Genomic DNA, 115,343 nt, shown 5'->3' on the forward strand with positions numbered 1-115,343 from the left:
TGAAGGCCAACACCATCCAGAGCAACGCCACGATGCCCCACAACAGGCTGATCAATCCCACGTGCCACCTCGTCTTGAAGAAAGCACGAGCTTACCGGCGCGGCCGTCCCCGCGCCGTGGGCGGGTGGTCATCATGACCAATGGCGGTTTGGCGGCAGCCTCACGCCGGCATGGCTAGGGTGCGCCAAAGTCCGGCGCGATTCAGTCCAGGCGCCGGATCATCGCTGTCACTACCCGGCTGTCATTACCCAGCTTTCATTACCCAAGGGGTCCCACCATGCGCAAGCAGTCGCTGATCAGGAACGTCGCCATCGCAGCGGCTACCGCCGCCTTGCTGGCCGGCTGCGCCAGCAGCTCCAAGGTGATGCTGGGCCAGGCGCGCGCGCCGATCGACCCGGCGCAGGTGCAGGTGTATTCCAACGCACCGGTCGGCTCGGTGGAAATCGCCCAGCTCGAATCGACCAGCGCCGCCGGCTTCGGCACCCAGGGCCAGACCGACGCCGCCGTGCAACGCCTCAAGCGCGAAGCCGCCAAGCTCGGCGCCAACGGCGTGGTCATCGTCGGCGTGGGCTCCGAACGCTCCGGCGGCGGCCTGTCGGTCGGCGGTGGCAGCTACGGCGGCCGCGTCGGCGGCGGCCTAGGGATCGGCATCCCCACCACCCAGAAGCGCGCAGCAGGTGTGGCGATCTGGGTACCTGCGGGGGCGAGGGATACACCTACAAGAGAACCGTGAGCGTCGCTTCAAGGCAGCAACCCACCGAAGATCCCTCGCATGCGATGCCTTTAAAGACCGAGCGTCAGGGCCGCCTCTCCCAACAAGGCGCCTGCCGAAAATCTGAAGGCATTCATCAAACGAAGACGCATTAAAAATATGGAAATGCGGCCTGCTCTGTGGCACCTTACGGCAGACCTGCGTTTAACCGCACACAAGGAAGATGGCCGTGGCAGGCACTCGAATGAACAACTTCAGCGCTGACAGCAGCGCCAGCGCGGGCGTCTATGGCTGCATCGGCCTTACGACGCCCGCTCCCAGGCAAGCCGCCGACAGGACCCATCGGCGCACCCCTGTGTCTTTTTTTCCGTATCAAGCCAATTCAGTGAGACTTGCCATGACTGACCATGTCCGTCGTTCGCGCGCGCCGTTTTCACGCCTTGCAGCAGGCCTGCTCCTCGCGGTAGGGCTGTGTGCCGGGCATGCAAATGCACAGGTGATTACCCACGACCCGATGACGTTGGAAAGCATTATTGCTGAATACGGAAAGGAATTTGAACGTTGGAAGGAAACGTTATCGCAGTACCAGAAAGAATACGCGCACTACCAGCAACAGCTGATCAAGCTGCAGAGCCTCAACTTGGGCACTACAAATCTGGAAGACAATTTCAACGAACGTGATCCCAACTACGGGGTGGCGGAAGCATGCTCAGGCTCAGGTGGCGGCTTGGGAAGCATCATGACGAGCATCAAAAGCATATTGCCCAATATGGATGGCAACTTGGTAACTGAGCAGACCAAGATCTGTCAGTTGATGGTGATGACTGAAAACGCCCGCTACAACGAGTCTGTCCGCATGCTCAAACGATTGATTCAGCGCAACAAGGATTTCGAGCAAAAGATTCAGTCACAGCGTAATAGCGTAGGGACCAGCCAGGGCGCGCTTGCCGCGAATGACAATGAGGTCTCACGCTTCATGGCGCAGAACTCGATGGATCTCGATTACTGGCAGGCAAAACTGAAGGCCTATGACTATTACGAGGCTTCCCTGAAGAGCGACCAGCGCAAGCTCACCAAGCGCGCCCTGGATGGCAATAAGGGGGGCGGCATTCCGTTGGTCACCCAGCTGGTACAGGCTGCTGCGTTGAAGGCGGCATTATCAGTCGATTGAGTGCACTTATACATTTTGCCATGCACGGCAGGCGTTTTATTAGGATCAAATCGGGGCGGATATGGACAGCGTTTTTCAGGGTGCATTGAGTTGGCTTACGCCGATGGCCGATGTAGGCATCGGCGACTATGTCTTTTTCAAGCTGATCAATGACTACCTCAATAAGGAAATCGACACGTTCGGCATGGAACTCATCGGCCGTGCCATGACGTGGGTGAGCGTGATCGCCATGATTTTGGTCACGCTGTGGGTAATGATCGTTGGCTATCGGCTAGCGACCGGACAATCGCGCAACTCTGCGATGGAGACCATGGGTAAGGCCGCGAAGATCGTCTTTATCCTGAGTATCGCCACCGCAGTGGGAAGCAACGGCGCGATGCTGCACAAGACGATGACGCAGAACCTGGACAAGGAGATCCACGAACTGTTCACCGGCGAAAGCGGTACGTCAGCAGCCGATGCAATCGATGAAAATCTGGGCTACACGCAGCTTGCAATGGCCGCCGTAGATGTGGTGAACATCGACTCCGATGATCCGGAGGCGCTTCAAAAGAAGAGCAACGCCATGCTGCTTGCCGGATTCGGCACAGCAAGTCCCGCGATGGCGGCAGGCGCCATGCTGCTGCTGTTCAAGTTCACGATGGCTTTCCTGGTCGGTGTCGGCCCGATTTTCATCCTGGCATTGATGTTTGATGCCACCAAGGATCTGTTCAAGAAATGGCTGTTCTATGTGATCGGCACCTTGTTCTCGATGTCCATGCTCTCGGTGGTCTCGGCCATCGTGCTCAAGCTCGCCACCAAGGTCGCCATCGCGCTCTGGGTTGCCAAAGGCATCACCGGGCTGATGGGTAACAATACCGAAGGCCTGAGCTCGCAAGCCTTGCAGCAGGGCGGTATCGGCTTGCTGCTGACCACCCTCATCATCACCATGCCTACCGTTGCCGCAGCGCTATGGCAAGGCAGCATGGGAACCTTCATGGCGTACTCGGCATTTGGTAGCGCTGGTGCTAGCAGTGCTTCTCCTGGGCCACAGGGACAACCGCCTGGGTCTTATATGCCAGCCCGCACTGACGACGGGGCGAGATCTACTCCAGAATCTCGACCTGCAGACCTGAGTGCTGGTCGAGTTTCAGGATCTTCTGCTAGTAATGCTGCCACGGCTGCAGCTGGCTCACGCGGTTTAGCAAATTCAGGCACAGATAATCGAATAGCCTAAGAAGTAAATAGAGGCGACACCATGTTAAGACTATTATGCGTTGTGTTCCTAGCAATCCCTTTTTCCGCATCGGCGGAACAAGGCTGCCCACCCGGACAATATCCAATTGGCGGGCAGGGCGCAGTCGCGTGTGCTCCTATACCTCAATCTACACAACAGCCGCAGCCGCGCCCAACAGGAAAATGGATTAAAACCTGGGGCGCTATTGCGCTAGGAACTATTGATGGAGTTCCGAATTACGGCGCGCCAACGGGATTACCTAATGAAGCTTCTGCGAAGAAAGAAGCTCTCGCAAGATGCGCAAAGTTAGGCGCAGACAACTGCCATGTTGTCACAACTTATCGCAACCAATGTACAGCAATAGGCGAACCTCAACGCGATGGACGGCCAGATCCGGATGGATATGTTCAGTTCGCACGACAACCAGGCAAGGAAAACGCGATTAAAGAAGCTTTAGAAAGTTGCGAAAGAAGAAATCCCACGATGCAATGCAAAGTTATTTACTCCGCATGTTCAGAACCCATATTTCAGGAGTTTTGAAGGCTGAATTAATTTGGCAGCGTAAAATCTATCCGAAGGCGTTAGCAGGCTGCTGAAATACTTCGAATGGGCCTTGGCAACTGCTCGAAGAAGGTTCAACAACGGTACTCCTGCGCGCGATATGCAGCTTTCTGTACATCTGTCGGAGGCTCAGAATTGGCAGAGAAGCTGCCCTTCTCCAGTCGGCAGGTCGAAATCGTAGTTCACCAGCCTGCTAGGCGGTACACGCGATCTCGTGCGTGACTACACCTATAAGGCACGCCTTGAAGAAATCTAAGTAAAATTCGCGCTGAGCAATCAGCGAGTGGATTCGAGATGACCCTGAGGCAACAAGCAGCGTCGCTCCGATTGGCTTTAGTCGTGGCGCTGAGCGAGCGCTAGGCTCCGCATGCTTTATCCACGAGCGAGGCATCTAGGACCGGGAAGATATGGTAATCAAGCGCGCAGCTAATGGCCTGATCGAGCATACCCAGGCCAAAACAGCGTACCCTCTATTGCTCGATGCGCACAGGCAGCGAAAGCATCTCCAATGAACCCCAAGATTATCGGCCGTTTCGCTTTCCTCCTCATGCCCTTTCTCCTTGCAGGATGCAAACCGATGACTACCCCGTCCTCAAAAGCTGATGCGACGACCAGCGATCCGACTTACCGGAAGAACCCGCATCCGACGCAAGCGTACCGGCTCACGATGACAATCGAGGATGCGCCCGGGCCGTTCGAGTGGATCTCGGGTACGGCGTTCTACCAGATGACCAACCACAAGCAATGCACGCCAATTGAGCCCATTGCCGGCGTGTGGAACAAGTCTGATGAAGACGGCATCCCCATCCACTTTGAGAGGATAAATGCATCCACGTATGTTGGCACAATCTATGCCGATGGCATGGTAGATGCGGACTATTATGGCAAGGGAACGTGTTCTTTTGAGTTAGACGGGGTTGGGATCTCCCTGAAAGCGACCGAAAGGCATGAAGACACCCGCTTTCAGCCGGCCCTATTTAAGAACGAGATTTACAGCCAAGCTCCAAAGGTCACTTACTTTTGGAAGGGACGTTACCCAAAGGAAGATGTCGACAACTTCCCTGATAGCGGCAGATCAAGAATCGACCAATTCAATGAGAATGCCCGCAATGAAGTCTTTAAAGTCACCCTGACTACTGAAAAGGTGACCCCTTGAGCCTTAAGAGCCAGCAATATGCAGCTCTCTCTGATGATGTTTATCAGGAGCCGCGAGAGACAGGCCCGGTTAGTCGACCTGTAAATATTGGCGGCATTACTTATAAGCGCCTTGAGTATGTAGACAGCCCTTCAGGCTATCAAGGTATGGTCTATCAGCGGATCGACACCAACGAGATCATCGTCGCCCATCGCGGCACCGAGACTGAGCGTGAGCTTAAACAGGATGGTGTCTACACCGATGGCGGCATGGTCGCAGCACGTCACAATCGTCAGGCCGCTGAAGCAATTGAGTTGACCAAGCATGCGTTGGTCTACGCGCAAAAAATCGGCAAGGACGGCGAAGTCCCCGACGTCACCGTCACAGGCCACTCGCTTGGCGGCGACTTGGCCCAGGTGACCGCACACCACTTCGGCCTCAAAGGCGAGACCTTCAACGCCTATGGCGCGGTAAGCCTGGACCGGCGCATTTCCGAAGGCGGTCACGATGTCATCAACCATGTGATGGCTGGCGATGCGGTCAGCGCCGCCAGCAAGCACTATGGCCAGGTCAAGATCTACGCCACGCCACAAGAAGTCGCCACATTGCAGAAAGCCGGGTATGCCAACGACCGCAGTGTGCTGGATGACCGCAACCCTCTGGTCGCTGTGGAGTTGGGCGACTCGCATCGCATGCATAACTTTCTGCCCGTTGACGGCAATGGCAAACCAGATCGCTCGGTGCTGGAAGATCCCAGGTCGCAACAGCTGGCGCAGCAATACGCACCGATGATCGACAAGTACCGCGATGATGTAGCGTTGATGCGCGGCGGCCTGACCCTGGCATCGCGCAGCGCCCAATCGATGAACTTGCCCGATGCCATCAACCACCTACGTGGCACGCTGGCCCCTGGTGCCGGCGCGGCGGAGATGGCGGCCGAGCGCTGGAAGGAAACGCAACAGCGCATGGCGCGCGAAGACAAGCCGGTCTATGTGGCGCCTGGTTGGAAGCTGCCGCTGGGCAATACTCCAGAGCGCTGCGTAGATCCCGGTGCGGCGGCCATGTCCAACGATCCGTTGTACCGCTCCATCCACAGCAAGTTACCCGAAGGTACCTCCGATGCCGTGGCCATGCATGCCACCGTCGAGGCCAAACGCGCTGGTATCGTCGACGTCAACCAGCTGCGCAGCGTGACCGTGCACGACGGCAGTGCCTGGATCGTCGGCAACACCCCGGGTTTCCGCACCAAGGTGGATCTGGCGGCGGAGGCACCATCGTTGCAGGAGAGCCAGCAGCAATTGCGCACGCTGGATGCGCAACGGGCGCAGCCGGAGATGACCGCACAGACACCGACGCGTGTGATATAGGACGATGACGCGGCTGATCGACAACGACGATGTCAGCAATACGCTCCAGGACTTTGACCTGGCGCTATGGGCCTTGCCATGACGTGGGTGAGCGTGATCGCCATGATTTTGGTCACGCTGTGGGTAATGATCGTTGGCTATCGGCTAGCAACCGGACAATCGCGCAACTCTGCGATGGAGACCATGGGTAAGGCCGCGAAGATCGTCTTTATCCTAAGTATCGCCACCGCAGTGGGAAGCAACGGCGCGATGCTGCACAAGACGATGACGCAGAACCTGGACAAGGAGATCCACGAACTGTTTACCGGCGAAAGCGGTACGTCAGCAGCCGATGCAATCGATGAAAATCTGGGCTACACGCAGCTCGCAATGGCCGCCGTAGATGTGGTGAACATCGACTCCGATGATCCGGAGGCGCTTCAAAAGAAGAGCAACGCCATGCTGCTTGCCGGATTCGGCACAGCAAGTCCCGCGATGGCGGCAGGCGCCATGCTGCTGCTGTTCAAGTTCACGATGGCTTTCCTGGTCGGTGTCGGCCCGATTTTCATCCTGGCATTGATGTTTGATGCCACCAAGGATCTGTTCAAGAAGTGGCTGTTCTATGTGATCGGCACCTTGTTCTCGATGTCCATGCTCTCGGTGGTCTCGGCCATCGTGCTCAAGCTCGCCACCAAGGTCGCCATCGCGCTCTGGGTTGCCAAAGGCATCACTGGGCTGATGGGTAACAATACCGAAGGCCTGAGCTCGCAAGCCTTGCAGCAGGGCGGTATCGGCTTGCTGCTGACCACCCTCATCATCACCATGCCTACCGTTGCGGCAGCGCTATGGCAAGGAAGCATGGGAACCTTCATGGCGTACTCGGCATTTGGTAGCGCTGGTGCGAGTAGTGCGTCCCCTGGTCCTCAGGGCCAGCCGCCTGGGTCTTATATGCCGCAGCGATCAGGTAGTGATCAATCTCGACCTGATACAAAGCAGACACAGGACGTGGCCCCAGCCACGCAGCGAGTATCGGGAGCCCAGCAATCCATCAATCAACCACAGGCACCGGGATCCAGAGGTATTGCATCTAGAGGTAATGATCAAATCATTTAGTAATAGTGAGTAGAGAATGAAGCTTAATTTTCTTTTTGTTTTGGTTCTAATCTGCACCTCGGATATCGCGCTGGCCGAGGGCGGTTGTCCGCCCGGGCAATACCCCATCGGAGGACAGGGAGCTGTTTCATGCGCCCCTATGCCCACTGAGAACTCTCAGCCAAAAGCTCGTCCCATCGGAAAATGGATCAAAACCTGGGGCGCAATTGCAAGCGGATCAGTTGATGGAATTGTTAACTATGGAGTTTCCACTGGAAAAATATCTAAATATGAGGCTGAAAAGTCTGCGCTAGCGGAATGCTCATCGCATGGCGAGCAAAACTGCAAAATCAAACTCACTTACAGAAATCAATGTGCTGCAGTCGCAACGCCACAAATAAATGGAAGTCCCGCCATCGGAACAGTCAATTTTGTCGGCAGAGAGAATATATTGATGGCTGAAAGCGATGCCCTTTCCGCTTGCAAAAAAGATAACCCGCGAGCTCAGTGCGATATAATTTATAAGAACTGCACCCAACAGATTTTCCAGCAATTCTAGATTATTCAAAAGATGGGCTGCAAAAATCACAGCTCAATGGTCAATGATGTGGAGGCCTGAGCTAGCAAGCCATACAATAAGGTGGCATCGGGATCGAATCCGGCAGGGTTGTTCGGGCGGCCCTTTGAATCCATGCTGTTTCTGCGGGTTCGCGTCGCCACACTAGTGCGATTTCGGAATTAGCGAATCACCCCAATTAGGGCCAAAACTGCGTATCCTCTTATTACGCAATACGCAGAGGCAGCGAAAGCGAAAGCATTTCCAATGAACTCCAAGACTATCGGTCGTTTCGCTTTCCTCCTCATGTCCTTTCTCTTTGCAGGATGCAACCCCGTGGCTACTCCATCCTCAAACGCCCAAGCGACGACCAGCGATCCGATTTACCAGAAGAACCCTCATCCGACGCATGCTTATCGCATCATCATGACCATCAAGGATGCGCCCGGGTCATTTGGTGCTGTAGCTGGCACTGCGTTCTACGACATGACCAACCGCGATGACTGCGCGCCTTTCGATGCTGCACTGGGTATGTCAACAAAGCCCAAGGAAGAAGCGATTGAAGTTGACTTCAAAAAAACCAATGAAACCACTTACGTGGCAACGATCTATGCAGATGGCATGATCGACGCCGATTACTATGGGAAAGGGGTCTGCCATTGGAAATTCGGCGGCGTGGGAGTTTCCCTAAAAGCAACTGGCAAGAGTGAAGAGACAGAGTTTCTGCCAAGTTTAAGTGCCACACATCTGGCAACACTGACTCCGGAAACCACATACTTTTGGAAATCCCGCTACCCGAAGTCTGAGCTGGCCGCTTTCCCTGATGTGGGGCAGTCGACAGCTGAAGAATTCAATGAGAATGCCCGAAGCAACTTGTTCAAGGTGACATTAACTGCTGAAAAGGATAGCCCATGAGCCTGACTAGCCAGCAATATGCAGCGCTTTCGCGCGATGTCTACGACGAACCAGAAAGGATAAGACTAAGAAGCCCCAGGGTTGATATCGGTGGAGTTTTTTATCAGCGCCTCAAATATGTGGACAGCCCTTCCGGCTATCAAGGCATCATCTATCAACGCGTTGACACCCAAGAGATCGTCGTTGCCCATCGTGGCACAGAGACCGAACGACAACTAAAGGAAGATGGCTTCTATACGGACGGCGGCATGGTGGCATCGCGTCACAACAATCAAGCCGCCGAAGCGATCGAGTTGACCAAATATGCCTTGAATTATGCGCACGAATTAGGCAAGGGCGGAAAAGTACCCGAAGTCACCGTCACAGGCCACTCGCTTGGCGGCGACTTGGCCCAGGTGACCGCACACCACTTCGGCCTCAAAGGCGAGACCTTCAACGCCTATGGCGCGGTAAGCCTGGACCGGCGCATTTCCGAAGGCGGTCACGATGTCATCAACCATGTGATGGCTGGCGATGCGGTCAGCGCCGCCAGCAAGCACTATGGCCAGGTCAAGATCTACGCCACGCCACAAGAAGTCGCCACATTGCAGAAAGCCGGGTATGCCAACGACCGCAGTGTGCTGGATGACCGCAACCCTCTGGTCGCTGTGGAGTTGGGCGACTCGCATCGCATGCATAACTTTCTGCCCGTTGACGGCAATGGCAAACCAGATCGCTCGGTGCTGGAAGATCCCAGGTCGCAACAGCTGGCGCAGCAATACGCACCGATGATCGACAAGTACCGCGATGATGTAGCGTTGATGCGCGGCGGCCTGACCCTGGCATCGCGCAGCGCCCAATCGATGAACTTGCCCGATGCCATCAACCACCTACGTGGCACGCTGGCCCCTGGTGCCGGCGCGGCGGAGATGGCGGCCGAGCGCTGGAAGGAAACGCAACAGCGCATGGCGCGCGAAGATAAGCCGGTCTATGTGGCGCCTGGTTGGAAGCTGCCGCTGGGCAATACCCCAGAGCGCTGCGTAGATCCGGGCGCGGCGGCCATGTCCAATGATCCGTTGTACCGCCCCATCCATAGCAAGTTACCCGAAGGTACCTCCGATGCGATGGCCATGCATGCCACCGTCGAGGCCCAACGCGCTGGTATCGTCGACGTCAACCAGCTGCGCAGCGTGACCGTGCACGACGGCAATGCCTGGATCGTCGGCAATACGCCCGGTTTCCGCACCAAAGTGGATCTGGCGGCGGAGGCACCGCCGTTGCAAGAGAGCCAGCAACAGTTGCATGCGCTGGATGCGCAACCGGAGATGATCGCACAGACACCGACGCGTGTGATGTAGGACGATGACGCGGCTGATCGACAACGACGATGTCAGCCATACCTTACCGCCTGCCCATGGCTGGTGAGTTGCACACGAGAGTTAGCTACGTACGTTCCCAATACAGCCCGGAACCAGATCGCGCGTTTCAGCGCGCGATCTGGTCAGGTGGTTGTCTGCCAGAAGGTGGCACCTTGAGCAGCGAGTACCGTAATTACTTCTGTTGCGCAGGAATGAACTGCGTCTCCACCGCCTTGGCCAGCTGGTCCGGTGGCAGCAGGCCCTGGTCGAGCAGGAAGTTGTTGAAGGCCAGGCGGTCGAACTTCTTGCCCAGGGCCAGTTCGGTGCGCATGCGCAGTTCGAGGATGCGGGTGTAGCCGTAGAAATAGCTGCCGGCCTGGCCGGGGGCGCGGACGGTGTAGCGGTCCAGTTCCTGACGGGTCATGGCCGGCGACAGGCCGACGTCGTCTTCCAGTACCTGGCGCGCGCGTTCGCGGTCGATCAGGCCCAGGTTGAGCATCGGGTCGAGCATGGCGCGGGCGGCGCGCAGCAGGCGGAACTGCAGGGCGATGAGCTGGCCGTCGAGCGGTTCGTACGGCACCATCTCCGCTTCGGCATACAGCGCCCAGCCTTCGACGTTGACCGAGTTGAAGGCAAACATGCTGCGCGCCAGCGACACGCCGCGTTCGACCATGGCGGTGAACTGCAGTTCGTGGCCGGGGCGGCCTTCGTGGGCGCTGAGCGTCCAGGCGGCCGAGCCGAAGTTGAAGTCGTCGTACTGCTCTTTCTTGGCGCCATCGGCGGTCGGGTTGCCCAGCGGCAACACGAACTGGCCCTGCTGGCCGGTATTGCCGATCAGCGGGGCCGGCAGGAAATGCGGGGCCGGTTGCGCCGCGCTTTCGGCGGCGCTGCCCAGGCGCATCTGCATCGGGCGGTTGGGCACATCGACGATGCGCTGCTGGCGGATGATCGGGTCGATCTGATCGATCACGCCGCGGTAGTGGGTTTCCAGCTGGTCGTCGGCGATCTTGTTGCCCTTGAGCGCGCGGATCACCTGCACATAATCGCCGCCCTGCACGCCCTTGGCCACCAGCGGCGCCAGCTGGCGCATGGCCGAGCGGGTCTCCATGAACTCCAGTTGCGCGCGCTGGATCAGCTGCTGCGGGGCGATGTCGATGCCGACCTGCTTGAGCTGAAACGCGTAGAGCGGCTCGGGCAGACGGGTGTCCTTGCGCGCCTTGGGCAGCACGGTGCTGCGCGTCCAGGTGGCGTAGTCCTTCAGTTGCGTGGACATGGCCTTGAGCGCCTCGTCGGCGCCGGCGATCTTGTACTTGGCGAACAGCTCGCCGATCCCGGCGACGTAGGTGTCCACATTGGCCAGCGCCTGCTCCACTTCGCGCTGGGTGGGCTGCAGCAACGCGGTGTTGCCCAGCTTTTCCTCGTAGCGCTGGCGCGCCAGCGTGGTGGTGGGCGTGCTTCCCGGCACCAGGCCGACGTAGCGCTTGAGGCGATCCAGCGCCTTGGCGCGGCGCTCGGGCACGGTCTGGTCGGAGAGCAGCCCGTTGAGGCCACTGAAGACCACCTCGGGAGCGTCGCTCCAGGGCAACAGATAGCGCTCGTTGAGCTCGCTGCCTTCGATGTTCTGCTCGGCCGCACCGATCATGATCTGCAGGTCTTGGCGCACGTTGGCATCGCGCTCGGTGGCCAGCTTGGCTTGCAGCGTGGCGCGCGCCTTGCGCATGGCATCGCGATAACGCGCGGCGTTGTCCGGACCCAGGTCGACGACCTGATCGTCGTAGCCGGGCACGCCGAAGAAGCTGGCGTATTCGGGCTGGAACGGCGCCTGCGCGTTGAGCAGGATCTGCGCATAGCCGTTGCTGGTCTGTACCCAGGCCGGGCTGGCGGGTTGTGTCGGCGCAGTCTTGCCAGTCTGTGCCTGCAACGGCAACGAGGAACCGAGCGCCAGCGCAACGGCGAGAACGAGTGGCTTCATGAGGCAGATCCGCGAATTGAGTAGCGCGACCCTACCCATCTGCAACGGCCGCGGCAATCTGCCTTAGGTCATGGCAGGTAGGGCTGCGGTGGCGATGCCATGGCCGGCAACACATCGATCGGGCCTCATCAATGCCGGCGAAGGTCAGCGTCTGATAAGTCCAACGGCCATGCCTGCGCGCGGCCCCCACCTGCACGCGGCCCTTGCCGCGCGGGCCGGGCAGCCCGACGCTGAAATGCACCTCGCCGGTGGGACCGGAATAACGAATGCCGCCGTTGATCAAGACGTCTTCGTTGATTGGCGTGCCCAGCCGTTGCACGACCTGTGCATCGGTCCTGGCGATCTGCAGCGCGTCGCGATACACGTCGCTGGATTTCAACGCTGCAGTGATCACGCAGAGCACACCATCCATCGGCAGCGCCAGGCGCACAAGCAGCGTCACACCGATGCCAGGCACGGCCCGCGTCAGTGCCGGTTAGCACGCAGGCGTTGCGGTGCTGCTTGGGGAAGCGGTGGTGGCCCGGACATGGCACGCCTTATGCGAACGCTGGGAACGCGGGTGATCGGTACGGCGCATCGTTAACGACGCACAGCAGCTGACAACGACTGCACAGCCGCCAGGTAGGCGCGGTAATACTCGAAATTACCGCAGTACGGGTACGCTTCAGTTGCTGTGCGCTGTCCTCGCCCAGTTGGCCACTGCTGGCTACGCTTGCTAAGCCATTCTCAGTCCTGCGCCGGCATCAGGCAGCGCTGCAAGAACGCTTCGGCAGTCTTGTAACGATGCAGCGCCGTTGCACCCGACAACCCATGCTTCGCACCGGGATACGTCATCAATTCGAACGGGGTGCCGCGTTGCTGCAGCGCGCTCATCAGCGCGGTCGAATTGGTGAACAGCACGTTGTCGTCGGCCATGCCGTGGATCAGCAGCAGCTTGGCGCGCAGGCCATCCAGATGCGTGGCGATGCGTGCGTCGCGGTAGCCTGCGGCGTTGCGCGCCGGCAGGTCCATGTAACGCTCGGTGTAATGCGTGTCGTACAGGCCCCAATCGGTAACCGGTGCGCCGGCCACGCCACAGGCATAGGCGTCGCTTTGCTTGGCCAGCAGCATCAGGGTCATGTAGCCGCCGTTGGACCAGCCCTGCACGCCGATGCGCTTGGCATCCACCCAAGGCTGTTGCTTGAGCCAGGCCACGCCTTGCAACTGGTCGTCCACTTCCACCGTGCCCTGCCTGCCGTACAGCGCGCCACCGAACGCACGTCCGCGCCGCGGAGTGCCGCGGTTGTCCAGCGAAAACACCACGTACCCGCGCTGGGCCAGGTACTGGTCGAACAAGGCATCGCCGCGGCTGGGCCAGGCATCGAGCACGGTCTGCGCCGCCGGGCCACCGTACACGTAAACGATGACCGGGTGACGCTTGGCCGGATCGAAGTGCTCCGGCGTGGTCAGCCGGTAATGCAGCGATGTCTTGCCGTCGGCGGCGGTGAGCGTGCCGAATGCGATCGGGCGCTGCGCATCGCGGTAGGTGGCGTAAGGATGCTGCGGATCGCTCAGGTCGTTCTTCAGCAGCGTGGCGATCTTTTCGCCACTGGCGCGGAACAACTCGATCTGCGGCGGCGTGGTGGTGTTGGACCAGGTATCGACGTACACGCTGGCGTTGCTTGCGAAACTGGCCGCGTGCGTGCCGTTGGTGTTGGAGCGCTTTTCGATCGCGCCACCGGCCAGGGGGACGGCGTAAATATGGGTTTGGGTAGGCCCGTCCTTACTCGCGGCGAAATACACCGTGCCGGCCTGTTCGTCGACGGCGAGCAAGGCATCGACCACCCAGTTGCCGGAGGTCAAGGGCGTCAACGTGCGGCCGTCTTCGGATGCGAGATACAGATGCTCGTAGCCGCTGCGCTCGGAGTTCCAGAGAAAGCGGCCATCCTTGAGGAACCGCAGGTCGTTGCTGAGCGGCACCCAGCTGGGCGAGGTTTCGGTGATGAGCGCGCGCTGCGCGCCACTGCCCAGCGTGGTTTCGATCAACTCAAGGGTTTTCTGGTCGCGCGACTGCCGCTGGAAGGTCAGGCGCTGTGCATCGCGCCAGTCCACGCGCGCCAGATAGATGTCCGGGTTCTTGCCCAGGTCGATCCAGCGCGGGGTCGCCTTGGCGCGCGGTGCGATCACGCCCAGTTGCACCGCGACATTCGGCTGACCGGCCTGCGGATAGCGCTGGCTGATCACCTCGGTATGGTCGGCATACACTTCCGGGCGCTTTTGCACGGGCACCTGTGATTCGTCGATGCGCGCAAAGGCGATCGCCGAGTCGTCCGGCGCCCACCAATAGCCGGTGTGACGGTCCATTTCTTCATCGGCAACGAATTCGGCCACGCCATTGCCGATGGTCTCGCTACCATCGTGGGTCAGCTGCAGCGCGTTGCCGTTGGCCAACTCGATGACCCACACGTTGCGTTCGCGCACGAAGCTGACGAAACCGCCCTTGGGCGAGAGCTTGGCGTCGGTGGCAAAGCCTTCCCCGTGGGTGAGCTTGCGTACCGCGGCCGCGCCGGTCTTGCGCAGGTCGTACAGGTACAACTCGCCACCTAGCGGGAACAGCAGCGCTTGCGCATCCGGTGCCCATTGGTAATCGACGATGCCGGTGAATGCGGCGATGCGCTGACGTTCACGACGTGCTTTTTCGACATCGCTCAAGACCTCGGTGCCGGGCAACACGATTTTTGAATCGACCAACAGGCGCGTCTGGCCGCTGGCAATGTCGTATTCCCACAGATCCAGCTGATTGCGATCGCTGTCCTTGCCGCGCAGGAAGGTCACGCGCGAGCCGTCCGGCGCCACCTTGGGCTTCATCAACGTGGGACCGGAAAGCGGCAACGGGCCGGTGATGGCCTCCAGGGTGAGTTTTTCGGCGTGGGCCATGGGAATGGTGCTGAGCATGAGGGCAAGGGTGACCAACAGGGCGCGCATCGATGATCCTGTCTGACGATTGCGCACAGGATGCGGGGGCGTGCGCTATTTGAGAAGTGCAGCGGTCTTGTGTGTGGCAATTGAAAGACGGTGCGCACGATGCTGCGTTGTATCGCGGATGTTGTCGTGCACAGGCCAGCGTGGGTGCCGATAGACGTTTACGCGCGCTGCGGATCGACCATCGCGGGTTTGAGGTGGATCCGGTGATGGGTGAGTGCGGATTTGATGCGAGATCCGTACCCTCACCCCAACCCCTCTCCCGAGGGCAGAGGGGCTCTCGCTGGCTTTTTCTGCCGGGAGAAAGTGGCGCGTTGCGCCGGATGCGGGCGGGCGCCGCCTGTGTTGTGCGATTGAACCGCTGCGTAGTGCGGTGTCTGACTGCGTGACTGCATGAAGCGATGCAATGCAGTGCGACCACCTGCGCAGCAGACCCTGGCGCAGCCCCGACAGCACCGCGCTTCAGCACTCCGCTTCCGCACGCAGCCTCCGCCCCTGCCCAAGCCCTACGCCTCAGCGCTTGCCGAACAGGTGCTTGCGCTCTTCATCGCTGAGCGGCTTGCCGGCATTGGGATTGACCTGCTCCTTGAGCGCATAGGCGCGCTGGGTGGCCGGGCGGGCGGCGATGGCGTCGTGCCAGCGCTTGAGATGCGGAAAGGCGGCGTAGTCCGGCTTGAGGTCGCCATACACTTCGATCCACGGATAGCTGGCCATGTCGGCGATGCCGTAGTCATCTCCCGCCAGGAAGGCGTGGTCGGCCAGGCGCTTGTCGAGCACGCCATGCAGGCGACGCACCTCGGCGTTGTAGCGCTCGATCGCGTAAGCAATCTTTTCCGGTGCGTAGACGTTGAAGTGACCCATCTGGCCGCTCATCGGGCCCAGCCCGCCCATCTGCCAGAACAGCCATTCCAGTGCAGCGATCCGGCCGCGGGCATCGCGCGGCAGGAAGCGGCCGGTCTTCTCGGCCAGATACAGCAGGATCGCGCCGGACTCGAACACGCTCTGCGCACCGCCGCCATCGGCCGGTGCATGGTCGACGATGGCCGGCATCTTGTTGTTGGGCGAAATCTGCAGGAATGCAGGTTCGAATTGCTCGCCCTTGCCGATGTCCACCGGCTTGAGGGCGTACTGCAGCCCGGCCTCTTCCAGAAACAGCGTGACTTTGTGCCCGTTGGGCGTAGGCCAGTAATACAGATCGATCATTGTGCGCTCCAGTCGAAGGTGGGGTCGTTGCGGCAGACCGAACTCAAGGCAACTGCCTGGCATGCACGCATCCGGCCGGCGACGCATTCGCCGCTGACCAACCCGCTTGCCAGGCGCGCATCCGAGGCGTGTGCCCGCGATATCGGTGCCATCGCCTATCGAGATACGTTGCCATCCAAGCGCGATGGTAAGGCCAAGCGTTTGCATCCGGCTGCATGACACGCCTCGCTCGGTGGAACGATGTGTGACGCGACAGGGTCGCGGCCGATGCTGCAGTGCAAATTGACTTTGTTAAGGCCGCAATAACAAATGCTCGATTGTTCCATTGACCTTTGCCTGTCCCGCCTGGGGCCGGCCTTATCTTCTGTTTGGGGAAGCAACTACCGTGAGAGAGACTCGCACCCTGCCGCGCACGCGGCGCTTGACGTCTGCCCTGCTGTTCGCCTTGTCGACTCCGCTGGCCGCGCAGACCGCGCCGGCGCCGCAGTCGGCATCCACTGTCCCGGGTTCCAGTCAGGCCGATCCCGCCACCCTCGATACCGTCCAGGTCAGCGGTATTCGCGGCAGCCTTACCTCGTCGATGAACGTCAAACGCGATGCGCAAGGCATCGTCGACGGCATCGTGGCCGAAGACATCGGCAAGTTCCCCGATACCAACCTGGCCGAATCGTTGCAGCGCATCAGCGGTGTGTCGATCGACCGCTCGCTGGGCGAAGGCTCGCGCGTCACCGTGCGTGGCGTCGGCCCGGACTTCAACCTGGTGCTGTTGAACGGCCGCCAGATGCCGGGCGCCAGCATCGAAGAATCCAATGCTTCCAACTCGCGCGCGTTCGACTTCGCCAACCTGGCGTCCGAGTCGATCTCCGGCATCGAGGTGTTCAAGACCAGCCGTGCCAGCACGCCTACCGGCGGTATCGGCGCGACCATCAACATCAAGACCGCCCGGCCGCTGGATAACCCCGGCATGCATGCCAACGTGGGCCTCAAGGGTGTGCATGATTCTTCCAACGAGAATCTGCCCGGCCGCTTGCAGGGCGATTCGCTGACGCCGGAAATTTCCGGCATTTTCAGCAACACCTCGGCCGACGGGCGCTTCGGCGTGTCGCTGAGCGGCAGCTACCAGGAACGCGACTTCGGCTACAGCCAGGTCGGCGTGCCCAATGGCTGGCGCGCATTCCGTGGCGATTCCACCGCCTACGGCACCATTCCGCAGCCCGGTGCACCGGGTTCGGAAAACATCGTCAACCGCCCCGGGCCGAACGATATCTATTCGGTGCCGCAGAACCTCAACTACCGCGTGGTCGGCGTCGAACGCCAGCGCACCAACGGCCAGTTGGTGCTGCAGTACAAGCCGCTGGACAACATCACCACCACGCTGGATTACACCTACTCGGAAAACGAGATCCAGCAGCAGCGCAACGAGATGTCGGTGTGGTTCAACTACGGACCGTCCGCCAGCTCCTGGACCAAGGGACCGGTCGCAGGCCCGATTACCTATTCGGAAATCGTCAATCCGCCCACCAGCGATCTGGCCACCGCCGGCTCCAATGCGGCCACGCGCAACCAGAACAAGTCGCTGGGTTTCAACGTGGATTGGGCGGTGAACGACCAGTTCAAGCTCAACTTCGACATCCACCGCTCCACTGCCGAAGCCGGCGCGGACAGCCCGTACGGGTCGAGCAACTCGCTGGGCGTGTCCGGTTTCTACCGCGGCACCTCGGTGGTGGATTTCAGCAAGGATTTCCCGGTGCTGCAGCAGCAGCTGGGCTTCGGGCTCAATGGCCTGGATCCGTCGCGCACGCTGGTCACCGGCTCGGCGTTCCGCAATAGCTACATGAAGTCGGAAATCGATCAGGCGCAGGTCAACGGCGACTTCACCTTCGAAAACTATTCGCAGTTGAAGTTCGGCATCGGCAGCACCGAGGTCAAGAACCGCTCGGCGTTTTCCAATGTGCAGCGCGACACCTGGGGCGGCAACGGCACGGCAGCCGACTATCCGGACGACCTGTGGATTCCCAGCTCGTTTGCGCAGTACTTCGATGCGATCGACGGCAGCGGCAATCCGGCACAGTTCAACCAGCTGTTCCTGTTCGACTTCGAGCGCGCGCGCCAGGCCGCTGCGCAAGCCGCTGGCGATGAGTCGCTGTACCGTATCTCGCCGGTGTTCACCACCGACCGCCGCGTGACCGAAAAATCCAAGAACGCCTACCTGCAGTGGGGCAATAGCTGGGACGATCTGCGCGTGCCGATCAGCCTGGCCGCCGGCGTGCGTTACGAGGAAACCAAGGTGGAAGCGCGGGCGCTGGTACCGGTGGCCGTGGGCATCGACTGGGTCGCCAACAACGAGCTGCCGATCCGGCTGGCCGACTCGGCGTTCTCCGGTGGCAGCGGCAAGTACGAATACTGGCTGCCCAGCCTGGACCTGAGCTTCAAGCTACGCGAAGACCTGGTACTGCGCGGCAGCTATGGCGAAACCATCGGCCGACCCGGCTGGGGCGACATCCAGGGCGGGCAGACGCTCAACCAGATCGGCCGCATCGAAGGCGGCTCCGGCCAGGAAGGCAATCCCGGCCTCAAGCCATTGCTGTCGCACAACATCGACCTGTCGCTGGAGTGGTACTACGGCGACGCGAGCTACGCCTCGGTGGGCTTCTTCCGCAAGAACATCGACAACTATGTCGGCGTCACCACCCGCAACGACACCTCGCTCGGCCTGCACACGCCGGTGGGCGGCGCCTACTGGAACCAGGCGCTGGCCAATGGCTGCGCCACTGCCGACCTGACCTGCATCCGCAACTACATCTTCCGCAACTTCGCCGGCCAGCCGGGCGTGGTCCGCGGAACCGACGACACCAATGGCAATGCCACCGGTACGATCAGCGGTCAGCCGGGCGACCCGGTCGCCAACTTCTCCATCACCGCGCCGGCCAACCAGCGTTCGGCCTCGCTGGATGGTTGGGAATTCAACGTGCAGCACATGTTCGGCCAGAGCGGTTTCGGCGTGTCGGCCAACTACACCAAGGTCGATTCCGGGCTGACCTACAACAACTACGTGATCGGCGAGCAGTTCGCGCTGGAAGGGTTGAGCGATTCGGCCAACCTGGTCGGTTTCTACGACAAGGGACAATGGCAGGTGCGTGCGGCCTACAACTGGCGCGACGAGTTCCTGGCCGCGCGTTTTGACGGCAGTGGCCTGCCCAACCCGGTCTACACCGAAGCCTATGGTCAGCTGGATCTGAGCATCGGCTACCAGTGGACCGATAACCTGTCGCTGAGCCTGGAAGCGATCAACCTCACCAACGAAATACAGCGCCAGCACGGCCGGCAGAAGAACGAGATCATCTATGCCACCCAGACCGGCCCGCGCTACATGCTGGGGCTGCGCTACAAGTTCTGGTGATGCCGCTGTGGCGATGCAGGACTGACTGCATCGCCACAGCAAGCCGCACGTTCCCCGGCAGCTTGACCGCCGGGGAACGTACACGGCCGTTGCACACTCCCGAGGACGTGAAGGCATCCGGGGCTTGCCGTGCAATGGCGATTCGTTGAAGCATGGGCCACGCGCCCCGCGTGCTGTGCCGATCCCCATGACCAATGCTGTGTTGTTGAACAATCTCGATCACCGCGATCTGCGTGTGATCACCGCGCACGGCGCCGTCTACGGCGATGACGTGATGTCGGCGGCGACCTTTCCGCAGGAATTTCGCCAGGTGCAGGCGCAATACCCCATCGTGTTCCATCGCAGCGGCGAGCGCAGTTTCCAGCCGCTGGCATTGCTGGGATTACGCCTGGGCGAAAACCTGTTCCTGGATGGCGCGCACTGGGATGCGCCCTATATCCCGCTGGCGATTGAGCGCCAGCCGTTCCTGATCGGCGAGCAGCCCGATGGGCCGATGGTGCATGTGGACCTGGACAGCCCACGCATCAGCCGCACCGAGGGCGAACCGCTGTTTCGCGAACACGGCGGCACCACCGAATTTCTCGACCGCATCAGCCAGGTGCTGCGCACGCTGCACGATGGCCTGGTGGCCAGCACGGGCTTTGTCGAACGTGCGCTGCGTTACGACCTGCTCGAGCCCTTCGTGTTCCAAGCCACCTTGAACAACGGCCTGGAATGTCGCCTGGCCGGGCTGTATGTCGTGCACGAAGAACGCCTGCGCGCACTCGATGATGCGGCGCTGCTCGAACTGCACCGTCACGGCGATCTGGAACCGCTGTACATGGCGGTGGCCTCGATTGCGCAATTGCGCCATCTGCTCGAACGCATGAACCGCCGTCATGCCGGCTGAGCCACGCGCCATCGAAGAACGCCACGGCCTGGACCCGCAACAGCTGGACCCGGCCATCCTTCGCTCCACCACGCCGCTGGTGCTGCGCGGGCTGGTACGCGACTGGCCGCTGGCCCGCGCCGGCGCCAGTTCTGCGCAGGCCGCTGCCACTTACCTGCGTGGTTTCGACCGCGGCGAGGCAGTGGTGGCGCAAGTTGGGCCACCGGAGATCGGTGGGCGCTTTTTCTACAACGCGGACATGAGCGGCTTCAATTTCCGCCCCGAACGCGTGCCGTTGGGCGTGGTGCTGGACACCTTGCTGCGCGACCTGGACAACGCGCAGCCGCCGGCCATCTATGTCGGCTCCACCACGCTGGACACCTACCTGCCCGGCCTGCGTGCAGCCAACCCGATCGCGCTGCCGCAGGCCGCGCCGCTGGCCAGCATCTGGATCGGCAACCGCACCCGGATCGCCGCCCATCAGGACCTGCCGGACAACCTGGCCTGCGTGGTCGCCGGGCGACGCCGGTTTACGCTGTTCCCGCCCGATCAGCTGGCCAATCTCTACATCGGCCCGCTGGATCTCACCCCGGCCGGGCAGCCGGTCAGCCTGGTGGATATCGCCGCACCGGACCTGCAGCGTTTTCCGCGCTATGCGCAGGCGCTGGACCACGCCCTGGTCGCCGAGCTGGCGCCGGGCGATGCGCTGTTCATTCCCAGCATGTGGTGGCATCACGTCGAGGCGCTGGAGAGCTTCAACGTATTGGTGAACTTCTGGTGGCGGCAGAGCCCGGCCTACATGGATTCGCCGATGAACGCGCTGATGCTGGCACTGCTGACCATCCGCGACCTGCCGGCCGAACAACGCGCCACCTGGCAGGAAGTGTTTCGTCACTATGTCTTCGAGTCCGACGACAGCACCGCCGCGCATCTTCCCGATGCCGCGCGCGGTGTGCTGGCCCCGATGGACGACGCCAGCGCGCGCAGCCTGCGTGCGCGGCTGTTGCAACGCTTGAATCGCTGAGGATTTGACCATGCCCGACACCACGCCTTCGGACCCGCAACAGCGCCCGGTACGCCACGTCGTCATCGCCGGTGGCGGCACGGCCGGCTGGATGGCGGCGGCAGCGCTGTCGAAATTGCTGGGCCGGCACCTGCAGATCACCCTGGTGGAGTCCGACGAGATCGGCACGGTGGGGGTAGGCGAAGCCACCATCCCCAGCCTGGTTACCTTCCACCGCTTGCTGGAAATCGACGAAGCCGCGTTCATGGCCGCCACCCAGGCCACCATCAAGCTCGGCATCGCCTTCGAACACTGGCGCGATGTGGACCAGCACTACATCCATTCCTTCGGGCATGCCGGGACCGACCACTGGAGCGCCGGGTTCCAGCATTTCTGGTTGAAGGGGCGCCAGCGCGGGGTGGCACGCGACTTCGGCGACTACTGCTTGGAACTGCGTGCGGCGCAGGAAGGCCGTTTTGCGCACCTGCCCAATGGCGGGATGAATTACGCCTACCACCTGGACGCCGGGCTGTACGCGCGCTTCCTGCGCCGCTTCAGCGAAGGCTTCGGGGTGCAGCGCATCGAGGGGCGTATCGGCCAGGTCGAGACCGACCCGGAGAGCGGCTTCCTCACCGCGCTGACCCTGCACAACGGCGCCCGCGTGGAAGGCGATCTGTTCATCGACTGCACCGGCTTTGCCGGCCTGCTGATCGGCAAGACGCTGGGCGTGGGCAGCGACGATTGGTCGCGCTGGTTGTTCGCCGACAGCGCGCTGGCGGTGCAGACCGAGTCGGTGGGTCCGCCGGTGACCTACACCCGTTCGCGCGCCGATCAGGCCGGCTGGATGTGGCGCATTCCGCTGCAGCACCGGGTGGGGAACGGCATCGTGTATTCCAGCCGCTACATGGATCAGGATGGCGCCCGTGCGGTGCTGGAACGCAACCTCACCGGGCGCGCGCTCACCGAACCGCGGCCGCTGCGCTTCACGCCCAACCAGCGCCACCGCGTGTGGGAGAAGAACTGCGTGGCGCTGGGCCTGGCAAGCGGGTTCCTAGAGCCGCTGGAATCGACCAACATCCATCTGATCCAGCGCGGCATCATCCGCCTGCTGCAGACCTTTCCGCAGGTGATCAACGCGGTCGACATCGCCGAGTACAACCGTCAGGCGGCCCAGGAGATCACCCACATCCGGGATTTCGTGATCCTGCACTACCACGCCACCGATCGCCGCGACACGCCGTTCTGGCGCGACTGCGCGGCCATGGACATCCCCGATTCGCTGCGCCACCGGGTGGAGTTGTTCCGCCAGAGCGGGCGGGTCTTCCATCAGGCCAACGAGCTGTTCGCGGAGAACTCCTGGGTGCAGGTGATGCTGGGCCAGGGCATCGTGCCGCAACAGCACCATCCGGTGGCCGACCTGATGGGCGGTGCGGAGCTGGGCCGCTTTCTGGAGACCATCCGCACCCGGGTGGAGGCGGCGCTGGTACGGTTGCCCGCGCACGCGGATTTCCTGCAGCGCTACTGCCCTGCCCCGCCGCTGCCCGAACCGGCCGCGCGCGCACCGGCCCCGCACGTCATGGCGACCCCGGCCGGATAAATTTCGGCGATCTGCAGCGCAACCCTTGGCTTAGACCGCCCCAGCAATGCTAGATTGCGGCATTGCCGTCCATTGCGGGAACAATGGCCGGCGCTCGCCGCAGCAACGTTATCTTTCGCACTCGGGGTAAGGGGGACGCATGTTGGATCTGACACAGGGCCGTATGGCACGCCGGATCGCGCCGGTCATTTTGCTGGTGGGCCTGGCCGCCTGCTCCAAGCAGGAAGACAAGGCCGCCACCACCACGCCGGCGACCGGCGCCACACCGGCGGCAACGGCACCCACGCCGGCCACGGCGGTCTCGCCGCAGGTGCAGTCGATGGCTGCCGAACAATTGCGCGAATCTGCCACCAAGGCGCTGCAGGACAACCGCATGTACGCCCCGGCCGGCGACAACGCGGTGGAGTACTACCTGGCCTTGCGCGAGAAGCAGCCGCAGGACGCCACCGTCAACAGCGCGCTGACCGATCTGCTTCCCTATACCCTGATCGCTGCCGAACAAGGCATTAGCCGCGAAGAATTTCCCGAAGCGCAGCGCTTGATCGCGTTGATCGAGAAGGTCGACCCGCAGGCACCGGCATTGCCGCGCCTGAAGAGCGGCCTGGAAACGGGAATGAAGACCGCTGCCAACCGCTCCGAGCAGGATGCCGAGCAGGCCAAGAAGCAGGTCGAGGACAAGGCCAAGCAGGCGGCCGAGCAGAAGCGTCTGGCCGAGCAGCAGAGCCGTGAGGCCGCCGCTGCCCAGCAGATTGCCGCCCAGCAGGAAGCGGCCCGCCAGCAGACCGCCGAGGCCGAGCGCCAGGCCGCTGCACGGCGCCAGGCCGAAGCGCCGGCACCCACGCCGGCGGCACCGCGCCCGGCGCCAGCCGCCGCCGCTGCAGCCGCGCCGGCCGCGCAGTCGCTGCGTCCGATCAGCACCCCGGCCCCGCGCTACCCCGCCGAAGCACTGCGCTCGGGTACCTCGGGCGAGGTGCTGGTGGAACTGACGGTCGGCACCGACGGCTCGATCACCGCCTCGCGCGTGCTGCGCGCCAATCCGCCGCGCGTTTTCGACCGCGAAGCCCTCAACGCGGTCAAGCGTTGGCGCTTCGAACCGGTGGCCGCACCGGTGACCACGCGGCGTACGCTGTCGTTCAATCCGGGCGATTGATCGCCGGGTCGTTGATGACATGGAAACGCAAAAGCCCGCAGCGATGCGGGCTTTTGCGTTGTGGTGGTGCGTTGTGGTGGTGCGTTGTGGTGGTGCGTTGTGGTGGTGCGTTGTGGCGGTGGTGTGTTGCCGCGGCAATGCAACGTCGGTGTTGCGCGTTGCAGGGTGCCGCCGGGACTTGCCGCAAACACCCACCACAACACCCTCAGCCCGAAATCGCCAGACGCTCCTGGTGATAGCGGCGCACCGCCGCATACCACAGCAATGCCGCCACCCCGAAACCGGCCAGCAGATACACCGCCCAGGTCTGCAGGTTGATGGTCTCGTGACGGATCACCTTCAACAGCATCTGGTTCTGCGCCAGAAACGGCACCGCGAAATGCCACAGCTGCGTCTTCAGCGGATAGGCCATCAACGCGTAGCCCGGCAGCATCGGCAGCAGCAGCAACCAGGTCATGTGCGCCTGCGCTTCCTTCATGCTCTTGGCCGCGGCGGCCAGATAGGTCAGCAGCGAGGTGCCGACAAACAGCATCGGCACCAGGATGAAGAGCATCTGCAGCATCGGCATGAAACCGACATTGAGCTGGCAGCCCAGGTTGGATGTGGAGAGCTGCGCGCTCAGCTTGAATGCCAGCAAGGTGAGCAACAGCGACACCATGCCGATCACGCAGGCCGCAGTGATCTTGCCGCTGACGATGGCGCTGCGCGGCGCAGGCGTGGCCAGCAACGGCTCCAGCGACTGGCGTTCGCGCTCGCCGGCGGTGGCGTCCAGAATCAACGACGCGCCACCCAGAAACGAGGTGATCACCAGCAACACCGGCAGCAGCATCGCCATCATCTGGCCGCGCTTGGCTTCGGCCGTGGCCAGGTCTTGCGCGGCCACTTCCAGGGGCCTGGAAACCTGCGCGTCGATACCGCGCGCCAGCAGCCGCAGTGCGCCGACCTGCTGGCTGTAGCCGGTGAGCGCGGCCTGCAGGCGCATGCTCGGCACATCGGCCTCGCGGCGGGTGCTGTCCTTGATGATCTCCACCAGCGCCGGCCGACCTTCGCGCCAATCCTCGGCGTAGCTGTCGCTGATGCGCAGCGCCACATCCACATCCTGGTTGCGAATCGCCGCGGTCAGGTCGGCTGGCGCATCCACGGCATTGAGCCCTTGGGCGGCCAGAAATCGCACCAGATTCGGGGCATTGCTGCGCCCGAGCGTGGGGATCTCCAACGGCTTGTCGATTTGGGTGCGCACGCGGCTTTCGCTCAGGGCCCCCATGCCCAGGATCAGGATCGGGTACAGCAACGGCGATAACAGCAACGCCAATGCCAGCGTGCGCCGGTCGCACGAGATGTCGCGCAACTCCTTGCGCAGCACCGTCCACAACGTGGACAACAACGATGTAGTGCTCATGCGTGCAGTCCCTCGTCCGAACCGATCGCCTTGACGAAGGCGTCTTCCAGATTGTGTTCACCGGTGGCAGCGCGCAGTTCGTCGGCGCTGCCGGATGCGACCACCTTGCCCTTGGCGATGATGACGATGCGGTCGCACAGCGCGGCGACCTCCTGCATGATGTGGCTGGAAAAGATCACGCAGCGCCCCTCCGCACGCAGCTGCTGCAGGAAACCGCGCATGGCGCGGGTGGTCATCACGTCCAGGCCGTTGGTGGGCTCGTCCAGGATCACGTTGCGCGGGTCGTGCACCAGGGCGCGCGCAATCGCGGTCTTGGTGCGCTGGCCCTGGCTGAAGCCTTCGGTCTGGCGGTCGAGAATGCCGTCCATGTCCAACGCGCTGGCCAGCAGCTGCGTGCGCTGCGCGATCTGCGCACGCGAGAGGCCATGCAACTGGCCGAAGTAGGCAATGTTCTCGCGTGCGGTCAGCCGCTTGTAGACGCCGCGTGCGTCCGGCAACACCCCGAGTGCACGGCGCACCGTTACCGGGTCGCGGGCGGCATCCACGCCATCCACAGCCACGCTGCCCTGGTCGGGCGCCATCAACGTGTAGAGCATGCGCAAGGAGGTGGTCTTGCCGGCGCCATTGGGGCCGAGCAGGCCGGTGATCTGGCCATCGGCGGCGCTGAAGCTGACCCCGTCGACGGCTTTCACCAGCCCGGTCTTGGTCTTGAACGACTTGTGCAGGGTATCGACGACGATCATGCAAGCGCCTCCGTGGCGTGGTCGATGCGGCTCATGGTTCCCATCCGTTGAACGAGGTGAAGGCGGGCACGGTGTTGAGGCTGGCAACGCAGGTGGTATCCAGCGCCTTGGCATCGGCGGTCTGCATGAACTGGCTCAGCACCTTGGGCATGCAGCCCAGCCGGAACACGCCATGCCCCTGCCCGGGCGCGATCACATGCCGGCCGTTGGGCAGGCCCTGCAGCACGCGCTCGGCGTAGCGTGGTGGTGTGACCGGGTCCAGCTGACCGGAGAGCAGCAGCACCGGCAACGTGGAGCGGAACGGCGCGCTCGCGGCGGCCGGCGCCGGCTTGGACGGCCACACCTTGCACGGTGCGAAGAACATCTCGGCCACCTCGTTGCCCAGCAAGGTGGTGGCCTGGTGTGTGGGTGGGCGATAGCGCCCGGCATCTTCGCTGCACAACACCGACCATTGCATCAGGCGATTCATCTGATCGGACATGCCCGATGCGCTCATCTGCGCCAAGGCCATCAACGAGGCATACCGGCCTGCGGCAGCTTCGTCGAGCACCAGCGGCAACAGCGACGCGGTTTCCGGCGCATACGAGAAACCGAACGCCAGGCCGGCGACGGTGTCGGCAGTGACCTGTTCGTGGCGTAAGCCACCGGTGCGCGGGTCGCGGTAGTCCACCGCCACCGGTGCCTGCCGCAACCGCTCCACCACCTGGCGCAACTGGGTGGCGGTATCGACCGGAAAGCGCTTGGCGCATGCAGGCTGCTGCCGGCATTGCGCAGACTGCAACGCAATCGCATCTTCGAAGGTGCGCGCGAACTCGCCGCCGATCACCAGATCGTTCGGCGCCACGCCATCGATCACCACGGTGCGCGTGTGCTGCGGATAACGTGCGGCATAGTGCTGCGCCACACGCGTGCCGTACGAGGCACCGATCAGGTTCAGCGTCTGCACGCCCAGTGCTGCGCGTACCGCATCCAGGTCGCCGATGGCTTCGCTGGTGGTGTAGTAGCGCGGGTCGGCGTCGTTGCGCAAACCATCGGCACATCGGGCCGCATACGCAGTCAATTGCTCGGCGGTGGCCTGGCTGCTGTTCTCCAGCGCCAGCGGCTTGCCGGCCGCGTCGCGACACGACAGCGGATGCGAGCCACCGGTGCCGCGCTGATCGACCAGAAAGATGTCGCGCTGCTTGCGCACTTCGTGCAGGCCCATGTCCACGATCGCCGCGACTTCGGTGGCCGATTGCCCCGGCCCACCGGCAATGAAGAACACCGGGTCCGGCGTGCTGCCGCCGCCGGCGTCGCTTTCCAGCCAGGCAATCTTCAACGCGATGCTGCGCCCGCTCGGTGCGGCCGGATTTTCCGGCACGCGCAGGCTTGCGCACTGCGCTTCGATATTGCCGGCAGCACCGCCGGCGCTCAGCGTGCACGGGGTGAACAGCAACGTGCCGTAACGATTGCCTGCGGCATTGCCGGGTGGGGTGTGTGCAACAGGCTGCCGCGCAGCCGTACCCGGCGCTGTCGCGGTGGATCTTGCCGCAACGTCCGTTGCTGCGGCCGGCGCTGCAGCGCGCTGGCATCCGGCCGCCAGCATCGCGATCAATGCTGCCGCCACCATTGTGGATTGCTTGACCATCGTCATCCTGTCTCCTGGTAGTGCCTGTCCCCTGACGTTGCCTGCGGCCACACGTGACCGCGGCAACTACTGCCCGTCTTCGAAAAGAAACACCTGCTCGATCGCTTCGCCAAACAAGCGTGCGATCCGGAACGCCAACGGCAGGCTGGGATCGTATTTGCCGGTTTCCAGCGCATTGATCGTCTGCCGCGACACACCCAGCCGTTCGCCGAGTTCCCCTTGCGACCACCCGTTGGCCTCGCGCAATTCGCGCACGCGGCTATTCATTCAAAACGACGCGCGTGGATGCTTTTGGTGATGCCGTAGATGACGCACAGCAAGGGAAACACCCACAGCATCGCCGCGCTCGCCGGAACATCGATCAGCTCGGCAGCCTGCAGAAATCCGGCCGTCATGTACGCACCGCTGATCAGCCCGGCGGCAATGGCGATCGCTTCCAGCTCGATCCGCCGTTGCATCTCGTCCGAATCGCGCACGTAGCGCGCCACTGCACGAATGACCAGTACCACCAGCACCGCCGGCAGCAGGGCGATCAACACCCGCGCCCAGTGCGGCCCGACATGCCCGAGCAGATAGCGCCAGAACAGCATCACCAACGCGTACAACAGCATCGGGATGCCGAATTCGCGGTAGTAACGGCGCGCCAACGCCGGGCGGGTGCTATCGCGCAGATCGCCGCGCGCCAGCCAGATCGGCACCGACAGCAGCATGCACGAGCCACCAATGCCGGCACTGACCCCGGCAAGGTAGTTGCTTAACGGCAGCACGTGCCACAGGCCGAGCAGCCCAATGCCGAGGAAGACCAGCCCCACGCAGAACACCAGCAGCGCCTTGCGCTTGCAGGAAGTCATCGCACGGCCTCGGCAACGCCATGACGCGCGCTGTGGGCACGTGCGGCAACCGTGCACACAGCGCATCGCGTTGCACGGTGATGCCTGCATTCCATTTGCCTGTGCTGCCGCCGCATCCCAGTCGCCTGTCAAGTACGCTTGACAGGCAAGATGCGCCCACTGGACGTTGCTGTCAAGCACCCTTTACACATTCGAATGCGGCTTTCTGGATCGGCCTTCATTGCTGGGCCCAAGCGACGAACGCCCGTGGCGGGACGTCGGCAGGCAAGACAGACGACACGCAGCCGCCGCAGCGTACGCGCGGCACATGCCGATGCCGAGCCGCGGCCGCGTTCGCATGGCGGTTGCCCAGCGGTGTGGTTGGCCTCGCTGCATCACCCTGCGGGTCGGCAGTGGTGTGCCGCGCATGCGGTAGGCTGCCGGCTGGAACTTCAGCAGGAGCGACGATGCGTTCACCTGTCTTGTTGGCAGCGGCGCTGTGCTGCATGACGCCCTCTGCACCGGCGCAGCACGCGGCGCCGCGCACGATCCAGCTGGATCTGGCCACCGCTGGCGCGCCGGTCGATCGTTTTTACGACCTGTCGGTCGGCTCGGATTTCCCCGGCACCTTGATTCGCAGCGACACGCAGGCGCATCTGCTGCCTGTAGTGCAGGAGTTGGGGTTTCGCTACATCCGCTTCCACGATGTGTTTCATGACGTACTCGGTACCGTCAAACAGGTCGACGGCAACCTGGTATACGACTGGACCAAGCTGGATCAGTTGTACGACGCGCTGCTGGCCAAGCGGATTCGCCCGTTCGTCGAATTGGGCTTTACCCCAAGCGCAATGAAAACCTCGGAACAGACGTTGTTCTACTGGAAGGGCAACACCTCGCATCCGGATCCTGCCAAGTGGACGCAGTTGATCGATGCGTATGTGCGCCACATCCGCGCGCGTTACGGTGCCGAGGAAGTGCGCCAGTGGTATTTCGAAGTCTGGAACGAGCCCAATCTGAAGGATTTCTGGGAGAACGCCGACCAGCAGGCCTACTTCGATCTGTATGCGAACACGGCGCGCACCATCAAGGCGATCGACCCGCAACTGCGCGTCGGCGGTCCATCGACGGCAGGCGCCGCCTGGGTACCCGAGCTACTGTCCTTCGTCGCCAACAACAAGCTGCCGATCGATTTCGTCACGACACATACCTATGGCGTGGATGGCGGGTTTCTCGATGAAAACGGCAAGCAGGACACCAAGCTGTCCGCATCGCCGGATGCCATCGTCGGCGATGTGCGACGCGTGCGCGCACAGATCCAGGCCTCGCCATTTCCCAACCTGCCGCTGTACTTCACCGAGTGGAGCAGCAGCTATACACCGCGCGATTTCGTGCACGACAGTTACATCAGCGCGCCCTATCTGCTGACCAAGCTCAAACAGGTGCGCGGCGTGGTGCAAGGCATGAGTTACTGGACCTATACCGATCTGTTCGAAGAACCCGGCCCACCGCCCACGCCGTTCCACGGCGGGTTTGGGCTGATGAATCGCGAAGGCATTCGCAAGCCGGCCTGGTTCGCTTACAAATACTTGCATGCGCTCAAGGGCCGCGATGTGCCGCTGAGCGACACACATTCCCTGGCCGCAGTGGACGGCACGCGTGTCGCCGCGCTGGTGTGGGATTGGCAGCAACCCGTGCAGGCAGTGAGCAATACGCCGTTCTACACCAGGCAGGTGCCCGCCACCGATAGCGCACCGTTGCAGATGCGCATGACCCACGTGCCTGCCGGCACGTACCAATTGCAGGTGCGCAGGACCGGCTACCGGCGCAACGACCCCTTGTCGCTGTATATCGACATGGGCATGCCCAAGGCGCTTGCGCCGCGTCAGTTGACGCAGTTGCAACAGGCAACGCGCGATGTGCCCGAACAGGACCGGCGTATCCGTGTGGGCACCGATGGCGTGCTTGACATCGCGGTGCCGATGCGCAGCAACGATGTGGTGCTGCTGACGCTGGAGCCGGCCGCGCGCTGACGGCAGACGCTCAGGATGGCTGCGCGTTGGAACGATGGGGCGCAGCACGCCCATGCAGACCGTCGCGCGCAATTATCTGCCGACGGCGCTTACTTCAAATAGGTCTTGAGGATCGCCGTGATGTCATCCACTGCGCGCTCGCGCTCGTCCAGGGCGTGGGGTGCGGCAACATGGTGCTTGAGGTGCTCGCTGAGCAGCTCGACCATCAAACCCTGCGCCGCGCCGCGAAATGCGGCGACCTGGGTCAGTAGCGCAGTGCATTCCACGTCCTGCGTCAGGGCTTTTTCCAGCCCTTCCACCTGCCCGCGGATCCTGCGCACGCGCGCGAGCAGTTTCGTCTTGTCCTGATTGAGATGCGTCATGCCATATACCCCCCAGGGGTATTTAGGATACCCTGTGGGGGTACCTTAGCCAGGGCCATCGCCGATGTCGACCACGCACGCCGCGCCGCATTGCGCGCAGTCGCACACCTTTGCCAGCACCAACCCGCTCGCCGAGCGCAGCACCGGCAAGGCGGTGATGCTGACCGTGCTCATGATGGTGGTGGAGATCGTGGGCGGTTGGATGCTCAATTCCATGGCCCTGCTCGCCGACGGCTGGCATATGAGCTCGCACGCGTTGGCGCTGGGACTGGCGTTGTTCGCCTATCGCTTCGCGCGGCAACATGCCGCAGACGTGCGCTTCACCTTCGGTACGTGGAAGGTCGAGGTGCTGGGTGGTTACACCAGCGCGATCCTGTTGTTGGGCGTTGCCGCGCTGATGGCGTTCCAGTCGGTGGAACGGTTGTTCACGCCCAAGCCCATCCAGTATCAGGAAGCAACCGTGATTGCGGTGATCGGCCTGCTGGTGAATTTGATTTGCGCGTGGTGGCTGCGCGATTCGCATGGGCATGCTCACTCCCACGGGCATCGCAGCCACGGCCATGCGCACACGCACGATGGTCATGGTCATGGTCATGGTCATGGTCATGGTCATGGTCATGGTCATGGTCATGGTCATGGTCATGGTCATGGTCATGGTCATCACCAGGATGCGCACAGCGATCTCAATCTGCGCGCGGCGTATCTGCACGTGGTGGCCGATGCCGCGACCTCGGTGCTCGCCATCGTCGCGCTGGTCGCCGGCATGCACTGGGGCATGACCTGGCTGGACCCGCTCATGGGTCTCGTCGGCGCGGTGCTGGTTACCGTCTGGGCCTGGGGGTTGCTGCGCAGCACCGGCAGCGTGTTGCTGGATGCGGAGATGGACGCGCCGGTGGTGGCCGAAGTGAAGCAGGTGATCGCCGAGCTTGGGCATGCGATCGACATCGCCGACCTGCATGTGTGGCGGGTCGGCAGCGAGCGGTATGCCTGCGTCATCAGCCTGGTCACCACGGCCGACATCGATGCGGAGCGGGTGCGGCGCGCGCTGCAGATCCATGAAGAACTGGTGCATGTCACGGTGGAGCTGCAGCAGCGCCCGGCGCTACTGAACGCTACGGCCTAGAACCGCAGCAGCTCGGCGCCACACGCCGCAGGCCACAGCACGCCTGCCGGCACAGGCGGCATGTACGCGCCGCCTACACGCAATCTCAGGCCTTGGGCGGCGTGGAGCTGACGTATTTTTCGCGGCGAATCTGCGCACTCGGCAGGCCGGCGGCTTTGAGCGCGTCCAGGCAGGTGTCCACCATGTCCGGGTTTCCGCACAGGTAGGCGATGTCGTGCGCGGCATCGGGCGCGAACTCGGCCAGGTGCTGCTGCACGTAACCGTGCCGCACATCGGCGTGCGGCTGGGCGGGCAATTCGCGCGAGAAGCACGGCACGTAGCGGAATTGCGGATGCGCATCGGCAAACGCGCGGAAGTCCTCGCCGTACAGCAGCTCGGTCGGGGTGCGTGCACCTTGCAGCAACACCACCTGCACACCGCGGGTGGCGATCGCTTCGGCCAGCAGCGGCAGCATCGAGCGGTACGGGGTGACGCCGGTGCCGGTGGCGATCAGCACGTAACGCCGGTTGTGGTCGCCCGGCTGCAGGCAAAAGCGCCCGTAGGGGCCGCTTGCCTGCAACTGGTCGCCAATCTCCAGGCCTTCGAACAAGGCCGTGGCCGAGCCGCCGGGCACGAAGCTCACCGCGATCTCCACTGCCTCGCCCGGCCCCAGCGCATGATCGTGGATGGTCGCCAGCGAATAGCTGCGCTTGGTCGGCGTGCCATCGGCGTAGTCGAAATGGATCTGGATGAACTGCCCGGGCTGGAAATCCAGCGGCTGGCCGTCGTCACGGACGAACTGGCAGTGGGCCACGGTGGGCGCAATCATGCGCCGGTCGACAAGCTTGAGGGGGAATTGAACGGGCACGAACGTATTTGGGACAGTCTGTGATCGGGGCAAACCCCAACGGGCTTCTATAATAACGGGCTGCAACTCGCTGCGCCGTCACCCTGGCGCGAAGGACCCGGCTTGAATTCCCCATCTCCCCGTGCGCCCGCCCTGCGCGTGTGCGATCTGCGCAAGACCTACGACAACGGCACCCAGGCGCTCAAGGGCGTCTCGCTGGACGTGGCGCCAGGCGATTTCTTCGCCCTGCTCGGCCCCAACGGGGCGGGCAAGTCCACCCTGATCGGCATCATCAGCTCGCTGGTGAACCTGTCCGGCGGCCAGGTGGAAGTGTTCGGCACCGACCTGGTGGCCCACCGCAGCGATGCGATGCGCCTGATCGGCCTGGTGCCGCAGGAAATCAACTTCAACCTGTTCGAGAAGCCGTTCGACATCCTGGTCAACTACGCCGGCTTCTACGGCATGCCGCGCAGCCAGGCGCAGGCGCTGGCCGAAGTGGAACTACGCCGCGCCCACCTGTGGGAGAAGGCCCAGGTGATGAGCCGCACGCTCTCCGGCGGCATGAAGCGCCGGCTGATGATCGCCCGCGCCATGATGACCCAGCCGCGCCTGCTGATCCTGGACGAACCCACCGCCGGTGTGGATATCGAAATCCGCCGCGACATGTGGCGCGTGCTCAAGGACATCAACGCCGCCGGCACCACGATCATCCTGACCACGCATTACCTGGAAGAAGCCGAGCACCTGTGCCGCAACCTGGCCATCATCAACCACGGCCAGATCGTCACCCAGGGGCCGATGCGCGAACTGCTGGCCAAGCTCGACGTGGAAGGGTTCCTGTTCGATATCGACGGTGAGCTGCCCGCGCAGTTGCCGGTGATCGAAGGCACCACGCTCACCGCCATCGACGGCCACACGCTGGATCTGGACATGCCGCGTGCGATGGACCTCAACCGCGTGTTCGCCACCCTGGGCGATGCCGGCATCCGGGTGCGCTCGATGCGCACCAAGAGCAACCGGCTGGAAGAATTGTTCGTTCGCCTGACCGGGCCCGGCGAGACCGTCGCCGCCCCGGCTCCTGCCGCAGCGGCGCCCGTGCGCCCGGCAGGCCACCCATGAGTCCCTCGGAGCCGTCGATGTCCGCCACGCCCGCCACACCCCGCCAACGCAACTGGATTGCGCTGGGCACCATCGTGCGCCGCGAAGTGCAGCGCATCCTGCGCATCTGGGGCCAGACCCTGGTGCCGCCGGCCATCACCATGACGCTGTACTTTTTGATCTTCGGCGGGCTGATCGGCTCGCGCGTAGGCGAGATGGGCGGCTACAGCTACATGCAGTTCATCGTGCCCGGCCTGGTGATGATGAGCGTGATCCAGAACAGCTACGGCAACATCTCTTCGAGCTTCTTCGGCGCCAAGTTCGGCCGCCACGTCGAAGAGCTGCTGGTCAGCCCGATGCCCAACTGGGTGATCCTGTGGGGCTATGTGTCCGGCGCGGTGCTGCGCGGGGTGATGGTCGGGGCGATCGTGCTGATCATCGCGATGTTCTTCACCCCGGTGCGGATCCCGCATCCATTGGTCACGCTGACCACGGTGTTGCTGGGCGCGACCATCTTCTCGCTGGCCGGCTTCGTCAACGCGGTCTACGCCAAGAAGTTCGACGACGTGGCGATCGTGCCCACCTTCATCCTGACCCCGCTGACCTACCTGGGCGGCGTGTTCTATTCGGTGAAGCTGCTGCCCGGCTGGGCCGAGGCGGCCACCCATGCCAACCCGATCTTCTACATGGTCAACGCGTTCCGCTACGGCCTGCTCGGCAGCTCAGACGTGCCGATCTGGGTGGCCTATGCACTGATGCTGGGCTTTGTCGCCGTGCTCAGCGCCCTGGCGTTGTGGCTGCTGCGGCGGGGTGTGGGGTTGCGGAGCTAGTCCAAGGCACTCATGAAAACTGGCTGCCATAAGGAAGTGGCAGATGCCTTCATTTTTTCTTCTAGTTTTATGAGGTCAACTTTGGCTCCTTTAATGGCCAAGCTGAGATGAGAAGAAATATCGCGCGCTGCATCTGCTAGGTGGAAAAGCTCATTGTAGGTAGGGTCTCGTAGTAGTTGCTCCTTCAGCAAAGTGTGTGCCATTCCGTGATTTCTGAGTTCGCGCAAGAATCGTCGCGTTGATCTACCCTTCGCGCATGAAACCTCGCTTCGATAAATCTCAATGGCCGAAGAAATTGCATTTTTACAGCAGGCGACGTGCTCTTCCTTCAATGCCTCAGATGCATTTTTTCCAGCTTCCTTCGCTTGATTAATTAGTGCTTTTGTGCAGCGCTTTTGCTTCACCAACCGAATTAACAAAGGAATTGACGCGGCATCCCGCCTGTTGACCGGCATCCTACGAGACCCCTGATCGAACACTCTCGCAAGGCTCAGTGCAAAATTGAGAGTCATACTTTGCTTTACCGAATTGTAAGCCGCCGCATTTGGTGGAATTTGAATCGGTGCACTCGATTTAAATTTCCTAACCATGTCGTTAGCAACAGCTAACGTGGTAATCCCCCCGCTTTGAGCGTTCGCCAAAAGTGGAGCTAGGCGGCCATCGCCAATTTCATTGCTGGCGTGATACCGCCGAGCGCCATGTTGGGGCGCTCATGGTTGTACGTCCATAGCCAGCGCGTGGCCTTGTCCTGAACCTGCTCGATGGTGTCGAACAACGTTGTGGCCAGCCAGGCGTAGCGGACGGTGCGGTTGTAACGTTCGACATAGGCATTCTGCTGCGGCTTGCCTGGCTGGATGTGCTCGATCCGAATCCCGCGCTGCTGTGCCCAAGCTAGCAGCGCGCCGCTGATGTACTCCGGGCCGTTGTCGCAGCGAATGGCGTTTGGCTTGCCGCGCCAGTCAATGATCTGTTCCAACGAGCGGATCACCCGGGCCGATGGCAGCGATAAGTCGACCTCGATGCCCAGACCCTCACGGTTGAAGTCATCGAGCACATTGAACAACCGGAAGCTGCGGCCGTCGGCCAGCTGGTCGTGCATGAAATCCATCGACCAGACCTGGTTGATCGTCTCCGGCACCGCCAACGGCTCTGGCCGCTCGCGCACCAGCCGCTTCTTCGGCTTGATCCGCAGGTTCAACTCCAGCTCCCGATAGATGCGGTACACCCGCTTGTGATTCCAGCCAAAGCCCTTCACGTTGCGCAGGTGCAGAAAGCACAGGCCGAACCCCCAATCACGATAGGTTGTGGTCAACCGCACCAGCCAATCGGCAATCCGGGCGTTCTCCTCGCTGGCCTTGGCTTGATAGCGAAAGCAGGTCTCGCTCACCGCAAAGGTCCGGCAGGCATGCCGGATGTTCGTGTGGCCACCATCTACGGCCCATCGGGCCATCTCCCGGCGTTGAGATGGCCTCACCATTTTTTTGCCATCGCCTCCTTCAGCAGGTCGGCGCTGAGCTGGGCATCGGCGTACATCTTCTTCAGGCGCCGGTTCTCGTCCTGCAGCTCCCTGAGCTGGGACATCAGCGATGCGTCCATGCCGCCGAACTTGCTGCGCCACTTGTAGAACGTCGCCGAGCTGATGCCGTGTTCCCGGCACAACTCCGGCACGGGCGTGCCGGCCTCGGCCTGCTTGAGGACGGCAATGATCTGGCTGTCGGTGAAGCGGGATGTCTTCATGGAACCTCCTCGGAAAAGGGTACGAGAAAATTCCACTTCTGGCGTCAGCTAACCTGTGGGGGGATTACCACGTTGCTTCTGCTCTAAGGGCTGTTTGAACATCATGATGATCATATCAATCATTCGATTGATCCTTAAAACGGCCTCATCCCTGGTGATCGAAATTCTCTTTTTTGGATCTACGCGACGTCATTTACCTTCTCTCGAACAACCTAGGAACGATTCTATGAGGTTACTCATCCTCGGCGCCGGCGGCACCGGCGGTTATTTCGGCGGGCGGCTGGCGCAGGCCGGCGTGGACGTCACCTTCCTGGTCCGCGAGGCACGTGCGGCGCAGCTGCAGGCCGACGGCTTGCGCATCCGCAGCCCGCTGGGCGATGCCGATCTGCAGGTGGCGCATGTCACCGCGCAGGACTTGCCGGCGCGGGTGGCGCAGCGGCCGTTCGACCTGGTGATCCTCAGCTGCAAGGCCTACGACCTGGACAGCGCGATCGAGGCGATTGCGCCAGCGGTGGGCGAGCACACCACGGTGTTGCCCATCCTCAACGGGCTGCGCCATTACGCGGCATTGGACGAGCGCTTCGGCTCAGCGCGGGTGCTGGGCGGGCTGTGCTTCATCAGCGCCACCAAGGGCGAGCACGGCGAGATTCTGCACCTGGGCAAGCCGGCAGCGATCACCTTCGGCGAGCGTAGCGGTGACGCGCAATCGGCGCGGGTGCAGGCATTTGCCGCCGCTTGCGCGCAGGCCGACATCACCTATGTGGCCAGCGAGCAGATCGCGCGGGAACAGTGGATCAAGTACAGCTTTCTCACCGCACTGGCCGCGGCCACCTGCCTGATGCGTGCGCCGGTAGGCGCGATCGTGGCCACCGATGACGGCCGCGCGTTGATCAACGGCATGTACAACGAGTGTCTGTGGGCCGCCGATGCGGCCGGGCAATCGATTCCCGAGCCAGCACGCGCCAACGCGTTGCAAACGCTGCTACAGGTGGATTCGCCGCTCAAGGCCTCGATGCTGCGCGACCTGGAAGCCGGCCAGGACGTGGAAGCAGCACAGATCGTTGGCGACATGCTGGCGCGCGTGCGCGAGACCGGGCGCAATGCCCCACTGCTGATGGCCGCCAATGTGCATCTGCAGGCGTATCAGGTGTTGCGGCATAGCTGATGGGAATGCAGGCGGCTGTGCGCGTGCGACGCATGCATAGCCCCATCCGCCCTTCGGGCACCTTCCCCCGCAGGCGGGAGAAGGAAGCGGCTTGGGGAACAGTGGCTACCGTTGCATCAATGCGCGACGACCCCCAGCACCACTTCCAACAGATCCCTTCTCCCGCTCGCGGGAGAAGGTGGCGCAACGCGCCGGATGAGGGCGCGCCGGGTTAGCGCAGCCTTCGCGCTGCAACGACGCAGTGCACACGATGCTCTGCTTCCCATCGCCCACTTCGCCCCTGATGAAAGCGCTCAGCCACCTGTTTCGTGCCGGTCATTTCGTGATCCTGGCGTTCTTCGTACTGTGTGCGGCGGGCCTGGTGACGATGGCCGGGCTGGAGCTGTGGCACGGCTTCACACCCGGCGGCCACATGGTGGTGCGCGACCGCTTTAACGTCGTGCTCGAAGCAGTCGGCCTGCTGACAGTGGCGCTGGTCACGCTCGAACTGGGCCAGACCATCTTCGAAGAAGAGATCCTGCGCGACGTCAAGGTCAGTGGCCCCACGCGCGTACGGCGGTATTTGTCGCGCTTTTTCGTGGTGATCGTGATCGCGCTGGCGATCGAGACGCTGGTGTCGATCTTCGAGCTGATGCATGCCGACCCGGCCAAGCTACCCTACGCTGCTGCCGTCGGCTCATGCGCGGCCTTGCTGCTGATCGCCTGGGGCGTGTTCGTCAAGCTCAATCGCAGCGCCGAGGAGCTGGAACCGGAGGCGATGGAAGAAACCAAGCGCGAAGACCGCGAAGTGCAGGAATAAGCGCGGCAGACAGAACGTCGCTGGCGGTTGTCAGATAAGCGCGCGCGTTGCGGAGCAACGCAGTGGATACGCGGCACTTGTCCATTTTCGACGGCTAGCCGCGTTTTTTCGCAGCGGCGCAATCGTTTGCTTGTCAGCCGCTGTCCACCTGGTCAGTGTCAGCCAGTAGTTGTTGGCAGCGGCGGCACCGCCGTCGGCTTGCCATCGGCATCGAGCGCAATCATCACGAACTGCCCGCGCGTGCACAGCTCGCGCGCGCCGCTAAGCAGGGTAATCCCCCCACAGGTTAGCTGACGCCAGAAGTGGAATTTTCTCGTACCCTTTTCCGAGGAGGTTCCATGAAGACATCCCGCTTCACCGACAGCCAGATCATTGCCGTCCTCAAGCAGGCCGAGGCCGGCACGCCCGTGCCGGAGTTGTGCCGGGAACACGGCATCAGCTCGGCGACGTTCTACAAGTGGCGCAGCAAGTTCGGCGGCATGGACGCATCGCTGATGTCCCAGCTCAGGGAGCTGCAGGACGAGAACCGGCGCCTGAAGAAGATGTACGCCGATGCCCAGCTCAGCGCCGACCTGCTGAAGGAGGCGATGGCAAAAAAATGGTGAGGCCATCTCAACGCCGGGAGATGGCCCGATGGGCCGTAGATGGTGGCCACACGAACATCCGGCATGCCTGCCGGACCTTTGCGGTGAGCGAGACCTGCTTTCGCTATCAAGCCAAGGCCAGCGAGGAGAACGCCCGGATTGCCGATTGGCTGGTGCGGTTGACCACAACCTATCGTGATTGGGGGTTCGGCCTGTGCTTTCTGCACCTGCGCAACGTGAAGGGCTTTGGCTGGAATCACAAGCGGGTGTACCGCATCTATCGGGAGCTGGAGTTGAACCTGCGGATCAAGCCGAAGAAGCGGCTGGTGCGCGAGCGGCCAGAGCCGTTGGCGGTGCCGGAGACGATCAACCAGGTCTGGTCGATGGATTTCATGCACGACCAGCTGGCCGACGGCCGCAGCTTCCGGTTGTTCAATGTGCTCGATGACTTCAACCGTGAGGGTCTGGGCATCGAGGTCGACTTATCGCTGCCATCGGCCCGGGTGATCCGCTCGTTGGAACAGATCATTGACTGGCGCGGCAAGCCAAACGCCATTCGCTGCGACAACGGCCCGGAGTACATCAGCGGCGCGCTGCTAGCTTGGGCACAGCAGCGCGGGATTCGGATCGAGCACATCCAGCCAGGCAAGCCGCAGCAGAATGCCTATGTCGAACGTTACAACCGCACCGTCCGCTACGCCTGGCTGGCCACAACGTTGTTCGACACCATCGAGCAGGTTCAGGACAAGGCCACGCGCTGGCTATGGACGTACAACCATGAGCGCCCCAACATGGCGCTCGGCGGTATCACGCCAGCAATGAAATTGGCGATGGCCGCCTAGCTCCACTTTTGGCGAACGCTCAAAGCGGGGGGATTACCGCAGGTCTTCGGCGATCAATTCCACTTCCACCGTGATCGAGCTACGCCCCACCGATACCACGCGCGCGATGGTTTCCACCATCTGGCCCTGGCGGATCGGCAGCTTGAAATCCACCTGATCCGAACGCGCCGTCACCACGGTGCGGCGCGCATAGCGCGAGGCGGCGAGAAACGCGGCCTTGTCCATCCACGCCAGCGCCTGCCCACCGAACAACGTGCCCAGATGATTGGTGTGATTGGGAAACACGATCTCGGCCATGCGGGCTTCGGTCGGTGCAACGGGCGTGGAACTGGTCATGAAGAAGTGCCGTATGAGGAAGAAAGGCCGGCCCGATCAACTGCGCAGCGTCGGCAGGAAACTCAGGTCGATGTGGTACCGCGACGGCCGTTGCGGATCGACGAAGATGCGCAGCGATTGTCCATCGCGCAGGAACGGCTGCGGATCGGTCCACAGGTTGTCGCTGCGGTACTCGGTCAGGGTGTTGTGCGCGCGGTCATGGCGATGGGCCAGGATACGGAACGGGTGCACGCCATTGACCTGCAAAGACGCATTGCGTTCAACGCACACCAAGCGCGCCTCCACCACCGTGCCATGCTGGCGCAACCACGCCGCACGGCGCGCATGCCAGACACGATAGCCGAGGATGCCGCCACCCACGCCGCCGAATACCACGCCCAGCAGCAACAAGATCCAGCGGGCCTGATCCGGCAGCAGCGCCGCACCGGTCAACAGGCCCAGCCCCGCCAGCAGGAAGCTCCAGGCGACGATGGTGACGGTGGTGTTCATCGCCGGGCGCCTTGCATCGACCAAGCGCCGGCCACTCTCACAGGCCGCTGCGGACCGCCGCTTCCACCTGCGCCGGCGACTGGAAGCCCGGCAAGCGCGCCACTTCGGCACCGTCCTTGAACAAGGCAAGAGTCGGCGTCTGCCGCAGGCCCAGACCACGGAAAAACTCCTCGCCCACCACTTCCAGCTTCACCTTGAGCAGTGCGATGCCTGCGGCGTCCTCGCTCGCGGCGAACTTGGTCAGCGACATGTCGAGCATCTTGCAACCAGGGCAATTGTCCTTGTAATAGTCGACCAGTAAGCGCGGATGCGCGGCCAGGGCAGCGGCGTAGTCGTCAGGGGTGGTGGCGTGGAGCGTCTGCATGGGGGGTGTTCTCGAACGGTGTATCGGTGAGGGCAAGAATGTGGTCGGTCCAGCTTTGGATCTTGGTGGCGTCGCGTTCGCCGTGGGGCATTTGTTCGATCTCCAGCCGCGGGTAGCGCGTACCGAAAAACGCGGCCATGCGCCGGGCCGCACCGCAGTAGTTCTCCTCGCCCCACTGCGTCTCTCCGGTGCCGAATACTGCCAGACGTTCCGGTTTACCGACCGCGTCAACGAGCTGTTCGATGAAGCGCTTCATCTCCGGCGGCGTCCGCCCGGCGTTGATGCTCCAGCTGCCGAGGATGTAGAGATCGTGCTCGGCGCCGTTCGGGCATGCCTGCGCAAGCGTCTGGATGTCGGCATCGATCCAGGTCACCGCATGACCCAGTTCCTCACACCGCGCGCAGATCGCGCGCGCAACGTCGCGCGTATTGCCGCTGAGCGAGGTGTGGGCGAGGAGGATGCGCATTTCGGTAAAGCAATTACTCAATAACGAGTTTCAATTCTTCAAGACGAATGGCCATTGCTTCGATGCTGACTCCAAAAGACTCGGACAACGATGCGAAGTGGGAGCCATTGTAATAAATCGAACTCGCAAGCCTCCTAGAGACGTGACGGAGAGTCGGGAGAACCTCGATCACTTCGAAAATAGGCTTACTGAATAGCGCAAATGCAGTCTGCTCATTCAGGGTAAAAATACCAAGAAATCGAGATTTAAATTCTTCGGTTAGAAGTTTATCTGGCAGCAAGAAGTAAGTAGCGAATTTGTCTGCCTCGAGCTCGGTTCGACTGCGCGCTTGACGAATTCCGCTCAATGGCTGATCCCGATGCAAACCAGTTTGATCCGGATGAAGAATTGCGTGGCCGATCTCGTGGGCCGCAGTGAAACGCATGACTCTCGGGTCAGCATCCGTTGCAATTTGGATGGATCGATTCGATTGATTGATCAGACCTGCAACCGAAACTCGGCGGCGGCCACTGGTCATCCAGCCAAGACTGGAATGAAACGTAAGTTCGAAGCCCAGCAACTCAGCGGCAAGCCGCGGGTCTAAAACGTCAATCGGGTGCACGTTCTTACTCAACCCGAGATCTGTCCGCTTCTTCCAAATCGCGCGTTGTAACTCTTTAGCCCGTGCCTCAATCGACTCAAAACTGTGACTTTTCTTTGCAGAGAACGCCTCCCCTTCTGATCTCGCAAAGCGATAACGATTCTGATTGTTACCCGCCTGCCAGCACTCTTCAAGTTCTTCCATGTGCGCGTACGGGTTCTGAAGCCACATGCGACTAGACGAGATGCGTGGATCCAATCGCTTACTCATGGTGCCCCCGTATTAGATGGAAGTATTGAGAGGTGTTGATATTTCCGCGTCAGAGATCGTCGAACCCGTTATCCGAATTCGTCTTCTTGTACGACGCATTGCGCATCTCGAAGAAGTCGGTCTTGGTTTCGGTGAAGTTGTCGGCGTAGGCCTTGATCCACGGCATCACGTTGTCGTTGGCGCCCTCGTACAGCTTCTCGATGCCGAGCATGCCGGCCATCTTGTTGGCGCGGTACTTCACGTAGCGGATCATCTCGTCCACGTCGATGCCGTCGATGCCGTCCAGCACTTCGGCGGTCCACTGGGTTTCCAGGTCGATCGCGTGCTCGAAGGCCTTGTGCACGTAGTCGGTGAGCTCATCGCCCTGCAGCGCCTGATTCTCGCCGATGATGGCGCGAATCAGCTCGCTGATGAACTTCGAATGCGCCAGTTCATCGCGGTTGATGAAGCTGATGATCTTGCCGGTACCGGTCATGCGATTCTGGCGCACCAGATTGTAGAAATACGCAAAGCCGGAATAGAAGTTGATGCCTTCCAGGATCGAGGACTGGATCAGCGAACGGATCAGCGTTTCGGCCGTCTTCTCGCGCATGAAGTCTTCGTAGGCGCCCATGATCGGCGCGTTGCGCTTGATGATGGTCGGGTGCGTGCGCGCGATTTCGAACACGCGGTTCTGGTCGGCCAGGCCGGTGATCGAGGCCAGCACGTAGCTGTAGCTCTCGTTATGGATCACCTCCTGCTGGCCGATGATGGCGGCATTGGCATGCGCGGCCGGGTCGGTGATGTATTCGGCCACGTTGTAGATGAAACGCGTCTGCGGCGAATCCAGCGTGGCCAGCAAGCCGATGATCGAATCGTAGGCATTCTTTTCGCGCGCCGACAGCTCGTTGTACTGGCGCGCATCGCCCTTCATGTCCACCTCGTCGGGGATCCAGAAGTTGGTCGACAGTTCCTTGTACGCCCGATAGAAGGACGGGTACGGGATGTCGTTCCAGTTGAGGATGCCGGAGGTCTGACCGTTGATGATGCCGGTCGAACGGTTGGGGTTGCGCGGCTCAAGGATCTTGATGCGGTCGAGCGGTGTTGCGGACATGGGTTCTACTCGTGTTTCAGGCGTCGCGCGCGTACAGCAGGGACGACGGCAGCAATCGTTCTGGAGGAAAGCCCCCTGAGTGAGGGGGCGCGCCAAAGGCGCGGGGTGTGGAAGCTGATGAAGCAGGGTCCACGGTTCGCAACGCGAACCGTGGAAGCGAAAGCGCGAATGCGCTTTAGCTGCTACACCACTCGCACTCACTGATGTCGATGTCGTTGGAGCGCACGTAGTACGTGGTCTTCAAACCTTCGCGCCAGGCGGTCATGTGCAGGTCCAGCAGCGTGCTGGCACGGATGGTGCTGGGCACGTAGAAGTTGAAGCTGATCGACTGGTCCACGTGACGCTGGCGACGCGCGTTCTGGCGCACGCTGGCGAACTGGTCGACCTTGTAGGCGCCCTTTTCGTAGTACGGCCAGGTGTCCAGCGACAGGCCAGGCGCGGCGACCGGGCGACGGAAGTCCTTCTTTTCTTCGTAGTAGAACGCGCTGTAGATCGGGTCGATGGAGGCGGTGGAGCCGGCGATCTGCGCGGTGCTCATGTTCGGTGCAACTGCCAGCATCCACGCATTGCGCACGCCATTGACCGCCACCTGCGCCGACAGCTCCAGCCATTGCGGGCTGTTGTAGTCGCGCGCACGGAAGTACTCGCCGTTGTGCCAGTCGCTGCCGCGGAACACGCTGTAGGTGCCCTTTTCCTTGGCCAGCTCCATGCTCGCCTGGATGGTCAGGTAGTTGATGCGCTCGTACAGCTCGTCGCTGTAGTCCTCGGCTTCCTTGGCATTCCAGTGGATGGACTTCTGCGCCAGCAGATGATGCCAACCGAAGGTGCCAAGACCGATGGCGCGGTACTTCTGGTTGGTGATGGTGGCCTGCGGCACCGGCAGCTGATTCAGGTCGATCACGTTGTCGAGCATGCGTACCTGGATCGGGATCAAGCGCTCCAGCACGTCGGCACCCAGCAGATCGGCCTGGTCGGCCTGCACGGTGATCGCGCGGCCCAGGTTGATCGAGGACAGGTTGCACACGACGAAGTCGCCCGCCTTCTTGGTGGTGACGATCTGATTGCCGCTGATGATCTCCTGCATCATCCGCGTCGGGCTCATGTTCTGCAGGATCTCGGTGCACAGGTTGGACGAATAGACCATGCCCTCGTGCTTGTTCGGGTTCTTGCGATTGACTTCATCGCGATAGAACATGAACGGATTGCCGGTTTCCAGCTGGCTGACCATGATGCGCTTGAAGATCTCGATCGCCTTGACGGTCTTGCGCGTGATGCGCTCGTCGGCGACGACTTCTTCGTACTTGCGACGGAAGCTGCCGTTGGCGTCGCCCTTCTTCTCGTCATAGAAGTCCTGCAGGTACCAGCCCTTGACCCGCTTCACTTCGTGCGGGTCGAACAGATACCAGTCGCCGCGGCGCTCGACCGCTTCCATGAACAGGTCGGGGATGCATACCGAGGTAAACACGTCGTGCGCGCGCAGGCGCTGGTCGCCGTTGTTCAGGCGCAGGTCCAGGAACGCTTCGATATCGCGGTGGAAGATGTCCAGATAGACCGCGATGGCGCCCTTGCGCTGGCCCAGCTGGTCCACCGACACGGCGGTGTTGTTGAGCTGCTTGATCCACGGCACCACGCCGCCGGACGAGTTGGACACGCCACGGATCGCCGAACCGGACGAACGCACATAGCCCAGGTAGGCGCCCACGCCGCCGCCGTGCTTGGACACGCGCGCCACGTCGGTATTGGAGTCGTAGATGCCCTGCAGACTGTCGTCGACGGTGTCGATGAAGCAGCTCGACAGTTGCCCGCCGACCTTGCCGGCATTGGCCAGCGTCGGGGTGGCCACGGTCATGTACAGGTTGGACAGCGCCCAGTAGGCCTCGCCGACCAGCTGCATGCGGCGCTCGCGGCTGCCCTTGCCGGTGCCGATCTCGTCCTGCATCAGGTACAGCGCAATGGTCAGCCAGCGCTCCTGCGGCAGTTCGAACACGCCGCGCGAGCTATCGGTGGCCAGGTAGCGCGTCGCCAGCAGGTACAGGCCGTTGTAGGCGAACAGCTTGTCGCGCTCGGGCTCGATCATCTTGCCGGCTTCGATCAGCTCGTCCTTGGAGTAGCGGCGCAGGATGTCGTTGGAATAGACATTGCGGTCGGCCAGGCTTTCCTGCAGACCGACGAACGAGCCGTACTTCTGGCTGGCGTCGTAGAAACGGTTGCGGCTGGCGCGCTTGTACAGGCGGCGCAGGTACAGGCGCGCAGCGAAGTGTTCCCACTCCGGGGTGGTCAGATCGACGCGGGCTTCGGCCTCGCGGATCAGGTGGTCGACCAGGTCGTCGGCGTTGACGCTGTCCTTGCGCTCGACAAAGCCGAACACCGAACGCTTGTAGTCGGCCACGTCCAGCTGCGGGAATTCGGCGTGGATCTGGTCGATGGCGCGATTCAGGCGCTCGGGCTCGAACGGAATCTTGCGATTGCCCGCTTCTTTCGTGATCCAGGTGGAGACGTTTTGTTCTTCGATGGTCTGTGCGTGCATTGCAATGGCTTGGCGGGGAGGCGGCACGATGTCCGACGGGTCGGTCAATTCCGGCGCGCCACAGGCGGGCGCGGCAACGCTGGCAGGAACGCTGGTGGGTGTTGCGGTACCGGCGGCGATCGCGGAAAGGGTGTCGTTGGTGGTCATGCGTCCTCCATGCGTAGGCACACGAACCTGCCGGAGCAGGCAACGACCGAGCGGCGTCCAGGGTGCATTGGCGACACAGGACGCACAGCGCGCACGCCATGGCCTGCGGCGGCATCACCCACCAATTTCCCTGAACTCCCACGGCCGCCATCACGCGGTGTGCTGTCGCATGATGGTGTTCGGTGGCAACGCGCTGCCGTCATCGGGCCGGAAGCGACCGCGGCAATGCCGGGGCGCGTACAGGTCGCTGAGATGGGAGCCGCAGGCAATGTCGCGCTTGCGCATCGCCTTCGTCTCATTGGTGCCACTTGGGGGCGGTCACCACCGAACCACAAGATAGTGGGGTCCCCCCAGGGGGTCAACACCAAATGTGCTCAGACTGCGGCGAGCCTTGCGCCACAACGGGCTGCGCTGACGAGCGGTCGTCTCGCGCGGCGGGAGGACGAATCCAACTGCGCAGGTCAAGTCGGGAGGGTCCTGATTCGCTCGCCGCACTCACCCGCCGTCAACACCAAGCGTGCTATCGGTCGCGTTTTTTTACTCGCTCGGCGACCAGGCGCCGCCAGCCATTCAGCGGATGCGCAAGCTCGCCGGTGCTCGCTCAAATCTCGGTCGGCCCAAGATGGTGGCGCTTGCGGTAGCGGATCGAGGACCACACCGAGGCGGCGATGAAGGCCACGCCGATCAGGCCGGTCAGCACCTCCGGCACGTGGTAGACCGTGCCCACCAGCATGATGATCGCCAGCACGCCGATGGCGTAGTGCGCGCCGTGCTCCAGGAACACGAACTCGTCCAGGGTGCCCTTGTGCACCAGGTAGACCGTCATCGAGCGCACGAACATCGCGCCGATCGCCAGGCCCAGCATGATGATCACCACGTCGCGGGTGATGGCGAAGGCGCCGATCACGCCATCGAACGAGAACGAGGCGTCCAGCACTTCCAGATACAGGAAGGCGGCGATGCCCGAACGCTTGGCCGGGCCCATGCTGCCGTCTTCGCTCTCTTCTGCTTCGAACAGCGCATCCACGCTGCCGACCAGCAGATACAGCAGGATGCCGCCCAGGCCTGCGAACAGCACGCTCTGGAAGATGCCGGCCGGCAGAAACAACTTGGTGCCCAGCAGCACCGACACCGCCACGATCACCGACATCGCCTCGGCCTTGCCCAGCTTGCCGACCAGCCGCTCCACCGGGCCCAGCCAGTGAAGCTTGCGCTCCTGGTCGAACAGGAAATTCAGGAATACCAGCAGCAGGAACATGCCACCGAAGGCAGCAATGGACGGGTAGTTGTCGGTCAGCACCTGGCTGTAGCGGTCCGGCTCCTTCAGCGCCATCTGCATCACCGGCACCAAGCCCATGCCGGTGGCTACCGACACGATCACGATCGGGAACACTAGGCGCATGCCGAACACGGCGATCAGGATGCCCACGGTGAGGAACAGTTTTTGCCAGAACGCGTTCATGTGCTTGAGCACGCCGGCGTTGACCACCGCGTTGTCGAACGACAACGACACTTCCAGCACGCTCAGCACCAGGCATAGCCACAGCGCCTGCCAGATCCCCATCGATGAGGTATGGCCCCACCACGCAGCCAGGCCCAGGCAGATGGCGGTGACCACGAACGACATTCTGAAATCGCGAAACATTGACACTCCCAGGCGGGCCGAGACGACAGCCGGAGCAATAGGCCAGATCGAGGCCTGGCAGTCCGGCGTGCGGTGGAGGATGGGGGACCGCGGCGTGACGCAGGGTCAGGCCGGGCGCGGCTCGCCCATTATAGGGAGTGTCACCGCCATCAGGGTCGCATCGTCCGGATCCGGGCGCACGCCAAAGCCCAGGCTCTGGCACATCGCCAACATGGTGCGGTTCTCGCGCAGCACCTGGCCTTCGATCTGTTTGAGGCCCAGCCAGCGCGCGTACTCGATCATGATGCGCATCAGCTGCCAGCCGATGCCGTGGCCCTTGAGGTCCGAGCGGATCAGGATGCCGTACTCGCCGCGCTGGTAATCGGCATCAGCGTGCAGGCGCACCGCGCCGAGCATGTCGCCGGTCTTGGGGTCGATGGCCACCAGCGCGATGGAGCGGGCGTAATCGAGCTGGGTCAGCCGGGCAATGAATTCATGGCTGAAATGCTTCACCGACTGGAAGAAGCGCAGGCGCAGGTCCTCGTCGGTGACGCGGGCGAAGAACGCGCGGAACAGCGCGTCGTCTTCCGGGCGCACCGGGCGCACCAGCGCATGGGTGCCATCGCCCAGGCCGATCTGGCGTTCCCATTCCTTGGGGTACGGGAAAATCGCAAAGCGCGGATGGCCGCGGCCCTTGTGCAGCTTGCGCGCCGGCGCCACCGCCACGCGCGCGTCCAGCGCAATCACGCCATCGCGGTCGGCCAGCAGCGGGTTGATGTCCAGCTCGGTAATTTCGGGGATGTCGGCAGCCAGCTGCGCCAGCTTGACCAGCACCAGCGCCACCGCGCGCTCGTCGGCGGCCGGCACGTCGCGGTAGGCCTTGAGGATGCGCGAGACGCGGGTGCGGCCGATCAGTTCGTGGGCCAGGCGCAGGTCCAGCGGCGGCAGGGCCAGCTCGCGGTCGTTGATGACCTCCACCGCGGTGCCGCCGCGCCCGAACACGATCGCCGGGCCGAACACCGGGTCGTCGGCAATGCCGGCGATCAGTTCGCGCGCCTTGGGCCGCAGCACGGTGGGCTGCACGATCACCCCTTCGATCACTGCACTGGGATGCGCAGCGCGCGCGCGCGCCAGGATGCCGGTGGCCGCTTCGCGCACCGCCGCCACGCTGGACAGGTTCAGGCGCACACCGTCCACGTCGGACTTGTGCGCGATCTCGCTGGACAACACTTTTAAGGTCACCGTGCGGCCGACCGCCAGTAACGGGTCTGCCAGCAATGCGGCCTCGTTGGCGGTGGCGGCCACCTGCAGCGGCACGATCGGGATGCCGTAGGCCGCCAGCAGGCGATTGGTGGCGACCGGATCCAGCCAGCGCCGGCCGGCCGCCAGGGCCTCTTCCACCAGCGTGCGCGCGATGCCGGCATCCACCACGAAGTCTTCCGGCAGGCTGGGCGGGGTCTCCATCAGCGCCGCCTGCGCCTCGCGGTAACGCACCAGGTGGGTAAAGCCGCGCACCGCATCCGATTCGGTGGCATAGGTGGGCACGCGCGCGGCATTGAGCGCGGCAATCGCCGCATCGTCCTGGCCCAGCCACACCGCAAATACCGGTTTGTCGCGCTGATAGCGGTTGCGCTGGTCCAGCGCGCGGGTCAGCGCCTTGGCCGCATCGGCCGAGGAGGTGAACGCGGTGGGCACGTTGACCACCAGCAGCGCGTCGTTTTCCGGATCGTCCAGCAGCGCTTCGATCGCGGCGGCATAGCGCGCGCCGTCGGCGTCGACAATGATGTCCACCGGGTTGCTGCGCGACCAGCCTTCCGGCAGCGATTGATCGAGTTTTTCCAGCGTCTTGGGCGATAAATCGGCCAGGGTGCCGCCACGCAGCACCAGCTGATCTACCGCCAGCTGCCCCACCCCGCCGCCGTTGCTCAGAATGGCCAGGCGCCGACCGGGGAAACTGCCGAGCCGGCCCAGGGTTTCGGCGGCGGCGAACAGCTCGTCCAGCGCGCCCACCCGCAACAGGCCGGCACGTGCAAACGCGGCGCCGTACACCGCGTCCGAACCGGCCAGCGCCTGCGCGTGGGTGTCGGCATTGGGATTGATGCGGTACTGGCGGCCGGATTTGACCACCACCACCGGCTTGGCGCGCGCGGCGGCACGCGCGGCCGACATGAACTTGCGCGCATCGCCGATGCGTTCGACGTACAGCAGAATCGCGCGGGTGCGGTAGTCGGTGGCGAAGTAGTCGAGCAGGTCGCCGAAATCCACATCCAGCGTATCGCCCAGCGACACCACCGCCGAAAACCCGACCGAGCGCGCCACGCCCCACTCCACCAGCGCGGCGGCAATGGCGCTGGATTCGGAGATCAACGCCAGATCGCCGGCCTGCGGGCAGTGCGCGGCGATGCTGGCATTGAGCCGCGCATGCGGGGCGATCACGCCCAGGCAGTGCGGGCCGAGGATGCGCATGCCTTTGGCGCGCGCGGCCGCTTCCATGCGCGCGGCCGGCGATCCTGGGCCGCTGCCCAGGCCGGCGGTGAGGATGATCGCGGCAGCCACACCACGCCGCGCGGCGATGGAGACGATGCGCGGCACGATGCGCGCCGGCGCAGTGATCACCACCAGGTCGGGCACCCACGGCAGATCGGTCAGCCGCGCCACCGTGCGCACACCGTCGATCTCGCTATAGCGCGGGCTGACCCAGCCGATCTGGCCGGGAAACCCGGCCGCGCGCAGGTTGCGCACCACCGCCCGCCCGGCCGAGCGATCACGCGGGCTGCCGCCCACCACCGCCACGGTGCTGGGACGAAAGACCTGTTGCAGGTGGTACGTACTCATCGGGCGGGGGACGCGAATGCCATCGCGCTACGGTACACGTACTGGCGTTTCAGGGTATGGATGACGGATGCATGCATGCGCACATGCATGCATCCGTGATTGCCCGGGCGCGAGACCGCTACAACAGCGTGCCGCTCAAGATCAGCGCGGCGATGCTGAAATAGATCACCAGACCGGTGACGTCCACCAGCGTGGCCACGAACGGCGCCGAGGCGCTGGCCGGGTCGAAGCCGAAGCGTTGCAGCACGAATGGCAGCATCGAGCCGGACAGCGAACCGAAGGTGACGATGCCGATCAGCGCCGCACCGATGGTCAGCGCCACCATCTGCCAGTGTGGGCCATAGTCGTACAGGCCGGCGGTCTGCCAGATGGTGATACGCACGATCGCCAGCACGCCCAGGATCGCGCCCAGGGTCAGGCCGGTGGGCAGTTCGCGCAGCGCCACTTTCCACCAGTCGCGCAGGCGGATTTCGCGCAGCGCCAGCGAGCGGATCAGCAGCGAGGTGGCCTGCGAGCCGGAGTTGCCGCCCGAGCTCATGATCAACGGAATGAACAAGGTCAGCACCACGGCCTTGGACAGCTCGTCCTCGAAGTGCTGCATCGCGCTGGCGGTGAGCATTTCGCCCAGGAACAGCACGCTCAGCCAACCGGCGCGCTTCTTGATCATCTGGCCGAAGCCAATCTGCATGTACGGCTTGTCCAGCGCTTCCATGCCGCCGAACTTGTGCACGTCCTCGGTGGATTCGGCGATGAGCGCATCGAGCACATCGTCCACGGTGACAATGCCGAGCACGTGGCCGCGCGCATCCACCACCGGGATCGCCAGCAGGTCGTGGCGACGGATCAGTCGCGCCACTTCTTCCTGGTCCAGTGCCGGGTCCACGGTGACCGGGGGGTTGACCTGCGCCACCTCCAGGATCGGTGCCTCCGGCGCGCCGGTGATCAGGCGGCGCATGGTCACCACCTGCTGCAGCACGCGGGTCTGCGGGTCGAGCAGATAGATCGCGTAGACGGTCTCGCGGCTGCGCTCCACTTCGCGGATGTGCTGCAGGGTGCGGCCCACCGTCCAGTCCGACGGCACGGCCACGAACTCGGTGGTCATCAGCGCGCCGGCGGTGTTGGGCGGGTAGCGCATCAGCGCCTGGATCGACAGCCGCGCCTCGGCGCTGAGCAGCCACAGCAGCGGCTGGCGCTGCTCGGCATCCAGGCCATGGAAGATGTCGGTGGCGCGGTCGTCGGCCATCTGCCCGAGCAGCGAGGCGGCCTGCTCGGCCGGCAGCGACGCCACCAGCGTGCTGGCATCGCGCAGCTCGGGTTGTTCGAGCAGTTTTACCGCCCGTGCTGACGGCAACGCGGCCAGCACCTGCGCTGCGTCGTCGCGGTCCAGGGTGTTGAGATATTCCACCGCATCGGCCGTGTTGAGCTCGGCCAGGGGTGCGGTCAGTGCATCGACGCCTTCGGCAAGGCGCAGGGTTTGCTCGTACATGGGGGTTCGCCTGGTGACGACCGTCGTCGATGACAGCCGGCGAACCTGGGCCTCAGGCGCGCGCCAGCTGGGTCATCGACCCGGGTCTAGGGTGACTGTCGCTGGACATGGGTAAGGGCTCCAAAGGTGCGTACCGACCGGTGATCCGGGCGATGGCGCGGCGCAGTCTGCGCGCCTGAGTCGGCTTGGTCAATGCCCTGCGTGTCGGTCGCTTAAGTGGGCTTCCCGAAGCCCGGCGGCGCAGGCCTGCACCCGCCCGGCGCTTGGTCAACACGCCAGCAGGGCAGCACGTGGGGCGTACCGACGCACGGGGCGTTGCGCAGCGCTGAAGCCAGGCTGGGGACGCTCGCGCGGCGATACCCCAACGCCTGGCGGACAGGCGGGTTGCCAGGTGCCGACGCGCCGCTGCGGTGGCGCCGCTGGCCGTCGAGATGGCGCCGCACAACCGCCCGTCGCCGGGCCATGCTGGACGTCACAGTTCATTGCTACAGTCCGCTTCCCGCAACGCCCGGCGCGTTGCCTTTCCGCCATGGCATCGGCCATTGCATTCCACGCAACGCGTTTTCTTCCGGAGTTTTGTGCATGCCCGCTTCTAGGTCGCTTCTGTTACGTCGCATCAGCCCGCTGTGCCTGTGCATCGCCGCCGGCTGGGGCGCGGTGGGCATGGCGCAAACCGCACTGCCCGAGAGCATGCCGGTGCAGGCGCACGAGACCGCGCCGCACAGCGGGCACGAATGGGGCTATACCGGTCCGGAAGGTGCCGAGCATTGGGCCGAGCTGGCCAAGGAAAATGCGCTGTGCGGCAATGGCCAGCAAAACAGCCCCATCGATCTGAAAGGCGCCATCGACGCCAACCTGGGCACGCTGCTGCTGAGCTACAGCGCCGTGCCGCTGGTGGTGCGCAACACCGGCCATTCCATCCAGCTGGATCTGCACGACGGCGGCACCATGGCGACCGGCGGCAAGCAGTATCAAGCGTTGCAACTGCACTTCCATCACTCCAGCGAGCACCTGTTGAACGGCCGGCGTTTCCCGATGGAAGCGCACCTGGTGCATCAGGGCCCGGACGGCACGCTGGGCGTGCTGGCGATCTTCTTCGAAACCGGCAAGGCCAACCCGGCGTTCCAGCGGGTGCTCGATGCCATGCCCAAGGACAAGGACCAGACCCGTCAGGTCGCCAACGCAACGGTCAGCGCCGAGGCGTTTCTTCCGCCGAGCAATCAACGCAGCTTCTATCGCTACGAAGGCTCGCTGACCACTCCGCCATGCAGCGAAACGGTGGACTGGGTGGTGCTCAGCCAGCCGGTGCAGGTGTCGGAGGCACAGATCAATGCGTTCGAACGCGTGTACCCGTTCAATGCACGCCCGCTGCAGCCGCTGGATCGGCGCTTTCTGCTGAAAAGCCATTGATCGCTCGTACGGTGTGTCGACCATGTCCGGCACGCCACGCAGCGCCCGCGCACTGACGGTGCAGGCGCAGGCCGCGCCGGACTGATCCGCACCCACTGCGCGGACAGGTGCCGGGCCGTATCGCGCAGCCGCGCATCGCCGCCGTGCAGATGGCACATGCGTGCGCGCAGGCCAACGGACCTGCGCGGCATAATGCGTCCCTCAACGGAGAGTACGCATGCATAGCGGTGGTCTGGAACTGGCCTTGGTGCTGATGCTGGCCGCCATCGTGGCAGTGCCGGTGTTCAAGCGCTTCGGCCTGGGGGCGGTATTGGCCTACCTGGTCGCCGGCGTGGTGCTCGGCCCCGACGGCGTGGGTGTGGTGCAGGATGCCGAACGCATCAGCGGCGCGGCCGAGATCGGCGTGGTGATGCTGCTGTTCGTGATCGGGCTGGAGCTGTCGCCGGCGCGCCTGAAGGTGATGCGCCATTCGGTGTTCGGCGCTGGCGCCACCCAGGTGCTGGTGACGGCGGTGATCCTAGGCGGCTTGTTGATGGCAGCCCAGCTGGGCTGGAAGAGCGCGTTGATCGTCGGCGTGGCGCTGGCGCTCTCCTCCACGGCGGTGGGGCTGCAATTGCTGGCCGAACGCAAGGCCCTGAGCAGCGACTACGGGCGGCTGGCGTTTGCCATCTTGCTGTTCCAGGATTTGATTGCGATCCCGTTGCTGGCGGCCATCCCGCTGCTCGGCGGCAGCAAGAACGCAACGCTTCAATGGCAGGACGTGGCCAAGGCGATGGCGGCCCTGGCGCTGGTGATCGTGTGCGGGCGCTTCGTGTTGCGTCACCTGTTCAACGTGGTGGCGCGCACGCGCATGCCGGAAGTGTTCACCGCCAGCGCCTTGCTGGTGGTGCTGGGCACCGCCTGGATCATGCAGGAGGCCGGATTGAGCGCCAGCCTGGGCGCCTTCATCGCCGGCGTGTTGCTGGCCGATTCGGAATTCCGCCACGAACTGGAATCGCAGATCGAACCGTTCGAAGGCTTGCTGCTGGGCCTGTTCTTCATCTCGGTAGGCATGGGGATCGATCTCCACTGCGTGGCGGCCGAGCCATGGCTGATCGCAGCGGGCGTGGCGATATTGCTGGTGGTGAAGTTCTCGCTGCTGGTCGGTATCGGCAGCGTGGCCAAGCTGCCGCTGCGCAGCAGCCTGATGCTGGGTAGCGTGCTGTGGCTGGGCGGCGAATTCGCCTTCGTGGTGTTCAACGAAGCCGACCGCGTGGGCCTGCTGGAACCTGCCAATCACGACCGGCTGGTGGCCATCGTGGGCGTGTCGATGGCATTGACCCCGCTGTTGCTGCTCGGCATGCAGCGCATCCTCAACGGGCCGCTGCGCGTGCGCGCGCCCAAGCCCGATCGCCCGTTCGACACCATCGATGCGCAAACGCCCAAGGTGCTGGTCGCCGGCATGGGTCGCTTCGGCCAGGTGGTCGCGCGCCTGCTCACCGCACGGCATGTGCCGTTCGTGGCGCTGGAACACAACCCCGACACGGTGGAAGACCTGCGCCGCTTCGGCAGCCAGCTGTACTACGGCGACCCCACCCGTCCCGAGCTGCTGCGCGCTGCCGGTGCCGAGCGCATCAAGGTGTTCGTGATCGCGGTGGATGACCCGGACACCAACATCAAGACGGTGCGACTGATCCGTCGCCTGTACCCGCAAGCCACCGTGCTGGCGCGCGCACGCAACCGCCAACACGCCTGGAAATTGATGGACCTGGGCGCAGAACCGTTCCGCGAGGTCTTCGCCTCCAGCCTGGAACTGAGCGAACGCGTCCTCACCTCGCTCGGCCTCGGTGAAGCGCTCGCACACGATCACGTCAAACGCTTCCGCCAGCACGACGAAGACCTGCTGCGCCGCCAGCATTTGGTCTACGACGACGAAGCCAAGGTGATCCAGACATCACGCGATGCACGTGCCGACCTGATGAATCTGTTCGAAGCAGACGTCAAGGCGGATGTGGAACCGGCACCCACCACGCAGGACGGCTGAGCCCTTCCGTAGGAGCGCGCCTGCGCGCGAACAGGCGTTTGCGCGTAGGGCCCCGTCGCGCGCGGGCGCCCTCCTACGTGGATGTGGTGCATCGTTCGTCAGCGGTAACGACGCAGTCGTTGCCTCGGCGGCGCCCTAAACGCGAGCGGCCGATTGCGTCCAAGTCATACGCCGATGGGATGGCGAGCCCCCACCAACCACCCACAATCGCTGCGCTGTTCGTAGGAGCGTGCCTGCGCGCGATACGGGCATGACCGGTAACGCCCGTGTCGCGCGCAGGCACGCTCCTACATGGAGTTGCGGAGGCTGTCGGCCGCTCGCCTCCATCAGCGGCGCGTGCGCGCCACGGTCTTGCTGGCCGACTTCTTCGCTGCGCCCTTGCCTGCCGCGGTCTTGCCGGCGGCCTTTGCGACCTTGCTGGTTGCGCGTTTGCGCACCGTTTTCTTGGCCGCGCCGCCAGACGACGTGGCCGCATCCTGCGAGGGCTTCGCTGCGGCGGATGCGCGTCTGGCGGACGCACTGGCGAGCTTTTTGGCCGGCGCCTTGCCGACCTTGCGTGCCGTCTTCTTGGCAGCCTTCTTCACCGGCGTCGCAGCACCAGCGCGCACTTCCGGCGGACGGCGCGGCGGGGGTTTGCGCCCTGGGGTGAGTGCGCGCCAGGCGTGTCCGCCGTTCATTGCCAGCAATGCGTCGGCGGCCGAGGGGCCGGCGCTGCCTGCGGCGTAATTGGGGAAGTCGCTGGGCGGTTGTTTCCATGCGTCCAGGATCGGCTGCACGATGCGCCATGCGCCCTCCACCATCGCCGCATCCTGGAACAGGCCGGCCTCGCCGTTCATGCAGTCCTGCAGCAGGCGCTCGTAGCCCACCGTGTATTCCTTGGGGAACCAGTCGCGGTAACGAAAGTCCATGCGCACCGGCGCCAGCGCCACCTGCGCGCCCGGGCGCTTGACGTCGAACTGCAGCGAGATGCCCTCGTCCGGCTGGATATGCAGCACCAGCCAATCGGGGCCGTAGCCGCCCACCTCGGTGCTGCGGAACGGCGCCAGCGGCGCGGGCTTGAAGCGGATCGCGATCTCGGTGGTGCGTTCGCGCAGGCGCTTGCCGGTGCGCAGGTAGAACGGCACGCCGGCCCAGCGCCAGGTATCCACCTGCAGCTTCATCGCCACGTAGGTTTCGGTGTCCGAATCGTCGGGTACGGTGTCTTCTTCGCGGTAGCCCGGCACCGCATTGCGATTGACCGCGCCGGAGGCATATTGCCCGCGCACCACGTCTTCGGGCTTGATCGGGCGCACCGCCTCGATCACTTCGGCGCGACGGCGATGCATCGCCTCGGTGGTGAATGCCGCTGGCGGTTCCATCGCAATCATCGCCAGCAGCTGGAACAGATGGTTCGGCACCATGTCGCGCAGGCAGCCGGTGGGGTCGTAGAACCGTCCACGCCCTTCCACGCCGATGGTTTCGGCCGCGGTGATCTGCACATGGTCGATGCGATCGCGATTCCACACCGGCTCGAACAAGCCATTGGCGAAGCGGAACGCGAGAATGTTCTGCACGGTTTCCTTGCCCAGGAAATGATCGATGCGGAACACCTGATCTTCGTGCAGCACCCTGGCGACCGTGGCATTGAGATGCTGGGCGCTGGGCAGATCGTGGCCGAAGGGTTTTTCCACGATCACCCGGCGCCAGCCTTCGCCTTCGCGTTGCCTGACCAGGCCAGCCTCGCCCAGGTTGAGCAATACCGGCTCGAAGAAGCGCGCGGCGGTGGCCAGATAGAACAGCACATTGCCCTGCGTGCCGTAGCGCTTGTGCAACTTGTCCAGCACCCCGCCCAGCGATCGGTAGGCGCCCTGATCGGTGAAGTCGCCACGCAGGTAATGCATGCGCTCGCGCAACCAGTCCCAGGTGGCGGTGTCGAATTGATCGGTCTGGAATTCGGCATCGCGACTGCTGAGCAGCTGCGTCATCGACTGACCCATGTTGGTCCGCCACGCGCGCTCGCTGATGTCGCCATGGTCCATGCCGACAATGGCGAACTCATCGCCCAGCGCACCGGAACGGCGCAGGTTGTACAGCGCCGGCATGACCAGGCGCTTGGTCAGATCGCCGCGTGCGCCGAACACCACGATGATGCACGGCGGTGTGGTTGCTTGCTCACTCATGGATGCGTTTCCTTTTCGCCCATGCGTCCGTGCAGGCGCAATGCCGCATTGACCAGGGCCACGTGGGAATACCCTTGCGGGAAGTTGCCGAGCATGCGTTTGCTGCGCGGGTCGTATTCTTCGGCGAGCAGACCGACGTCGTTGCACAGCCCGAGCAGGCGTTCGAGCAGCGCACGCGCCTGGTCGGTGCGGCCGAGCAATGCGTAGTTTTCCACCAGCCAGAAACTGCAGGCCAGGAAGGTGCCTTCGCCGGCCGGCAAGCCATCGGCGCTGTCGTCGGCGCGATAGCGCTCGACCAGGCCGTCGATGGTCAGATCGCGTGCGATCGCATCGGCAGTGGCGGCGATGCGTGGATCGTCCGGCGGCAGGAAGCCCACGATGGGAATCAGCAGCAGCGAGGCATCCAGCCGATCCGAACCATAGCTCTGCACGAAGTGGCCATCCGGGTGCACGCCCTTTTCCAGTACCTCGGCGTGGATTTGCTCGGCAATGCGGCCCCAGTGCGCGCGTTTCTCGGCATCTGCATTGGTGATGCCGTCGCGCGCGCCGCAGTCGAAGGCCAGCCATGCCATCACCTTGGAGTGCACGAAGTGGCGGCGCTCGTCGCGGATTTCCCAGATGCCTTCATCCGGTTCGCACCACAGGGTTTCCAGGGTTTCCAGAATCTTTTCCAGCAGCGATGCAGACGAACCGTCGTCGTCGGACGGCAGGCCCACGCCCTTTTCGCGGGCGTAATGGAACGCACCGATCAACTCGCCATACACATCGAGCTGGAACTGATCCACCGCGCCATTGCCGATGCGCACCGGGCCGGAATGTTCATAACCGGGCAGCCAGTGCGCTTCCCATTCTTGCAAGCGGCGTTCGCCGGCAATGCCGTACAGCGCCTGCAATTGATCCGGCGAACCGGCAATGGTGCGTTGGACCCAATCGCGAAAGGCTGCCGCTTCGTCGCGGTACCCGGCCTGCAACAACGCGATCAGCGTGAACACCGAATCGCGCAGCCAGCAATAGCGGTAATCCCAGTTGCGCGTGCCGCCCAGATGCTCCGGTAACGAGGCAGTGGGCGCGGCGACGATGCCGCCGGTGGGCAGATAACTCAGCCCCTTCAACACCACCAGCGAGCGACGCACCTGCTCGGTCCACGGCCCCACATCGGTACAGCGGCGCGCCCAGCCGTGCCAGAACGCGGTGGTGCGTTGCAGCGCCTGTTCGGCGTCGATCAAGGGCGGCGTGGCCTGATGCGAGGCGCCGTGACTGAGCAGGAACCAGGTGCTTTGCCCTTCGCGCAAGGTGAAGTCGGTTTCGGTTCCCATGTCCTGGCCGCGCAGCGTTTGCGGCGAACGCAACGCAAGTTGATCGGGGCCGGCGATGGCGCGGATACCATCGACGATGCGCGTCACCCATGGCACCGTGCGGCCGTAGTTGAAGCGGAAGGTCAGGCGCATGTGCATCGGCACGCTGCCCTGCACGCAGCGCACGATGCGCACCAGATGCTGATGGACTTCGCCGTTTTCGCTGGCGACCATGAAGTCGATCAGCTCCACCGTGCCGCTGTCGGTGATCATGCGCGTGCACAGCACCAGACTATCGTCCTGGTAGGCGCGCTCGGTGCGGAAGTCGGCGGCCGGCGACAATGCCCATTGCCCGTGTTGTTCGTCGCCCAGCAGCGAAGCAAACACCGCATCGGAATCGAAGCGTGGCAGGCACAGCCAGCCGATGGTGCCGCGGTGGTCGACCAGGGCCGCGCTGTGGCAGTTGCCCAGCATTGCGTGGTCCTCGATACGCACGCTCATTGGTTGGGCGCTTCCTTCCGGCGAAAGAACCCGCAGTCTTGCATGGGCCGTGTCGGGATCAGGTTACGACTGCGCCGGTAAACCCAGCAGCGGTGGCACCGTGTGTTCCAGGCGGCGTACCGGTGCCCGATCCATAGACGCATTGTCACGTTGAATCTGCAGGCAGATCACCCGGCAGTGGCGCAAATGCGCGCCGAAGCGTTGCGCAGCAGCAGATGGCGCCGTTCCATCACCAGCACTACCTCTGCCTGCTGCAACGGCTCCGGGGTGATCTGCACGTGCGCATCGGCGGCCAGCCCGGCCGATTGCGCCTGCACGCCGGGCCAGTCGGCGAAGACGCGCGCGCCGCGCTGGCTCAGCGGCCTTCGCGCAGGAAGCGTGCCATCGAGGAGACGCCCGGCAGCGCCGGTTCGAACTGGCCGGCCACGTCGATGAAGCCGCGCATGATGGCGATCTCGCGCGGGGTGCGGTTGAGCGCATCGCGGCGGTCGGCATCGGCACCGGCGCGCAGCAGGCGCTGCACCAGCAGCGGCAGGCCGTGCAGTGCAGCCAGATGCAGCGGGCCGAAGCCGCGTTGGTCGGCCACATCCAGCGAGACATCTTCGTCGAGCAGGCGTTCGACGCCGGCCAGCATCACCTGCTCGTCGCAGGAGGTGCCCGGCTCGGCACGCGCGCCCAGCAACAGCAGCAACGGGCTGACCCGGCCACCGGCCAGGGAGTCCGGGTCGGCGCCGGCCAGCAGCAAGGTGTCCAACAGAGCCAACAGGCGGTTCTTGTCGCGCGCGGTGAAACCGTACAACGCCGCGCAATGCAACGGCGCCAGCCCCTGATTGTCGGTGGCGTGCACGTCGGCCGCGGCGGTGAGCAGGCGCGCCACGATGTCCGGCAGGCCCAGTGCGCAGGCCAGCATCAGCACGGTCACCCCGCCTGGCAGGCGGTGTTCGATCTGCGCACCGGCGTGCAGCAAGGCGGCCACGATCTCGGTCTGGCGCATGCTCACCGCCGCCGACAACGGCGTGGCGCCGCTGTTGGCCGCGCGCTGCGGATCGGCGCCGCGGCCAAGCAGGTGCGTGACCACGCCAAGATGGCCACCACCGGCGGCACGCAGCAGCGCGGTGCAGCCTTGCGCGTCGACGGCATCGACGGTGAGGCCGAGATCGATCAGGCGACGCACCGCATCGGTATCGCCGGTCATCGCGGCGGCCGGCACATCCGCTTCGCGCAGTGTGCGGCGCGGCAGCGACCAGATGCGCCAGTCCAGCCAGTCGGCCAGATCGCGGCGGCCGATCGACAGCGCCACGCCCAGCGGGGTCTGCCCGTCGGCAGCGCGCGCTTCCGGCGAAGCGCCCTGCTTGACCAGCAGTTTCAGCGAGGCATCGCGGCCCAGCGCGGTGGCCAGATGCAGCGCCGTCATGCCGTGGCTGTCGCGCGCTTCGCGGTCTACACCATGTTCCAGCAACCACTGCTGCAGGCGCAGCCAGCCCAGTCGCACCGCCAGCGACAACGGCGGATCGCCTGCGGCCGACGGCGCGAAGGGGTCGGCGCCGCGTTCGAGCAGTTCCAGCGCGAACTGTTCCAGCCCACGCGATGCCGCATCGTGCTGCACGCAGGCATTCAGCAACCGGGTCAGGCCACCGGCGCCAGCCGGCGAGACGCCATGCCGCAACAACGCCTGCAGCGCCGGTACCGCCTCCACGCCGCGCGAGAGCAGCGCAAACATCGGCACATCGCCGCAGGCGTCGCGCACCTCGGCGTCGGCGCCATGGCGCAGCAGCCAGTCGACCGCCTCGGCGTTCAAGGCCAGATGCGCGTCGTGCAACAGGCCGCCCAGTTCTTCCGGGGCGCATAGCCGCGCCAGCGCGACCAGGCCGTCGCGCTGGCCGAGCTGCAGGCCTTCGCGCAACAACACCAGCGGCGGGCGGTCGGGCAGCACGGCAACACCAGGCGCCTCGCCCTGCGCGTCGCTGACCGCGGCCGGCAACGGGTAAGCGGGATCGAGCAGTTGCACGATCGCCCAACGTCCGGCCTCGGCGGCCACATCCACCGCGCGACGGCCGTGCGCATCCACGCTGTCGGCAGGCACCTGCAGGTCCAGCAGGCGGCGGATCAGCGCCGGCGAGACGTTGTCGGCAGCGCAGGCCAGCAGCAAGGCGTTGCGGCCGTCGCCATCGATGGCCAGCACATCGGCCTTGCGCGCGACCAGGCGTTCGAGCACGGCGCTGCGTGCCTGGCGCGCGGCATCCAGCCACGGCGTACGGCCCAGCAGATCGCGCGCTTCCAGATTCGCCCCGGCCGACAACAGCGCCTCGACGATGTCGCCGTGACCGGCCAGTGCGGCTTCGTGCAGCGCACTGCGCCGCTGGCGGTCGCGCGCGTCCACACGCGCCTTGTGCTTGAGCAGCAACTGCACGCCGGCCGGGTCGTCTTCTTCGGTACCGGCTGCCGCCAGCAGCACCGGGGCGCCGCCTTCGGGCTCGGACTGTGCGCCGCGCTCCAGCAGGAATTTGGCCAGCCGCCAGTTGCCGACCTGGCAGGCCATCGCCAATGGCGAATGGCCTTCGTTGTTGAGCGCGTCGAGCTCGGCGGCGGCATCGCGCAACAGCGCGGCCACACCCGGGTCGGAACTGCGCACGGCATGATGCAAGGGGGTGTTGCCGTCGTTGTCGCTGGCGCGCGGGTCGGCGCCATTGGCCAGCAAGGTCATCACCGCATCCGGGCGGCCGTGCCAGCTGTCGCGGGTGGCGGCCAGCAACGGGGTCATGCCGCGATGCGGTTGATTGACGTCGACGCGGCGCACGATCAACTCACGCAGCAGGCGCAAGTCCGGCAGCACCGCCGCCAGCGCCGGCAGGCTGCGCTGATCGCGCCATTCCGGCAGCGGCAGCGCCTGCGGGTCGGCACCGGCCTCGAGCAATTGCAGTGCGCGGTCCACCCGGCCACTGCGCGCGGCCTCGAAGAGTTCGGGTACCAGCTGATGCCGGGCCACCGGTTCCAGCGGGCGCGGTTCGGCGGCGGCTTCGGAGAAGAAATCGGCGGCCTGGCGCGTGTGCGGCACATCGCTGCGCATGGGCGCGGCGGTGCGTTGCAGCAGCAGATGGGCCACCGGCAACAGCACACCGGCAGCCACCGCCAGACCCCAGCGCAGGCCGCCGGACAACCAGCCCGGCCAGGCCAGCACCACGGCCAGCGTGCACATCGCCAGCACCAGTGCGGCCGCCAGCAGGCCGCGCCAGGCATGCAATTCCTGCGCGGCCAGCGCCTGCCAGCGTTGCGCCAGCGCGCCACCGTCGCGTTCCACCTCGCCCCACAACGGCCAGGTCCGCCACAGCCCCAGCAAGGCCGCGCTGACTGCGACGCTCAGCGCCAGCGCGGCCGCCAGGCTGCCGCTGTCGCGCAGGGCGGTCAGCGGCCAGCTGATCAGCGCCGCCAGTGCCAGCAGGCCCACGCCCCAGATGGCCAGCAACGGCGGCAGCGCCTGCGCGATCGCACGCGGCTGGCCCGGCACTGCGCGCGTCCCACGTGCCCACGACACCGCCAGCGCGAACGCCGGCTGCGCCAGCCACAGGCTCAGTGCAGCGACCACGCCGCCAAGGCCGCCGAGCAGGCAGAGCGCCACGCCAGCCGCACCGGCCAGCGCTGCGGCGCGCATCCGTGCGCCACGCACAGGCTCAGTCATGGTCGCACTCGCCGGCGAGCACGATGGTCTTGGGCAATTGCAGATAGAAGCCGTGCTTGCCCAGCGCCTCGCGCACCGTGGCCGCATCGGCCTGCGCCAACCGGCGCTCGGGCGTCAACGCCACATCCAGCACGAACGTAAACGGCGCCAGCTGCGCCTGCACGGCGGCAGGAAGACCGGAGAAATCGTCACGTGCGGCGAGATAGACGAAGGTGTCCTGCTTGCGTTGGCTTTTATAGACGTAGGCGTGCATGCGCGCGTGGTCGCGCTCTGAAGAGAGATGTGTCGCGTCGATTGTGTCGCAATTGCGGCGACGGCGAAAGCGCGGCCTGTGCGAAAAATCCCAGCCGCGTCAGCCACATGACGGTGACGTTCAGTTGCGCCGTCCACGGGACCCACGCGCGCCATCGATATACTGACCGCACTTTTTGCCAGCCAGACCATAGTGAGCCAAGCGCAGCATTCGTCCCAGATGGCCCCGGTTGCCGTCACCGCGTTCACTTCCACCACCGCGCTCGGTGCCGGGCTTGCCGCCCAGGCCGCCGCGTTGACCGCCCGACGCAGCGGCCTGCGTCGCAACGATTTCGGCGCGCAACCGCTGCTGCCATGCTGGGTTGGCCGCGTCGATGGCGTTGAAGACGTTGTACTGCCCGATTCCCTGCAAGCGTGGGATTGCCGCAACAACCGCCTGGCCTGGCTGGCCCTGCAGCAGGACGGGATGGCGCAGGCCGTGCAGGCCGCTGCGCAGCGCTACGGCGCCGAGCGCGTGGCGGTGATCATCGGCACCTCCACCTCCAGCATCGGCGCCAGCGAAGAAGCCTATACGCGGCTGGTCGACGACGCCGACGGCGCGCGCTTCCCCGAGGATCTGAATCGCCCGATCGTGCACACCCCGCATTCGCTGGGCGACTTCGTGCAGCACGCCACCGGCCTGCGTGGCCCGTGCGCCACCGTGGCCACGGCCTGTTCGTCCAGCGCCAAGGTGTTCGCCCAGGCGGCGCGGCTGATGGAGGCCGGCGTGATCGACGCGGCGCTGGTCGGCGGTGTGGACACCTTGTGCGGCAGCGTGCTGTTCGGCTTCAACTCGCTGCAGGTGGTGGCGCCGGAGATGTGCCAGCCGTTCGATGCACGCCGGGTCGGCCTGAGCCTGGGCGAGGCCGGCGGCTTTGCGCTGCTCGAACGCCCGGCCGCCGCACCGGATGCCGCGCTGTGGCTGTACGGCTACGGCGAATCCAGCGATGCCCACCACATGTCGGCGCCGCATCCGCAAGGGCTGGGCGCGCAGCTGGCGATGCGCGGTGCGCTCGACCGCGCCGGTCTGGAGCCGGCCGCAGTGGGTTATCTGAACCTGCACGGCACCGCCACGCCGGCCAACGACAGCGTGGAAGCCGCCGCAGTGGCTGCGATCTTCCCCGGCACCTTGCACGCCAGTTCGACCAAGGCCTGGACCGGCCACACCCTGGGCGCGGCCGGCATCGTCGAATCGGTGATCGCCCTGCTCGCGCTGCGCGACGACGTGCTGCCCGGCACGCTGAACAGCGACATCCCCGACCCGGCCTGTGGCCCGCAAATCCGCTTCGACAACGCGCATGCCCGCATCGACTACGCCATGAACAACTCCTTCGGTTTTGGCGGCAACAACTGTTCGCTGCTGTTCGGGCGGGCCCGCTGATGCTGACCGCGACCATCGAAGGAATCGGCTTCTGGACCCAGGGCCTGCCCAGCTGGGAAGCTGCCGGCGCCTTCGCGCGCGGCGGCGCGCTGCAGGACACTCCCGCCCGCCCGGCGCCGCAGCTGCTGGCTGCCAACGAACGCCGGCGTGCGCCGGACACGGTGGCGGTGTCGCTGGACGCTGCGTTGGCCGCCTGTAGCGCCGCAGGCCGCGACCCGGCCAGCCTGCCGTCGATCTTTACCTCGACCTACGGCGACCTGGCCATCTCCGACTACATGTGCACCACGCTGGCCAGCGATCCGTTGGCGATTTCGCCAACCAAGTTTCACAACTCGGTGCATAACGCCGCCGCCGGCTACTGGACCATCGGCGCCGGTGCGATGACCCCGGCCACGGCGATGAGCGCCGGCCTGGGCAGCTTCGCGCAGGGCTTGCTGGAGGCGCTGGTGCAACGCGCTGCCGGCGCGCAGGCCGTGCTGCTGGCCAGCTACGACGCCCGCTCGGTCGGGCCGCTCGGGCGCGTCGCCCCCAGCCAGGGGCTGCTGGGTAGCGCGCTGGTGCTGGGCATGCCCGGCCAGGCCGGCAAGCCGCAGTTGCAGGCACATTTGGACGACGGCGCGCCCTCGCCCGGCGCTGGCGCGCTGGCGCGCCACATCGCCGACAATGCCATGGCGCCGATGCTGCCGCTGCTGGACCTGTTGGCCGGCGATGGCGGCAGCGTGGCGCTGTATGCCGCGCCGGGCCGGGTGCTGCGCGTGGAGGTCCGGCAATGAGCCGGCAACCGCTGAGCCGGGAGGACACCGCCATCCTGGTGCCGGCCTTGAACGAGGCGCTGCGCATCCGCGAAGTGGTCACCGACGCGCTGGCCTATTGCGCGCACGTCATCGTGATCGACGACGGTTCGGACGACGGCACCGCCGAGTGCATCGCCGGCATGCCGGTCACGCTGATCCGTCACCCGCAGCGCATGGGCAAGGGCGCGGCACTGCGCAGTGGCTTTGCCGAAGCACAGCGGCTTGGCATGCGCGCGGTGATGACCATGGACGGCGATGGCCAGCACAAGGCGGCCGATTTCCCGCGCCTGCTGGCTGCCGCCAACCGCCACCCGGGCTGCGTGATCATCGGTGCGCGCATGCGCAAGCGCGCCACCCAGCCCACCATCCGCCGCATCGGCAACGATTTCGGCGACTGGGGCATTGCCTGGGGGTGCGGCTTCCGCCTGATCGACAGCCAAAGCGGACAACGGCTGTATCCGGCCTCGGTGTTCACCCTGCCAAACGTGCCCGGCGAGGGCTTCGTGTTCGAAGCGCAGCTGCTGATTTCGGCCGCACGCCAGGCTGGCGCACGCGTGGTCGCCGTGCCGATCGAGACCCGCTACGCCGGCACCTCGCCGGGCACCTTCCGCAAGAGCCACTTCCGGCTGGTGCGCGACCTGTGGAATATCACCTCGCACGTGGTCAAACAGGTGTGGGCATACGGCCATGTGTGGCGCGAATATCGCCGCGTGCGCGCCAACCCGGTGATCGTTGACGATCCCGACGGCGAATTTGCTACTGTCCCCGCGGTCACCAAGAGCAACCACTCCTCATGAATGCACAGCGCGCCGATGTCGTGATCACCGGAGGTGGCCTGGCCGGGCTGAGCCTGGCCCTGCAACTGAAGCAGCGCGATCCGGAGCTTGCCATCACCGTGCTGGAACGACGCGCGCATCCGGTCCGCGAGGCCGCGTTCAAGGTCGGCGAATCCACGGTGGAAATCGGCGCGCATTATTTCGCCGACGTGCTGGGCCTGCGCGAGCATCTGGAAACCGAGCAGATCCGCAAGTTCGGGTTCCGGTTCTTCTTCTCCGACAAGCGCGAAGACATCGACCGCTGCACCGAACTGGGCGTGAGCAAGATCCTGCCTACGCCGTCGTGGCAGATTGACCGCGGCCGCTTCGAAAATTTTCTGGGCGAACGTGCACGCGCGCAGGGCATCGCCTTCATCGACAGCTGCAGCGTCAAGGGCGTGGACCTGTCCGAAGACGACACCGACCACGCCGTGCGCTTCGAACGCGACGGCACGCCAGGCACGCTGGCTGCACGCTGGGTGGTGGATGCCAGTGGCCGTGCCGGCCTGCTCAAGCGCAAGCTCGGCCTGGCGCAGGACAACGAGCACAACGCCAATGCAGTGTGGTGGCGCGTGGAAGGCCTGATCGACCCCAACGGCTGGTCGCAGGACAGCAACTGGCTGCAACGCTGCACGCCGCCGGACCGCTGGCGTTCGACCAATCACATGTGCGGGCCGGGCTACTGGTTCTGGTTGATTCCACTGTCGTCGGGAGCGCATTCGCTGGGCATCGTCTGCGATGCAGACCTGCATCCGCTGGAGAGCATGAACACCCACGAGAAGGCGATGACCTGGCTGCGCACGCATCAGCCGCAGGTGGCCGCCACGCTCGACCAGGCCGACTACCGGCTGCAGGACTTCCTGTTCCTGCGCAACTTCTCGTACGGCTGCAAGCAGGTGTTCTCGTCGCAGCGCTGGGCACTGACCGGCGAAGCGGGCGTGTTCCTGGACCCGTTCTATTCGCCGGGCAGCGACTTCATCGCCATCTCCAACACTTACATCTGTGAATTGATCGGCCGCGACCGCGCCGGCAAGTCGCTCAGCCCGTACGTGGAGCTGTACCAGCAGCTGTATTTCTCGTTCTACGAAAACACGCTGACGCTGTATCAGGATCAGTACGCGCTGTTCGGCGACGAGCAGGTCATGCCGGTCAAGGTGATCTGGGATTACACCTACTACTGGTCGTTGCTGGCGCCGCTGTTCTGCAGCGGGCGCATCGCCCATCTCAGCTTGCTCTCGCGCATGAAGAACGACTTCCTGCACGCGCGCGACATGAACCTGGCAATGCAGCAAGTGCTGCATGCATGGGGCGTGCGCAATACCGCCCAGGGCATCGCCGCCGGCAGCGGACGGCTGCTGGACCAATACCTGATCGGCTGGTTCAACGAACTCAATGGCGCCTTGAACGACACACTCGACGATGATGCGTTTGTCGCGCGCATCCACGGCAATGTCGCGCAGATGGCAGTGCTGGCGCGCGAGATCCTGCAACAGGCACGCCAACGCTACCCCGACCTGCCCGACCACGGCCTGGATGCGCTAACGGCCGATGCCAGCGGCGAGGCGATTCTTACGGCGCCGTGGTATGCCGACGCGGCGTGAGGCTGTCGAACGCGCCAACCCTGGCGCTTTTCCCTAGAAACGCATGTTCTTGAGCGGCACGTGCTTCACGCAGGCGCGCTCTGATCATGAAGAGAAGAGGAGTCGGCGGCCGAGCCGGCATGCCTTGCTCGCAGTCGTGCATACCGACACTTTCGACTGGTGCTCGCCGGCCCACCGCAGCGCGACCTGACGCGGCATCGACACCACGGGAGAGCTACAGGGACATATTGGCAGCCTGTCCCGCCATGATGGGCAAGCAAGAACCAGCAGCAAACGCACGGCGTCGAGCGCGCGGTGCCCTCACCGCTCGCGGGACACGCCGTAAACCCGTCCATGGGGGCTCGTTGGCGGCATCCATGCCGCCAACGGTCCCGCAATCGGCAAGGACACCGCACCAAACAATTGGCTGGTGGTTTTGTTGAAAAGCGAGGACACCGCGTCGCGCGGTTTGATGCTCGCTTGTTGAAACCTGCGCGCACCAACCATCCCAACTGGTCCTTGCCCGCTCACCGTCGCGGGACCTTTGGCGGCATGGATGCCGCCAAAGAGCTTACAAGGACGTACTTGCAGCGTGTCCTGCGATGGTGAGCGGGCAAGGGCCCTGCAGCAACTCAAAGCTTCGAGTACACGGTGCTCTCAACTGCCAGCCTGGCCGTGTACTGATAGCGACCCCAAAGCAGGCCGCGTCCGACTGGCACTGCGCACTTGTTTTGTTGGTCGCCCTCAGCCCATCCCACCATTGACGCCAATCACTTGGCCATTGATGTAACCGGCCGGTTCCGAGCACAGAAAGGCGACCAGCGCGGCCACTTCATCGGGTTTGCCGACGCGGCCGGCCGGCACCAATTGCTTGATCACCTCCGGCGCAAAACTGTCGCCGACCATGTCGCTTTCGATCACGCCCGGCGCGACCACATTCACTGCAATGCCGCGGCTGGCCATTTCGCGCGAAAGCGACTTGCTGGCGCCGTGCAAGGCCGCCTTTGCGGCGGCGTAGTTGGTCTGCCCGCGATTGCCCAACACGGCCGCCACCGACGACACGCTGACGATGCGGCCCCAACGCGTGCGCGCCATCGGCAGCAGCAAGGGCTGGGTGACGTTGAAAAAACCGTGCAGCGACACGTCGATGACGCGGTGCCACTGCTCGGCATTCATGCCTGCCATCGGCGCGTCGTCATGGATGCCGGCATTGTTGACCACGATCTGGATCGGGCCAGCTTCCAGCAAACGCTCCAGCGCCGCCGCACTTGCCTGCGCGTCGGCCACATCGAAGGCCACTGCCTGTGCGCTCCCGCCATCGGCCACGATCGCGGCAACCACCTCGTCCGCACGCGTCAGGTTGCGGTTGGCGTGCACGATGACATGCCGGCCCTGCGCAGCCAGGTGCCGGCAGATCGCACCGCCAAGATCGCCGCTGCCGCCGGTAACCAGTGCGCGTCGTGCAGCTGAGTTCATAAGCCACGAACCATATGAGCAGGGAAGGAGCGTTATCGTAGACCAACCCGCCTGCGCGCAGACAGACACGTGCATCGAAGCAAGCGGCGGTGGCGCATTTTCTCGACTAGGCCGCACATCGGACAGTGGGCGCTTGAGCGCCATCGCGTCGGATTGCTAGCGTTTGGACATGCGCGATCGTGCGCGGCGACAAGGAGCGGCACCACATGAGCGCAGTGACCCTGATCGAACTGGGCAAGCAGGGCGAGGATGCGATGAACGCGTGGCTGCAGTTACATGGCTTCAGTTATGTGGCCATCTGCCAGGCGCCGGAGACCTTCGCGCCGTTGTTCGGCACAGCGGTCAAACGGCCGGATTTCCTGCTGCTGCTGGAGTCGATCGGCTTGATCGCCATCGACGTCAAGAACCGCAACAGGTACAAGAACACCTGCTACAGCCTGCCCTATGAGGATGAACTCAGACGCGCGGTGGCGTTCGAGCGGCTGTTCCGCATTCCGGTCTGGTACGCCTATTTCAATCGCGAAGACGCTGGCCAGTCCTTCCATTGGATCAGCGCCTTGAAGGCACTCGAAGTCGGCGAGATCAAAACGCCGCACGATGGCAGTGCGGAATTCCTGTCGATCGGTCTGGAGCATTTCGAGCATCTGCACAGCGGCGGCGACATCGCGCGGCTGTATGCGCATCGCCTGCCCGGCGTCGGCAATCTGAGCGCGCTGATCGCGGCGAAGACACCCGTCAATCCCTGAGCGCAGGCCTCAGGCGGCGCCCAGCATCACGGTGGCGCGTCCTTCGGCAAGCAATTGCTCGCCGTGGGTCAGGCGAAAACTGTATTGCTGGCTGTCTTCGCCCTGCATCAACACCTGCGCCTGGCAGTCGATCGCATCCGGCAAGGTGTCCAGATATGCCACGTGCAATTCCACGCTACGCAGCGCGACCAGCATGCCCGGGCGTACCGGCTTGCCGGATGCGCGACCCAGCAACCCACCATGCACGGCCATGGCCTGCGCGCCGTATTCGCACAGATGCAGCGCGCGCAGGCGCCCATTGCACCGCAACGGATGGGTATCGCTGCGGTGCGCGTGACTGCGCAGCACGATGCGCTGCGCATCCCACTCGATCACCTCTTCCCACAGGCACATGCTGCCCTGGTGCGGAATCAGCGCGGCGATTGCGTCACGTCCCTGCATGCGGCTCTCCGTTCGCGGTGCGTTCCAGCGCCGGTTCGCGCGACACCAGCAAGGCCAGAATGAAATTGAACAACACGCCCAACGCCACCGTGCTGCCGATCGCACGCAAGACCGGGATACTGGAGGCGGCCAACAGCGCAAACACCAGCAGCGTCATCAGGCTGCAGACGATCAACGCATGCAGCGTACGCAGCTGGTCGGCGTGATCGTCGCCGGCGTGATCGAAGAACAGCGCGTAATCCAGGCCCAGACCGGCGGCCAGGATCAGCGCGATCAGATGGAACAGATTGAGCTCCACCCCGGTGCCGCGCAGGATCGCCAGGATCAGCACCGTGGTCAGCGCCATCGGCAGCAGCACCCGCACGATGCGGCGCGGGCTGCGCAATGCAATCGCCACGGTCACTGCCAGCAGCAATGCGGCAAGGACCAGCGCACCGAGCACGCGTCCGCGGTAGGCGGCCACCAACGATTCGGAGGCGTCCTTCAGATCCAGCAATTGCGCGCCGCTGCCTTGCACGGCGGCCGCCAACACTGCCGGATCGCGCAGGCCGGTCAAGGACACCAGCGCGATGCTGCGATCGCCACGGCCGAGCAGCAGGCCACCGACCGAGGTCGCCAGCGGCGAGCCGCTCAGATCCTTCGGCAGCAGCGGTGCGGCACGCTTGGCGGCATCCAGATCCTGCAGGAACGGCGCAAACGCATCGCTCCGGAACGGCGTGGTAGCCACGGCACGCTCGGTCAACGCGCGCGCCTGCGCGGCGTCGGGCAATGCGGCCTGTCGCGCACGCTGGGTCTTGGCACTGGGCAGATAGCGTGCCGCCATGTCGTAACCGAGCAACGCACCATCGCGCACCAAGGCATCCAGGCGCGGACGCAACTGCTCGCTGGCCTGCAATGCCGCCTCATCGCTGGCTGCCGGCAGCGCCAGCACGTAACGCACATCCGGCGCGCCCAGTTCCTGACGCAGATGGGTGTCCTGCGCCAAGGCCTTGGGCGGCACCGGGGTCAGCTTGGACAGATCGTTCTGCCAGAATTGCCCCGGCGCGAACACGATCACCGCCATGCCGATCACGGCCATCACCGCCAGGCTGATGCGCGGCCTGGGCAGGCGCGCAATGCCGCGCCACAGCACCGCCAGCAGGCGCGAGTCCGCGTAATCGCGCGGGGCCGGGTCGATCAAGGCCGGCAACAGCCAGCGCGTGGTGACCGCAGCAGTGGCAAGGCCGGCGATGGTGAACACCGCCAGCTGCCGCAGGCCGTCCACGCCGGAAAACAGGAAGGTCACATAGGCAATGCAGGTGGAGACCACGCCGGTGGCCAGCGTCGGCCACAGATGCCGTGCGTTCTCGCGCGGATCCAGACCGGGGCGCTGATGACTGAACAGGTGGATCGGGTAATCCTGCACCACGCCGATCAGCGTGAAGCCGAATGCCACGGTGATGCCGTGCACGCCGTCGAACAGCAGCGCCACCGCACCCAGGCCGGCCAGACCGGCGCTGGCCAGCGGCAGCACGCCAAGCACCGGAATCTTCCAGCTGCGGTAGGCCACCAGCAGCAGCAGCACCAGGCCGACCGTATCCAGCGTGCCGATCCACTGCGCCTCGCCCTGCGTGCGCGCGGTGATTTCCACGGCGAATGCGCCCGGCCCGGTCAGCGTCAGCCGAGTGGCGGTGCCTTTGCTGACCTTCGCGAACGCCGCTTGCACGGCGTCGTAGGCCAGTTGCTGGCCGGTGGGGTCGAAGCCTGCCGCGCGGGTCTGCACGATCAACAGTGCCGACGTGCCGGCGCGATCGAACCACACGTCATTGCGCGTGCGCGGCATCGCTGCCGGCTGCAGGGTTTCGGCCAGATGCAGGATTTCCATCGTGGGGTCGCGCGGCAGCAATGGCTCCACCATGGCCGCCGCCGGCGAGCCCAGATCCTGCACGCGCGCCTGCAACGCCGCTTCCAGCGTCGGCGCGTCGAGCGGGGTCTTGTCGAAGCTGTCGCTGAGCAGATAGCGGTACGGCAGCAAGCGCTTGGGAATCGCCTCCAACCCGGCATTGCCGCCATTGCTGACCAGTTCGAACAGCTCCGGCTGCGCGGACAGCGCTTGGTGCAGTTGCTGCGACTGCTCGGCCAAGGTGACCGGATCGTTGTTGGACAACGCCATCAGCAGCAACCGCGATCCAGGGCCTTCGCCAAGTTCTTCGATCAGCAATTTTTGCGCCGGCGTGCGCGGGGCGGGCATGAACTTGCGCAGATCGCCAGTGACCTTGAGCGTCTCGCTCAACCAGAATCCGGCCACCGCCAGCAACGCCAGCCACAGCAGCGCCAGGCCGATGCGGCGGTTTGCGTTCAATTCAAGCGCCATGGAATGGATGTCCTGCTGCAGCGGCCGAACGCTCACCGGCCGCGCGCGCGGCATCGGGCTGCAACGACGCGTCGTTTTTGCTGAGGGCGGGCATGAACTTGCGCAGATCGCCAGTGACCTTGAGCGTCTCGCTCAACCAGAATCCGGCCACCGCCAGCAACGCCAGCCACAGCAGCGCCAGGCCGATGCGGCGGTTTGCGTTCAATTCAAGCGCCATGGAATGGATGTCCTGCTGCAGCGGCCGAACGCTCACCGGCCGCGCGCGCGGCATCGGGCTGCAACGACGCGTCGTTTTTGCTGAGGGCGGGCATGAACTTGCGCAGATCGCCGGTGACCTTGAGCGTCTCGCTCAACCAGAATCCGGCCACCGCCAGCAACGCCAGCCACAGCAGCGCCAGGCCGATGCGGCGGTTTGCGTTCAATTCAAGCGCCATGGAATGGATGTCCTGCGGCAGCGGCCGAACGCCCACCGGCCGCGCGCGCGGCATCGGGCTGCAACGACGCGTCGTTTTTGCTGAGGGCGGGCATGAACTTGCGCAGATCGCCAGTGACCTTGAGCGTCTCGCTCAACCAGAATCCGGCCACCGCCAGCAACGCCAGCCACAGCAGCGCCAGGCCGATGCGGCGGTTTGCGTTCAATTCAAGCGCCATGGAATGGATGTCCTGCTGCAGCGGCCGAACGCCCACCGGCCGCGCGCGCGGCATCGGGCGTTATCGGCGATGTGCGCTTTTCCGCGGCGAATGCTGTGATGTTTCTGGAGACGACCGGCGCAACCATCCAGCGCGCGGTCACGCGCCCGAACCGTGGCAGAGCGTGGTCAGCGCGGCGGCATCGGTCACGCCGGCAGCCGCGCGCGCGGCACTGCCCAGCAGCGTGCGCTGCATGTCGCCCTTGGCTGGCACGCTTTCGATACACCGCAGTTCGTCGTTGCGTCCGTACAGCCGCAACGCGTGCACCTGCTTGGCCACGGCAGCGTCCTTGGGCTGCAGCGTGAGTTGCCAGGCCTGCGGCTGGCCCTGGCCACTCACACTGTAGTGCTGTTCCAGCAGCGCGCGGTCGCCGGACAGCAACGCGCCGAAGCCGGACTTCAAGCCGGCCAGCTCGGGCACGCGGCTCAACGAGAAACGGCGTGGCGATTTGCCTTCGCGTTCCAGCACGCCTTCGTCGCCGGTCAGCGTGGTGGTTTCGTGATACGGCGCACTGACCTCGCGCACCAGCGTCTGGGCGTCCGGGCGGCGGTAGTGGCCCTCCACGCGCAATGGCGTCTTCAGCAAGGCCGAGCCGCGCAATTCGACGAATTCGGTGCTGACCGGTGCGGGGCGCGCCAGGCGCTGCAGCACCTGCCCGACGTCCAGCGTCTCAGGCGGTGCGGCGCATAGCGGTGCGGCGCTGAACAGCAGTATCAGCATCCACGGCAGGGTGCGGCACATCGGCATGGTGGGTGTTCCAGAAATCGTAGAAGTTGAACCAGTTGTACGGCGCGTAGCAGGTGTAATGTTCCAGCCTGGCAGCGTAATCGCGCATGAGTACCGCAAGCACCGGGGCGCGCTGACGACGCGGCACGTCCAATCCTTCGCTGAAGGTTTCGAACGCAAGCTCGTAGTGATTGCCGCCGTGATACAGGCCGAACGCCAGCACCACCGGCACCTTGAGCGCAGCGGCGATCAGCCACGGCGAAGTCGGGAACATCGCATTGCGACCAAGGAACATCGCCGGCAGCGCCGGGTCGCCTTCGCGCGGGCGATCGATCAGCAGCGCCACCAGCGCACCGGCATCGGTGGCTTCCTTGATCGCCATGACGATCGAGGTCGCGTCCATGCCGGCATCGATGATGTTGGCGGCCAGCTGCGGGTTGAGCGCCCCCAGCAGGTCGGTCATGGCGCGGTTGTGCGCCTTGTCCAGCACCACCTTGACCTGCACGTCCGGGCGCTCGGTGGCCAGCACGCGCAGCGCATCGAAGCTGCCCAGGTGCGAGCCGAAGATCAGCACGCCGCGGCCGCGATCCATTTGCGTGTGCAGTTGATCCAGGCCGGTGATGTCCACGCGGAAGCGCTGCATCTGCCCGCACAGCATGTACACCCGGTCCAGGATGGTCGAGGCGAAGGTGTGGATGTGCCGCGCCACATCGCGCAGCGTGGCCGGGCGGCCCAGCACCCGCCCCAGATAGGCACGCGAGGCGGCGCGCTCTGGGCCACGCACCAGCAGGAAGTACAGGGTGATCGGGTACAGCAGCGCACGCCCCACCGCACGTCCGGCGTGCCGGGCGATGCCGCGAATCAGCCACAACGCAAAGCGCCCGCCACCTTCCGGACGCTGTTTCCAGTGCTTGCTCATGCCGCTGCCTCGGCCACCAGTTCGCCGCTGACCAGCAACGCCTCGTCGCGTTGCACGCGAAAGCGCCAGCGCGGTCCATCGCCTTCCAGCGTGACCGAGGCGGTCTGGCCGGGCAGCAAGGGCTGCACGAATTTCACCTGCGGCAGGCGCATGGCCGCGCGCGGACCATGCAGGGCTTCCACCGCCTGCAGCACATGGTCGAGCACGACCACGCCAGGCACCACGGGACGGCCCGGGAAATGTCCGGGCAGGCAGGGATGATCATGCGGCACAACGAAATCCATAAGCGCAGAACTCAGATCCTGGGTTGAAGCATTGCAGCCACGGCCTTGTGTGCCTGCTCGGTCAATTGTTGGCGATCGGGCGCATCCGGCCCGGTCACCGCGATCGGCGCACCGATCCGCACGCGGATGATGCCCGGCCTCACCCTGAACAGGCCATCGATCGGCAAGACCTTGCCGCAGCCATCCAGCGCCACCGGAACCACCTGCACGCCAGCATCGATAGCGGCCTGCAGTAGCCCGGCCTTGAATGGCAATAATGCGCCGGTGCGGCTGCGGGTGCCTTCGGGAAACAGACACAACTGTTTGCCCTCGCGCAGCAGTGCGGCAGCCTGGCGCCGCACCAGTGCCCCTGCCCTGCGGCTGTCGCGGTCCAGAAACAGCATGCCGGCGGCGCGCGCATACCAGTTCACGAACGGCACCTTGCGCATTTCCTGCTTGAGCAAAAAGCGCAGCGGCACCGGCAAGGCATGGAACAGCGCACAGATGTCGATGATCGACTGGTGGTTGCTCACGAACAGATAGTTCTTGGACCAATCCACCCGCTCGCGTCCTTCCACGATGACGGTGGCGCCCGCGCCACGGAACAGCACCGGCGCCCACATCCAGCTGCCCATGCGCAGCAGGCGGTCGGCATCGCGGGTGATCGCCAGCACCACCAATGCATAGACGATGCCGCCAGCGGTAAAGGCCAGCGTGAACGCCAATTGCAACAGGTTGAACACAGCCCACGCCAGGCGCGACGGCATCCTTGCCAACGGCATTTTTGTCTTGTCCCCGAAAATATGCACGTCCGTCGCTGCCCCAGGCCACGCACTCAGCGCAGCAGATCGCGCCAGAAATCCGGCCCGAGCCGCGCCATCTGACGCAAGAAGTCTGGCAGATTACGATAGGGGCGCTGTGGAAACCAGCGACCACGCAATAGATATTCCCCAACGAAGAAGCCGCCAATCACGCCATAGGCAAGCAGATTGGCGAACAACGAGGCGCGCGCGTCGCTGATCGGCAGCGGCGAGGCATGCCCCAGCTGCGCGAGCACGCCGCTGGGCTCGGCGCACAGACCCAGCACCAGATTGGCCAGGGTCAGGCCGCACAGCAGCACGGCCCAGGCCAGCGTGAGGCGGCGCGTATAGCGGCGTTGTTCGGGCGTGATCAGCATGCCGGCCTGGCCGTACAGGCCTTCAACAATGCGCGTGATCAGTGGCGTGCTTCCGGCGCGCAGGCTGCGCCCGAAAAACCAGGCCACCCAACCGGTAAACACCACTGGCGGCGCCGCCAGCACCAACATCGCGTAGGGCGAATGCCACAGCGCACCCAGCCCGGCAAGCAGCAGCAGCGCCAACGCCCAGGCCCAGGGCCGGCGCGCAACCATCGGTTCGATCAACACCATCAGCACCAGCAAACCACCGGCGATGACGGCCAATTCCGGTCGATGACTGGCATTGGCCCAATGCGCCAACGGCGAATACGCCACCGCCAGCAGAACGCCCAGCCCCAGCACCCACGCGGGTGCGTCGGGGGATGGCGCAGTTGGCAGGTCAGACGGTCTTGTTGGCTTGGACATGCGCCGACAGTGCGCGCAGCGACGCGAAGATGCGACGGTTTTCGTCGTTGTCAGAGCGCAGCTGGAAGCCGTAGCGCTTGCTGATCGCCAGCGCCAGTTCCAGCGCGTCGATCGAGTCCAGCCCCAGCCCGGTATTGAACAACGGCGCCTCCGGATCGATGTCGGCGGGTTGGACGTCCTCCAGGTTCAGACTTTCGACCAGGAGTTCGGCCAGTTCACGTTCGGCAGCGGTTTGCGAGGACATCCAGGATTTCCACAGGTCAGGGTCGGGCAACATGAGTGAGAACAAGCAAGAGCAGCGCGGGCGGCCATCGGCATGCATGAGCGTCGCGTCGGGCCGTAGTGTACGTTGCCGCCGCTGCCAATCCGAGCATCTGCCGCGCAGCCTGGCCGGCGCCTGCGCCTGCTGCCGGTCGTTCTTCACCGATGAATCGGCGCGCCGCAAGCTGGGCGGGCCGCCGGTCAGGCTATCATGACTGCTTGACGCTCGCCCGCCGCAGGTTCGTTCCAGGATGACTTCCACCGCTGTTCGCCCCACCCCGACCGCCATGCCGGCAGCCGGGCCGGCTCCCGGACCGGAGTGTCCGGATGTCCTGATCGTCGGCGGCGGCCCGGCTGGCTGCACCGCGGCCATCGCACTTGCCGAGCTCGGTTGGTCCGTGACCCTGCTCGAGAAGGCGCAGCACCCGCGCTTTCATATCGGCGAGTCCTTGCTGCCGATGAACATGCCGATTCTGGAGCGCCTGGGCGTGCTGGAAGAGGTGCGCGCCATCGGCGTGCTGAAGCGTGGGGCAGATTTTCCCAACGACAGCGGCGGCTACAACACGTTCCGTTCCTCCCACGCGCTCGATGCCAAGGCCGACTTCGCCTTTCAGGTGCCGCGTGCGCAATTCGACCACGTGCTGTTCCAGCGTGCGCGTGCGGTGGGGGTGGATGCACGCGAGCAGGTCTGCGTGGAGCAAGTCCTGTTCGAGGGCGGACGACCGGTGCTGCAGGCACGCACGGCAGATGGTGGCGTGCAGCAGTTCCGCCCGCGCTATCTGCTCGATGCCAGCGGCCGCGACACCTTTCTGGGCAACCGCCTCAAGCTCAAACGCGCCAATGCAAAGCATCAGTCGGCCGCGGTGTTCAGCCATTTCCGCGGCGTGACACGACGCCCGGGCGAGGATGCCGGCAACATCAGCATCTACCGGCATGCGCACGGCTGGATGTGGCTGATTCCGCTGCCGGACGACATCATGAGCGTGGGCGCGGTCTGCTACCCGGACTACATGAAGACCCGCAAGGGCGACAGCGAGGGCTTCTTGATGCGCACGCTGGCGCTCAACGCCGAGCTCAACGCGCGCATGCTTGGGGCCGAGCGCGTGGCACCGGTGCATGCCACCGGCAATTACGCCTACGAATGCACGCGCATGGCCGGGCCGCGCTGGTTGATGCTGGGCGATGCCTACACCTTCGTCGACCCGATGTTTTCCTCTGGCGTATTCCTGGCCATGCACAGCGCCGAACGCGGCGCGGCGATGGTGGATGCGGCACTGCGCGCACCGCACTCGGAGGCGAAACTGCAGCGCGAGCTGCAGCGCGAACTCACACGCGGCGTGGATGAATTCAAGTGGTTCATCTACCGCTTCACCTCGCCCACCATGCGCGCCTTGTTCGCGCACCCGCAAAACACCTGGCAGGTGGAACAGGCAGTGGTGGCGATGCTGGCCGGCGATGTGTTCGACGCCCCCAAAGTCCGCATCCGCCTGCGCGCCTTTCGCGCCCTGTACGCACTCACCACCTTGTCGATGATGCCGCGCGCCTGGCAGTCGTGGCGCCATCGCCGACGTCAGGCCAAGCTCGGCTTCGACGGCGACACCTTGCAACGCGACACGCAACAACGAGACGCTCAATGACCGCTTCCCAGGCCCAGACCACGCACGCCGTGCGCCATCCCCGGCTGCAGGTCGACTATGTCGACCAGGCCGACCCTGCCGTGCTGCTGGCCGACCCGCAGGTGCTGGCCGCGTTCGGCTTCGGCGATGCGGCGCCGCGCCTGCACGACCCGCGCTATCTGCGCGTGCCGCTGCAGCCGTACCAGGCCAGCGTGCTGGAAGTGTGGCGCACCGATGCGCAGGTAAGCAGCGGCCGCGAGGGCAACATCGCCTGGTCCAGCGATGGGCACCTGCAGTTCGGCGTGATCGAGATCGACGAGCAGGATGTGGATATCGAAGAAGCCGCCGCCAGGGCGTACGCGGAAATCACCGCCTTCGTCAGCAACGGCCAGACGCCACGGTTGCTGCGGATCTGGAATTACCTCGACGCCATCACCCTGGGGAGCGGCGATCGGGAACGTTACCGGCAATTCTGCGTGGGCCGTGCACGCGGGTTGGGCGCATTCGACACCGCGCAATTGCCGGCCGCCACCGCCGTGGGCCGTTGCGATGCCGAGCGCATCATCCAGATCTACTGGCTGGCCGCCGCCAATGCCGGCACGCCGCTGGAAAACCCGCGCCAGGTCAGTGCCTACCACTACCCGCGTCAGTACGGCCCGCAGCCACCCAGTTTCGCCCGTGCCATGCTGCCGCCGGCCGGCAGCGACATGCCGCTGCTGCTGTCGGGCACCGCTGCGGTGGTGGGCCACGCCTCGATGCATACCGGCCAATTGCTGGCGCAGCTGGAAGAAACCTTCGCCAATTTCGATGCGCTGCTCGGTGCCGCGCGTCAGCATGCGCCTGCGTTACCCGCGCAGTTCGGCGCCGGCACGCGCCTGAAAGTCTATGTGCGCGAACACGACGACCTGCCCAGGGTTGCGCAGGCACTGGATGCGCGCTTCGGCGATGCGGTCCCGCGCCTGCTGCTGCACGCGGTGATCTGCCGCGATGAGCTGGCGGTGGAGATCGATGGTGTGCATGGCTGACTGATGCCGTGCGTGCGGAGGCCGCAGCCCGGGACGACCTGCGAGCCGCTATCCACTGACATGCGCATTGCCGTATGCGGCATGCGCCAGGCAGAGACGATCATCATTGCGCCAGATGCTGATCTATCTCGTCGCCGACCATGCCGGGCCCAGGCACTGGCCGGCGATATCTCCCGGTCTGATCGTGTGCGCTTTCGGCAAGACCACGTTCTCAAGGAGGCAAAGTGCTTGCTCTGGCAATCCTCCTGGCCGCCGCGCCTGCCACAACGCAGATATTGCAGGCAACGTCGCGACCAAGGGCTCGGTCCCCAGGTCGGACATTTCATGATGGCACAAGCACTCAATGCTCAACCCAAGGCCGTATACACGACTGCAACCGATCCGCTTCGCCCATCAACGATCACGCTGTGCGCTATTGCAATGTGAGTCCATACATGAGTTGTTAACTGACAGCCGTGGAACGTGATTCTTCGATCAAATAGTTTGCAAAAGCTGTGCAGGCAACGAGCATGAACTTTGAGTCTGCGAATGTGAGTGACGGTTCGTCGAGCATTGCGTGACGAATGCCGCTGGAATCTGAGGTATACCCGTATAGCTTGGATAGAGCAGATTTTAGCGCCGGATGAAGTAGCCCCTTATCTTCTAGCGGCTTGAGGGCTTGGCCAAGTGTTGCGGATGGATCTTTGGTCAGTTCTTTGCAGATCGCCTCGACACCGCTTATTGACTCTTTGATCGAGTTTCTATGGTCCGGAGCTTTTCGGTCGGACAGCATTTGGAGAGCAAGCTTGAAATGCGCAGTCGCGCCAGCATTCACAGCTGGATTGCCAAGGGCCTGCTGGATGCTTTCTATCTCTTCCGAGTTTGTTATGGGAGTCACTTTCCAATCAACTATTCGGTAACCGGAAATGTGCTCTTGGAGGACGACGTTAGCAAATTTCGTCAGCGCCTTGGCGAGATCGTCAGGTGCATAGGTAACGCAGAACTCAAGCAGGTCGTAACATTCATTCCAATCGCAGCCGAAATGGAATTGGCGCACTTGTTCGACAGCATCACCTGTATAGTCAGGCGCTTTGTCGATAGGGAGGTTGAAGAAGCGATGCCACAGTTGAAAGATCAGCATTTCAACATTTGATCCCGACACGTGTCCGTACCGCACAAGATTCTTCGCCTTTGACCATACGCATAAATGCAGGGCATCCCACAGGGCATTTCTTAACGGAGTGTCCATTCCGTCAGCCTGGATTAGTTCCCTAATGGGCTTCAGGCCCATGCGCTGTGAAAACGACATTTTTTCCCCTGTCAGCTAACGCTTGAATTAAACCGAGTTGCGAAGCACCTTCGGCTTGAATGAGTTGTAGGCCAGTGAGTGGCCGCGAAGGTTGGATGGTGCAACTATGCTCCCCAGCACTGCCGCCTGGGCCGAGTTTGCCACAGCTTGCGAGATGGAGCTTGCCCAGCGACGCCCCCGTGCGGGGTGCCAACAAAGCCAATGCAATGAGCGCAGCACGGCAATGACGTACAAGTGCGAAGCAACGAACTTACCGCAACCCAGCAACGGTAATGACCACTCCCCCGAAGCCGACCGCATGCATGCCATCGAACCGACCGAAGTAGGACCCACCAACTGAATTGCTCCACCGCAGCCTATCTCTGCGCCCACCCAGCGCCTGACCAGTGAGCCATCCGCTCACCCGGCCGGCGTGAGCGACCTGCAGACGGGCTTACCCAGCCTCACTCACCCTTGAGCAGTCCCAGCACCACATCGCGCGGCAGTTTGCCGGTTTCATTGCGTGGCAATGCCGCGACTTTGCGCAGGCGGCGCGGCAGGAACACCGGATCCACGCTGACGCGCAGTGCGGCCAGCACCTGGGCTTCGTCCAGGGTGGGCGCGACCACCAGCGCGGCGATGCGGCCGACCGCTTGGCCGGGATCGGGCACGAGTTGCACGATGGTGCCGTCGACCACGCCGGGAATGGCGAGCAGACGCCGGGTGAGGTCGGCCAGCGATGCGCGTTTTCCGGCAATTTCCAGCAGATCGGCCTGACGGCCGCGCACCTGGAAACGGCCGTCGTCGGCCACGTCCATCATGTCGGCCAGCAGCACCGGCGTGGCCAGATGCGGCGCATGCACCAGCGTGCCTGCGGCCTGCGTTTCCAGGCGTACGCCGGGCAAGGGCGTCCACGCCGCTTCCAATGCGGTGCGACGCACAGCGAACACGCAGGTTTCGGTGGAGCCGAACATCTCGCGCACTTCACCGCCGAAACGCGCTTCAGCCGCAACGGCGATTTCCGGAGCCAGCGGTGCAGTGGCCGACACGATGCCAGCCAGCGGCGGCAATGCGACACCGGATTCGACCAACGCACGCAGATGCACCGGCGTGGTCACCAAGACACGCGGCGCGGGAATATCTGCCAGCGCACGCACCACATCGTCCGGAAAGAACGGGCGCCCGGCGTGTACTGCCAGGGTGGTCACCATCGGCAGCAGCACCGACAACTCCATGCCATACATGTGCTGCGGCGGCACCGTGGCGACCACGTGCGGCACGGCGTCGGTGTGCGCCCACAGGCTTTCCAGCGCGACCAGGTCCTGGCGCGTGCTGGTCAAGAAACTGCCCCACGTCTTGGGATTGGGTTGCGGGCTGCCAGTGCTGCCGGAGGTGAAACCGATCGCCACCAGTGCGTCGTCGGCCAGTTGCGGAATCGGGCCCTTGGCCTGCGGCAATTCGGCCGGCAGCTGCCAATACCGCGGCGGCGCGAGCTCCAAGTCCAGATCGCCCAGGCAATACGCATCGGCGTGGCGCGCCTGTACTTCGCCCACCACCGCCGGTGCGCGCGACGATGGCAGCAGCGACACCTGCCCGCGCAGCGCACACGCGTAGAACGCCACCATGAACCGGTAGCGGTCCTCGCACAGATTTACCGCATGACGACCTTCGGGCAGCTGCTGCGCCAGCCCGTGCACATGCGCGATGAAGGTGGCCAGATCGACCGACTGCCCCGCGCGCCAGGCCAGCGGCCGGTCGAGCGCACCAACAGCCATCGGATGGGACATAGCGGGAGCAGGCTGGCTGGACATGAAAACCGACGGTCGCAAAAGCGCGCTAGCTTGGCCGCCACCCGCGCTGCTGGCAAGTCGGGAGGTTCCCGCTGCAAGCCGCATCGATCGGCGCGAGCGCCTGGCAATTGGGCGGCCGGCGCAGTTGCGTGTGCGGCGCGTGCCTTGTGCGGCACGGCAAATCCCCTGCTCGCGGGCCGAGATCCTACCTCGGCATGGCAGCGCCGGGCGCTGCGATGCGGCCATTCGCGCCCGCTGTGAATGGCTGTCGTGCGATACCTGTGCACAACGACGTTTTCCATATTCCTGCGAAATTTCTCCCGGATTCGTCTGCGTTTGTGCCAGCCCGGCACGCGCACGCCTGGCTTCGTCAGCCCAGTCGCGTTGAAGAGTTCATTGCTTGGCTGGCGTCTCGCGCCTCGCTGATGCCATGCACTGCTGTCGCCTGTCGCTGCATGCCTTGCGCAGCGCTCGGCACGGTCGCGGCCGCTAATCACGAGCGGTTAGTTGTTGCGCGCTGCACGCAGCCACGCACGCATGACCTGTGGCCCAGCCCGCGGCGAAGGCGAACTGCTAGGCTTGCGCGCTCTCCTTTGCGTCCAGCCGTGTCCGATGCCTAGATTGTTGCCGTTGACCCTTCTGCTGCTGGCCACCACTGCGCATGCGCAGTCTGCCGCCCCGCTCACCATCGAACAGGCGATGGCCGACCCGGACTGGATCGGGCCGTCGGTGGACCAGGCCTGGTGGCAATGGGATGGCAAACAGGTGCAATACCTGCTCAAGCGCAATGGCAGCCCGGTACGCGACACCTATCGCCAGAGCATCGGCGGCGGCACCGCCGAACGTGTGGCCGACACCGCGCGCGCCGGCCTGGATGCGGCAAACCCCAGTTACGATGCCACCCGTCAGCGCATGCTGTTCGCACGTAACGGCGACATCTTCCTGCGAGACCTGCGCACAGGTGCGCTGACCCAGCTGACCCGCAGCAACGAGACCGAATCGCGTCCGCAGTTCGCCAGCGACGGCGGTGCGATCTGGCGCGCGGGCAACAACTGGTACCACTGGCGCGCCGACGGCGGCACCGCGCAGGTGGCGGTGGTCAAGGCCGAGCGCGATCCCAACGCCGCTCCCAAGGCCGATGTGCTGCGCGAGCAGCAACTGGCGACGCTGGCCACCTTGCGCCGCGACAAGGAGCAACGCGACGCGCTACGCACGCAGGAAGATGCCTGGCGCCGCGCCGATGCCACGCGTGCGGCAGCGCCGGTGTATCTGGGCGATGAGGTGGAAATTGTCGATAGCGCCTTGTCGCCGGACGGCCGCCATCTGCTGGTGGTCACACAGGCCAAGAACGCCGACGAAGGCCAGGCCGGCAAGATGCCCAAATACGTGACCGAATCCGGTTACGAAGAATTCCAGGAAGTGCGTACCCGTGTCGGCCGCAACGCACCGGCCGCGCATGCGCTGTGGCTGGTGGATGTCGGCGCGGGCACGGCCAAATCGCTGTCGTTCGATCCGCTCCCCGGCATCGCCACCGACCCATTGGCGGCCTTGCGCAAGGCCGCCAAGCGTGACCCTCTCAAGGGCAACCGCGCAGTGCGCGTGGAAAGCGATGGCGACGGCAGCGGGCCGGCCGTGCACTGGAGCGACGACGGCCGCAATGTGGCGGTGGAAATTCGCGCGGTGGACAACAAGGACCGCTGGATCGCCAGCGTGGACCTGGACAACGCCAAGCTGCAGCCGCGTCACCGTTTGAGCGACAGCGCGTGGATCAACTGGGACTTCAACGATTTCGGCTGGCTGCCCGACAACCGCACGCTGTGGCTGCTGTCGGAAGAATCCGGCTATTCGCAGCTGTATACCGTGGACGGCAACGGCAAGCCGCGCCAGCGCACGCGCGGCAAGTGGGAAGTGTCGATGCCGGTGCCCAGCGCCGATGGCAGCGGCATGTTCTTCCTGTGCAACCAGAAATGGCCGGGCGATTACGAAGTCTGCAAGCTCGATCTGCGCAACGATCAGCTCACCGAGATCACTGCGTTGAACGGCGTGGAAGGCTTCAACCTGTCGCCCGACGGCCAGCAGTTGCTGGTGCGCTACTCCGGCAGCTATCTACCGACCCAACTGGCCGTGGTGCCGGCCACCGGCGGCCAAACCACCGTGCTCACCGACACCCGTACGCCCGCCTTCAAGGCGCAGCCGTGGATTGCGCCGCAGTACGTGCAAATCCCGTCCAAGCACGGCGCCGGCACGGTCTGGGGCAAGTATTACGGGCCCAGGACACCCGAGCCGGGCAAGCAGTATCCGATCGTGATGTTCGTGCACGGCGCCGGATATCTGCAGAATGTCTCCGAACGCTATACCCCGTATTTCCGCGAGCAGATGTTCCACAACCTGCTGGTGCAGCAGGGCTATATCGTGCTGGACCTGGACTATCGCGCCTCCGAAGGCTACGGCCGCGATTGGCGCACGGCGATCTATCGCAACATGGGCCACCCCGAGCTGGAAGATTATCTGGATGGCCTGGACTGGCTGGTGGCCACCAAGCAGGGCGATCGCGCACGCGCCGGCATCTATGGCGGCTCGTACGGCGGCTTCATGACCTACATGGCGTTGTTCCGCAGCCCTGGCACGTTCAAGGCCGGAGCGGCGCTGCGCCCGGTCGGCGACTGGATGCAGTACAACCACGAGTACACCTCCAACATCCTCAACACGCCCGAGCTCGATCCGGAGGCCTACAAGACGTCCTCGCCGATCAACTACGCCGAGGGCTTGCGCGATCATCTGCTGATCGCGCACGGCATGATCGACGACAATGTGTTCTTCAAGGACTCGGTCGACATGACCCAGAAGTTGATGGAGCTGCACAAGGACAACTGGCAGGTGGCGCCGTACCCGCTGGAACGCCACGGCTTTACGCGCGCCGATTCGTGGCTGGACGAGTACAAGCGCATCCTCAAGCTGTTCAACGAGCAGGTGAAGCCTTAGCGTGTTCGGTACTTTGAGGTGAGCGCGAAGCGTCCTGTGGCGCGTCGAGGCAAGGCGTGCGCTGCGCTGCGCTGCGTCCCAGGCTGGCCGCCTGGGCAAGGCGCGCAACGCGGTATCGGCGCGCCACAGGACGCTTCCCCAAAAGATTGGCCGCCAGCGGCACGGAGCGCGCGCCGCGCAGATTGCCTTGGTGCTACCAAGCCGGCGCCACGCAGCACCCGCTCCGCACCGCTGGCGGTCAACGCATCTCATCTCAAGGTGCATAACACGCTCCAAACCCGTCGAGACTGTGCGTGCCGTCCGCGCATAGAGATGGACGACACGCGCAGGGCTCGGGTGTTGCGCGTATTGCACGCAGATGCACCAGGCATCAAGGTGTTCATGGGCGCCCCCACCGGCAACATGCTGGTCGATGCCGGGGTCAGGCCATCTCGCAGTCCCGATCCGCCCATCGGCAGCGACGACGTTGCGATCAGGATCCACGTCGCAGCACGTGCGCAGGCTCACCAACCTCGGCGTCTGGGTTGCTTCGCACTCACCTGTTGCTACGCCAGTGGCTCTAAGCTTGGCGCAGGACCGGCAAGTTGCCATCGCTGCACGCGTGCTGCCCACCGGTCCGCCGCATGACCGGTGCGCCGCCGGCATGATGGCGCTTCCACTCACCACGGGCGCAGGGAAGGGAGACGCGATGGGCCTGTGGGACCGTTTGTTTGGACGCAAGAGCACTGCGGCAGACACGCCGCTCACGGCACCCACGGCAGCGTCTGTCGCTGCCGCAGACGCGTCGGAGGTGGCGGCCGAGATCGACCCCGTGCTACAGCCGGCGCTGAGCGCGTTTCAGCGCGGCGACCATGTCGGTGCCTACAACGCTGCGCAGGCGCAGCTCCACCTTGGTGCCGATGCGCAGCGGCTGTGCGCGCTGTCGTTGAGTGCGCTGGACCGCTATCGCGAAGCCTACCCGCACTGGCTGGCGCTGTACGCGCTGGAGCCCACCGCACACAACGCACTGCAGCTGGCAACCACCTCGGCGATGTGCAACGAGATCGCCCAGGGCGAGCAGTGGCTGCTGACCTTCGACGATCTCAATGCGCAGGAGCGGTCCACCTCGCCGGCGACCGCGCGTACCAGCTTCCTCACCGCGCTCACCCGCGCCGGCCACGGCGCGCACGCGCTGCCGCACTTGGAATGGCTGCGCGAGGCATACGCTGGCATGTCCATCACCGACAGCCACTTCCTGTACGTGCGCGGGCTGCCGTTCCTCGAAGCCTTTCTTGAGCGCAGCACGCCGCTGTTGCGCCAATGCCTGCCTGCCGACGCAGTGCCCGAGTGGTACGCGCAACTGCAACCTGCGCTGGATCCGCCCGGGCAGGCGATGGTGGCGGCCCACATCGCATCGCTGCAATGAGCGCCGTCCGGCCAGCATCGGCGCAGCAGCGTGGTGGCTTCGTCACTCCATTGGCGTGGGTTTCGCTGTTGCTGGGGGTGGTCAGCGTGCTGGCCAATCTGGTGCAGATCGCCATGATCGCACTGACGCCAGGTGCGGCATCGCTAGGGCTGCCCGAAGGCATCACCCTGCCCCCCTCCTGGCAGTGGCTGATCGATCACGCGCTATCGTTATCCGTCGCCGGCGTGGTGCTCTCGGCTGCGTTCTGCGGGTTGAGTTGGGCGCTGCTGCAGCGGCGCGAGTGGGCAAGGCTTGGTTTCGTGGCGGTGTTGCTGGTGACCGGCCTGCTCAATTTCGGCGGACTGGCGTTGATCGGGCCGTTGTTCGACAATGTGCAGATGCTGCTGCCCGCCGATGTGCTGCAAAGCCCGGAATGGCCGCAGATGCAGGCGCGTTTGCAGGCCACCCAGCAACTGTCACTGGTGCTGACCGGCCTGGGTGCGCTGGCGATCGGCTGCGTCCACGCAGCATTGGCTTGGCGGTTGTGCACGCCCGCTGTCCGCGCGGAGTTTTCGCAACCTTAGAGCGTGTGATGCACTTTGAGATGAGATGCGTTGGCCGCCAGCGGTGCGGAGCGGGTGCTGCGTGGCGCCGGCTTGGCTGGCGCCAAGGCAAGCCGCGCGGCGCCCGCTCCGTGCCGCTGGCGACCAACCCTCCGGGAAGCGTCCTGTGGCGCGCCGAGACCGCGTTGCGCGCCTTGCCCAGGCGGCCAACACGCCTTGTCTGGGCACGCCACAGGACGCTTCGCATTCACCTCAAAGTACATAACGCTCTAGCGACTTGGAAGCGGGTAAGGACACTGCAGTCTGCAGCCGATCAGCTGCCTTGCAACGCAATACGCCTCGCTCGCCAGCTGCGCATAAAAACACTGGAAGCTTGCGTGTGCGATTGCCTGGCGTATCTCCAAGCCCAGGTCGAATGCACCGCGCGCCCATCGCTTGCGGCGCACGCCGTAAACCCATCCTTGCGGCGAGGACACTGCACCAGCACATTGGTCGGCAGTTGCTGAAGGTGCTCTTCATACGGAAACGGCGCTGCAGAACACGCACGTGTCGCCGGTCGGTTGCACTGGCATACGACCATCTTGACGCGTCCTTGGCCGCTCACCGTCGCGGGATCCTTGGCGGCATGGATGCCGCCAAGGAGCTTACAGGGACGTGCTTGCAGCGTGTCCCGCGATGGTGGGCAGACAAGGGCGCTGCAGCCAGCGCAAAGACCTCGAGGGAGCGGCGCCCTCACCAGACAGTTTGCTGGTGGTCTTGTCGCGAAACGAAAGCACACCTCGCACGGTTGGCTGACTGTTGGCTGCCGCGCTGGAGTTTGCGCACCGACCAACTCGACTGGTCATTGCCCAGCAGTGATCGCTGCGCTTACATCCGTTTCGCGCATCGCACTGCGACAAACGGGCGCGCTTGCGCGGGATACACCACGCCCAGTGCACGGCTTAGAATTGGGACATGAACGAATTCGACCGTGTACGCGATTATCTGACCGACCTGCAGGACCGGATCTGCGCCGCTGTGGAAGCTGCCGACGGCAAGGCACGCTTTGCCGAGGATGTTTGGAAGCGCGAAGAAGGCGGCGGTGGCCGGACCCGCATCCTGCGCGACGGTGCGGTGTTCGAGCAGGCCGGCATCGGTTTTTCGGATGTGTCCGGGACGCGCCTGCCGCCGTCGGCCAGTGCGCACCGGCCCGAACTTGCCGGTGCGACCTGGCGTGCATGCGGCGTCTCGCTGGTGTTTCATCCGCACAACCCGTATATCCCGACCACGCACATGAACGTGCGCTACTTCCGCGCCGAGCGCGATGGCGCGGTGGTGGCCGCCTGGTTTGGCGGTGGCTTCGACCTGACCCCGTTCTATCCCTTCGATGAAGACGTACAGCACTGGCACCGCGTGGCGCAGGCGCTGTGCGTGCCGTTTGGCCAAGAGCGCTATGCCGCGCACAAGCGTTGGTGCGACGAATACTTTTTCCTGCGCCACCGCAACGAGACGCGTGGCGTGGGCGGGCTGTTCTTCGACGATCTGGGTCAGGACTTCGAGCGCGACTTTGCCTACCAGCGCGCAGTGGGCGATGGCTTCCTGGATGCCTACATCCCAATCGTGCAGCGTCGCAAGGACACACCCTATGGCGAGCGCGAACGCGAGTTCCAGCTGTACCGTCGTGGGCGCTACGTGGAATTCAACCTGGTCTACGACCGCGGCACCCTGTTTGGTCTGCAGAGCGGTGGGCGCGCCGAGAGCATCCTGATGAGTTTGCCCCCGCGGGTACGCTGGGAGTACGGCTTCACGCCGGAGCCAGGCAGTGCCGAAGCAGGTCTGGCCGATTACCTGATTCCACGCGACTGGCTGGGTTGATCGAAACGTCGCCGTAGGCTGGGCGTCCTGGCGGATGTCCACGCAGGTGGTGGCACTGGCAGACACGTTACGGCGCGCGTGGCGGGCAAGCGCCTTGCCTGCTGACGGCTCGATCAACTGCGTCATCGTGCGCCATGCCGCCCGGTGACGGCACAGCAGAGGCGCCGATCGCGTGACGCGAGGCGCGTTGTTCTTCTGCAGAATCAAACTCACACCATCGCCTGCATTGCAGCGTGCCCCGGCAAGCGCGTGCAGGGCTGGCGTGTGCGACGCAACGACGGCAGGCCGACAGATGAATGCGCGCTTCGGCACTCCCATAAACCTGAATGAGTAACGTGGCTACCAGACCGCTGGCGCAGCATGCATCCGCATAGCCGCACCCGGCGAGTTAAGCGGGGCACATACGCTGCAACGCGGCATGCATTGGCGCTGGCGCAAGCGAACGCGTTGCCTGCAGCGGGTCGCTGACGCGTGCACTACACGCCACGCGCCTGCGCAACCGAAGCGCCTGCAGCATCGCAACTCACGCTGCAACGCTTGCGCATAGTGGGAGGACGCAAATAAAAAGCCCCGCAGACCAGGGGGAGGTCGGCGGGGCCAGGGAACGGAAACTTGGGGAGGAGTTTCCGCTCCGAGATCTGCTCCAGGGGATGGGAGAGATCTACCGACAGGCGTTGCGCCCGTCGAGGGATATATCAACATTTTCTACATTGATGGATCGTGAAGATAACTGTTAAAAAAATGTAGAATTTAGGGGGTATTCATTCCATTAACTCAGCTGAATTCACATTATGTTTGGAACGGATTATTGCTGATCTGCGTATTCAGCATATCGCACCCATTCACCGCATCAATGCGCTTGGTCCCAGTTATCGCCAACGCCCGAATCAACTACCAGCGGCACGCGTAATTCGGCTGCGCCCGCCATGCGCGTGGTGACCTCGCGCAGCAGCGTGTCGACGAAATCGACATCGGCTTCGAACACCAGTTCGTCGTGCACCTGCAAGATCATCTTCGCGTGTTGCGCGTGATCGGCGATCCAGCCGTCCACGTTGACCATGGCGCGCTTGATGATGTCCGCGGCGGTGCCCTGCATCGGCGCGTTGATGGCGGCGCGCTCGGCACCGGCACGCTGGCCCTGGCTGCCGGCGTTGATGAAATCCAGGTACAGCCGGCGGCCGAACACGGTTTCCACGTAACCCTTGTCGCGCGCTTGCTGGCGGGTGGTTTCCATGAAGTCGCGCACGCCCGGGTAACGGCTGAAGTACAGCGCGATGTAGTCCTGCGCCTCGCCGCGGCCGATACCGAGCTGGCGGGCCAGGCCAAAGGCGCTCATGCCGTACATCAGGCCGAAGTTGATCGCCTTGGCGGCGCGGCGTTCGTCTGCGCTGACGGTGTCGATGGTGCGGCCGAACACTTCGGCGGCGGTGGCGCGATGCACGTCGGCGCCGGACTCGAACGCGCCCACCAGGCCGGGGTCGCCGGACAGGTGCGCCATGATGCGCAGCTCGATCTGCGAGTAGTCGCAGGCGATCAGCTTGCGCCCGGCCGGGGCGACGAAGGCGCGGCGGATGCGGCGGCCGTCTTCGGTGCGGATCGGGATGTTCTGCAGGTTCGGGTCCGACGAGGACAGCCGGCCGGTGGCGGCGCCGGCCTGGTGGTAGCTGGTGTGCACGCGCCCGGACTGCGGGTGAATCATCTCCGGCAGCTTGTCGGTGTAGGTGCTGCGCAGCTTGGTCAGGCCCCGGTATTCCAGGATGACCCGCGGCAACTCGTGCTGGTCGGCGATGGCTTCCAGCGCTTCTTCATTCGTCGAGGGCTGGCCCTTGGGTGTCTTGACCACCGCAGGCAGCTTGAGCTCGTCGAACAGCAGCGCCTGCAGCTGCTTGGGCGAATCCAGGTTGAAGCTACGCCCGGCCAGCTCGGTGGCCTTCTGCTGGGCGGCGAGCATGCGCTTGGACAGGTCCGCGCTCTGGCGGCGTAGTTCGTCCGCGTCCACGCACACGCCGTTGGCCTCGATGCGGGCCAGCACGTCCACCAGCGGCATTTCGATGTCGCGGTAGACGCGCTCCAGGCCCGGTTCGCTGGCCAGCCGGGGGCCGAGCACGCGATGCAGGCGCAAGGTGATGTCGGCGTCTTCGGCGGCGTAGCGGGTGGCGTCCTCCAGGCTGATCTGCGCGAACGGGATCTGCTTGGCGCCCTTGCCGCAGACGTCCTCGTACTTGACGGTGTTGTAGCCGAGATAGCGCTTGGCCAGGCTGTCCATGTCGTGGCGGGCACTGCCGGAATTGAGCACGAAGCTCTCCAGCAAGGTGTCGTCGGCATAGCCGGCCAGCGCCACGCCATGCCGGCGCATCACGTGCAGGTCGTACTTGCCGTGCTGGCCGAGCTTGCGCACGGCCGGGTCGGTGAGCAGTGGTGCCAGTTGCGCCAACGCCTGGGTGCGGTCGAGTTGAACCGGCGCGCCGGGGAAGTTGTGGCCGAACGGCAGGTACGCCGCCTGGCCGGGCTCGGCCGCCACGCTCAGGCCGATCAAATCGGCTTGCAGCGGGTCCAGGCTGTCGGTTTCGGTATCGAAGGCGAACTGCCCGGCGGCACGCAGCCGCGCGATCCAGCTGTCGAGCTGGTCCTGGGTCAGGATGGTTTCGTACTGGCCGGGCGCCGACAGCGATGGATCCAGATCCACCGCTGCGTTGACCGGGCCGGAGACGAAGCCGGTACCGCGCGCGCGGCCCGGCTCGGTGCGCGCAGTGGCAGCAGCGGCGCCCAGCGCCACCGGTTCGGCCAGCAGGCCGACCTGGGCGGCGACCGCACCACCGAGTTCGCGCAGCGCCTGGGTGAAGCCGTAGCGGGCGTACAGCACCGCCAGCGCCTCGGCGTTGGGCTCGCGCAGGTCCAGCGCGCGCGGGCCGCTGGCCAGGGTGACATCGGTCTTGATGATGACCAGCGCACGGTTGAGCGGCAGGCGTGGCAACGCGGCGCGCAGGTTGTCGCCGATCTTGCCCTTGATCTTGTCGGCATTGGCGATCACGCCATCGAGCGAGTCGTATTCGGCCAGCCATTTGGCGGCGGTCTTGGGGCCGCACTTTTCCACGCCGGGCACGTTGTCGACGGTGTCGCCCATCAACGCCAGCAGGTCGACGATCTGATCGGGCCGCACGCCGAACTTGGCGATCACCGCCGCGTCCGAATCCATGCGGCTGCCGCTCATGGTGTTGACCAGTTCGATGCCCGGGCGCACCAGCTGGGCGAAGTCCTTGTCGCCGGTGGAGATGGTGACGGCCAGGCCATCGGCGGCGCCCTGCAGCGCCAGCGTGCCGATCACATCGTCGGCTTCCACGCCGTCGATGCGCAGGATGTCGATGCCCAGCGCATGCACGATGTCGCACATCGGCTGCACCTGCGCGCGCAGGTCCTCGGGCATCGACGGTCGGTTGGCCTTGTAGTCGGCATACAAGTCATCACGAAACGTTTTACCGGGCGCATCCACCACGAAGGCGATGTAGGCCGGGCGCTCCTTCAAGGTGGCGCGCAACATGTTGACCACGCCGAACAAGGCGCCGGTGGGCTCGCCCTGGGCATTGGTCAGCGGCGGAAGCGCGTGGAACGCGCGATACAGGTAACTGGACCCGTCGATCAGGACTAATCTGCTCATGGCCCGATTCTACGCTGCACGCCCAGGGCACACCGCGCCAGCGCATACTGGCCGGCGATCAATCCGGATAACGACAATGAACAAAGCACGTCTTCTGCTGCTGCCGTTACTGTTGCTCGGCGGCTGTGCCACCAGCGGCGGCGACCGCGCCGGTGGCGATATCCCGGCTGGCGCCGATGTCACCAGCAAGACCATGGGCAATGGCGACAAAGTCGACGAATACCGCGTCAACGGCCAGCTGGAGATGGTGAGGGTGACGCCAGCGCGCGGGGCGCCCTACTTCCTGTACGACCGCGACCACGACGGCCACACCGACGCGGAAAAGGACAAGGTTAATAAGGTGTATTGGCAGCTCTATAGCTGGTGATTGGGAGTTGGGAGTTGGGATTCGGGATTCGTGGGGCATGCGTCGGACGTTGAGACGCCCGGTGGCGTTGCGTTTTTGATCTGCGGTGCGTTGCCTTGGCCGCGCCTGCGAAGATCCACGCTTGCGCGCGCCGCAAACCGGTGATGCGCTTGCGGTGGCGCTGATGATGGGCGGCCGGCATGCAGCAGTGCCCGGCGCTCTTTCACACGGCTGGGCGCTGCCCAACCGTGCTCACGATTGCTGGGCGCACCGCTCAGCGTGCCCTGCATGTCCGGCACAACCGCTGTCTGGCGTGCGCTGCCCGGCCGGACACCAGCTGCCCGGGTTTGTTTGCCTGGCGATGCGTTTTCAGCGGCTCAGTTTTCTTCCAGCGGGCCGGTGACGCGTTGCAATTCGTCGATGCCGGCCGGGGCCAACTCTTTCATCAGCGCCAGGAAATCGCAGCCGACCAGGCGTTGCGCGCGGCGCAGCAGCATCGGCACCGGGCTGGACGGTTCGTGCCGGGCGTAATAGGCGCAGATCTCGTCCAGCCGCCGCTTCACATCGTCGGGGCCGGCGATCTCGTCGTTGCGGCGCGTGGCGCTGGTTGCCGTGGCGGTGGCGTGGCCCTGGTCGGCAGCCTGCGCGTCGTCTTCGGTGAGCGCCGAGATGCCCTGCCGCGCCTGCCAATGCGGCAGCACGAAGCGCTCCAGATCGCGCAGGTCGGTCAGTAGCGGCCGTAGGTCCGGGGCAGCGGTGCCGACACGCTCGCTCAGCAGCGCATCGATCGCGCGCGCCTGCACCAGCGCCTCGGCGATGGCCTGCGCGGAGGTGGCCAGCGTTTCCGGCGCGCAGTCCTGGCAGCAGGCTTCGATTTCGGCCAGGCTGGGGCCGCTCTGGCCGTCGGGCAGCTTGATGCTGCCGTTGGCCACGCGCAGATCGCGCAGGCTGAAGCGGCCCAGCCGCGGCGACTGCACGAACGCGGTGGTGCGCAGCGCGCCGAGCACACCCAACGGGTCGCTGAGGCCGACCAGCGCATTGATGCGCGAGGTCGGGTCGTTGTCGTCGTCGGCATCCAGTTGCGGATGCACGCTGTCCCAGTGGCGCTCAAGCAGGCCGTGGATCAATGCCAGCGCATCGGCCCAGCCGGGCAGGCCGCGCAGGCGCAGCCAGGCAGCTCCAGCGCCAGCGCCTGCACCTTGTCCCAGTCCGGTTCTTCGGCGGCGATGACGCTCTCGCCCAGCGCGCGTTCGGCGCGGATGGCCGATTCGCGCTCCAGGCGCAGGAACTCCGGGTCGTATTCCAGATCCGGTCCGGCCGGGGCGTCGTCGCCGAGCGGCGCCAGCAGGGTCTCCAGGGAACGGTCGTCTTGCATGGCACGGCCTCCATCGGGGAAGCCGCCGCGGTGAGCGGCGGCAGGCAAGTCACTCGGGGTTGCAGACGGCATCCGGGTCGCCGGCATCGCAGGCCGGCTGCTGGTCGTCGGGCAGACGCAGGCCGGGGCGGACCAGGCCGAAGGCGCGATACGGGGTACCGCTGGCCGACAGGTCCACGAAGGCCACGGTGCGGCTGGCCGAACTCTGCGCACGGCCGGCGAACGCCGAGGCCGGCACATTGAAGCCTGAGCCGCCGGCCAGATCGAGCAGGCTGCCGTCGACCGTCGTGGCGTTGAAATACGCCGGCGGCGCGCCGATCGCCGCCACGGTCTGGGTGCCGGTGCCGATCACATAGATCGGGTTCTGCTGCGTCCCGATCTGGCCGGTGGCGGCAAAGGTGCCGGTGCCGTTGCGCAGCGGCGCGCGGCCGTCCTGGAACAGATTGCCGCGGACCGACAGGAACATCGCGCTGTTGCCCGCATCCACGCTGTAGCTGCTGCCATTGGCCAGCACCAGCAACAGATCGCCGCCGTTGGTGAAGCTGAAACCATTGCTGGCGGTGAAATCGCCCAGGCGCACGACCCGGTTGTCGATGAAGCCGGCCGCATCGCCCAGCACCACCGCTCCGCCGGCGCCACCGCTGAGCAGGCCGGCGGTGATCGAACTGCCGGCGCGCTGGCGGATGCCGGCGACGGCCTGCAACCAGCTGGCGGCACCGCTGAGCTGGCCGCTCAGCTGCAGCTCGCCGCCGCTGCGCAAGCGCAGCGAGGGGCCGCCGTCGACGCGGCCGCTGACCAGCAGCGAGCGGTTGCTGACCAGATCCAGGCCTTGCGCGCTGAAGTCACCGAGCGTGTCGATGGCGTTGCCGCTGCCGGTGAGCACGACCGCCCCGGCGGCGTTGCCGCTGAGCTGCCCGGCGCGCAGGTTGCCGGCGTTCTGGGTGATCGCCCCGCCGCTGCTCAAGGCCAGGCTGGCGGCCGCAACGTCGTGATCGAGTACGACGCCGCTGCCGCCGCGCAGGGCGATGGTGTTGGCGCTGAGCGCGCCAGCGGTGGTGAGCTGGCCACCGGCCTGCAGGCGCAGGGCATCGCTGGCTTGCGCAGTCGCCGCCAGGTCGTTGCGATCGACGATGGCGATGCTGCTGCCGCGCGCCTGCACCGTGCCCTGGAAGTCATTGCCGGCCGCATCCAGCACGATCGCGCCGGTGCCGGCATCGAGCAGGCTGCTGCCGACCACCGTCAACGCTCCCTGCTGGGTGATGTCGGTCGCCAGCGCCACCGGCGCCGCTGTCGATTGCAAGCGGGGGCTGCTTGCGCCGGCGGCAGCGGCGGCAGTGCCGCTGCGGGCGACCAAGCCGCCGGCGATGCGCCCCTGGCCCAGATCCAGGCCGGCGCCGCTGGCGACATCCAGTGCGTCCACATCCAGGTTGCCCAACACCAGCGCATTGCGATCGCGCAGGCTGGCCGTGCCGCCGCTCAGGCTCACCGCTGCCTGGAAATCGTTGCCGGCATCGGTCAATGCGATGGCGGCGCCACCGCTGTTGATGCGGGTACTGCCGGTGACGGTCAAGGCGCCGCTCTGGGTGACGGCGCCGCCGTTGCTGGCCGCATCCAGATCGCCATTGACCAGGCCAACGCCCAGGGTCAGCGCACCGCTGTTGCTCACCTGCAGGTTGCCGGTGTTGAGCGTGCCCAGGGTCAAGGCATTGGCATCGCGCACGTTGCTGGCACCGCCGGTCAGGGCGAGCACGCCCTGGAAGTCGTTGCCCGCCGCCTCCAGGGTAATGGCACCGCTGCCGGCATCGACCGTGGTGTCGCCTGCGACCAGCAATGCGCCGCCGGCCTGGGTGATGGCGGCATTGGTGCTGTTCAAGCGCAGCGCGCTGCCTGCCGTGACCGTGTTGCTCAGCGCAATGCCGTTGGCGCCGGTCAGTTGCACGGTGCCGCCGCGCAAGGCGCCGGCAGTGCGCAAGGTGCCGCCGTTGGCCGTCAGCGTCAGCGCGCCGGTGCCGGCGTCGATCTGGCTGGCCGGCAGGTTCAAGTCGCCGCCCGCGACCAGCGAAATCGCCGCATTGGCACCGCTGCGCACTGCAGCGATGCTGAGGTCGTTGCGATCCTGCACGGCGATGGCGTTGCCGGTGAGCGCAACCGCGCCGACGAAGTCGTTGTTGGCATCGGTCAAGGCAATGTCGGCGCTGCCGGCATTCAAGGTGGATGCCCCGCCGACCGACAGACCGCCGCTCTGGGTGATCGCTGCATTGCCGCTGGTGCCGTTCAACGCGCCGCGCACCACGCCGCTGCCGAGATGCAGTGCGCCACTGCTGTTGGCGGTGAGTGCATTGGTGGACAGCGTACCGAAGTTGAGCGCGTTGCCGGCGATCTGCACGTCGCCTGCGGTGAGATTGACCACGCCGTTGAAGGTGTTGCCGGCGGTATCGAGCGCGACGTTGCCACTGCCTGCATTGACGGTGGTGATGGTGCCAACGTCGAGTGCCGCGGCGGTCTGGGTGATCGCGGTGTTGCTGCTGCTCAGCGACAGCGCGTCTGTGGTGATGATGCTGTGGCCGATGGTGAGGCCATCGCGTGCGGACAGGGTGACGTTGCGGCCGCGCAAGTTACCGCCGGTGCTCATGCTGCCGCCATTGGCGATCAAGGCAAGATCGGCGGTGCCGGTATCCAGGTTCTGCGCGGAGAGGTTCAGTGCACCGCCGGCGGTCAACGCGATGGTGCCGTTGGCGCCGGCATTCAAGGCATTGATGGTGAGGTTGCCGCGATCGGCCACCGTGATGCCGGTACCGGTGAGACTGATGCCGGCGCCAAAGCGGTTGCTGCCGCGATTGAGCGCGATGCTGGCGCTACCGGCATCGACGGTGCTGGCGCCCGCCACCGCCAGTGCGCCGGCGTTCTGCACGATGGCGGCGTTGGTGCTGCGCAGGGCAAGCGTGTTGGCGGTGACGGTGTGGCCGAGCGTCAGGCCGTCGCGTCCGAACAGCGTGACGTCGTTGCCACCCAGGTCTGCGGCCGTGCTCAGTGCGCCGCCGTTCGACGCCAGGGTCAGGTTGCTGTTGCCGACCGTCAGCGCCTGTGCCGGCAGGCTCAAGGTACCGCCGGCCGTCACGACGACCGCGCCGTTGCCGGTGCTGGTCAATGCGGCAAGGCTGAGGTTACCGCTGTCGGTCACGCCGATGCCGTTGCCGGTCAGGTCCACGCTGGTGAAGTGATTGCCGGCTTGCAGCAACGAAATCGCGCCGGTGCCCGCATCGACCGTGGTGGCGCCGCTGACCAGCAATGCGCCGCCGTATTGCGTGATTGCGGCATTGCTGCTGGCCAGCGACAACGAGCGCGCCGTGATGTTCTGGCCCAAGCTCAAGCCGCTGTTGGCGCGCAGGCTCACTTCGTCGCCAAGCAATGCGGCAGACAGGCTCAGGCTGTTGGCGACCAGGTTGATGTCGCCGCTGCCGTTGTTCAACGTCGTGCCTGGCAGGACCAGATTGCCGCCCGCGGTCAGCGCGATCGTGCCGCCGTTGTTGCTGGTCAACGCCGAGAGCGTGAGATCGTTGCTGTCGCGCACCGCGATGCCAGCGCCGGCCAGGCTCATGCTGCCCTGGAAATCGTTGCTGCTGTCGATCAGCGCGATGGCGCCGCTGCCGGCATCGAGGGTGGTGGTGGCATCGACGATGAGTCCGGCACTCTGACTGATGGCGCCATTGCCGCTGCTCGCTGCAAGGGTGCCGGCAACGCGGCCGCTGCCCAGGTTCAACGCGCCGTTGCTGACGGCGGTGAGGTTGCCGGTGTTCAGCGTGCCCAGCGTCAAGGCGCCGCTGTCGCTGATCGACACGCCGTTGCCGGCCAGGCTCACTGCACCGCCGAAGTGATTGCCTGCACCGCCCAACGCGATCGCACCGATGCCGGCGTTGAAGCTGGAAGTCGAACCGATACGCAAGGCGCCTGCAGTCTGGTTGATCGCGCTGTTGCGGGTGGACACCGACAAGGTGCTGCTGTCGATGCTGGTCGCCAGCGAGAGTGCATTGGCGCTGAACAGCGAGACCGCATTGCCGACGAGATTGCCGCCCAATGTGAGCGTGCCGTTTTCTGCACGCAGCGTCAGATTGTCGCTGCTGGTCAATCCGCTGCCAGGCAACGTGAGCGAGTTGCCTGCGGTGAGCGCAATGGCGCCGGCGCCAGCGTTGTTGAGCGAGAGCACGGCCAGATCGTTCGCATCGACCACCGCGATAGTGCGGCCGGTCAATGCAATGCCGTTCTTGAAGTCGTTGTCGCCCGTAAGCGAAACGGCGCCGGTGCCGGCATTGACTGTCGCAAGACCGCCGACGTCGAGCACCCCTGCGTTCTGCGTGATGGCGGCGTTGGTGGCAGTCAAGCCAAGGAGGCCGCTGGCGGTGACGTTGTGATTGAGCACCACGCCATCGCGCGCGCTCACGCTGACGTTGCCACCGTCCAAGGTGCCGAGCGTACTCAGTGCACCGCCATTGGCGGTCAGGCTGAGCGCGCCGGTGCCGGTGCTGAGGTTCTGGGCAGGCAGCGTGAGTGCGCCGCCCGCTGTCAGGGCGATGCCGCCGTTGGTGCCGTTGCTGATCGTGGAGACGAGCAGGTCGTCACGATCGACCACGCTGATGCCGGTGCCGGTCAGGCTCACGTCGCTGCGGAAATCGTTATTGCCGTCGGTCAGCGCAATGGCGCCGCTGCCGGCGTTGAGGGTGGCGGTGCCATCGACGATCAGTCCGGCACTCTGACTGATGGCGCCATTGCCGCTGCTCGCCGCAAGGGTGCCGGCAACGCGGCCGCTGCCCAGGTTCAACGCACCGTTGCTGGTGGCGGTGAGGTTGCCGGTATTCAGCGCACCCAGCGTCAACGCGCCAGTGTCGGCGATGCGCGTGGCGCCGCCGGTCAGCGTCACTGCGCCTTGGAAGTCGTTGGCCGCTTCATCCAGTTCGATGACGCCGGTTCCGGCACTGACGGTGCTGGTGCCGGTGGCGGCCACGCTGCCGGCGGTCTGGGTGATTGCGCTGTTGGTCGTGGTCAGTGCCAGCGTGCCGCTTGCGGTCACGTCATGCGCCAGGGCAATGCCGGCGGTACCGGTGAGGTCCACATTCGTGCCCGTCAACGCGGCGCGCGTGGTGAGGCTGCCACCGCTGGACAGGGTGAGATTGGCGCTGCCGGTATTGATCGCGGTTGTCGGCAGCGTCAATGCACCGGTGGCACGCAGCGACAGCGCGCTGTTGCTTCCGAGGTTCAAGCTGCCGATCGACAGATTGCCGGCAGCATTCAACGTGATACCGCGCCCGCTGGCGCTGACCAGATCGCCAAAGGTGTTGCCGCTGTTGCCCAGCGTGATCACACCGGTGCCGGCGTTGAGGTTGCTGGTGCCGACGATGCTCAAGCTACCGGTTCCCGACTGCGTGATCGCGCCGTTGTTGCTGGTGGCGAGCAACGCACCGCCCACCCGGCCGCTGCCTAAGTTCAACGCGCCATTACTGGTGGCGGTGAGATCGTTGCTGTTCACCGCACCCAATGTCAGCGCGCCGCTGTCGCTGATGCGCGTGTTGCCGCCGGTCAGCGTCACCGCGCCCTGGAAGTCGTTGCTCGCGCCGTCCAGGGTGATGGGACCGGTTCCGGCATTGATGGTGCTGGTGCCGGTCGCGGCCACGCTGCCGGCGGTCTGGGTGATCGCGGTGTTGGTAGAGGTCAGCTTCAGCGTGCCGCTTGCGGTCACGTCATGCGCCAGCGCGATGCCGCCGCGACCGGTAAGGTCCACGTTCGTGCCTGCCAGCGCAGCGCGCGTGCTGAGGCCGCCGCCGCTGGACAGGGTGAGATTGGCACTGCCGGTGTTGATCGCCGTGGTCGGCAAGGTCAATGCGCCAGCGGCGCTCAACGACAGCGCACTGTTGCTGTCGAGGGTCAAGGTGCCGATCGAGAGATTGCCCGCCGCGTTCACTGCAATGCCGTTGCCGCTGGCGCTGAACAGGCCACCGAAGGTATTGCTGCCGTTGGTCAGCGACAGCGCGCTGCCGGACTGCAGGAATTGGCTGGTGCCCGTCACCGCCAGCGCACCGGCTTGTGACAACGCGACGGTGTTGGTCAGGCTGAGGTTGCCGCCCACGTCCAGGTTGCCGAGGCTGCTGATCTTGTTGGCCCCGCTGAAGGTGGCGTTGCCACCGATAAAGCCACCCAGGCTGCCGGCGGTGTAGATGCCAGTCTGTTGCACGGCGCGACCGGTGCTCAGGGTGATCGCCCCGGTCCCGACATCGATGCTGCCGGCGCCGGAGGCGATGAGCGACACGCTGCCGTCGGGGCCATTGGACAGCGACGACGCACGAATGGTGCCGCTGTTGTTGATGAGTCGATCGAAGAGGCCTTGCGCCGCGCGCGCCTGCAGCTGGATCGCGCCGCCTGGCGCGCTCAGGGTGCCGGAATTGTCCACCGCTTCGGTCGCCAGACTCAGCTGCAGCGGCTTGTCGATCAACACGCCGAAGCCGCCGCTTTCGAACGTCAGCGTGGCCGCGTCGGCACCGGCCAGGGTGATGTTGCCGGCGGTGGCGGTGATGGTGCCGCTGTTGGACGCCCGGCCGCCGATCAGCACCGCCGACCCGGCAGAAGCGTTGATGGTGCCGCTGTTGATGACCTGCGCCACGGTGGTGCCGCCGGCATCCAGGCTGTAGTCGCCGCGCATGAACTGGGACGCGGTGGTGCCCAGCGTACTAACCACCAGGCCGCCGACATTGATGTTGGCCGTACTTCCGATCAACACACCGTTGCTGTTGAGCAGGAACACCTGTCCATTGGCAGTGAGGTTGCCGTAGATCTGTGTCGCGTCGCTGCTCTGCACCAGGTTGAGCACCACCGAACTGGTGCTGGGCTGGTTGAAGATCATCGTCGCCGACGAGCCGATGTCGAACGCCGACCAGGTCAGCGCCATGCGCGCGGAGGTCTGGTCGACGGTCCGGCTGCTGCCGTTGACGGCATTGATGGTGCCGGTGCCGCCGGCGATGCTGCCGCCGGTGGGCAGTTGGTTGGCCGCCACCTGGGCCAGGCCGCTGACCGGCATGGCCAGCAGGGCAGCGGCCAGCGCAATGGCCAGCGGGCAGTGGCGCAACGGGAGCGTGCGCGGCGAGGTCGCGGGATGGATGGTGGCGTGCATGCGCAGATCCCTCAGAAAGTGAAGCCGAAACGCGTGTAGAGGCGGGCGTCGTCGCGTCCGTCGGAGGCAGCGCGCGCACCGGTCGGAAGCGCGGCGCTGATGCGCCATTCGAAATTGGCGTACTGCGGCAAGCGGAAGGTCAGGCCCACGCCGGCGGCATCGAAACTGGCCGGCGCCAGGCGGCCATTGGCGGCGAACACGCGGGCGTGGTCGGCAAAGACATCCAGCTCCAGTAGTTCGCGCCAGGGCCGGCCATTGAACGGCGATGCGGCATCGGCAAACCCGGGAGCATCGATGTGGTATTCGAGCGCGGTGTAGTACCCGCGGTCGCCCAAGGCATCGGAGACCGGATAGGCGCGCACGCTGTCCGGCCCACCGACAGCGAACTGCTCCATCGGAGTCAGCGTGTCGTCGCTGTATTGGCCGTTGAACTTGAAATACAGCCGTTGCGTGCGGGTGAGGTATTGCAGGCGCGTGTAGGCCAGCCGCGCGATGGTGAAATAACTGTCGCGGCCGGGGCTGATCTGGTCAACCGGCGCCGAGCGGTCGCGCAAGGATTGACGCACGCTGCCCTGCAGCAGATCCACACCGCGCCAGCGCAGATCGGTGCGCCGCAACGACAGGCCCAGCTCGGCGACATCGAACTGCTGGTCGGACAACTGCATGCCCAGCGCGCTGAGCTTGGATTGCTCGCGCAGATAGCGCGCCGAGCCCTGCAGCTGCAGCGTTTCGGTGTTGATGAATTTCCAGTCGGCGCCGGTGTAGACGATGGAGGTCGGCCCCTTCAGGCCAAGCCGGGCGAACACGCCGTTGCGTACTTCCAGTTCGCTGCGGCTGGCGCCGATCACCGCGCTCAGGCCGGACACGCTGCCGATCGGCAGGCCATACGACAGCGCGCCGATCTGGCTCTGCCGCGGCGCCAGCGAATAGGCGTAGTTGGCGGCGAACACATCGCCCAGGCCGAGCGGGCTATTCCAGGTGATGCCGGCCTGGGCGCGATACCGGCCGGTCAGCTCGGTGCCGTAGTTGTTGCCGCCCAGGGTGATCACATACGGGCGGGCGGCCTCGCTGGCGACCAGCACCACGTCGGTCTCGCCGTCCTTCTGCCCCGGCTGCAGCACCGAGGACACCGACACGCCCGGCAGATCGCGCGCATACAACAGCGCGGTGTCCACGTCCTGCTTGCGCAGCGGGCGGCCTTGCAGCTGGCGCAGCGGTGCCGACAAGGCGTTGCCGCGGTAGCGTGCGGCGCCCTGCACGCTGATCTGGCCGATGCGCCCTTCCAGCACGCGGATCTCGATCAGTTGGTCGGGCCCGGGCGTCTGCGCCGGCAGATAGGCGGTGCTGACGATGAAGCCGGCCTGCCGGTAGGCGCGGGTGACGGCATCGGCGACCGCCTGCAGTTGATCGAAGCGCAACGCCACCACCGGCTGACCCTGGGCCAGCTCGGCGAAGGCAGCGTCGGCCACGGCCTGCATGCGGGCCGGGTCGATCCCGGCCTCCGGGTAGTGGCCCACATCGCGCACGCGAAAGCCGCGCACCTGCAGGGTGACCGCGTCGGTCCGGTCCTTCATGGCCGGCACCGCCGCTGCCGACTGCGCAGCAGCGGTGGCATCGGTCGGCGACTGCGCCCACGCAGGTGCGGCCAGCAGTAGGCACGCGGACACCGCCGCGGCCAGACACGTCATACGCATACGTCCATTTCCCCTGAGACCATCCGTTGTTGCGCATGGCCGACGTGTCCCGCTGCGCATGCAGGCGCCACGGCGGCGACTGCACGGCGATCGGCGTGTCTGACCTCGCCCCTTGCTGAACGCCGATCAAACCCCAACGTACATTCATGCAATGTTAGCAATATTATTGCGATGAGCGTCACGATTATGAAGACCGCTACCACCTGACTGCGCAGCTTGCGTGCCACCGGATGCCCAGACAGCGGGCCCGACCGGGCATCAGGCGAACTCGGCAAGGCATTGCGCAGGGTCACCCCCTGGCTCTGGCGGGCGGCGTCCAGTACGCGCCGACGGCGCGCGCGGTATTGCTCGCGGTCGAGTTGGCCCTGCTGATGCGCCAGCGCCAGCGCCTGCAGCTGCGCATTGGCCGGATGCGCCGTTGCAGCGGGCGACGGCGGGGCGGCGCTCATGGCAGCTCCCGCAGCACGCGCAGGCCCACGTCCGGCTGCGCCGAGCCGTTGTCGGCACGGCTGGCCTGCACCGTGCAATCGGACCAGTAGCTGGAAAAACTTCCGCCGCGCGCCTGCACGCCGGTTCCGGTCGATACCCATTCCCAGACATTGCCGGTGAGATTGATCAGGCCCCAGGGATTGGCATCGCGTCCGCGCGCCGACACCGGTGCACGCGCGGCATCGCCGGCGCTGGCGTTGGGCGGCACGCAATTGCTGTCTTCGGCCTGCCGCCAGTTGCTGGCCGCCTGCGCGGCGTGCAGCCACTCGGCATCGCTGGGCAGGCGGTAACGCCAGCCGCCGCTGCCGATGGTGAGCCAGCGCAGATAGGCGCGCGCCAGGGTCAGGCTGATATTGCGTACGGGCGCGCGCGCCAGTTCCGGGGTGGCGGCGGCCTGGGCGGTACAGCGGCCAGTGGCCTGGCAGAACAGGTTGAAATCGGCCACCGCCACTTCGCCGCGCGACAAGGCGTATGGCTTGCCGCCGGCGATGGCCGGGATCACCACCAGCATCGGCCCGCGGGTCTGCCCGAGTGTGTCGAAGCACGCTGCAGCACGCCCGGCCAGGCCGGCACAGGGATCCGGGCCGGTGGGCAGCGGCGGCAGGCTGTCGGCATCGTCCACGTTGGCGGGCGCTGCCACCGCGGCGGCGGAGTTGCGCGCAGCGGTGGCGGCGGCAGCGGCGGGCTTGGCAACGGATTTGCCGCGCGCCGGTCTTGCGCCGGCGGCAGGCGCAGCGTTCTCGGGGGCACCGCCCGGGGGCACGCTGTCGTCGGCCGGCGCATCGGCGGCGGGCGCGCGTTGCAGACGGGCCGACAATGAGCCTTCCGGCAACTGGCCGGCCGCCTTCATCTGCGCCTCCAGCTGCGCCAGCGCGGTGGCGTCGGTGCGATAGAGCGTCTGCAGGCGCGCGGCGAGTTGCTGGCGTTCGCTGGGCGCCAGCGTGCCCGCGCTCATCACGGCGGCAGCCACCGCATAACGGGTTTGCGCGCTGCGCAGTTCGGCGCGCTGGCCGAGCGTCTGCACCGCTTGCGCCAGCAGGTCGGCCGCCTGCGCATAACGCCCTTGTGCGAACGCATCGCCGGCGGTGTTGCGATACACCTGCGAGAGCAGTTGTGGGCCCTCGCTGCGCAACACCGGATGACCCGGTTGCAGCGCGCGAATGCGCGCCAGTGCGTCGCCGGTCTTGCCCAAATCGTTGGCGGCGGCGGCGCGGTGTAGCGATTCGATCCGCGCGGCCAGTTCGGACTCGGCGCTTTCGCGTGCCAGCGCTTGTTCGAGCTGGTGCTCCAGCGTCTGCAGGCGCGTGCGCTGGGCCAGCAGGCTGGCCGATTGCGGGGCCAGGCCCAGGCCGAAATCCACCAGCGCCTGCGCGCCCGCCAGCTGTGCGGGGTCGCTTTGTGCGGCAACCGCCGTGCCGATGGCCTCGGCCAGCGCGCTGCCCTGGCTGCTGCGCTCGGCCGCCGGCAGTGCGGCCAGTTCGGCGTCGATACGCGCGCGCCAGGCCGGGTCGGTGCTGGGGTTGGCCAGATCGGCAGCCAGTGCCTTGCGCGCGCTGTCCGCATCGCGCAACGCGGCGGCCACCGGCGTGCGTTTGGCCTGCTGCTCGGCCACGCCGACCTCGGCACTGCGCAACTGCAGGCGCAACGAGTCCGGGAACGCGGCGCGCGCCTGTTCTACCTGCGTCCGCGCGGTGGTGAGCTGCCCTGCTGCGACTGCTTCGGCGATGGCGGCGTCCAGCCGTACCTCGAGCGCCGAATGGCGCAGCAGGCTGCTGCCCGGATCGATGCGGCGCACCTGGTCGAGCGTGGCCAGCGCGTTGTCGGGCTGGGTGCGGAACAACAGCCCGGCATCGAGCTGGCGATTGAGCGTGGTGTCGAGCGCGTTGAGGCGTTGGTTCTTTTCGCGCTCGATGGCCTGGCGACGCGCATCCAGCGCGGGCGAATACAGCCGCAGCCGGTCGCGCAAGGCGAACACCTGCAGCGCGCCGCGGTAATCGTCGCGGCCGTTGGCCGGATTCCACAGCGCGTCCAGCCGGCGCAGCAGGAAATCTTCGATGAGGTCGCTGCGGTCCATGAGCACGCGCCGGCGGTCGTCTGCGCTCAGGCTGGACAGCGCCTGCATGACCTGGGTTTCGTCGCGGTATTGCTGCCGGTCCTGCGCACCGAAGCGTGCGATGACCTCGTCCAGATGGCGCTGATGCAGATAACGCGATGCGCCCCACCCGCCCACGCCGACCAACGCCAGCGCGGTGGCGCCATAGCCGATCAGCGGCAGCGCGCGCTCGCGCAGCGGCACCTGGCGCAGGCCGTCGAGCAGTTGGTCCACACGCGTGAGCCGCTGCGCAGCCGGGAACGCCACGGCCGCGCACAACGTGGCGTACTGGCGACGGGTCAGGCCCGGCACCGGCGGCGGGCGGCGGCCTTCGCGCAGCGCCACTTCGGCACTGAGTTTGTCGAATGGGTGCTTGCCGGTCAGCAATTCAAAACACACGCAGCCCAGCGCGTACAGATCGTCGGCCGGTGTGGGGGCCTGTCCACGGATCATTTCCAGGCTGGCATAGGCCGGCGTCAAGGCGCCCAGCGTGGCCGCATCGAACACGGTCTGTTCGCCGGCGACATCGGCGGCGTGTTTGCCGGCGCGCGCGATGCCGAAGTCGAACACCTTGGCCACGCCATCGCGGGTGACCATGACGTTGCCGGGCTTGAAATCCGAATGCACGATGCCGGCCGTGTGCGCGCGCATCAGCGCCCGGCCCATGCCATCGATCAGCGGCCAGGCCTGCTTGAGCGGCATGCCGTGGTAGGCCTGCTCGCGGATCAGCGTTTTCAGGTCGCAACCGTCGATGTATTCCATGGTCATGAAGACCAGGGTGCGGTCCTTGTCGAAGTCGTACACGCGCACGATGTTGTCGTGGGCCAGTTTCTGCGAGCGGCGCGCTTCGCGCTGGAGGGCGACCAGTGCGTCGGGGTGGCGGCGGAATTCGTCGCTGAGCACCTTGACTGCCAGCCACGGGTCGCGGTCGCGCGCTTCCACCTTGCGTTCGTCGCGCGCCAGATACACCACGCCCATGCCGCCGCGGCCGAGTTCGCGTTCGAGCTGGAAGCGGCCCTTGAGCAGGCTGCCGACACCAGCATGATCGCCGCCGGCGGCTTCGGCCAGGTGCTGCCAGCTCGACAGGCTGGCGGTACCGGCCGTGCCGGTGCCGGTGCCGGTGCCGGTCTGCGTGCCAAGGTAGGTGGGTGCGCCCAGCCCCAGGCTGGTGAGGCTGGGCGCCTCGCCGGGCAGGGGCTGGGCCGGTTGCACGCGGGTGATGTCGTCTTCGAGCATGCGCGCCGGGCCGGGGCGTGGCATCACCACCGTGGCATCGTCGTCGACCACGGTTGGCGTGGGTGTTGGCTGCTGCGTTGCCGATGGCGCAGGCGCAATCGCAGGCGCGCGATCGCGCAACGCATCCAGCCGGCTTACCAGCGTGGTCACGGTGGCATCGTCGAGTAGGTGCTGGCGTTGCAGCGTCCACAGCGTTTCCATGCCGGCGCGGTATTCGGCCTCCGGTACCGCGGCGCGCTTGCCCAGCGCGGCCAGGACGGCATCGAGGTCGAGTGCGCCGCGGCGCATGGCGGTGACCAGTTCGGTGACGGTGGCAGTGTCTTCGTGCATGCACTTACTCCTGCAGGCGAACGACGACGGCGGTGACGTTGTCGCGTGCCGCCCTCCCCATCGCCAATTCGAACAGACGCGCCAGCAGCGCGCGTGGATCGCCGAAGCGATGGCATTCGGCATCCAGCTCCGGGTCTGGAATTTCCTTGTTGATGCCGTCGCTGCACAGCAGAAACTGCGTGCCCGGCAGGCTCGGCGTCAACACCCAATCGACGAACAGCGGCTCTTGCGCACCCACCGCGCGCGTGAGCACGCCGGCCGCTGCGGCGCTGGCGTGTGCGCTGCCGAACTGGGTGAGGTCATCGCGCACGCCGTGCACGTGGTCGCGGGTGAGCTGGCGCAGCGGGCCGCCCTGCTGGGCGTAGATGCGGCTGTCGCCGACCCAGCCGCACAGCATGAAATCCGGGTCGTGCACCAACACCACCACGGTGGTGGCGATCATGTCCACGCGGCGCTCGCGCGCCACCTGCAGCAGCTCGCGATTGATCTGCGCCAGGGTGTCGTCGATGGCATCCAGGAAATCGCACAGATCCGCCGGGCGCACCAACGCGCTCAGTCGCTGCACCAGCAACTGGCTGGCGTAATCGCCGGCGCTGTGGCCACCCAGGCCATCGGCCACCACCCACAGGCCGGCGTCTTCGCGCAGCAGCAAGGCGTCTTCGTTGAGCCGGCGCACCTTGCCGGTTTCGGTGTGCCCGGCCGATTGGTAGGGCGCGTTCATCGGGTCACCTCGGTGATGTCCTGCTCGGCCAGCAACCACTCCAGATACATCTGGGCGGTGGGCAGCCCGTTGATCGAGTGCGCGGCCGCGCCCAGCCGCCACCACAGCGATTGACCGGGCACCGGTGCATGCATGCTGGAAGGCGCGCCGGGCACGCCGAGCGCGCACAACGCGGCATCGAATCCGGTGGCATCGGTGCGCGCGCGCAAGCTGCGGCCCAGGCACGCAGCCACTGCGCCGAACCATGCCGCCGACGGCAGGCACATGTGCGGCAACGGCATCGCCACGGTCAGCGGAAAACAGCGCCCCACGCGGTCTTCGCCCGGGCCGAGCAGGCCGGCCCAGGCCTGCGCACCGCACACGCCCGGCCCCAACGCAAATGCGCGCAGGCCACTGCTGCGATACGCGCCTGGCCAGCGCTGCCCGAGTTGCTGGCGCACCGTGTCCAGGCAGTTGGCGAAATGCGTATCCCACGGCCGCACGAAGCTGGCCGGCAGGCGCCGCTGCACGAAGTCGCCCACGCCAGGCAACTTGCCGTGGAAGCCGGGTGGTTCGTTCGCCGGCATGCTCATCCGCCGCACGCGAACTGCTGGACGTCGCTGTCCAGGAACGGGTGGCGCAGGTTGCCGGCGCGTAGCGGCACCTGCACGTCGTGGCCACCAAGCGCGAAGCTGGCGACAAAGCGCAGATCCGACGGGTTTTCCAGGTGTCCTGCCTGCAGCGCGCGAAACAATGCCCAGTCGCCCTGGTAGTCCAGCGTTCCCAGCGCCACGCCATCGGCGCCGAACGCGGCGATGGACACATGCCCCGGCACCGGCCCGGGCCAGGTCATCGGCATGCTTTGCGCCGCGCCGGGCTGGTAGTCGTAACGCTGGCCTTCGATATCCAGCGTCAGCCGGGTCACGCCTTCGCCCAACGTGGGCGCCAGCACGGTAAAGCCGATCTGCGGCGTGGGCCCGCCGCGAAAATATTTCTGCCGGATCCGTTGCGCCAGCTGCAGTTGCACCGGCAGACCGGGCGCGCCGATGACCGCGTCCGGGCCATCCTTCCAGCGCCATTGCGGGGACTGGGTATCCAGCAGCGGTTTGACGGTGCCGGTGTAGAGCGTCTCGAGGCGCCCGCCGCTGCCGAACAACTCGCCGAAATTCTGCAGCGGGATCTCCACCTGCGCCTGCGGATCGAACGGGTAGCGGCCGCGCACGAATTCCGTGCACACCTCGCCCACCGATTGCCTGACCTGCGCATCCAGCGCGGCGCGTGCGCCCTGGGTCATCAAGGTGGCGCTGCTGCCGGCCAGGCTCTGCAGCCAGTCGGTCACCGGCGGCGGCAGTTGCGCCATTTCCTGCCGCGCCAACGCCAGTTGCGCGTTGGCCGCCGCGGCATCGCCGCCGCCCTGGGAGATCACCAGCAATTGCTTGCCGAGCTGATCGAGCACGCTGAGCAGATGGTCCAGCGGCGTGCTGCCAGGGGCACCGGCGGCCAAGGCGTTGAGCGCCAGAAAATGCTCGCTGATCGCCGCACCCGCTGCCGGCGCCGCAGCTGCGGCACCCTCGGCCGGCGTGGCCAGCGCCGCGCTCATCGCCGCCCCGCCGGGGAGTTTGGCCGCGGCGGCATTGGCCTTGGCGCCTGCCGAGTTGGCGGCAGCGGCCAGCGCGCGCTGCGCAGGGTCTGGCGGCGGTACGCGGTCCATTGCCTGGGTGTGCTCGCCGACCACGCCCAGCAGCAGCCGCAGCGGCGAACTGGGCCCGGCCAGCTTGGCGGCCGTGGCGCTGGCACCGGCCAGATCGGCCGAGGGACGCAGTTGCAGGTCGGCCAGCAACCCATCCCAGTAACGGATGTAATCGGCCGTGTAGCGCTGCCCCACTTCGCGCACAAGCGTGGCCTTGGCGGAGGCGTCCAGCGCCGCACCGCCGAATACCCAATCGTCGCGGCCGAAGCGTTCCACCGCCTGGCCGATGCCATCGCGTTGCAAGGCGGCGAACACCGGCTGGGTGTACAGCGCCGGCACCGGGGTGGACAACGCCGCGCCACTGCGGCGCACGAAGGTGTCGGCCAGCAAGCCCAGTGCTTTATCCAGCCGCAACGGGGTGCCGTCCGGCGGGGTCAGCAACAGGTTGCCGTAGATCAGTGTCGACAGATCGGCCGCGCGCAGGCTGGAGCGCGCCTGGGCGATGCGCTGGTTGTCCAGCGACAGCGCCCGCACGCGCGCGGGCGACTCCAGCACCGCCTGCAGATGCGCACGCAGCGCCTGCTGCAAGGCCGGCTCGCGCGGGAACAGTTTTGCCGCTTCGATGGCGGCCAGCGCGCTAAGTTGCGCCGGGTCCAGATGCTGCGGCTGGCCCAGCATCAGATAGCCCTTGAGCGTGTAGTACAGCGCCTGCGGTGCCTGTGCGTTATCGACCAGACCGGTGCGCAAGCGCACCGCCAAGGCTGGCAACAAGGTGGCGTTGAGCTGACGCAGATAGCCGGCCTGCACTTGCTCGCCTACCGCCTGGCCCTGGAACAACCCCATGCGCAACGACCACGGTGCGCCGGCGCGATACTGCTGCGCCACCTTCACCACCGCCTGCGTGGCATCGGCTTGCTGCAGGGTGCGCGCCACGTACTCGTGCATGCCGGTGGCGGCATTGGGATCGGGCACTGCCGGCCGCGCGTCCAGCGCAACGCGCACCTGGTGCAGGTACGTCCGGTTGCCCAGGTAGCTGAGCCCCAACCCGGCCAGCACTGCGCCAGTCAGCAACGCCACGCCCGCGTAGGCGGCGGCCTGCAGCCACGCCCTGCGGCGCTGCTGGGTGGGCGGGGTATTGGCCAGGCCGGATTCGCGCAGCACCACCTCGCGCAGCAGCCGCTCGACGAAAAAGGTGCGCCGCTGCGCGCCCGGTGCCTGCACGCGCGCTTCTTCCAGGCCGAAGGTGCGTGCCACCGCGCCCAGCATGCGGTCGATCGGCGTGCCGTCCTGCGTGCCGGAGGTGAAGTACACCCCGCGCAGCAACGGCGCCGGGCCATACGCATTGCCGGCGAAGGTGCCTTCGACAAATTGCCGCGCACGCTCGCCGAGTGCGGCAACCTGCTGCGGAAACGACAGGATCGCCGCGCGTCGCAGACGGTCGCGCTCCAGATTCAGGCGTTCGAACAGGCGTGCGCTCAGCTGCTGCTGCAGCACGCCGAACTCGTCGGCGAACCTGCGCGCCGCGTGCCCGTCCAGGGTCTGCGCCAACGCAAATGTCATGCCCCACACCTGGTTGCGCTGCGCCGGTGTCAGATCATCGAAGAACTCGCCAAAGCCGCCGATCAGATCGCATTTGGTAAAGATCAGATACACCGGCACGCTGGCCTGCAACTGCTCGGCCAGTTCGTCCAGGCGGCGGCGGATCGCCTGCATGTGCGTGTCGCGCTCGGCATCGTCGAGCAGCAACAGGTCCGCCATGCTCATCGTCACCAACACGCCGTTGAGCGGGCGGCGCGGGCGATAGCGCCGCAGCAGGCGCAGGAAATCGCGCCATGCGCCGGCATCCACCGCCTGGTCCGAATCCTGCGTGGTGTAGCGCCCGGCAGTGTCCAGGAACACCGCTTCATCGGTGAACCACCATTCGCAATCGCGGGTGCCGCCGACGCCGCGCAAGGCCGCATCGCCCATGCGCGCAGCCAGCGGAAACTGCAGGCCCGAATGCTGCAGCAAGGTGCTCTTGCCCGAACCGGGCGGGCCGATCAGCGCATACCACGGCAGCGTGTACAGATCGGCGCCGCCGCGCCGCTTGCGCAGCAACTGGATCGCCTGCTGGAAGCGCGCCTGCAACTGCACCCGCTCCTGCCCGCTGCGCAGCTCGCGGTCGTCGTCGCGGCCCGGCGCCGCCAGCGCGCTGGACAAGGTTGCCGCACGTGCCTGCGTGCGCCAGCGGCGCAGCGCCAGCACGCCCGCCCACACCACCACCAGCAACACGATCGCCAGCAGCCGCGCCGCCACGCTGCTCAGCGGACTCCAGCCGGCCAGCGCCACATATGGCCCGCCCACCCACAGCAGCACCGACAGCAGGCACAGCGCCAGCACACTGACCACCACCGTTGCGCTCAGCTTGGACAACAGCGTCTTCATCGTCATTCCCCAGGCTGGAACAGGATTTCCACACGGCGGTTGCGCGCGCGGTTGGCCGGCAATTGCGCTGGCTGTGCGATCGGTTGCGAATCGCCGGCGCCGATGGCGTCCACCCGCCCCGGCGTACTCAGCTGCGCCTGCAACACCTGCGCAAGCGCCTGCGCACGCGCGGCCGACAAGGCGTAGTTGTCCTGGAAGCGCAGCGAGCGCACCGGTACGTCATCGGTGTGCCCGACCACGATCACCCGCCCCGGCAATTGCTCGATCGCCGCAGCGATCTGCGCGATCAAGCCGCGCTGCTGCGGCTCCACCTCCACCCCGCCGGAGGCGAACATCGCCGCGCTGCTGAGGCGCACGCGCGTCTGCCCGTCGGCCTGTTCGTCCACGCGCAACAACCCGGCCCGTTCCTGCGCGGAGAGCTGCTGCTTGAGCCGCACCGGCGGCGGCGGCACGGGTGCAGCGTCCGGCGGCGTGGCCGGCGCAATGCCCCATTGGGCGGCCTGCGCACTGATCGGTGCGGACAGGCTGTTCAACCGCGCCTGCAACCACACGAACGCCACCACCACCACGCTCAATCCCAGCAACGCCGCCGCCCACACCGGCAGATAACGGCCCAGCCGGCGGCGGTCTTCCACCCCGCGCCAACGCGGCGCCAGGCTGTCCGGCGCCGGGCCGCGCGCCGCACGGATGCGGCGGTAGACATCGTCCTGGATGGCCGCCAGCGTCACCATGCCGCCGGACTCGATCTGGTAGCGGCCGACAAACCCGAGCGCCAGGCACAGGTACATCAGCTCGATCAAGTCCAGATGCCGTGGCACATCGGCGCACAAGCGCTCCAGGATCTGGAAGAACTTGGCGCCGCCGTACGATTCGCTATGGAAGGTCACCAGCAAGGTCTTCTGCGACCAGCCGCTGCGCTCGCCCCACGGCGCATTGAGCACCGCTTCGTCGAGCAGTGCGCACAACACGTAGCGCGCGGCGGTGACTGCCTCCACCGGCGCACCGCCATCGCGCGCACGTTGTTCGAAGCGGCGCACCTGCGCCATCACCTGCTCGCGCAGGCGGGCCACATCGGGAGCTTGCGCACTGTGGCGCAACTGCACTGCCAACAGCAGCAGCGGCGTGGCGGCCTGCACCAACGGGTTGACGCTGCGGCCCAGCAGTTCGCTGATGTCGGTGTCTTCGCTGGGCACGCCGTTGCCCCCTGCGGCCGGCAGCGGTGCGGTGTAGGCAGGCGCCAGATCGGCAATGGGTCGGCTCATGCTCAGCTCCGGATCGCCCACAGCTGCAGATCCAGCCCGGCGAATTCGCTGCCGAAGTGGAATGCGATACCGCCGGACGTCTTCAGCGTTCGCCACAACGCTGCGCTCTTGTCGAATTCGAAATACAGATAGCCGGCGTGATACGGGATCTGTCGCGGTGCCACCGGCATGGGCGTGGCCACGATGCCGGGCAACTGCAGATTGACCAGGTCGCGGATCTGCTCCACCGGCCCGATCTTGGCGTGCGCAGGCAATTGCCGACGCAACTCTTCGCTGGGCATGTCGGCCTTGGCCGCGAGCACGAACGCCGCGCTGTCGAGCAGGCCCGGGTCCGGTACCATCGCCACCCACACGCCGAACTTGCGCGCCTGGATCGGCAGCGGCGTGGCGGTCTGTTCGAGCACCGCGCTCAGACTGCTGCGCAAGGCGGCGATCACCGGCTCGAAACTCTCCTGCTGCGCTTCGTGCCGATAGGCGGGCCAGGCAGGGGGGCGCTTGCCGGCCGCAGTGAAGGTGCTCAATTCGCCGGCCAGCGCCACCAAGGCACGGAACAGTTCTTCCGGGTGCGCCAATGGCGCGGCGGCCCAGTGCGCCATCTGTGGCTGCCAACGGTTGACCAGCTGC

86 protein-coding genes and 6 pseudogenes (2 of these 92 only partly in view) are annotated in these 115,343 nt (G+C 65.2%); 37 read left to right on the top strand and 55 right to left on the bottom strand.

Features of this window, described 5'->3' with window-relative positions; genetic code table 11:
• On the bottom strand, positions 1–55 hold the 5' end (the start) of the coding sequence (locus tag FLG15_RS20015; RefSeq protein WP_017156266.1) for a hypothetical protein. It extends 188 nt beyond the left edge of the window; 55 of the gene's 243 nt are visible here — the first part of the coding sequence; the start codon lies at positions 53–55; the stop codon falls past the left edge of the window.
• A 222-nt stretch (positions 56–277) separates the two neighbouring features.
• Here FLG15_RS20015 and FLG15_RS20020 point away from each other — a divergent pair, with 222 nt between their 5' ends.
• The 10 genes and pseudogenes from FLG15_RS20020 to FLG15_RS20065 all read left to right on the top strand — a co-directional run bounded on the left by FLG15_RS20020 (position 278) and on the right by FLG15_RS20065 (position 10,041).
• Positions 278–733, top strand: a complete 456-nt coding sequence (locus FLG15_RS20020) for a hypothetical protein (RefSeq protein WP_057678892.1) — start codon at positions 278–280, stop codon at positions 731–733.
• Between the two features lie 223 nt (positions 734–956).
• Complete coding sequence (locus tag FLG15_RS20025) at positions 957–1,883, top strand: hypothetical protein (protein ID WP_335338814.1); 927 nt, start codon at positions 957–959, stop codon at positions 1,881–1,883.
• 61 nt (positions 1,884–1,944) lie between these two features.
• A complete protein-coding gene (locus FLG15_RS20030; protein WP_057687003.1) occupies positions 1,945–3,099 on the top strand; it encodes a TrbL/VirB6 family protein in 1,155 nt (384 codons plus the stop codon).
• 21 nt (positions 3,100–3,120) lie between these two features.
• Positions 3,121–3,639, top strand: a complete 519-nt coding sequence (locus tag FLG15_RS20035; protein ID WP_081022852.1) for a DUF4189 domain-containing protein — start codon at positions 3,121–3,123, stop codon at positions 3,637–3,639.
• Between the two features lie 529 nt (positions 3,640–4,168).
• The gene (locus FLG15_RS20040; protein WP_057678742.1) at positions 4,169–4,816 is read left to right on the top strand and encodes a hypothetical protein; all 648 of its coding nucleotides are present in this window, start codon (positions 4,169–4,171) and stop codon (positions 4,814–4,816) included.
• Positions 4,813–6,162 carry a Tle-like phospholipase domain-containing protein gene (locus FLG15_RS20045; protein ID WP_150147182.1) on the top strand — a complete coding sequence of 450 codons (1,350 nt, stop codon included), beginning with the start codon at positions 4,813–4,815 and terminating at the stop codon, positions 6,160–6,162. Before FLG15_RS20040 ends, FLG15_RS20045 begins: the two co-directional genes overlap by 4 nt.
• Positions 6,163–6,166: 4 nt before the next feature.
• Positions 6,167–7,254, top strand: a pseudogene (locus FLG15_RS20050) (TrbL/VirB6 family protein).
• 16 nt (positions 7,255–7,270) lie between these two features.
• A complete protein-coding gene (locus FLG15_RS20055) occupies positions 7,271–7,792 on the top strand; it encodes a DUF4189 domain-containing protein (protein ID WP_081023185.1) in 522 nt (173 codons plus the stop codon).
• Between the two features lie 333 nt (positions 7,793–8,125).
• Positions 8,126–8,704, top strand: a complete 579-nt coding sequence (locus FLG15_RS20060; protein ID WP_057679937.1) for a hypothetical protein — start codon at positions 8,126–8,128, stop codon at positions 8,702–8,704.
• Entirely contained in the window at positions 8,701–10,041 is a 1,341-nt protein-coding gene (locus tag FLG15_RS20065; RefSeq protein WP_150147185.1) for a Tle-like phospholipase domain-containing protein, read from the top strand. The genes FLG15_RS20060 and FLG15_RS20065 overlap by 4 nt, the downstream gene beginning before the upstream one ends.
• 193 nt (positions 10,042–10,234) lie before the next feature.
• Here the strand turns inward: FLG15_RS20065 and FLG15_RS20070 are convergent, their stop codons facing one another.
• From FLG15_RS20070 to FLG15_RS20085, 4 genes are all read right to left on the bottom strand, one after another.
• Positions 10,235–12,013: a DUF885 domain-containing protein gene (locus tag FLG15_RS20070; protein WP_057687154.1), complete on the bottom strand. Its 1,779-nt coding sequence runs from the start codon at positions 12,011–12,013 to the stop codon at positions 10,235–10,237.
• 31 nt (positions 12,014–12,044) lie between these two features.
• Positions 12,045–12,455, bottom strand: a complete 411-nt coding sequence (locus FLG15_RS20075) for a cytochrome c oxidase assembly factor Coa1 family protein (RefSeq protein ID WP_237377058.1) — start codon at positions 12,453–12,455, stop codon at positions 12,045–12,047.
• A gap of 284 nt (positions 12,456–12,739) precedes the next feature.
• Positions 12,740–14,977 carry a S9 family peptidase gene (locus FLG15_RS20080; RefSeq protein ID WP_057687155.1) on the bottom strand — a complete coding sequence of 746 codons (2,238 nt, stop codon included), beginning with the start codon at positions 14,975–14,977 and terminating at the stop codon, positions 12,740–12,742.
• Positions 14,978–15,487: 510 nt separating this feature from the next.
• Entirely contained in the window at positions 15,488–16,177 is a 690-nt protein-coding gene (locus tag FLG15_RS20085; RefSeq protein WP_017158728.1) for a glutathione binding-like protein, read from the bottom strand.
• Positions 16,178–16,204: 27 nt separating this feature from the next.
• Here FLG15_RS20085 and FLG15_RS20090 point away from each other — a divergent pair, with 27 nt between their 5' ends.
• The 6 genes from FLG15_RS20090 to FLG15_RS20115 all read left to right on the top strand — a co-directional run bounded on the left by FLG15_RS20090 (position 16,205) and on the right by FLG15_RS20115 (position 24,195).
• Positions 16,205–16,396, top strand: a complete 192-nt coding sequence (locus FLG15_RS20090) for a hypothetical protein (protein ID WP_057677603.1) — start codon at positions 16,205–16,207, stop codon at positions 16,394–16,396.
• Between the two features lie 166 nt (positions 16,397–16,562).
• The gene (locus tag FLG15_RS20095; RefSeq protein ID WP_150147187.1) at positions 16,563–19,577 is read left to right on the top strand and encodes a TonB-dependent receptor; all 3,015 of its coding nucleotides are present in this window, start codon (positions 16,563–16,565) and stop codon (positions 19,575–19,577) included.
• A 187-nt stretch (positions 19,578–19,764) separates the two neighbouring features.
• Positions 19,765–20,466 (top strand): SapC family protein, encoded by a 702-nt coding sequence (locus FLG15_RS20100; RefSeq protein ID WP_057677608.1) that lies wholly within the window; start codon positions 19,765–19,767, stop codon positions 20,464–20,466.
• Positions 20,456–21,469: a cupin-like domain-containing protein gene (locus tag FLG15_RS20105; RefSeq protein WP_057677605.1), complete on the top strand. Its 1,014-nt coding sequence runs from the start codon at positions 20,456–20,458 to the stop codon at positions 21,467–21,469. The genes FLG15_RS20100 and FLG15_RS20105 overlap by 11 nt, the downstream gene beginning before the upstream one ends.
• Before the next feature lie 10 nt (positions 21,470–21,479).
• On the top strand, positions 21,480–23,045 hold the full coding sequence (locus FLG15_RS20110; protein WP_057677606.1) for a tryptophan halogenase family protein: 1,566 nt from the start codon (positions 21,480–21,482) through the stop codon (positions 23,043–23,045).
• A 139-nt stretch (positions 23,046–23,184) separates the two neighbouring features.
• Positions 23,185–24,195, top strand: coding sequence for an energy transducer TonB (locus FLG15_RS20115; RefSeq protein ID WP_039574372.1), 1,011 nt, complete (start codon positions 23,185–23,187; stop codon positions 24,193–24,195).
• A gap of 205 nt (positions 24,196–24,400) precedes the next feature.
• Here the strand turns inward: FLG15_RS20115 and FLG15_RS20120 are convergent, their stop codons facing one another.
• From FLG15_RS20120 to FLG15_RS20140, 5 genes are read right to left on the bottom strand one after another with little or no spacing between them, the layout of a single operon-like run.
• Positions 24,401–25,594: an ABC transporter permease gene (locus FLG15_RS20120; RefSeq protein ID WP_150147190.1), complete on the bottom strand. Its 1,194-nt coding sequence runs from the start codon at positions 25,592–25,594 to the stop codon at positions 24,401–24,403.
• Positions 25,591–26,337: an ABC transporter ATP-binding protein gene (locus tag FLG15_RS20125; RefSeq protein ID WP_150147193.1), complete on the bottom strand. Its 747-nt coding sequence runs from the start codon at positions 26,335–26,337 to the stop codon at positions 25,591–25,593. Before FLG15_RS20125 ends, FLG15_RS20120 begins: the two co-directional genes overlap by 4 nt.
• A 31-nt stretch (positions 26,338–26,368) precedes the next feature.
• Positions 26,369–27,970 (bottom strand): alpha/beta fold hydrolase, encoded by a 1,602-nt coding sequence (locus FLG15_RS20130; protein WP_150147196.1) that lies wholly within the window; start codon positions 27,968–27,970, stop codon positions 26,369–26,371.
• A gap of 60 nt (positions 27,971–28,030) precedes the next feature.
• Positions 28,031–28,231, bottom strand: coding sequence for a helix-turn-helix transcriptional regulator (locus tag FLG15_RS20135; RefSeq protein ID WP_017156280.1), 201 nt, complete (start codon positions 28,229–28,231; stop codon positions 28,031–28,033).
• Positions 28,228–28,815 (bottom strand): hypothetical protein, encoded by a 588-nt coding sequence (locus FLG15_RS20140; RefSeq protein ID WP_057678941.1) that lies wholly within the window; start codon positions 28,813–28,815, stop codon positions 28,228–28,230. Before FLG15_RS20140 ends, FLG15_RS20135 begins: the two co-directional genes overlap by 4 nt.
• A gap of 446 nt (positions 28,816–29,261) precedes the next feature.
• On the opposite strand from FLG15_RS20140, the gene FLG15_RS20145 reads away from it, so the two are divergent.
• Positions 29,262–30,824: a GH39 family glycosyl hydrolase gene (locus FLG15_RS20145; RefSeq protein ID WP_057678942.1), complete on the top strand. Its 1,563-nt coding sequence runs from the start codon at positions 29,262–29,264 to the stop codon at positions 30,822–30,824.
• Between the two features lie 89 nt (positions 30,825–30,913).
• Here the strand turns inward: FLG15_RS20145 and FLG15_RS20150 are convergent, their stop codons facing one another.
• On the bottom strand, positions 30,914–31,186 hold the full coding sequence (locus FLG15_RS20150; RefSeq protein WP_057678943.1) for a metal/formaldehyde-sensitive transcriptional repressor: 273 nt from the start codon (positions 31,184–31,186) through the stop codon (positions 30,914–30,916).
• A gap of 64 nt (positions 31,187–31,250) precedes the next feature.
• On the opposite strand from FLG15_RS20150, the gene FLG15_RS20155 reads away from it, so the two are divergent.
• Entirely contained in the window at positions 31,251–32,309 is a 1,059-nt protein-coding gene (locus FLG15_RS20155) for a cation diffusion facilitator family transporter (protein WP_150147199.1), read from the top strand.
• 85 nt (positions 32,310–32,394) lie between these two features.
• On the opposite strand, the gene FLG15_RS20160 is transcribed toward FLG15_RS20155, so the two are convergent.
• A complete protein-coding gene (locus tag FLG15_RS20160; RefSeq protein WP_162267518.1) occupies positions 32,395–33,222 on the bottom strand; it encodes a ferredoxin--NADP reductase in 828 nt (275 codons plus the stop codon).
• 36 nt (positions 33,223–33,258) lie between these two features.
• On the opposite strand from FLG15_RS20160, the gene FLG15_RS20165 reads away from it, so the two are divergent.
• Positions 33,259–34,254, top strand: coding sequence for an ABC transporter ATP-binding protein (locus FLG15_RS20165; RefSeq protein WP_017156286.1), 996 nt, complete (start codon positions 33,259–33,261; stop codon positions 34,252–34,254).
• The gene (locus FLG15_RS20170; RefSeq protein ID WP_029820666.1) at positions 34,251–35,063 is read left to right on the top strand and encodes an ABC transporter permease; all 813 of its coding nucleotides are present in this window, start codon (positions 34,251–34,253) and stop codon (positions 35,061–35,063) included. Before FLG15_RS20165 ends, FLG15_RS20170 begins: the two co-directional genes overlap by 4 nt.
• On the opposite strand, the gene FLG15_RS20175 is transcribed toward FLG15_RS20170, so the two are convergent.
• Positions 35,060–35,653: an AbiU2 domain-containing protein gene (locus FLG15_RS20175; RefSeq protein WP_139790956.1), complete on the bottom strand. Its 594-nt coding sequence runs from the start codon at positions 35,651–35,653 to the stop codon at positions 35,060–35,062. The genes FLG15_RS20170 and FLG15_RS20175 overlap by 4 nt on opposite strands.
• Positions 35,654–35,712: 59 nt before the next feature.
• Positions 35,713–36,800, bottom strand: a protein-coding gene (locus FLG15_RS20180; protein WP_223842567.1) for an IS3-like element ISXcd1 family transposase whose coding sequence is annotated in 2 segments (ribosomal slippage) — positions 35,713–36,548 and positions 36,548–36,800 — 1,089 coding nt in all. Because the reading frame shifts where the segments join, the coding sequence is not laid out codon by codon here.
• A gap of 226 nt (positions 36,801–37,026) precedes the next feature.
• Here FLG15_RS20180 and panE point away from each other — a divergent pair.
• Together panE and FLG15_RS20190 are read left to right on the top strand one after the other, a co-directional pair.
• The gene (gene panE / locus FLG15_RS20185; RefSeq protein ID WP_057678946.1) at positions 37,027–37,965 is read left to right on the top strand and encodes a 2-dehydropantoate 2-reductase; all 939 of its coding nucleotides are present in this window, start codon (positions 37,027–37,029) and stop codon (positions 37,963–37,965) included.
• A gap of 283 nt (positions 37,966–38,248) precedes the next feature.
• Positions 38,249–38,764, top strand: coding sequence for a hypothetical protein (locus tag FLG15_RS20190; protein ID WP_057678947.1), 516 nt, complete (start codon positions 38,249–38,251; stop codon positions 38,762–38,764).
• A 158-nt stretch (positions 38,765–38,922) separates the two neighbouring features.
• On the opposite strand, the pseudogene FLG15_RS20195 reads toward FLG15_RS20190, so the two are convergent.
• Positions 38,923–39,033 (bottom strand): annotated as a pseudogene (locus FLG15_RS20195) (acyl-CoA thioesterase); the annotation flags it as partial.
• Between the two features lie 69 nt (positions 39,034–39,102).
• On the opposite strand from FLG15_RS20195, the gene FLG15_RS20200 reads away from it, so the two are divergent.
• Positions 39,103–40,190 (top strand): IS3-like element ISXcd1 family transposase gene (locus FLG15_RS20200; protein WP_223842567.1). Its coding sequence is split into 2 segments (ribosomal slippage): positions 39,103–39,355 and positions 39,355–40,190, totalling 1,089 coding nucleotides; the frame shifts between segments, so codons are not numbered across the junction.
• Positions 40,191–40,229: 39 nt separating this feature from the next.
• Here FLG15_RS20200 and FLG15_RS20205 read toward each other — a convergent pair.
• From FLG15_RS20205 to mgtE, 10 genes and pseudogenes are all read right to left on the bottom strand, one after another.
• Positions 40,230–40,526, bottom strand: a pseudogene (locus FLG15_RS20205) (acyl-CoA thioesterase); the annotation flags it as partial.
• A gap of 36 nt (positions 40,527–40,562) precedes the next feature.
• Positions 40,563–41,015, bottom strand: coding sequence for a DUF3592 domain-containing protein (locus FLG15_RS20210; RefSeq protein WP_057678949.1), 453 nt, complete (start codon positions 41,013–41,015; stop codon positions 40,563–40,565).
• 37 nt (positions 41,016–41,052) lie between these two features.
• Positions 41,053–41,379, bottom strand: coding sequence for a thioredoxin family protein (locus FLG15_RS20215; protein WP_057678950.1), 327 nt, complete (start codon positions 41,377–41,379; stop codon positions 41,053–41,055).
• Positions 41,351–41,845, bottom strand: coding sequence for a flavodoxin (locus FLG15_RS20220; RefSeq protein WP_057678951.1), 495 nt, complete (start codon positions 41,843–41,845; stop codon positions 41,351–41,353). The genes FLG15_RS20215 and FLG15_RS20220 overlap by 29 nt, the downstream gene beginning before the upstream one ends.
• Before the next feature lie 13 nt (positions 41,846–41,858).
• Positions 41,859–42,629, bottom strand: a complete 771-nt coding sequence (locus tag FLG15_RS20225) for an ImmA/IrrE family metallo-endopeptidase (RefSeq protein WP_237377059.1) — start codon at positions 42,627–42,629, stop codon at positions 41,859–41,861.
• A 115-nt stretch (positions 42,630–42,744) separates the two neighbouring features.
• On the bottom strand, positions 42,745–43,788 hold the full coding sequence (locus tag FLG15_RS20230) for a ribonucleotide-diphosphate reductase subunit beta (protein WP_005914812.1): 1,044 nt from the start codon (positions 43,786–43,788) through the stop codon (positions 42,745–42,747).
• A gap of 175 nt (positions 43,789–43,963) precedes the next feature.
• On the bottom strand, positions 43,964–46,462 hold the full coding sequence (locus FLG15_RS20235) for a ribonucleoside-diphosphate reductase subunit alpha (RefSeq protein WP_017156294.1): 2,499 nt from the start codon (positions 46,460–46,462) through the stop codon (positions 43,964–43,966).
• Between the two features lie 601 nt (positions 46,463–47,063).
• A complete protein-coding gene (locus FLG15_RS20245; protein ID WP_057678953.1) occupies positions 47,064–48,107 on the bottom strand; it encodes a DUF475 domain-containing protein in 1,044 nt (347 codons plus the stop codon).
• Positions 48,108–48,212: 105 nt separating this feature from the next.
• Complete coding sequence (locus FLG15_RS20250) at positions 48,213–50,921, bottom strand: bifunctional acetate--CoA ligase family protein/GNAT family N-acetyltransferase (protein WP_057687094.1); 2,709 nt, start codon at positions 50,919–50,921, stop codon at positions 48,213–48,215.
• 118 nt (positions 50,922–51,039) lie between these two features.
• Positions 51,040–52,407: a magnesium transporter gene (mgtE, locus tag FLG15_RS20255; RefSeq protein WP_057680037.1), complete on the bottom strand. Its 1,368-nt coding sequence runs from the start codon at positions 52,405–52,407 to the stop codon at positions 51,040–51,042.
• A 582-nt stretch (positions 52,408–52,989) separates the two neighbouring features.
• Between mgtE and FLG15_RS20265 the strand changes: the two genes are divergently transcribed.
• Positions 52,990–53,817, top strand: a complete 828-nt coding sequence (locus FLG15_RS20265; protein WP_150147202.1) for a carbonic anhydrase — start codon at positions 52,990–52,992, stop codon at positions 53,815–53,817.
• Positions 53,818–54,034: 217 nt separating this feature from the next.
• Positions 54,035–55,840 carry a monovalent cation:proton antiporter-2 (CPA2) family protein gene (locus FLG15_RS20270; protein WP_150147205.1) on the top strand — a complete coding sequence of 602 codons (1,806 nt, stop codon included), beginning with the start codon at positions 54,035–54,037 and terminating at the stop codon, positions 55,838–55,840.
• 326 nt (positions 55,841–56,166) lie between these two features.
• Here the strand turns inward: FLG15_RS20270 and zwf are convergent, their stop codons facing one another.
• From zwf to FLG15_RS20290, 5 genes and pseudogenes are all read right to left on the bottom strand, one after another.
• Positions 56,167–57,999 carry a glucose-6-phosphate dehydrogenase gene (gene zwf, locus FLG15_RS20275; RefSeq protein ID WP_057678316.1) on the bottom strand — a complete coding sequence of 611 codons (1,833 nt, stop codon included), beginning with the start codon at positions 57,997–57,999 and terminating at the stop codon, positions 56,167–56,169.
• Positions 57,996–59,795, bottom strand: a complete 1,800-nt coding sequence (locus tag FLG15_RS20280) for a glycoside hydrolase family 15 protein (protein ID WP_057678315.1) — start codon at positions 59,793–59,795, stop codon at positions 57,996–57,998. The genes zwf and FLG15_RS20280 overlap by 4 nt, the downstream gene beginning before the upstream one ends.
• A gap of 63 nt (positions 59,796–59,858) precedes the next feature.
• Positions 59,859–60,154 (bottom strand): annotated as a pseudogene (locus tag FLG15_RS23620) (phosphotyrosine protein phosphatase).
• Positions 60,151–63,471 (bottom strand): ankyrin repeat domain-containing protein, encoded by a 3,321-nt coding sequence (locus FLG15_RS20285; protein WP_150147209.1) that lies wholly within the window; start codon positions 63,469–63,471, stop codon positions 60,151–60,153. Before FLG15_RS20285 ends, FLG15_RS23620 begins: the two are co-directional and overlap by 4 nt.
• Positions 63,464–63,724: a YcgL domain-containing protein gene (locus FLG15_RS20290; RefSeq protein WP_017156303.1), complete on the bottom strand. Its 261-nt coding sequence runs from the start codon at positions 63,722–63,724 to the stop codon at positions 63,464–63,466. The genes FLG15_RS20285 and FLG15_RS20290 overlap by 8 nt, the downstream gene beginning before the upstream one ends.
• 219 nt (positions 63,725–63,943) lie before the next feature.
• Between FLG15_RS20290 and FLG15_RS20295 the strand changes: the two genes are divergently transcribed.
• The 4 genes from FLG15_RS20295 to FLG15_RS20310 are packed head-to-tail and all read left to right on the top strand — an operon-like array spanning position 63,944 to position 68,353.
• Positions 63,944–65,143 (top strand): beta-ketoacyl-[acyl-carrier-protein] synthase family protein, encoded by a 1,200-nt coding sequence (locus tag FLG15_RS20295; protein WP_150147212.1) that lies wholly within the window; start codon positions 63,944–63,946, stop codon positions 65,141–65,143.
• Complete coding sequence (locus tag FLG15_RS20300; protein ID WP_057678312.1) at positions 65,143–65,916, top strand: beta-ketoacyl synthase chain length factor; 774 nt, start codon at positions 65,143–65,145, stop codon at positions 65,914–65,916. Before FLG15_RS20295 ends, FLG15_RS20300 begins: the two co-directional genes overlap by 1 nt.
• Positions 65,913–66,734 (top strand): glycosyltransferase family 2 protein, encoded by an 822-nt coding sequence (locus FLG15_RS20305; protein ID WP_039572116.1) that lies wholly within the window; start codon positions 65,913–65,915, stop codon positions 66,732–66,734. Before FLG15_RS20300 ends, FLG15_RS20305 begins: the two co-directional genes overlap by 4 nt.
• Positions 66,731–68,353, top strand: a complete 1,623-nt coding sequence (locus FLG15_RS20310) for an NAD(P)/FAD-dependent oxidoreductase (RefSeq protein ID WP_039572115.1) — start codon at positions 66,731–66,733, stop codon at positions 68,351–68,353. Before FLG15_RS20305 ends, FLG15_RS20310 begins: the two co-directional genes overlap by 4 nt.
• A 723-nt stretch (positions 68,354–69,076) precedes the next feature.
• Here the strand turns inward: FLG15_RS20310 and fabG are convergent.
• Positions 69,077–69,808, bottom strand: a complete 732-nt coding sequence (gene fabG / locus FLG15_RS20315; RefSeq protein WP_017156306.1) for a 3-oxoacyl-ACP reductase FabG — start codon at positions 69,806–69,808, stop codon at positions 69,077–69,079.
• A gap of 206 nt (positions 69,809–70,014) precedes the next feature.
• Between fabG and FLG15_RS20320 the strand changes: the two genes are divergently transcribed.
• Entirely contained in the window at positions 70,015–70,554 is a 540-nt protein-coding gene (locus tag FLG15_RS20320) for a hypothetical protein (protein ID WP_022560281.1), read from the top strand.
• A 9-nt stretch (positions 70,555–70,563) separates the two neighbouring features.
• Here the strand turns inward: FLG15_RS20320 and FLG15_RS20325 are convergent, their stop codons facing one another.
• The 11 genes and pseudogenes from FLG15_RS20325 to xanC all read right to left on the bottom strand — a co-directional run bounded on the left by FLG15_RS20325 (position 70,564) and on the right by xanC (position 77,772).
• The gene (locus FLG15_RS20325) at positions 70,564–70,995 is read right to left on the bottom strand and encodes a hotdog family protein (protein ID WP_057680095.1); all 432 of its coding nucleotides are present in this window, start codon (positions 70,993–70,995) and stop codon (positions 70,564–70,566) included.
• Positions 70,982–73,348 (bottom strand): MMPL family transporter, encoded by a 2,367-nt coding sequence (locus tag FLG15_RS20330; RefSeq protein ID WP_150147214.1) that lies wholly within the window; start codon positions 73,346–73,348, stop codon positions 70,982–70,984. Before FLG15_RS20330 ends, FLG15_RS20325 begins: the two co-directional genes overlap by 14 nt.
• Positions 73,338–73,619 (bottom strand): hypothetical protein, encoded by a 282-nt coding sequence (locus FLG15_RS20335; protein WP_370512606.1) that lies wholly within the window; start codon positions 73,617–73,619, stop codon positions 73,338–73,340. The genes FLG15_RS20330 and FLG15_RS20335 overlap by 11 nt, the downstream gene beginning before the upstream one ends.
• 31 nt (positions 73,620–73,650) lie before the next feature.
• Positions 73,651–73,836: pseudogene (locus FLG15_RS23625) on the bottom strand (hypothetical protein); the annotation flags it as partial.
• Complete coding sequence (locus tag FLG15_RS20345; protein WP_370512607.1) at positions 73,772–74,053, bottom strand: hypothetical protein; 282 nt, start codon at positions 74,051–74,053, stop codon at positions 73,772–73,774. The gene FLG15_RS20345 and the pseudogene FLG15_RS23625, both read right to left, overlap by 65 nt.
• 84 nt (positions 74,054–74,137) lie before the next feature.
• Positions 74,138–74,785: a LolA-related protein gene (locus FLG15_RS20350; RefSeq protein WP_039569487.1), complete on the bottom strand. Its 648-nt coding sequence runs from the start codon at positions 74,783–74,785 to the stop codon at positions 74,138–74,140.
• Positions 74,709–75,683 (bottom strand): lysophospholipid acyltransferase family protein, encoded by a 975-nt coding sequence (locus tag FLG15_RS20355; RefSeq protein ID WP_017156312.1) that lies wholly within the window; start codon positions 75,681–75,683, stop codon positions 74,709–74,711. The genes FLG15_RS20350 and FLG15_RS20355 overlap by 77 nt, the downstream gene beginning before the upstream one ends.
• Positions 75,680–75,967, bottom strand: coding sequence for an ApeI family dehydratase (locus FLG15_RS20360; RefSeq protein WP_039569492.1), 288 nt, complete (start codon positions 75,965–75,967; stop codon positions 75,680–75,682). The genes FLG15_RS20355 and FLG15_RS20360 overlap by 4 nt, the downstream gene beginning before the upstream one ends.
• 11 nt (positions 75,968–75,978) lie before the next feature.
• Positions 75,979–76,728: a lysophospholipid acyltransferase family protein gene (locus FLG15_RS20365; RefSeq protein WP_057680076.1), complete on the bottom strand. Its 750-nt coding sequence runs from the start codon at positions 76,726–76,728 to the stop codon at positions 75,979–75,981.
• 53 nt (positions 76,729–76,781) lie between these two features.
• Positions 76,782–77,465 (bottom strand): COG4648 family protein, encoded by a 684-nt coding sequence (locus tag FLG15_RS20370; protein WP_162267529.1) that lies wholly within the window; start codon positions 77,463–77,465, stop codon positions 76,782–76,784.
• Positions 77,466–77,502: 37 nt separating this feature from the next.
• A complete protein-coding gene (gene xanC, locus FLG15_RS20375) occupies positions 77,503–77,772 on the bottom strand; it encodes a xanthomonadin biosynthesis acyl carrier protein XanC (protein ID WP_005914783.1) in 270 nt (89 codons plus the stop codon).
• A gap of 304 nt (positions 77,773–78,076) precedes the next feature.
• On the opposite strand from xanC, the gene FLG15_RS20380 reads away from it, so the two are divergent.
• Positions 78,077–79,426, top strand: coding sequence for an NAD(P)/FAD-dependent oxidoreductase (locus tag FLG15_RS20380; RefSeq protein ID WP_150147762.1), 1,350 nt, complete (start codon positions 78,077–78,079; stop codon positions 79,424–79,426).
• Positions 79,423–80,430, top strand: a complete 1,008-nt coding sequence (locus tag FLG15_RS20385) for a chorismate transformation FkbO/Hyg5 family protein (RefSeq protein ID WP_057680073.1) — start codon at positions 79,423–79,425, stop codon at positions 80,428–80,430. Before FLG15_RS20380 ends, FLG15_RS20385 begins: the two co-directional genes overlap by 4 nt.
• A gap of 442 nt (positions 80,431–80,872) precedes the next feature.
• Here the strand turns inward: FLG15_RS20385 and FLG15_RS20390 are convergent, their stop codons facing one another.
• On the bottom strand, positions 80,873–81,718 hold the full coding sequence (locus FLG15_RS20390; RefSeq protein WP_150147217.1) for an AbiJ-NTD4 domain-containing protein: 846 nt from the start codon (positions 81,716–81,718) through the stop codon (positions 80,873–80,875).
• Between the two features lie 443 nt (positions 81,719–82,161).
• Positions 82,162–83,508: an AMP-binding protein gene (locus FLG15_RS20405; protein ID WP_170922295.1), complete on the bottom strand. Its 1,347-nt coding sequence runs from the start codon at positions 83,506–83,508 to the stop codon at positions 82,162–82,164.
• Between the two features lie 600 nt (positions 83,509–84,108).
• Between FLG15_RS20405 and FLG15_RS20410 the strand changes: the two genes are divergently transcribed.
• The 4 genes from FLG15_RS20410 (at position 84,109) to hemF (ending at position 90,270) form a co-directional block, all read left to right on the top strand.
• Entirely contained in the window at positions 84,109–86,469 is a 2,361-nt protein-coding gene (locus tag FLG15_RS20410) for a S9 family peptidase (RefSeq protein WP_150147765.1), read from the top strand.
• A 565-nt stretch (positions 86,470–87,034) separates the two neighbouring features.
• A complete protein-coding gene (locus FLG15_RS20420) occupies positions 87,035–87,874 on the top strand; it encodes a hypothetical protein (protein ID WP_170922297.1) in 840 nt (279 codons plus the stop codon).
• Positions 87,871–88,437, top strand: a complete 567-nt coding sequence (locus tag FLG15_RS20425) for a hypothetical protein (protein WP_057680051.1) — start codon at positions 87,871–87,873, stop codon at positions 88,435–88,437. The genes FLG15_RS20420 and FLG15_RS20425 overlap by 4 nt, the downstream gene beginning before the upstream one ends.
• A gap of 933 nt (positions 88,438–89,370) precedes the next feature.
• Positions 89,371–90,270 carry an oxygen-dependent coproporphyrinogen oxidase gene (gene hemF / locus FLG15_RS20435; protein ID WP_057680009.1) on the top strand — a complete coding sequence of 300 codons (900 nt, stop codon included), beginning with the start codon at positions 89,371–89,373 and terminating at the stop codon, positions 90,268–90,270.
• Between the two features lie 850 nt (positions 90,271–91,120).
• Here hemF and polA read toward each other — a convergent pair.
• On the bottom strand, positions 91,121–93,925 hold the full coding sequence (gene polA, locus FLG15_RS20445) for a DNA polymerase I (protein WP_057680008.1): 2,805 nt from the start codon (positions 93,923–93,925) through the stop codon (positions 91,121–91,123).
• 76 nt (positions 93,926–94,001) lie between these two features.
• Here polA and FLG15_RS20450 point away from each other — a divergent pair, with 76 nt between their 5' ends.
• Positions 94,002–94,292 (top strand): DUF2782 domain-containing protein, encoded by a 291-nt coding sequence (locus tag FLG15_RS20450; RefSeq protein ID WP_017156324.1) that lies wholly within the window; start codon positions 94,002–94,004, stop codon positions 94,290–94,292.
• A 356-nt stretch (positions 94,293–94,648) separates the two neighbouring features.
• Here the strand turns inward: FLG15_RS20450 and tssA are convergent.
• From tssA to tssK, 10 genes and pseudogenes are all read right to left on the bottom strand, one after another.
• Positions 94,649–95,646: pseudogene (gene tssA / locus FLG15_RS20455) on the bottom strand (type VI secretion system protein TssA).
• A 49-nt stretch (positions 95,647–95,695) separates the two neighbouring features.
• A complete protein-coding gene (locus FLG15_RS20465) occupies positions 95,696–102,802 on the bottom strand; it encodes a two-partner secretion domain-containing protein (protein ID WP_150147223.1) in 7,107 nt (2,368 codons plus the stop codon).
• Positions 102,803–102,813: 11 nt separating this feature from the next.
• Positions 102,814–104,490 (bottom strand): ShlB/FhaC/HecB family hemolysin secretion/activation protein, encoded by a 1,677-nt coding sequence (locus tag FLG15_RS20470; RefSeq protein ID WP_017159423.1) that lies wholly within the window; start codon positions 104,488–104,490, stop codon positions 102,814–102,816.
• Positions 104,487–104,945, bottom strand: coding sequence for a hypothetical protein (locus FLG15_RS20475; protein ID WP_150147226.1), 459 nt, complete (start codon positions 104,943–104,945; stop codon positions 104,487–104,489). Before FLG15_RS20475 ends, FLG15_RS20470 begins: the two co-directional genes overlap by 4 nt.
• On the bottom strand, positions 104,942–108,643 hold the full coding sequence (locus FLG15_RS20480; protein WP_150147229.1) for a bifunctional serine/threonine-protein kinase/formylglycine-generating enzyme family protein: 3,702 nt from the start codon (positions 108,641–108,643) through the stop codon (positions 104,942–104,944). The genes FLG15_RS20475 and FLG15_RS20480 overlap by 4 nt, the downstream gene beginning before the upstream one ends.
• 4 nt (positions 108,644–108,647) lie before the next feature.
• Positions 108,648–109,364 carry a PP2C family protein-serine/threonine phosphatase gene (locus tag FLG15_RS20485; RefSeq protein ID WP_039569523.1) on the bottom strand — a complete coding sequence of 239 codons (717 nt, stop codon included), beginning with the start codon at positions 109,362–109,364 and terminating at the stop codon, positions 108,648–108,650.
• The gene (tagF, locus tag FLG15_RS20490) at positions 109,361–109,936 is read right to left on the bottom strand and encodes a type VI secretion system-associated protein TagF (RefSeq protein WP_057687098.1); all 576 of its coding nucleotides are present in this window, start codon (positions 109,934–109,936) and stop codon (positions 109,361–109,363) included. Before tagF ends, FLG15_RS20485 begins: the two co-directional genes overlap by 4 nt.
• Complete coding sequence (tssM, locus tag FLG15_RS20495; RefSeq protein ID WP_150147232.1) at positions 109,933–113,463, bottom strand: type VI secretion system membrane subunit TssM; 3,531 nt, start codon at positions 113,461–113,463, stop codon at positions 109,933–109,935. Before tssM ends, tagF begins: the two co-directional genes overlap by 4 nt.
• Positions 113,460–114,740 carry a type IVB secretion system protein IcmH/DotU gene (gene icmH / locus FLG15_RS20500; protein ID WP_150147235.1) on the bottom strand — a complete coding sequence of 427 codons (1,281 nt, stop codon included), beginning with the start codon at positions 114,738–114,740 and terminating at the stop codon, positions 113,460–113,462. The genes tssM and icmH overlap by 4 nt, the downstream gene beginning before the upstream one ends.
• Positions 114,722–115,343, bottom strand: partial view of a type VI secretion system baseplate subunit TssK gene (gene tssK, locus FLG15_RS20505; protein ID WP_104620238.1) — the 3' portion only. 713 nt of this gene lie beyond the right edge of the window; only the last 622 of its 1,335 coding nucleotides appear in the window; the start codon falls outside the window, past its right edge — the gene reads right to left on this strand; the stop codon is at positions 114,722–114,724. The genes icmH and tssK overlap by 19 nt, the downstream gene beginning before the upstream one ends.

The sequence above is a fragment of the Xanthomonas phaseoli pv. dieffenbachiae genome (assembly GCF_008639345.1).
Lineage (GTDB): Bacteria > Pseudomonadota > Gammaproteobacteria > Xanthomonadales > Xanthomonadaceae > Xanthomonas > Xanthomonas phaseoli.

Excerpts from the sequence above, each read along its gene's own strand:
- FLG15_RS20020 (WP_057678892.1), top strand. The coding sequence starts at position 278 with ATGCGCAAGCAGTCGCTGATCAGGAACGTCGCCATCGCAGCGGCTACC.
- FLG15_RS20025 (WP_335338814.1), top strand. The coding sequence starts at position 957 with ATGAACAACTTCAGCGCTGACAGCAGCGCCAGCGCGGGCGTCTATGGC.
- FLG15_RS20030 (WP_057687003.1), top strand. The coding sequence starts at position 1,945 with ATGGACAGCGTTTTTCAGGGTGCATTGAGTTGGCTTACGCCGATGGCC.
- FLG15_RS20035 (WP_081022852.1), top strand. The coding sequence starts at position 3,121 with ATGTTAAGACTATTATGCGTTGTGTTCCTAGCAATCCCTTTTTCCGCA.
- FLG15_RS20040 (WP_057678742.1), top strand. The coding sequence starts at position 4,169 with ATGAACCCCAAGATTATCGGCCGTTTCGCTTTCCTCCTCATGCCCTTT.
- FLG15_RS20055 (WP_081023185.1), top strand. The coding sequence starts at position 7,271 with ATGAAGCTTAATTTTCTTTTTGTTTTGGTTCTAATCTGCACCTCGGAT.
- FLG15_RS20065 (WP_150147185.1), top strand. The coding sequence starts at position 8,701 with ATGAGCCTGACTAGCCAGCAATATGCAGCGCTTTCGCGCGATGTCTAC.
- FLG15_RS20070 (WP_057687154.1), bottom strand. The coding sequence starts at position 12,013 with ATGAAGCCACTCGTTCTCGCCGTTGCGCTGGCGCTCGGTTCCTCGTTG.
- FLG15_RS20080 (WP_057687155.1), bottom strand. The coding sequence starts at position 14,977 with ATGCGCGCCCTGTTGGTCACCCTTGCCCTCATGCTCAGCACCATTCCC.
- FLG15_RS20085 (WP_017158728.1), bottom strand. The coding sequence starts at position 16,177 with ATGATCGATCTGTATTACTGGCCTACGCCCAACGGGCACAAAGTCACG.
- FLG15_RS20100 (WP_057677608.1), top strand. The coding sequence starts at position 19,765 with ATGACCAATGCTGTGTTGTTGAACAATCTCGATCACCGCGATCTGCGT.
- FLG15_RS20105 (WP_057677605.1), top strand. The coding sequence starts at position 20,456 with ATGCCGGCTGAGCCACGCGCCATCGAAGAACGCCACGGCCTGGACCCG.
- FLG15_RS20110 (WP_057677606.1), top strand. The coding sequence starts at position 21,480 with ATGCCCGACACCACGCCTTCGGACCCGCAACAGCGCCCGGTACGCCAC.
- FLG15_RS20115 (WP_039574372.1), top strand. The coding sequence starts at position 23,185 with ATGTTGGATCTGACACAGGGCCGTATGGCACGCCGGATCGCGCCGGTC.
- FLG15_RS20120 (WP_150147190.1), bottom strand. The coding sequence starts at position 25,594 with ATGAGCACTACATCGTTGTTGTCCACGTTGTGGACGGTGCTGCGCAAG.
- FLG15_RS20125 (WP_150147193.1), bottom strand. The coding sequence starts at position 26,337 with ATGATCGTCGTCGATACCCTGCACAAGTCGTTCAAGACCAAGACCGGG.
- FLG15_RS20130 (WP_150147196.1), bottom strand. The coding sequence starts at position 27,970 with ATGACGATGGTCAAGCAATCCACAATGGTGGCGGCAGCATTGATCGCG.
- FLG15_RS20135 (WP_017156280.1), bottom strand. The coding sequence starts at position 28,231 with ATGAATAGCCGCGTGCGCGAATTGCGCGAGGCCAACGGGTGGTCGCAA.
- FLG15_RS20140 (WP_057678941.1), bottom strand. The coding sequence starts at position 28,815 with ATGACTTCCTGCAAGCGCAAGGCGCTGCTGGTGTTCTGCGTGGGGCTG.
- FLG15_RS20145 (WP_057678942.1), top strand. The coding sequence starts at position 29,262 with ATGCGTTCACCTGTCTTGTTGGCAGCGGCGCTGTGCTGCATGACGCCC.
- FLG15_RS20150 (WP_057678943.1), bottom strand. The coding sequence starts at position 31,186 with ATGACGCATCTCAATCAGGACAAGACGAAACTGCTCGCGCGCGTGCGC.
- FLG15_RS20155 (WP_150147199.1), top strand. The coding sequence starts at position 31,251 with ATGTCGACCACGCACGCCGCGCCGCATTGCGCGCAGTCGCACACCTTT.
- FLG15_RS20170 (WP_029820666.1), top strand. The coding sequence starts at position 34,251 with ATGAGTCCCTCGGAGCCGTCGATGTCCGCCACGCCCGCCACACCCCGC.
- FLG15_RS20175 (WP_139790956.1), bottom strand. The coding sequence starts at position 35,653 with ATGGTTAGGAAATTTAAATCGAGTGCACCGATTCAAATTCCACCAAAT.
- panE (WP_057678946.1), top strand. The coding sequence starts at position 37,027 with ATGAGGTTACTCATCCTCGGCGCCGGCGGCACCGGCGGTTATTTCGGC.
- FLG15_RS20190 (WP_057678947.1), top strand. The coding sequence starts at position 38,249 with ATGAAAGCGCTCAGCCACCTGTTTCGTGCCGGTCATTTCGTGATCCTG.
- FLG15_RS20210 (WP_057678949.1), bottom strand. The coding sequence starts at position 41,015 with ATGAACACCACCGTCACCATCGTCGCCTGGAGCTTCCTGCTGGCGGGG.
- FLG15_RS20215 (WP_057678950.1), bottom strand. The coding sequence starts at position 41,379 with ATGCAGACGCTCCACGCCACCACCCCTGACGACTACGCCGCTGCCCTG.
- FLG15_RS20220 (WP_057678951.1), bottom strand. The coding sequence starts at position 41,845 with ATGCGCATCCTCCTCGCCCACACCTCGCTCAGCGGCAATACGCGCGAC.
- FLG15_RS20225 (WP_237377059.1), bottom strand. The coding sequence starts at position 42,629 with ATGGAAGAACTTGAAGAGTGCTGGCAGGCGGGTAACAATCAGAATCGT.
- FLG15_RS20230 (WP_005914812.1), bottom strand. The coding sequence starts at position 43,788 with ATGTCCGCAACACCGCTCGACCGCATCAAGATCCTTGAGCCGCGCAAC.
- FLG15_RS20235 (WP_017156294.1), bottom strand. The coding sequence starts at position 46,462 with ATGACCACCAACGACACCCTTTCCGCGATCGCCGCCGGTACCGCAACA.
- FLG15_RS20245 (WP_057678953.1), bottom strand. The coding sequence starts at position 48,107 with ATGTTTCGCGATTTCAGAATGTCGTTCGTGGTCACCGCCATCTGCCTG.
- FLG15_RS20250 (WP_057687094.1), bottom strand. The coding sequence starts at position 50,921 with ATGAGTACGTACCACCTGCAACAGGTCTTTCGTCCCAGCACCGTGGCG.
- mgtE (WP_057680037.1), bottom strand. The coding sequence starts at position 52,407 with ATGTACGAGCAAACCCTGCGCCTTGCCGAAGGCGTCGATGCACTGACC.
- FLG15_RS20265 (WP_150147202.1), top strand. The coding sequence starts at position 52,990 with ATGCCCGCTTCTAGGTCGCTTCTGTTACGTCGCATCAGCCCGCTGTGC.
- FLG15_RS20270 (WP_150147205.1), top strand. The coding sequence starts at position 54,035 with ATGCATAGCGGTGGTCTGGAACTGGCCTTGGTGCTGATGCTGGCCGCC.
- zwf (WP_057678316.1), bottom strand. The coding sequence starts at position 57,999 with ATGAGTGAGCAAGCAACCACACCGCCGTGCATCATCGTGGTGTTCGGC.
- FLG15_RS20280 (WP_057678315.1), bottom strand. The coding sequence starts at position 59,795 with ATGAGCGTGCGTATCGAGGACCACGCAATGCTGGGCAACTGCCACAGC.
- FLG15_RS20285 (WP_150147209.1), bottom strand. The coding sequence starts at position 63,471 with ATGACTGAGCCTGTGCGTGGCGCACGGATGCGCGCCGCAGCGCTGGCC.
- FLG15_RS20290 (WP_017156303.1), bottom strand. The coding sequence starts at position 63,724 with ATGCACGCCTACGTCTATAAAAGCCAACGCAAGCAGGACACCTTCGTC.
- FLG15_RS20295 (WP_150147212.1), top strand. The coding sequence starts at position 63,944 with ATGGCCCCGGTTGCCGTCACCGCGTTCACTTCCACCACCGCGCTCGGT.
- FLG15_RS20300 (WP_057678312.1), top strand. The coding sequence starts at position 65,143 with ATGCTGACCGCGACCATCGAAGGAATCGGCTTCTGGACCCAGGGCCTG.
- FLG15_RS20305 (WP_039572116.1), top strand. The coding sequence starts at position 65,913 with ATGAGCCGGCAACCGCTGAGCCGGGAGGACACCGCCATCCTGGTGCCG.
- FLG15_RS20310 (WP_039572115.1), top strand. The coding sequence starts at position 66,731 with ATGAATGCACAGCGCGCCGATGTCGTGATCACCGGAGGTGGCCTGGCC.
- fabG (WP_017156306.1), bottom strand. The coding sequence starts at position 69,808 with ATGAACTCAGCTGCACGACGCGCACTGGTTACCGGCGGCAGCGGCGAT.
- FLG15_RS20320 (WP_022560281.1), top strand. The coding sequence starts at position 70,015 with ATGAGCGCAGTGACCCTGATCGAACTGGGCAAGCAGGGCGAGGATGCG.
- FLG15_RS20325 (WP_057680095.1), bottom strand. The coding sequence starts at position 70,995 with ATGCAGGGACGTGACGCAATCGCCGCGCTGATTCCGCACCAGGGCAGC.
- FLG15_RS20330 (WP_150147214.1), bottom strand. The coding sequence starts at position 73,348 with ATGGCGCTTGAATTGAACGCAAACCGCCGCATCGGCCTGGCGCTGCTG.
- FLG15_RS20335 (WP_370512606.1), bottom strand. The coding sequence starts at position 73,619 with ATGCCGCGCGCGCGGCCGGTGAGCGTTCGGCCGCTGCAGCAGGACATC.
- FLG15_RS20345 (WP_370512607.1), bottom strand. The coding sequence starts at position 74,053 with ATGCCGCGCGCGCGGCCGGTGGGCGTTCGGCCGCTGCAGCAGGACATC.
- FLG15_RS20350 (WP_039569487.1), bottom strand. The coding sequence starts at position 74,785 with ATGCCGATGTGCCGCACCCTGCCGTGGATGCTGATACTGCTGTTCAGC.
- FLG15_RS20355 (WP_017156312.1), bottom strand. The coding sequence starts at position 75,683 with ATGAGCAAGCACTGGAAACAGCGTCCGGAAGGTGGCGGGCGCTTTGCG.
- FLG15_RS20360 (WP_039569492.1), bottom strand. The coding sequence starts at position 75,967 with ATGGATTTCGTTGTGCCGCATGATCATCCCTGCCTGCCCGGACATTTC.
- FLG15_RS20365 (WP_057680076.1), bottom strand. The coding sequence starts at position 76,728 with ATGCCGTTGGCAAGGATGCCGTCGCGCCTGGCGTGGGCTGTGTTCAAC.
- xanC (WP_005914783.1), bottom strand. The coding sequence starts at position 77,772 with ATGTCCTCGCAAACCGCTGCCGAACGTGAACTGGCCGAACTCCTGGTC.
- FLG15_RS20380 (WP_150147762.1), top strand. The coding sequence starts at position 78,077 with ATGCCGGCAGCCGGGCCGGCTCCCGGACCGGAGTGTCCGGATGTCCTG.
- FLG15_RS20385 (WP_057680073.1), top strand. The coding sequence starts at position 79,423 with ATGACCGCTTCCCAGGCCCAGACCACGCACGCCGTGCGCCATCCCCGG.
- FLG15_RS20390 (WP_150147217.1), bottom strand. The coding sequence starts at position 81,718 with ATGTCGTTTTCACAGCGCATGGGCCTGAAGCCCATTAGGGAACTAATC.
- FLG15_RS20405 (WP_170922295.1), bottom strand. The coding sequence starts at position 83,508 with ATGTCCAGCCAGCCTGCTCCCGCTATGTCCCATCCGATGGCTGTTGGT.
- FLG15_RS20425 (WP_057680051.1), top strand. The coding sequence starts at position 87,871 with ATGAGCGCCGTCCGGCCAGCATCGGCGCAGCAGCGTGGTGGCTTCGTC.
- hemF (WP_057680009.1), top strand. The coding sequence starts at position 89,371 with ATGAACGAATTCGACCGTGTACGCGATTATCTGACCGACCTGCAGGAC.
- polA (WP_057680008.1), bottom strand. The coding sequence starts at position 93,925 with ATGAGCAGATTAGTCCTGATCGACGGGTCCAGTTACCTGTATCGCGCG.
- FLG15_RS20450 (WP_017156324.1), top strand. The coding sequence starts at position 94,002 with ATGAACAAAGCACGTCTTCTGCTGCTGCCGTTACTGTTGCTCGGCGGC.
- FLG15_RS20465 (WP_150147223.1), bottom strand. The coding sequence starts at position 102,802 with ATGCACGCCACCATCCATCCCGCGACCTCGCCGCGCACGCTCCCGTTG.
- FLG15_RS20470 (WP_017159423.1), bottom strand. The coding sequence starts at position 104,490 with ATGACGTGTCTGGCCGCGGCGGTGTCCGCGTGCCTACTGCTGGCCGCA.
- FLG15_RS20475 (WP_150147226.1), bottom strand. The coding sequence starts at position 104,945 with ATGAGCGCCGCCCCGCCGTCGCCCGCTGCAACGGCGCATCCGGCCAAT.
- FLG15_RS20480 (WP_150147229.1), bottom strand. The coding sequence starts at position 108,643 with ATGCACGAAGACACTGCCACCGTCACCGAACTGGTCACCGCCATGCGC.
- FLG15_RS20485 (WP_039569523.1), bottom strand. The coding sequence starts at position 109,364 with ATGAACGCGCCCTACCAATCGGCCGGGCACACCGAAACCGGCAAGGTG.
- tagF (WP_057687098.1), bottom strand. The coding sequence starts at position 109,936 with ATGAGCATGCCGGCGAACGAACCACCCGGCTTCCACGGCAAGTTGCCT.
- tssM (WP_150147232.1), bottom strand. The coding sequence starts at position 113,463 with ATGACGATGAAGACGCTGTTGTCCAAGCTGAGCGCAACGGTGGTGGTC.